This is a genomic window from Rhizobium leguminosarum, from assembly GCF_001679785.1.
GTDB classification, from domain to species: Bacteria; Pseudomonadota; Alphaproteobacteria; order Rhizobiales; family Rhizobiaceae; genus Rhizobium; species Rhizobium leguminosarum_R.
The window spans coordinates 278253-386981 of the sequence record NZ_CP016286.1 but is presented as its reverse complement, the minus strand read 5'-3'; the positions used below and the strand labels follow the sequence as shown (position 1 = coordinate 386981).

At 60.3% G+C, this 108729-nt stretch carries 124 protein-coding genes and 7 pseudogenes (2 of these 131 running past the window's edge); 56 read left to right on the top strand and 75 right to left on the bottom strand.

What is annotated here, in order from left to right:
* The 3 genes from BA011_RS02105 to BA011_RS02095 all read right to left on the bottom strand — a co-directional run.
* Positions 1-1715, bottom strand: partial view of a GGDEF domain-containing protein gene (locus BA011_RS02105; protein ID WP_065279270.1) — the 5' portion only. The gene continues 163 nt to the left of window position 1, outside the view; 1715 of the gene's 1878 nt are visible here — the first part of the coding sequence; it begins with the start codon at positions 1713-1715; the stop codon falls past the left edge of the window.
* A 113-nt stretch (positions 1716-1828) separates the two neighbouring features.
* Positions 1829-2068, bottom strand: coding sequence for a ribbon-helix-helix domain-containing protein (locus tag BA011_RS02100; RefSeq protein ID WP_017959525.1), 240 nt, complete (start codon positions 2066-2068; stop codon positions 1829-1831).
* 218 nt (positions 2069-2286) lie between these two features.
* Entirely contained in the window at positions 2287-2835 is a 549-nt protein-coding gene (locus BA011_RS02095) for an HdeD family acid-resistance protein (RefSeq protein WP_065279269.1), read from the bottom strand.
* A gap of 139 nt (positions 2836-2974) precedes the next feature.
* On the opposite strand from BA011_RS02095, the gene betI reads away from it, so the two are divergent.
* The 3 genes from betI to betA all read left to right on the top strand — a co-directional run bounded on the left by betI (position 2975) and on the right by betA (position 7097).
* Positions 2975-3562 carry a transcriptional regulator BetI gene (gene betI, locus BA011_RS02090; protein WP_065279268.1) on the top strand — a complete coding sequence of 196 codons (588 nt, stop codon included), beginning with the start codon at positions 2975-2977 and terminating at the stop codon, positions 3560-3562.
* A 193-nt stretch (positions 3563-3755) separates the two neighbouring features.
* Positions 3756-5219, top strand: coding sequence for a betaine-aldehyde dehydrogenase (gene betB, locus BA011_RS02085; RefSeq protein WP_065279267.1), 1464 nt, complete (start codon positions 3756-3758; stop codon positions 5217-5219).
* Positions 5220-5447: 228 nt separating this feature from the next.
* The gene (gene betA / locus BA011_RS02080; RefSeq protein WP_065279266.1) at positions 5448-7097 is read left to right on the top strand and encodes a choline dehydrogenase; all 1650 of its coding nucleotides are present in this window, start codon (positions 5448-5450) and stop codon (positions 7095-7097) included.
* A gap of 114 nt (positions 7098-7211) precedes the next feature.
* On the opposite strand, the gene BA011_RS02075 is transcribed toward betA, so the two are convergent.
* Positions 7212-8309 carry an NADH:flavin oxidoreductase/NADH oxidase gene (locus tag BA011_RS02075; protein WP_065279265.1) on the bottom strand — a complete coding sequence of 366 codons (1098 nt, stop codon included), beginning with the start codon at positions 8307-8309 and terminating at the stop codon, positions 7212-7214.
* A gap of 93 nt (positions 8310-8402) precedes the next feature.
* On the bottom strand, positions 8403-9203 hold the full coding sequence (locus BA011_RS02070; RefSeq protein WP_065279264.1) for an SDR family NAD(P)-dependent oxidoreductase: 801 nt from the start codon (positions 9201-9203) through the stop codon (positions 8403-8405).
* Between the two features lie 89 nt (positions 9204-9292).
* Between BA011_RS02070 and BA011_RS02065 the strand changes: the two genes are divergently transcribed.
* Together BA011_RS02065 and BA011_RS02060 are read left to right on the top strand one after the other, a co-directional pair.
* Entirely contained in the window at positions 9293-9832 is a 540-nt protein-coding gene (locus BA011_RS02065) for a MarR family winged helix-turn-helix transcriptional regulator (protein WP_065279263.1), read from the top strand.
* 79 nt (positions 9833-9911) lie between these two features.
* Positions 9912-10088: pseudogene (locus BA011_RS02060) on the top strand (choline dehydrogenase); the annotation flags it as partial.
* Positions 10089-10155: 67 nt separating this feature from the next.
* Here BA011_RS02060 and BA011_RS02055 read toward each other — a convergent pair.
* The 7 genes from BA011_RS02055 to BA011_RS02025 all read right to left on the bottom strand — a co-directional run bounded on the left by BA011_RS02055 (position 10156) and on the right by BA011_RS02025 (position 13147).
* On the bottom strand, positions 10156-10563 hold the full coding sequence (locus BA011_RS02055) for a helix-turn-helix domain-containing protein (protein ID WP_065279261.1): 408 nt from the start codon (positions 10561-10563) through the stop codon (positions 10156-10158).
* A gap of 4 nt (positions 10564-10567) precedes the next feature.
* Positions 10568-10855 carry a type II toxin-antitoxin system HigB family toxin gene (locus tag BA011_RS02050; RefSeq protein WP_065279260.1) on the bottom strand — a complete coding sequence of 96 codons (288 nt, stop codon included), beginning with the start codon at positions 10853-10855 and terminating at the stop codon, positions 10568-10570.
* 170 nt (positions 10856-11025) lie between these two features.
* A complete protein-coding gene (locus tag BA011_RS02045; RefSeq protein ID WP_065279259.1) occupies positions 11026-11325 on the bottom strand; it encodes a type II toxin-antitoxin system RelE/ParE family toxin in 300 nt (99 codons plus the stop codon).
* On the bottom strand, positions 11322-11603 hold the full coding sequence (locus BA011_RS02040) for a YlcI/YnfO family protein (protein WP_065282375.1): 282 nt from the start codon (positions 11601-11603) through the stop codon (positions 11322-11324). Before BA011_RS02040 ends, BA011_RS02045 begins: the two co-directional genes overlap by 4 nt.
* Positions 11604-11722: 119 nt before the next feature.
* Positions 11723-12196, bottom strand: a complete 474-nt coding sequence (locus BA011_RS02035; RefSeq protein WP_065279258.1) for a DUF6644 family protein — start codon at positions 12194-12196, stop codon at positions 11723-11725.
* Positions 12197-12218: 22 nt separating this feature from the next.
* Positions 12219-12605: a DUF6152 family protein gene (locus BA011_RS02030; protein WP_032999166.1), complete on the bottom strand. Its 387-nt coding sequence runs from the start codon at positions 12603-12605 to the stop codon at positions 12219-12221.
* Between the two features lie 95 nt (positions 12606-12700).
* The gene (locus tag BA011_RS02025; RefSeq protein ID WP_003546399.1) at positions 12701-13147 is read right to left on the bottom strand and encodes an RrF2 family transcriptional regulator; all 447 of its coding nucleotides are present in this window, start codon (positions 13145-13147) and stop codon (positions 12701-12703) included.
* Positions 13148-13567: 420 nt separating this feature from the next.
* On the opposite strand from BA011_RS02025, the gene BA011_RS02020 reads away from it, so the two are divergent.
* The 6 genes and pseudogenes from BA011_RS02020 to BA011_RS40995 all read left to right on the top strand — a co-directional run.
* A complete protein-coding gene (locus BA011_RS02020; RefSeq protein ID WP_065279257.1) occupies positions 13568-14308 on the top strand; it encodes a phosphoadenylyl-sulfate reductase in 741 nt (246 codons plus the stop codon).
* Positions 14309-14422: 114 nt separating this feature from the next.
* The gene (gene cysD, locus BA011_RS02015; RefSeq protein WP_065279256.1) at positions 14423-15376 is read left to right on the top strand and encodes a sulfate adenylyltransferase subunit CysD; all 954 of its coding nucleotides are present in this window, start codon (positions 14423-14425) and stop codon (positions 15374-15376) included.
* 1 nt (position 15377) lies between these two features.
* A complete protein-coding gene (cysN, locus tag BA011_RS02010) occupies positions 15378-16874 on the top strand; it encodes a sulfate adenylyltransferase subunit CysN (RefSeq protein WP_065279255.1) in 1497 nt (498 codons plus the stop codon).
* A gap of 309 nt (positions 16875-17183) precedes the next feature.
* On the top strand, positions 17184-17825 hold the full coding sequence (locus tag BA011_RS02005) for a peroxiredoxin-like family protein (protein ID WP_065279254.1): 642 nt from the start codon (positions 17184-17186) through the stop codon (positions 17823-17825).
* 185 nt (positions 17826-18010) lie between these two features.
* Complete coding sequence (locus BA011_RS02000) at positions 18011-20296, top strand: PBP1A family penicillin-binding protein (RefSeq protein WP_065279253.1); 2286 nt, start codon at positions 18011-18013, stop codon at positions 20294-20296.
* Positions 20297-20342: 46 nt separating this feature from the next.
* A pseudogene (locus BA011_RS40995) lies at positions 20343-20444 on the top strand (quinone oxidoreductase); the annotation flags it as partial.
* A gap of 14 nt (positions 20445-20458) precedes the next feature.
* On the opposite strand, the gene BA011_RS01995 reads toward BA011_RS40995, so the two are convergent.
* The 10 genes from BA011_RS01995 to BA011_RS01950 form a co-directional block, all read right to left on the bottom strand.
* Positions 20459-20962 (bottom strand): hypothetical protein, encoded by a 504-nt coding sequence (locus tag BA011_RS01995; protein WP_065279252.1) that lies wholly within the window; start codon positions 20960-20962, stop codon positions 20459-20461.
* Positions 20963-21412: 450 nt separating this feature from the next.
* On the bottom strand, positions 21413-22594 hold the full coding sequence (locus BA011_RS01990) for a glycoside hydrolase 5 family protein (protein ID WP_065279251.1): 1182 nt from the start codon (positions 22592-22594) through the stop codon (positions 21413-21415).
* 16 nt (positions 22595-22610) lie between these two features.
* Positions 22611-23990 (bottom strand): hypothetical protein, encoded by a 1380-nt coding sequence (locus BA011_RS01985; RefSeq protein ID WP_065279250.1) that lies wholly within the window; start codon positions 23988-23990, stop codon positions 22611-22613.
* 2 nt (positions 23991-23992) lie between these two features.
* The gene (locus BA011_RS01980) at positions 23993-24994 is read right to left on the bottom strand and encodes a glycosyltransferase family 2 protein (protein WP_065279249.1); all 1002 of its coding nucleotides are present in this window, start codon (positions 24992-24994) and stop codon (positions 23993-23995) included.
* Entirely contained in the window at positions 24987-25814 is an 828-nt protein-coding gene (locus tag BA011_RS01975; protein WP_065279248.1) for a hypothetical protein, read from the bottom strand. The genes BA011_RS01980 and BA011_RS01975 overlap by 8 nt, the downstream gene beginning before the upstream one ends.
* Complete coding sequence (locus BA011_RS01970; RefSeq protein ID WP_065279247.1) at positions 25811-26698, bottom strand: DUF6492 family protein; 888 nt, start codon at positions 26696-26698, stop codon at positions 25811-25813. The genes BA011_RS01975 and BA011_RS01970 overlap by 4 nt, the downstream gene beginning before the upstream one ends.
* On the bottom strand, positions 26695-28794 hold the full coding sequence (locus BA011_RS01965) for a hypothetical protein (RefSeq protein WP_065279246.1): 2100 nt from the start codon (positions 28792-28794) through the stop codon (positions 26695-26697). Before BA011_RS01965 ends, BA011_RS01970 begins: the two co-directional genes overlap by 4 nt.
* Positions 28781-29941, bottom strand: a complete 1161-nt coding sequence (locus BA011_RS01960) for a glycosyltransferase family 4 protein (RefSeq protein WP_065279245.1) — start codon at positions 29939-29941, stop codon at positions 28781-28783. Before BA011_RS01960 ends, BA011_RS01965 begins: the two co-directional genes overlap by 14 nt.
* Before the next feature lie 26 nt (positions 29942-29967).
* On the bottom strand, positions 29968-30684 hold the full coding sequence (locus BA011_RS01955) for a glycosyltransferase family 2 protein (RefSeq protein ID WP_017959502.1): 717 nt from the start codon (positions 30682-30684) through the stop codon (positions 29968-29970).
* Positions 30685-30858: 174 nt separating this feature from the next.
* Positions 30859-32115 carry a polysaccharide biosynthesis/export family protein gene (locus tag BA011_RS01950; RefSeq protein WP_237352552.1) on the bottom strand — a complete coding sequence of 419 codons (1257 nt, stop codon included), beginning with the start codon at positions 32113-32115 and terminating at the stop codon, positions 30859-30861.
* Positions 32116-32735: 620 nt separating this feature from the next.
* On the opposite strand from BA011_RS01950, the gene BA011_RS01945 reads away from it, so the two are divergent.
* Complete coding sequence (locus BA011_RS01945) at positions 32736-33689, top strand: NmrA/HSCARG family protein (RefSeq protein WP_065279244.1); 954 nt, start codon at positions 32736-32738, stop codon at positions 33687-33689.
* A gap of 204 nt (positions 33690-33893) precedes the next feature.
* On the opposite strand, the gene BA011_RS01940 is transcribed toward BA011_RS01945, so the two are convergent.
* From BA011_RS01940 to BA011_RS01930, 3 genes are all read right to left on the bottom strand, one after another.
* The gene (locus BA011_RS01940) at positions 33894-34814 is read right to left on the bottom strand and encodes a LysR family transcriptional regulator (RefSeq protein ID WP_065279243.1); all 921 of its coding nucleotides are present in this window, start codon (positions 34812-34814) and stop codon (positions 33894-33896) included.
* A gap of 126 nt (positions 34815-34940) precedes the next feature.
* Complete coding sequence (locus BA011_RS40990) at positions 34941-35366, bottom strand: GNAT family N-acetyltransferase (protein ID WP_237352550.1); 426 nt, start codon at positions 35364-35366, stop codon at positions 34941-34943.
* A gap of 19 nt (positions 35367-35385) precedes the next feature.
* Positions 35386-36375: a LacI family DNA-binding transcriptional regulator gene (locus BA011_RS01930; protein WP_065279241.1), complete on the bottom strand. Its 990-nt coding sequence runs from the start codon at positions 36373-36375 to the stop codon at positions 35386-35388.
* 600 nt (positions 36376-36975) lie between these two features.
* Here BA011_RS01930 and BA011_RS01925 point away from each other — a divergent pair.
* Positions 36976-38481 (top strand): DegQ family serine endoprotease, encoded by a 1506-nt coding sequence (locus tag BA011_RS01925; protein WP_065279240.1) that lies wholly within the window; start codon positions 36976-36978, stop codon positions 38479-38481.
* Positions 38482-38623: 142 nt separating this feature from the next.
* On the opposite strand, the gene BA011_RS01920 is transcribed toward BA011_RS01925, so the two are convergent.
* Both BA011_RS01920 and BA011_RS01915 read right to left on the bottom strand, forming a co-directional pair.
* Entirely contained in the window at positions 38624-38998 is a 375-nt protein-coding gene (locus BA011_RS01920) for a hypothetical protein (RefSeq protein ID WP_065279239.1), read from the bottom strand.
* Between the two features lie 70 nt (positions 38999-39068).
* On the bottom strand, positions 39069-39473 hold the full coding sequence (locus BA011_RS01915) for a hypothetical protein (RefSeq protein WP_027664973.1): 405 nt from the start codon (positions 39471-39473) through the stop codon (positions 39069-39071).
* A 190-nt stretch (positions 39474-39663) separates the two neighbouring features.
* Between BA011_RS01915 and BA011_RS01910 the strand changes: the two genes are divergently transcribed.
* From BA011_RS01910 to BA011_RS01880, 8 genes are all read left to right on the top strand, one after another.
* The gene (locus tag BA011_RS01910; protein WP_065279238.1) at positions 39664-39966 is read left to right on the top strand and encodes a hypothetical protein; all 303 of its coding nucleotides are present in this window, start codon (positions 39664-39666) and stop codon (positions 39964-39966) included.
* A gap of 146 nt (positions 39967-40112) precedes the next feature.
* Complete coding sequence (locus tag BA011_RS01905) at positions 40113-40376, top strand: DUF1488 domain-containing protein (RefSeq protein WP_012756525.1); 264 nt, start codon at positions 40113-40115, stop codon at positions 40374-40376.
* A 79-nt stretch (positions 40377-40455) separates the two neighbouring features.
* On the top strand, positions 40456-40818 hold the full coding sequence (locus tag BA011_RS01900; protein ID WP_065279237.1) for a hypothetical protein: 363 nt from the start codon (positions 40456-40458) through the stop codon (positions 40816-40818).
* A gap of 71 nt (positions 40819-40889) precedes the next feature.
* Positions 40890-41036, top strand: coding sequence for a hypothetical protein (locus tag BA011_RS44090; protein WP_186806492.1), 147 nt, complete (start codon positions 40890-40892; stop codon positions 41034-41036).
* An 85-nt stretch (positions 41037-41121) separates the two neighbouring features.
* On the top strand, positions 41122-41565 hold the full coding sequence (locus BA011_RS01895) for a pyridoxamine 5'-phosphate oxidase family protein (protein WP_065279236.1): 444 nt from the start codon (positions 41122-41124) through the stop codon (positions 41563-41565).
* Between the two features lie 214 nt (positions 41566-41779).
* Positions 41780-42016 (top strand): hypothetical protein, encoded by a 237-nt coding sequence (locus BA011_RS01890; protein WP_017959490.1) that lies wholly within the window; start codon positions 41780-41782, stop codon positions 42014-42016.
* Positions 42017-42131: 115 nt separating this feature from the next.
* Positions 42132-42314 carry a DUF3606 domain-containing protein gene (locus BA011_RS01885; protein WP_027664969.1) on the top strand — a complete coding sequence of 61 codons (183 nt, stop codon included), beginning with the start codon at positions 42132-42134 and terminating at the stop codon, positions 42312-42314.
* A 310-nt stretch (positions 42315-42624) separates the two neighbouring features.
* Positions 42625-42825 (top strand): hypothetical protein, encoded by a 201-nt coding sequence (locus BA011_RS01880; RefSeq protein WP_017993327.1) that lies wholly within the window; start codon positions 42625-42627, stop codon positions 42823-42825.
* 602 nt (positions 42826-43427) lie between these two features.
* Here BA011_RS01880 and BA011_RS01875 read toward each other — a convergent pair.
* A complete protein-coding gene (locus BA011_RS01875) occupies positions 43428-43613 on the bottom strand; it encodes a hypothetical protein (RefSeq protein WP_065279235.1) in 186 nt (61 codons plus the stop codon).
* Positions 43614-43738: 125 nt separating this feature from the next.
* A complete protein-coding gene (locus tag BA011_RS01870) occupies positions 43739-44167 on the bottom strand; it encodes a DUF1515 domain-containing protein (RefSeq protein ID WP_065279234.1) in 429 nt (142 codons plus the stop codon).
* Between the two features lie 132 nt (positions 44168-44299).
* Between BA011_RS01870 and BA011_RS46060 the strand changes: the two genes are divergently transcribed.
* Positions 44300-44425 carry a hypothetical protein gene (locus BA011_RS46060; RefSeq protein WP_257785316.1) on the top strand — a complete coding sequence of 42 codons (126 nt, stop codon included), beginning with the start codon at positions 44300-44302 and terminating at the stop codon, positions 44423-44425.
* A 30-nt stretch (positions 44426-44455) separates the two neighbouring features.
* Here BA011_RS46060 and BA011_RS01865 read toward each other — a convergent pair whose 3' ends face one another.
* The 6 genes from BA011_RS01865 to BA011_RS01840 all read right to left on the bottom strand — a co-directional run bounded on the left by BA011_RS01865 (position 44456) and on the right by BA011_RS01840 (position 48823).
* Positions 44456-46297: an SGNH/GDSL hydrolase family protein gene (locus tag BA011_RS01865; protein ID WP_065279233.1), complete on the bottom strand. Its 1842-nt coding sequence runs from the start codon at positions 46295-46297 to the stop codon at positions 44456-44458.
* Positions 46294-46506: a hypothetical protein gene (locus tag BA011_RS01860; RefSeq protein ID WP_065282373.1), complete on the bottom strand. Its 213-nt coding sequence runs from the start codon at positions 46504-46506 to the stop codon at positions 46294-46296. The genes BA011_RS01865 and BA011_RS01860 overlap by 4 nt, the downstream gene beginning before the upstream one ends.
* Positions 46507-46525: 19 nt before the next feature.
* Positions 46526-46888, bottom strand: coding sequence for a hypothetical protein (locus BA011_RS01855; protein ID WP_065279232.1), 363 nt, complete (start codon positions 46886-46888; stop codon positions 46526-46528).
* The gene (locus tag BA011_RS01850; RefSeq protein WP_065279231.1) at positions 46888-47352 is read right to left on the bottom strand and encodes a lysozyme; all 465 of its coding nucleotides are present in this window, start codon (positions 47350-47352) and stop codon (positions 46888-46890) included. The genes BA011_RS01855 and BA011_RS01850 overlap by 1 nt, the downstream gene beginning before the upstream one ends.
* Positions 47327-47581 (bottom strand): hypothetical protein, encoded by a 255-nt coding sequence (locus BA011_RS01845; protein ID WP_065279230.1) that lies wholly within the window; start codon positions 47579-47581, stop codon positions 47327-47329. Before BA011_RS01845 ends, BA011_RS01850 begins: the two co-directional genes overlap by 26 nt.
* A 96-nt stretch (positions 47582-47677) precedes the next feature.
* Positions 47678-48823 carry an acyltransferase family protein gene (locus BA011_RS01840; protein ID WP_065282372.1) on the bottom strand — a complete coding sequence of 382 codons (1146 nt, stop codon included), beginning with the start codon at positions 48821-48823 and terminating at the stop codon, positions 47678-47680.
* Positions 48824-48934: 111 nt separating this feature from the next.
* On the opposite strand from BA011_RS01840, the gene BA011_RS01835 reads away from it, so the two are divergent.
* Positions 48935-49336, top strand: coding sequence for a hypothetical protein (locus tag BA011_RS01835; protein WP_151343375.1), 402 nt, complete (start codon positions 48935-48937; stop codon positions 49334-49336).
* 104 nt (positions 49337-49440) lie between these two features.
* On the opposite strand, the gene BA011_RS01830 is transcribed toward BA011_RS01835, so the two are convergent.
* Entirely contained in the window at positions 49441-49998 is a 558-nt protein-coding gene (locus BA011_RS01830) for an acyltransferase (protein WP_065279228.1), read from the bottom strand.
* A 278-nt stretch (positions 49999-50276) separates the two neighbouring features.
* Here BA011_RS01830 and BA011_RS01825 point away from each other — a divergent pair, with 278 nt between their 5' ends.
* A complete protein-coding gene (locus tag BA011_RS01825; RefSeq protein ID WP_065279227.1) occupies positions 50277-51263 on the top strand; it encodes an acyltransferase family protein in 987 nt (328 codons plus the stop codon).
* A gap of 133 nt (positions 51264-51396) precedes the next feature.
* Here the strand turns inward: BA011_RS01825 and BA011_RS01820 are convergent, their stop codons facing one another.
* The 19 genes and pseudogenes from BA011_RS01820 to BA011_RS01735 form a co-directional block, all read right to left on the bottom strand.
* Positions 51397-52752 (bottom strand): hypothetical protein, encoded by a 1356-nt coding sequence (locus tag BA011_RS01820; RefSeq protein ID WP_065279226.1) that lies wholly within the window; start codon positions 52750-52752, stop codon positions 51397-51399.
* Between the two features lie 270 nt (positions 52753-53022).
* Positions 53023-53781 carry a hypothetical protein gene (locus tag BA011_RS01815; protein WP_065279225.1) on the bottom strand — a complete coding sequence of 253 codons (759 nt, stop codon included), beginning with the start codon at positions 53779-53781 and terminating at the stop codon, positions 53023-53025.
* Between the two features lie 209 nt (positions 53782-53990).
* Positions 53991-55931 (bottom strand): phage tail tip lysozyme, encoded by a 1941-nt coding sequence (locus tag BA011_RS01810; RefSeq protein WP_065279224.1) that lies wholly within the window; start codon positions 55929-55931, stop codon positions 53991-53993.
* Positions 55922-56118, bottom strand: a pseudogene (locus BA011_RS46290) (tail fiber domain-containing protein); the annotation flags it as partial. The gene BA011_RS01810 and the pseudogene BA011_RS46290, both read right to left, overlap by 10 nt.
* Before the next feature lie 49 nt (positions 56119-56167).
* Positions 56168-56422, bottom strand: coding sequence for a hypothetical protein (locus BA011_RS01805; protein ID WP_237352549.1), 255 nt, complete (start codon positions 56420-56422; stop codon positions 56168-56170).
* Entirely contained in the window at positions 56419-57423 is a 1005-nt protein-coding gene (locus BA011_RS01800; RefSeq protein ID WP_065279223.1) for a tail fiber domain-containing protein, read from the bottom strand. The genes BA011_RS01805 and BA011_RS01800 overlap by 4 nt, the downstream gene beginning before the upstream one ends.
* Positions 57389-57805, bottom strand: coding sequence for a GNAT family N-acetyltransferase (locus BA011_RS01795; protein ID WP_065279222.1), 417 nt, complete (start codon positions 57803-57805; stop codon positions 57389-57391). Before BA011_RS01795 ends, BA011_RS01800 begins: the two co-directional genes overlap by 35 nt.
* Positions 57802-59625 carry a hypothetical protein gene (locus BA011_RS01790; protein WP_065279221.1) on the bottom strand — a complete coding sequence of 608 codons (1824 nt, stop codon included), beginning with the start codon at positions 59623-59625 and terminating at the stop codon, positions 57802-57804. The genes BA011_RS01795 and BA011_RS01790 overlap by 4 nt, the downstream gene beginning before the upstream one ends.
* On the bottom strand, positions 59622-60329 hold the full coding sequence (locus BA011_RS01785) for a hypothetical protein (protein WP_065279220.1): 708 nt from the start codon (positions 60327-60329) through the stop codon (positions 59622-59624). The genes BA011_RS01790 and BA011_RS01785 overlap by 4 nt, the downstream gene beginning before the upstream one ends.
* 253 nt (positions 60330-60582) lie before the next feature.
* A complete protein-coding gene (locus BA011_RS01780; protein ID WP_065282371.1) occupies positions 60583-61152 on the bottom strand; it encodes a hypothetical protein in 570 nt (189 codons plus the stop codon).
* Positions 61153-61352: 200 nt separating this feature from the next.
* Positions 61353-62138 carry a hypothetical protein gene (locus BA011_RS01775; RefSeq protein WP_065279219.1) on the bottom strand — a complete coding sequence of 262 codons (786 nt, stop codon included), beginning with the start codon at positions 62136-62138 and terminating at the stop codon, positions 61353-61355.
* A gap of 22 nt (positions 62139-62160) precedes the next feature.
* Positions 62161-63135, bottom strand: coding sequence for a phage major capsid protein (locus tag BA011_RS01770; RefSeq protein WP_017990701.1), 975 nt, complete (start codon positions 63133-63135; stop codon positions 62161-62163).
* A gap of 15 nt (positions 63136-63150) precedes the next feature.
* Positions 63151-64236 carry a hypothetical protein gene (locus tag BA011_RS01765; RefSeq protein WP_065279218.1) on the bottom strand — a complete coding sequence of 362 codons (1086 nt, stop codon included), beginning with the start codon at positions 64234-64236 and terminating at the stop codon, positions 63151-63153.
* A 116-nt stretch (positions 64237-64352) separates the two neighbouring features.
* A complete protein-coding gene (locus BA011_RS01760; protein WP_072638367.1) occupies positions 64353-65303 on the bottom strand; it encodes an IS481 family transposase in 951 nt (316 codons plus the stop codon).
* A gap of 57 nt (positions 65304-65360) precedes the next feature.
* On the bottom strand, positions 65361-65672 hold the full coding sequence (locus BA011_RS01755) for a hypothetical protein (protein ID WP_065279217.1): 312 nt from the start codon (positions 65670-65672) through the stop codon (positions 65361-65363).
* Between the two features lie 12 nt (positions 65673-65684).
* Complete coding sequence (locus BA011_RS01750) at positions 65685-67793, bottom strand: hypothetical protein (RefSeq protein ID WP_065279216.1); 2109 nt, start codon at positions 67791-67793, stop codon at positions 65685-65687.
* Positions 67793-69364, bottom strand: coding sequence for a terminase (locus BA011_RS01745; protein WP_065279215.1), 1572 nt, complete (start codon positions 69362-69364; stop codon positions 67793-67795). Before BA011_RS01745 ends, BA011_RS01750 begins: the two co-directional genes overlap by 1 nt.
* Positions 69330-69803 (bottom strand): terminase small subunit protein, encoded by a 474-nt coding sequence (locus BA011_RS01740; RefSeq protein ID WP_065279214.1) that lies wholly within the window; start codon positions 69801-69803, stop codon positions 69330-69332. The genes BA011_RS01745 and BA011_RS01740 overlap by 35 nt, the downstream gene beginning before the upstream one ends.
* Before the next feature lie 22 nt (positions 69804-69825).
* On the bottom strand, positions 69826-70062 hold the full coding sequence (locus tag BA011_RS01735; RefSeq protein WP_003546281.1) for a spike base protein, RCAP_Rcc01079 family: 237 nt from the start codon (positions 70060-70062) through the stop codon (positions 69826-69828).
* Positions 70063-70158: 96 nt separating this feature from the next.
* Between BA011_RS01735 and BA011_RS01730 the strand changes: the two genes are divergently transcribed.
* The 3 genes from BA011_RS01730 to BA011_RS01720 all read left to right on the top strand — a co-directional run bounded on the left by BA011_RS01730 (position 70159) and on the right by BA011_RS01720 (position 72529).
* Positions 70159-70407, top strand: a complete 249-nt coding sequence (locus tag BA011_RS01730) for a BrnT family toxin (RefSeq protein ID WP_065279213.1) — start codon at positions 70159-70161, stop codon at positions 70405-70407.
* Positions 70404-70727 carry a BrnA antitoxin family protein gene (locus BA011_RS01725; RefSeq protein WP_018068856.1) on the top strand — a complete coding sequence of 108 codons (324 nt, stop codon included), beginning with the start codon at positions 70404-70406 and terminating at the stop codon, positions 70725-70727. Before BA011_RS01730 ends, BA011_RS01725 begins: the two co-directional genes overlap by 4 nt.
* A 956-nt stretch (positions 70728-71683) precedes the next feature.
* On the top strand, positions 71684-72529 hold the full coding sequence (locus BA011_RS01720; protein WP_065279212.1) for a dienelactone hydrolase family protein: 846 nt from the start codon (positions 71684-71686) through the stop codon (positions 72527-72529).
* Between the two features lie 107 nt (positions 72530-72636).
* Here BA011_RS01720 and BA011_RS01715 read toward each other — a convergent pair.
* A pseudogene (locus BA011_RS01715) lies at positions 72637-73099 on the bottom strand (hypothetical protein).
* A gap of 258 nt (positions 73100-73357) precedes the next feature.
* Between BA011_RS01715 and BA011_RS01710 the strand changes: the two are divergent.
* The 4 genes from BA011_RS01710 (at position 73358) to BA011_RS01695 (ending at position 75611) form a co-directional block, all read left to right on the top strand.
* Positions 73358-73687, top strand: a complete 330-nt coding sequence (locus BA011_RS01710) for an ArsR/SmtB family transcription factor (protein WP_065279211.1) — start codon at positions 73358-73360, stop codon at positions 73685-73687.
* Positions 73684-74148, top strand: coding sequence for an SRPBCC family protein (locus BA011_RS01705; RefSeq protein ID WP_065279210.1), 465 nt, complete (start codon positions 73684-73686; stop codon positions 74146-74148). The genes BA011_RS01710 and BA011_RS01705 overlap by 4 nt, the downstream gene beginning before the upstream one ends.
* Positions 74149-74194: 46 nt before the next feature.
* Positions 74195-74611, top strand: coding sequence for a GFA family protein (locus BA011_RS01700; RefSeq protein ID WP_017959478.1), 417 nt, complete (start codon positions 74195-74197; stop codon positions 74609-74611).
* A 208-nt stretch (positions 74612-74819) separates the two neighbouring features.
* On the top strand, positions 74820-75611 hold the full coding sequence (locus BA011_RS01695) for an aldolase (protein WP_065279209.1): 792 nt from the start codon (positions 74820-74822) through the stop codon (positions 75609-75611).
* A 373-nt stretch (positions 75612-75984) separates the two neighbouring features.
* Here the strand turns inward: BA011_RS01695 and BA011_RS01690 are convergent, their stop codons facing one another.
* The 3 genes from BA011_RS01690 to BA011_RS01680 are packed head-to-tail and all read right to left on the bottom strand — an operon-like array spanning position 75985 to position 77338.
* Positions 75985-76458, bottom strand: coding sequence for a nucleoside deaminase (locus tag BA011_RS01690; RefSeq protein ID WP_065279208.1), 474 nt, complete (start codon positions 76456-76458; stop codon positions 75985-75987).
* A gap of 14 nt (positions 76459-76472) precedes the next feature.
* Positions 76473-76892: a nuclear transport factor 2 family protein gene (locus BA011_RS01685; protein ID WP_065279207.1), complete on the bottom strand. Its 420-nt coding sequence runs from the start codon at positions 76890-76892 to the stop codon at positions 76473-76475.
* Positions 76889-77338 (bottom strand): VOC family protein, encoded by a 450-nt coding sequence (locus BA011_RS01680; RefSeq protein ID WP_065279206.1) that lies wholly within the window; start codon positions 77336-77338, stop codon positions 76889-76891. The genes BA011_RS01685 and BA011_RS01680 overlap by 4 nt, the downstream gene beginning before the upstream one ends.
* A gap of 51 nt (positions 77339-77389) precedes the next feature.
* Between BA011_RS01680 and BA011_RS01675 the strand changes: the two genes are divergently transcribed.
* Positions 77390-77992 (top strand): TetR/AcrR family transcriptional regulator, encoded by a 603-nt coding sequence (locus BA011_RS01675; RefSeq protein ID WP_065279205.1) that lies wholly within the window; start codon positions 77390-77392, stop codon positions 77990-77992.
* 53 nt (positions 77993-78045) lie between these two features.
* Here the strand turns inward: BA011_RS01675 and BA011_RS01670 are convergent, their stop codons facing one another.
* Positions 78046-78366, bottom strand: a complete 321-nt coding sequence (locus BA011_RS01670) for a hypothetical protein (protein ID WP_065279204.1) — start codon at positions 78364-78366, stop codon at positions 78046-78048.
* Positions 78367-78440: 74 nt separating this feature from the next.
* Positions 78441-79160 (bottom strand): SOS response-associated peptidase, encoded by a 720-nt coding sequence (locus BA011_RS01665; protein ID WP_065279203.1) that lies wholly within the window; start codon positions 79158-79160, stop codon positions 78441-78443.
* Positions 79161-79357: 197 nt separating this feature from the next.
* Between BA011_RS01665 and BA011_RS01660 the strand changes: the two genes are divergently transcribed.
* From BA011_RS01660 to BA011_RS01630, 7 genes are all read left to right on the top strand, one after another.
* Positions 79358-79948 (top strand): TetR/AcrR family transcriptional regulator, encoded by a 591-nt coding sequence (locus tag BA011_RS01660; RefSeq protein WP_065279202.1) that lies wholly within the window; start codon positions 79358-79360, stop codon positions 79946-79948.
* Between the two features lie 71 nt (positions 79949-80019).
* Positions 80020-80637 (top strand): hypothetical protein, encoded by a 618-nt coding sequence (locus BA011_RS01655; RefSeq protein ID WP_065279201.1) that lies wholly within the window; start codon positions 80020-80022, stop codon positions 80635-80637.
* Positions 80638-80832: 195 nt separating this feature from the next.
* A complete protein-coding gene (locus BA011_RS01650) occupies positions 80833-81411 on the top strand; it encodes a DUF308 domain-containing protein (protein ID WP_065279200.1) in 579 nt (192 codons plus the stop codon).
* Positions 81412-81829: 418 nt separating this feature from the next.
* Complete coding sequence (locus BA011_RS01645; protein WP_065279199.1) at positions 81830-82276, top strand: hypothetical protein; 447 nt, start codon at positions 81830-81832, stop codon at positions 82274-82276.
* A gap of 338 nt (positions 82277-82614) precedes the next feature.
* Positions 82615-84537, top strand: a complete 1923-nt coding sequence (locus tag BA011_RS01640) for an adenylate/guanylate cyclase domain-containing protein (RefSeq protein WP_065279198.1) — start codon at positions 82615-82617, stop codon at positions 84535-84537.
* Between the two features lie 533 nt (positions 84538-85070).
* Positions 85071-85256 carry a DUF2934 domain-containing protein gene (locus BA011_RS46495; RefSeq protein WP_065279197.1) on the top strand — a complete coding sequence of 62 codons (186 nt, stop codon included), beginning with the start codon at positions 85071-85073 and terminating at the stop codon, positions 85254-85256.
* 257 nt (positions 85257-85513) lie between these two features.
* Positions 85514-86248 (top strand): phosphotransferase enzyme family protein, encoded by a 735-nt coding sequence (locus tag BA011_RS01630; protein ID WP_065279196.1) that lies wholly within the window; start codon positions 85514-85516, stop codon positions 86246-86248.
* A gap of 22 nt (positions 86249-86270) precedes the next feature.
* On the opposite strand, the gene BA011_RS01625 is transcribed toward BA011_RS01630, so the two are convergent.
* The 3 genes from BA011_RS01625 to BA011_RS01610 all read right to left on the bottom strand — a co-directional run bounded on the left by BA011_RS01625 (position 86271) and on the right by BA011_RS01610 (position 88180).
* Positions 86271-86765: an SRPBCC family protein gene (locus BA011_RS01625; protein WP_065279195.1), complete on the bottom strand. Its 495-nt coding sequence runs from the start codon at positions 86763-86765 to the stop codon at positions 86271-86273.
* The gene (locus BA011_RS01620; RefSeq protein WP_065279194.1) at positions 86746-87108 is read right to left on the bottom strand and encodes an ArsR/SmtB family transcription factor; all 363 of its coding nucleotides are present in this window, start codon (positions 87106-87108) and stop codon (positions 86746-86748) included. Before BA011_RS01620 ends, BA011_RS01625 begins: the two co-directional genes overlap by 20 nt.
* Positions 87109-87538: 430 nt before the next feature.
* On the bottom strand, positions 87539-88180 hold the full coding sequence (locus tag BA011_RS01610) for a dihydrofolate reductase family protein (RefSeq protein ID WP_065279192.1): 642 nt from the start codon (positions 88178-88180) through the stop codon (positions 87539-87541).
* Between the two features lie 152 nt (positions 88181-88332).
* Here BA011_RS01610 and BA011_RS01605 point away from each other — a divergent pair, with 152 nt between their 5' ends.
* The 8 genes from BA011_RS01605 to BA011_RS01575 all read left to right on the top strand — a co-directional run bounded on the left by BA011_RS01605 (position 88333) and on the right by BA011_RS01575 (position 93131).
* On the top strand, positions 88333-88689 hold the full coding sequence (locus tag BA011_RS01605; protein WP_011650943.1) for an ArsR/SmtB family transcription factor: 357 nt from the start codon (positions 88333-88335) through the stop codon (positions 88687-88689).
* Positions 88664-89152, top strand: coding sequence for an SRPBCC family protein (locus BA011_RS01600; protein WP_186806491.1), 489 nt, complete (start codon positions 88664-88666; stop codon positions 89150-89152). The genes BA011_RS01605 and BA011_RS01600 overlap by 26 nt, the downstream gene beginning before the upstream one ends.
* Before the next feature lie 384 nt (positions 89153-89536).
* Positions 89537-90475 (top strand): IS110 family transposase, encoded by a 939-nt coding sequence (locus BA011_RS01595; RefSeq protein ID WP_065279191.1) that lies wholly within the window; start codon positions 89537-89539, stop codon positions 90473-90475.
* Between the two features lie 158 nt (positions 90476-90633).
* The gene (locus BA011_RS01590) at positions 90634-91158 is read left to right on the top strand and encodes a hypothetical protein (protein ID WP_186806490.1); all 525 of its coding nucleotides are present in this window, start codon (positions 90634-90636) and stop codon (positions 91156-91158) included.
* A 9-nt stretch (positions 91159-91167) separates the two neighbouring features.
* Positions 91168-91332: a winged helix-turn-helix transcriptional regulator gene (locus BA011_RS46490; RefSeq protein WP_151343372.1), complete on the top strand. Its 165-nt coding sequence runs from the start codon at positions 91168-91170 to the stop codon at positions 91330-91332.
* Positions 91333-91707: 375 nt separating this feature from the next.
* The gene (locus BA011_RS01585) at positions 91708-92040 is read left to right on the top strand and encodes an ArsR/SmtB family transcription factor (protein ID WP_017959456.1); all 333 of its coding nucleotides are present in this window, start codon (positions 91708-91710) and stop codon (positions 92038-92040) included.
* Positions 92033-92518 carry an SRPBCC family protein gene (locus BA011_RS01580; RefSeq protein WP_065279189.1) on the top strand — a complete coding sequence of 162 codons (486 nt, stop codon included), beginning with the start codon at positions 92033-92035 and terminating at the stop codon, positions 92516-92518. Before BA011_RS01585 ends, BA011_RS01580 begins: the two co-directional genes overlap by 8 nt.
* A complete protein-coding gene (locus BA011_RS01575) occupies positions 92511-93131 on the top strand; it encodes a glutathione S-transferase family protein (RefSeq protein ID WP_186806489.1) in 621 nt (206 codons plus the stop codon). The genes BA011_RS01580 and BA011_RS01575 overlap by 8 nt, the downstream gene beginning before the upstream one ends.
* Positions 93132-93256: 125 nt before the next feature.
* On the opposite strand, the gene BA011_RS01570 is transcribed toward BA011_RS01575, so the two are convergent.
* The gene (locus tag BA011_RS01570) at positions 93257-93607 is read right to left on the bottom strand and encodes an AraC family ligand binding domain-containing protein (protein WP_065279188.1); all 351 of its coding nucleotides are present in this window, start codon (positions 93605-93607) and stop codon (positions 93257-93259) included.
* A gap of 433 nt (positions 93608-94040) precedes the next feature.
* Between BA011_RS01570 and BA011_RS01565 the strand changes: the two genes are divergently transcribed.
* On the top strand, positions 94041-94979 hold the full coding sequence (locus BA011_RS01565; protein ID WP_065279187.1) for a sialate O-acetylesterase: 939 nt from the start codon (positions 94041-94043) through the stop codon (positions 94977-94979).
* Positions 94980-95119: 140 nt separating this feature from the next.
* Here BA011_RS01565 and BA011_RS01560 read toward each other — a convergent pair whose 3' ends face one another.
* Together BA011_RS01560 and BA011_RS01555 are read right to left on the bottom strand one after the other, a co-directional pair.
* Positions 95120-95593 (bottom strand): SRPBCC family protein, encoded by a 474-nt coding sequence (locus BA011_RS01560; RefSeq protein WP_065279186.1) that lies wholly within the window; start codon positions 95591-95593, stop codon positions 95120-95122.
* Between the two features lie 35 nt (positions 95594-95628).
* A complete protein-coding gene (locus BA011_RS01555; protein ID WP_065279185.1) occupies positions 95629-96498 on the bottom strand; it encodes an SDR family oxidoreductase in 870 nt (289 codons plus the stop codon).
* A 104-nt stretch (positions 96499-96602) separates the two neighbouring features.
* Between BA011_RS01555 and BA011_RS01550 the strand changes: the two genes are divergently transcribed.
* The gene (locus BA011_RS01550; RefSeq protein ID WP_065279184.1) at positions 96603-97493 is read left to right on the top strand and encodes a LysR family transcriptional regulator; all 891 of its coding nucleotides are present in this window, start codon (positions 96603-96605) and stop codon (positions 97491-97493) included.
* Positions 97494-97904: 411 nt separating this feature from the next.
* On the opposite strand, the pseudogene tnpC (BA011_RS01545) reads toward BA011_RS01550, so the two are convergent.
* Positions 97905-98732, bottom strand: a pseudogene (gene tnpC / locus BA011_RS01545) (IS66 family transposase); the annotation flags it as partial.
* A gap of 80 nt (positions 98733-98812) precedes the next feature.
* Here tnpC (BA011_RS01545) and tnpA (BA011_RS01540) point away from each other — a divergent pair.
* The 3 genes from tnpA (BA011_RS01540) to tnpC (BA011_RS01530) are packed head-to-tail and all read left to right on the top strand — an operon-like array spanning position 98813 to position 101239.
* Complete coding sequence (gene tnpA / locus BA011_RS01540; protein WP_065282368.1) at positions 98813-99253, top strand: IS66-like element accessory protein TnpA; 441 nt, start codon at positions 98813-98815, stop codon at positions 99251-99253.
* Positions 99237-99590: an IS66 family insertion sequence element accessory protein TnpB gene (gene tnpB / locus BA011_RS01535; protein ID WP_018240906.1), complete on the top strand. Its 354-nt coding sequence runs from the start codon at positions 99237-99239 to the stop codon at positions 99588-99590. Before tnpA (BA011_RS01540) ends, tnpB (BA011_RS01535) begins: the two co-directional genes overlap by 17 nt.
* A 41-nt stretch (positions 99591-99631) precedes the next feature.
* Positions 99632-101239: an IS66 family transposase gene (gene tnpC, locus BA011_RS01530; protein ID WP_065279183.1), complete on the top strand. Its 1608-nt coding sequence runs from the start codon at positions 99632-99634 to the stop codon at positions 101237-101239.
* Between the two features lie 56 nt (positions 101240-101295).
* On the opposite strand, the pseudogene BA011_RS40970 reads toward tnpC (BA011_RS01530), so the two are convergent.
* From BA011_RS40970 to BA011_RS01515, 4 genes and pseudogenes are all read right to left on the bottom strand, one after another.
* Positions 101296-102081: pseudogene (locus BA011_RS40970) on the bottom strand (IS66 family transposase); the annotation flags it as partial.
* 41 nt (positions 102082-102122) lie between these two features.
* The gene (gene tnpB, locus BA011_RS01525) at positions 102123-102476 is read right to left on the bottom strand and encodes an IS66 family insertion sequence element accessory protein TnpB (RefSeq protein ID WP_018240906.1); all 354 of its coding nucleotides are present in this window, start codon (positions 102474-102476) and stop codon (positions 102123-102125) included.
* On the bottom strand, positions 102460-102900 hold the full coding sequence (tnpA, locus tag BA011_RS01520) for an IS66-like element accessory protein TnpA (protein WP_065282368.1): 441 nt from the start codon (positions 102898-102900) through the stop codon (positions 102460-102462). The genes tnpB (BA011_RS01525) and tnpA (BA011_RS01520) overlap by 17 nt, the downstream gene beginning before the upstream one ends.
* A gap of 361 nt (positions 102901-103261) precedes the next feature.
* Positions 103262-103927 (bottom strand): hypothetical protein, encoded by a 666-nt coding sequence (locus tag BA011_RS01515; protein WP_065279182.1) that lies wholly within the window; start codon positions 103925-103927, stop codon positions 103262-103264.
* A 285-nt stretch (positions 103928-104212) separates the two neighbouring features.
* On the opposite strand from BA011_RS01515, the gene BA011_RS01510 reads away from it, so the two are divergent.
* Positions 104213-104773, top strand: a complete 561-nt coding sequence (locus BA011_RS01510; protein ID WP_065279181.1) for a BA14K family protein — start codon at positions 104213-104215, stop codon at positions 104771-104773.
* A gap of 99 nt (positions 104774-104872) precedes the next feature.
* On the opposite strand, the gene BA011_RS01505 is transcribed toward BA011_RS01510, so the two are convergent.
* Positions 104873-105619, bottom strand: coding sequence for a glucose 1-dehydrogenase (locus tag BA011_RS01505; RefSeq protein WP_065279180.1), 747 nt, complete (start codon positions 105617-105619; stop codon positions 104873-104875).
* Between the two features lie 106 nt (positions 105620-105725).
* Between BA011_RS01505 and BA011_RS01500 the strand changes: the two genes are divergently transcribed.
* Both BA011_RS01500 and BA011_RS01495 read left to right on the top strand, forming a co-directional pair.
* A complete protein-coding gene (locus BA011_RS01500; RefSeq protein WP_065279179.1) occupies positions 105726-106070 on the top strand; it encodes an ArsR/SmtB family transcription factor in 345 nt (114 codons plus the stop codon).
* 71 nt (positions 106071-106141) lie between these two features.
* Positions 106142-106414 (top strand): annotated as a pseudogene (locus tag BA011_RS01495) (transposase); the annotation flags it as partial.
* On the opposite strand, the gene BA011_RS01490 reads toward BA011_RS01495, so the two are convergent.
* Positions 106411-107076, bottom strand: coding sequence for an SDR family NAD(P)-dependent oxidoreductase (locus BA011_RS01490; RefSeq protein ID WP_065279178.1), 666 nt, complete (start codon positions 107074-107076; stop codon positions 106411-106413). The pseudogene BA011_RS01495 and the gene BA011_RS01490 sit on opposite strands and share 4 nt — an antisense overlap.
* Before the next feature lie 99 nt (positions 107077-107175).
* On the opposite strand from BA011_RS01490, the gene BA011_RS01485 reads away from it, so the two are divergent.
* Positions 107176-108087: a LysR family transcriptional regulator gene (locus BA011_RS01485; RefSeq protein WP_065279177.1), complete on the top strand. Its 912-nt coding sequence runs from the start codon at positions 107176-107178 to the stop codon at positions 108085-108087.
* A gap of 39 nt (positions 108088-108126) precedes the next feature.
* Here the strand turns inward: BA011_RS01485 and BA011_RS01480 are convergent, their stop codons facing one another.
* A protein-coding gene (locus BA011_RS01480) for an RNA polymerase sigma factor (RefSeq protein ID WP_065279176.1) crosses the window boundary here: on the bottom strand, positions 108127-108729 show its 3' portion. The gene runs 315 nt beyond the window's last position; the window shows 603 of its 918 coding nt (coding positions 316-918); its start codon lies beyond the right edge, outside the window; it ends in the stop codon at positions 108127-108129.

Sequence of the window (108729 nt, the reverse complement as noted above, 5' to 3'; positions counted from 1 at the left end):
GCTTCGGCGCCGGTGCGGTCGTGACCGAGGATACGGCCGGCGGCACGGTCTTCATCGGAATAGAAATCCCGCACATCGTCATGAAAATCGCTGATCAACCGGTCGAGGATTTCCGTCAGCTCTTCCTTGTTCCAGCCGACGACGCCGATGAAAAAATCGTCGCCGCCGACATGGCCGAGGAAATGCCGCTCGGCGAAGAAATAGCGGCGCATCAGCGCGGCAAACAGCGAGATCGCGTGGTCGCCGAGATGGAAGCCATAGGCATCGTTGAACGGCTTGAAATTGTCGAAGTCGCAATAGCAGAAGTGGCGGAGCTCATCGCCGTCGCGGCCGGACTGGCGCATGAAATCGCGAATGGCGCGATTGCCCGGCAGGCCGGTCAGCGGGTTCTGGTCCTGCGCGGTCTTCAGCTGTTTCTCGTTGATGACCTTGATCAGCGAGGCGGCGGAGACGACGCCGGCATAGCGCATATTGTCGGTCAGGATCAGGCAGTTGCTGCCTTCCATATTGGCGAAGATCACCATCAACTGCTCGGCGTCGCTGTCGAGGCCGACGATCGGCGCCATCTCGACGAAATGCGAGATGCTGCGCTCATACATCTTGTTCTTTAAGAGATCGCGGCCGAAGGGCTGGTAGATATATTCCTTGAGATGATGCTCGTGAATGATGCCACGCGGCTCGTCGTTGGCGTTGAGGACGGGAAAGTAGGCCTGGCGCGGATTGCGGCGGAAGAGTTCGAAGACGCTGTCGATGCTGTCGTTCTCGTAGACCGTCGGCAGCAGCTCGATCTGCTTGCGGATGAGGATTTCGTCGAGCGACTGGCTGCCCCGCTTGCTCTTGCCGAGCTCCTGCAGATGCGGAAAGGACGGCGCCAGCTCCGATATATGCGTCGTCGGGCGGGAGATGAACCAGCCCTGGACGAGGTCGACGCCATATTCGCGGCAGGCGATGAATTCGGCCTCGGTCTCGATGCCTTCGGCGATGACGCGCGTGCCGAGCACATGGGCGATGTTGACGATGCTCTTCAACAGATGGCGCTTGCGCGGGCTGCGATCGATCTCGGCGACGAAATGGCGGTCGATTTTGAGATAATCGACGGCATAATCGCAGAGCAGCTTCATCTCGCCGTGACCGACGCCGAAATCGTCGATCGCCAGCTTGAAACCGGCCTTGCGCAGCCTGGAAACCAGGCCGGAAAATTCCGGCACGCTGGTATTATCGAAACGTTCGGAGAATTCGAAGCAGACGGAGGATGGCGGAATATTGGCCTTGCGCAAGTGTTGCAGCAGGGTCTCGACCAGGCTTTCGCCATGTGGAATGAGCCGCACATCAAGATTGAGGAACAGCGTCGAGGTGGAGAAATTCGACAGCGTCGCGAATTTGGCAAGGGCGCGGCTCGCGACCATCTGTTCGAGCTGCAGCAGCTGGCCGGCCTGGTGAGCCTCGTCGAGGATGTCGACCGGCGTCTCGTAGCCGATGCGATCCTGGCCGCGCATCAGGGATTCGTAGCCGAAAACCGTGCCGGTGCCGGCCTCGACGATCGGCTGGAAGGCATTCTCGACCACAAGCTTGGCAAGGGTTACGATCTGATCGCTGGCGTAGCGGCGCAGGACATCCGGCGCGACGGTGGCAGCCAAGGACACCCCAGTCTTCACGTGGCCGGTCTTCATTGGGGTTGATCTCCACTGTGACTTGTTCTTTTTCGCCAGGAACATGCCGCAGAAGGATCAATGAAGTCTTTCGCCAATGTGAAAGTTTTATGAAACGCGCAAGGGTGTCCCACGCGCTCCGCGTTTATTCAATTTTTCCAATGCAATCAAATGCTTGTTCAGGCCGAGCGACGGCGCTCCGCCTCGTGATCGGCGAACATGTCGGCGACGCATCTGCCGCCGGATGGAGTGCCGTCGTCAAGAATATCGTCCCGGAACTCATTGAGCTTGCGGGTGCTATCCCAAAGACGGAGCGCCTCGCGGACGACCTCGCTGCTCGAGGCATAACCGCCATTATCGACGGCGGCGCGGATGCCCGCTGCCTGTTGCGGAGAGATGGAAACGGTGACCATCGGCATGAACTTCCTCCCTTTTCTGATCAGGCAGAACCCTGCCTCTGGGGGACGCATGACCATTTTCAGCATTCTCGGCGATCTCGCCGGTGCCTTGGTGCATTCGCACATCGGACCATCCGTGTGCTGGGATTGGCCCGTAACCCCTTAAGTCTAATCCCCTGTCATAGTCTTGTCAAAAAAGAACGGGCCTTGTCAAAAAAGAACGGTCAGCGGCATCAGTTTCAACTGCGGATGCCAAGACCGAAGGCAATCATCGTCGAACCCTGGACGATAAGATCGGCGGCCAGGAACAGGCCAAGTATCCACAAGCTATTCACCGGCCAGCCGAGCGCGATGACGAAACCCGCAAGGGCGGTGATGACGCCGCTTGCGACGATCCAGCGCCAGCCCTTGGTGGGCTTCATGCGCATGCCGACCCAGGTGCGGAAGACGCCGGCGACGACGAGTGCCAGCGACAGAAACAGCGTCAGCGCCGCCGAAGTCAGGATCGGATTGACGAAGGCGCAGATGCCGGCAAGCACATAAAGCAGGCCACTCAGTATCCAGAACAGCACGTGATCCCAGCCGCGCACCTGGAAGGCATGGACGAGATAGATCACGCCGCCGAACAGCATGAGCATGCCGACATAATAGACCGAGACGACGGTGGCGAGCATCAGATTGCCGAGCGCGATCAGACCGCAGACGAGCAGCAGCACGCCGAGGCCGGCAAACCAGATCCATTTCGACTGCAGCGAAGATGTCGGCGTTCCCTCGAAGACATCGGCCATGACGCACCTCCTGACAGGTTCGAATATGCTGCAGCAATTCGGGAGGGAAAGATCTGCGTTCGAGCAAATCGGTAAAGATTTTTATTGATTGATCAGTCAATCAAAAATAACCTGCCGCTGACTTCAAAGGAGTGGTCTGTTGCCGAAGGTCGGAATGGAGCCGGTGCGCCGCAAGGCGCTTGTCGATGCGGCGCTGCGGGTGATCGGCGATCACGGCTCGCTTGCCGTCACCATGTCCGACATCGCCCGGCAGGCGGGCGTGTCGCCGGCCCTGGCGCATCACTATTTCGGCAGCAAGGAGCAATTGCTGATCGAAACGATCCGCTCGCTTCTCCGACAGTTGCGCAGCGATACGGTGGCGGCACTCAAGGCCGCCAGGACGCCGCGCGCCCGGCTTTCGGCCGTCATCCGCGTCAGCTTCCACGCCGATCAGTTCGCGCCGGAGACGATTGCCGCCTGGCTTGCCTTTTACGCCGAAGCGCAGCGCTCGGAAGAGACGCGGCGCTTCCTGGTGATCTATGCGCGGCGGCTGCGCTCCAATCTGCTGGCCAATCTGAGAGTGCTGTTGCCAGATGACGCCGTAGAACGCATCGCCGAAGGCGCTGCGGCGATGATCGACGGGCTGTATATCAGGCAAAGTCTGAAATCCGCGCCGATCGGCATTGAAGCCTCGATCGCGCTGACGGAAGATTATCTGACGACGCAGTTGCGAGGATTTGGACGATGATCATATCCGCTCCCTCATTCCTGTGCTTGTCACAGGAATCCAGTGCGCCCAAGTCCTTGGGCACGAGAGGGAATATTTTCCAAAATAAAGAGTCATTCACCGCGCGGACGCGCGGTGGCGGGATTCCTGTGACGAGCACAGGAATGAGGGCGTTTTCATTATGCCGTGGCCGACAAAACGAAGGACAAATGACATGAAAGCCCAGCCGAAAGCCTCGCACTTCATCGACGGCGAATATGTCGAGGATACCGACGGCACCGTCATCGAGAGCCTCTATCCCGCGACCGGCGAGGTGATCGCCCGGCTGCATGCCGCAACGCCTGCGATCGTCGAGCGGGCGATCGCAGCCGCCAAACGCGCCCAGCCGGAATGGGCGGCGATGAGCCCGATGGCGCGTGGGCGCATCCTGAAACGGGCGGCCGACATCATGCGCGAGAGAAACCGGGCGCTGTCCGAACTCGAGACTCTCGATACCGGCAAGCCAATCCAGGAGACTGTTGTCGCCGACCCGACCTCGGGTGCCGATGCCTTCGAGTTCTTCGGCGGTATCGCGCCGGCCGGCCTCAACGGTTCGCAGATCCCGCTCGGCCAGGATTTTGCCTATACCAAGCGGGTGCCGCTCGGCGTCTGCGTCGGCATCGGCGCCTGGAACTATCCGCAGCAGATCGCCTGCTGGAAAGCTGCGCCGGCGCTTGTCTGCGGCAATGCCATGGTGTTCAAACCGTCCGAGAACACGCCGCTCGGGGCGCTGAAGATCGCCGAGATCCTGCATGAGGCAGGACTGCCGAAGGGGCTCTTCAATGTGATCCAGGGCGACCGCGACACCGGGCCGCTGCTCGTCAACCATGCCGATGTCGCCAAGGTGTCGCTGACCGGCTCGGTGCCGACGGGGCGCAGGGCGGCGGCGGCGGCGGCCGGCAACCTCAAGCACGTGACGATGGAACTCGGCGGCAAGTCGCCGCTGATCATCTTTGACGATGCCGATCTCGATTCGGCGGTCGGCGGCGCCATGCTCGGCAATTTCTATTCGACCGGCCAGGTCTGCTCGAACGGCACACGCGTCTTCGTGCAGAAGGCGATCAAGGACGAATTCCTCAAGCGGCTGAAGATGCGCACCGAGGCGATGCTGATCGGCGATCCGATGGACGAGGCGACGCAGGTCGGGCCTATGGTCTCCTGGGCGCAGCGCGAGAAGGTGATCTCCTACATCGAGAAGGGCAAGACCGAGGGCGCGACGCTGATTGCCGGCGGCGGCATTCCGAACAACGTCTCCGGCGAAGGCTATTACGTGCAGCCGACGGTGTTTGCCGATGTCACCGACGACATGACCATCGCCCGCGAGGAGATCTTCGGGCCTGTCATGTGCGTGCTCGATTTCGACGCCGAGGACGAGGTGATCGCGCGCGCCAATGCCAGCGAATTCGGCCTTTCCGGCGGCGTCTTCACCGCCGACCTCACCCGCGCCCACCGCGTCGTCGACCGGCTGGAAGCGGGCACGCTGTGGATCAACACCTATAATCTCTGCCCGGTGGAAATCCCCTTCGGCGGCTCGAAACAATCCGGCTTCGGCCGCGAGAATTCGCTGGCCGCGCTGGAGCATTATTCCGAACTGAAGACGGTCTACGTGGGCATGGGACCGGTGGTGGCGCCTTATTGAATTGAAAACATCTGCCCTTGCCCTTGCCTTTGCCTTTGCCCCTCACCCTAACCCTCTCCCCGCATGCGGGGAGAGGGGACGTGCCAAACGCAGCGTCGAGGTTGGAAAGGCGGTGCGGCATATCCCCTTCGCCCCGTTTACGGGGAGAAGTGCCGGCAGGCGGATGAGGGGCAGGCTCTGGGAAAAACAAGACGCAGCCGGATGATGGCAGCTCGAGGGAACAAGACTATGCAAGCAGATTTCGTCATCATCGGCTCCGGCTCGGCCGGCTCCGCCCTCGCCTACCGCTTGTCGGAAGACGGCAAGAACAGCGTCATCGTCGTCGAGGCGGGCGGCAGCGATTTTGGGCCGTTCATCCAGATGCCGGCCGCGCTTGCCTGGCCGATGAGCATGAAGCGATATAACTGGGGTTATCTGTCCGAGCCGGAGGCGAACCTCAACAACCGGCGTATCACCGCGCCGCGCGGCAAGGTGATCGGCGGCTCCTCCTCAATCAACGGCATGGTCTATGTGCGCGGCCATGCCGAGGACTTCAACCGCTGGGAGGAGCTCGGCGCCAGCGGCTGGGCCTATGCCGACGTGCTTCCCTATTACAAGCGGATGGAACATTCGCATGGCGGCGAGGAAGGTTGGCGCGGCACCGATGGGCCGCTGCATGTCCAGCGCGGCGGTTTCACCAATCCGCTCTTCAAAGCCTTCGTCGAGGCCGGAAAACAGGCGGGTTTCGAGACGACGGAAGATTATAACGGCAGCAAGCAGGAAGGCTTCGGGCTGATGGAGCAGACGATCTTCGGCGGCCGCCGCTGGTCTGCTGCCAATGCCTATCTGAGACCGGCGCTGAAGCGGCAGAATGTCGGGATCATCTATGGCTTCGCCCGCAAGATCGTGATCGAGGGCGGACGGGCGACCGGCGTCGAGATCGAGCGCAACGGCAGAATAGAGATGGTGAAGGCGAACCGCGAGGTGATCGTCTCGGCCTCCTCCTTCAACTCGCCGAAGCTCTTGATGCTGTCGGGCATCGGTCCGGGCCAACATCTGCAGGACATGGGCATTGCGGTCAAGGCAGACCGGCCGGGTGTCGGCGCCAACCTGCAGGACCATATGGAATTCTACTTCCAGCAGGTCAGCACCAAGCCGGTGTCGCTCTATTCCTGGCTGCCGTGGTTCTGGCAGGGGGTGGCGGGCGCGCAATGGCTGCTCTCGCGCGGCGGGCTCGGCGCCTCCAACCAGTTCGAAGCCTGCGCCTTCCTGCGCTCGGCGCCGGGGCTGAAGCAGCCTGACATCCAGTATCATTTCCTGCCCGTGGCGATCAGCTATGACGGCAAGGCGGCGGCGAAAAGCCACGGCTTCCAGGTTCATGTCGGCTATAACCTGTCGAAATCGCGCGGCAGCGTGAGCTTGCGCTCGGCCGACCCCAAGGCCGATCCGGTGCTGCGCTTCAACTATATGAGCCATCCGGAGGATTGGGAGAAATTCCGCCACTGCGTGCGCCTCACCCGCGAGATCTTCGGCCAGAGCGCCTTCAACGACTATCGCGGGCCGGAGATCCAGCCGGGGGAAAGCGTGCAAAGCGACGAGGAGATCGACGCCTTCCTGCGCGAACATCTGGAAAGCGCCTATCACCCTTGTGGCACCTGCCGGATGGGCGCCAAGGACGATCCGATGGCGGTGGTCGATCCGCAAACGCGGGTGATCGGCATCGATGGCCTGCGCGTCGCCGACAGCTCGATCTTCCCTCACGTCACCTATGGCAACCTGAACGGACCATCGATCATGACCGGCGAGAAGGCGGCCGACCATATTCTCGGCAAACAGCCGCTGGCACGCTCGAACCAGGAGCCATGGGTCAACCCACGCGCGGCCGTCAGCGATCGATAAGAAGCGAGCCGTCCGACGTTACTTTGTCCGTCTATGTAGGTGACCGAAAGACTTCGTGATTTGTTTTATGCCGAGAGACAAGGGCCCTCAACGCTGTTCGAGAGCCCCGATCACTCAGGCAGTGCGGTAGGATGCGAGCCAATGTGCGTAAGGGGCAGGCAATGTCCAGGACGGACGCTCGACACCGAGCTTGCGCGCCGCTGAGTACGGCCAATGCGGATTGGCGAGCATCGCCTTGCCGATCATAACCAGGTCAAGCTGCCCGCTTCGGATGAGTTCGTCCGCTTGCTCCGGCTGAGTGATGTTCCAACTTGCGGCACCGGGGAGGCCAGTGGCCTTGCGGACTTGATCGGCGTAAGGCGCAATAAACCCTGGACCCCAGGGAATATTGGCGGCCGGGGTTGAGAAGCCGAGGCTGACGTCGATGAAGTCGAGGCCGGCCTCCTTGAATTTTCCGATTAGATTGATCGCGTCCCGCAGGGTTTCCTGGTCGCGACCGTCAAACTCGATGACGCCGAAGCGAGCCGTCAGCGGACGATCCTCGGGCCAGACCTCACGAACGGCTGCCAGCGTCTCGAGAAGAAAGCGTCCACGGTTATCGGCGCTGCCGCCATATTCGTCGTCGCGCTGGTTCGAATGCGGCGAGAAGAAGCTCTGGCCGAGATAGCCGTGAGCAAAATGCAGCACGAGCCAGCGGAATCCGATGTCGCGCGCGCGGATCGCTGCAGCAACAAAATCGCCGCGGACGCGATCTATGTCGGCCTTCGTCATGGCGCGCGGCACCTTGGCCAAGCCGCCGCCGAACGCGATGGCGGACGGTGCGATGGTTTCCCAGCCGCGCGAATCGCTATCGGCGATATGATCGTCGCCTTCCCAAGGACGGTTTGCACTGGCCTTGCGGCCGGCGTGGCCGATCTGGATCCCTGCAACCGCGCCCGCCTTTTCGATGCCGGCGACGATCGGCTCAAAAGCCTCGGCCTGGACATCATTCCAAAGACCGGTGCAGCCCGGCGTGATCCGCCCCTCCGGAGAGACAGCCGTGGCTTCGACGTTGACGAGGCCAGCGCCACCGCGCGCAAAGCTTGTGAGATGGACGGCGTGCCAGTCGTTCGGAACGCCATCCGTTGCGGAATATTGGCACATAGGGGATACCGCGATGCGGTTTCGGAGGATGACGCCTTTCAGCGTGAATTGGTCGAACAAGCTGGGCAATGGAATCTCCTTAAAATGAATATCAATCAACCGCACGGATCTGCCGACGCCGCTGGCGTAGGGGTTAATCCGTGCGCTCGATCCTTCGGGTGTCTAGACGGCGCGGTAACGGGGCGCAGGTTCACCGGTCTGCGTCGCGGCGAACAGTGTGGATCGGGCTTGGTCGAACTTGTCCCACAGACTGGCGTCGGCAACGGATGGCAGCGTGATATCTTCGCCCTTGTCGAAACCGGCCAGGGCGGCGTCGACCAGGTTTTCCGACGTCATGACGGTCGCCTGGTTGAGCGACGCCAGCGGTACGCCCGACAAATCCCAGAGTTCGGTCGCCGTGGCCGCCGGCATGACGAGTTGCAGGCGGACATTGGTCCCAGCCAATTCCTGCTGCAGACCCCGGCTGAAGTTCATCACATAGCCCTTGGTGCCGCTGTAGATCGCGCTAATCGGCAGGGCATGAAAGGACAAGACCGAAGCGACGTTGATGATCGCGCCGTGGTTGCGGCTGAGGAATGCAGGCAGAACGGCGTGTGTCAGCCGCGTGAGCGCAGTGACGTTGAGTGCGATCATCGCGGCCGCGTCTTCCTCAGCGGTCTTGGCGACCGGAGCCAAGGTCGAGTTGCCGGCGTTGTTGACGAGGAGCGTGATCGCTGAATTGTCCTTCAGCACCTTTTCGACGCGGGTGAGGTCGGCGTCTTTCGTCAGGTCGGCTTCCACGACCTCGACTTTCGTGCCGTGGGCAGCGCCGAGCTTGTCCGAGAGCGCCTTCAGACGATCGGCCCGCCGGGCGACGAGGATGAGGTCATACCCCTTTTCAGCGAGGCGCGCCGCATAGATGGCGCCGATGCCAGCGGAGGCGCCGGTGACGAGGGCGACGGGCTTGAGCGATGATGCAGACATGTCAAAATCCTATTTGGTTGAGTGCTCAAGTTTACGTATGGTCGCGATGTCGTCTTGTCAATGGATGAGCCCTCAACTATTTTATTGGGATGGGCAAAAAACTGTCGATTGGTGATCCAGGGGAGGAGTTGCGCGCGGGCAGACTGAGCCCGCCGGAACTCCTGGCCGAACTCGTGTGCACAAACACCGCCCTCCGGCGCGCGTCACGGCGGTTGGGGCAGATTTATGATGAGGCGGTGGCGCCAACCGGCCTGAAGGCCACCCAGGTCGGGCTTCTGACCCAGATCGCAGCGTTGCACGAGGGCAGCCATGGATGGCCAACCTTGCTATTGCTCGCTGAGCGCCTTGCCGTCAGCATTTCCGCTTTGACCCACGCCCTTCGCCCGCTCGTCCGGGACGGACTGGTCGAGCTCATGCCTGACGAACATGATGGCCGGACGAAGCACGCAATGCTGACGCCGTCCGGCGAGCAACGCCTGCACGAGGCATTGGCCCTGTGGGCTGATGCCAATCAGCGCGTTGAGGTGGTGCTGGGTCCTTCCGCGGCTGCGCTGCGCGCGCTGGCCGATGACGTCGCCTCTCCGGAGTTCCTGGAAGCTTACGAAGCTCGTCGCATGCTGCGAGGCTGACTGTGGGATGGTCGCGGCAGAGGATTCGGGGGATAGATTCGAACAACCACGTCGAAGCCGCCGTGCCGCGCGAGCCTTCGACAGGGTGCGCGTCGCCGACAGTTCGATCTTCCCGTACGTCACCTATGGCAACCTGAACGGACACTCGATCATGACGGGAGAGAAGGCGGCCGACCATATCCTCGGCAAACAACCGCTGGCGCGCTCAAACCAGGAGCCGTGGATCAACCCGCGCGCGGCCGTCAGCGACCGCTGAAGCGTAGAGAGCTATTGGGCAGCACTGCCACCGACCGGTTGTCGCTGGTCGTCGGGAATGTCTATCGTCAGAGCGATAGAAATACGGATGCCGGTATCAGAAATCGCTCACTCAGAGCGCGGGCTTGTCGAACATTGATTTGTCGCTTCCCGCTCAAAATCTCAGACACGACGGACTGAGCGCCCACTTCCGGCAGTTCGGACTGGCCAAGGCTGCGCTCCTCCATGACATAACGGAGTGCATCGGCGCCAGTCACCGGAGGCATTGGGCGGTTTTGCTCGTCATAGGCCTCAACAAGGTCCGCCATGCGAGACGCAAGCAACGCCAAAGGATGATCCTCATCGTCGCCTACTTCAGCGAGAATCTCGTCAAGTTGCTTCACGAGATGATCATACTCAGCTTCATTGCCCGGCATGGCAAGAAGAGGAGCCACATGCGTCCAGTGCTCGCTTACCAGTTTTACAAGTGCGCTCATCGGCCTAACCCTTCCATGCTCCTTTGTCGTACTCGGCATGATCCATAATCCGCTGAATATAGACCTTCCTAAATTTGTAGTGCACCACCGCGATCAAGCGCAGCTTGTTGCCGCCAATGTCGAACACGTGGTGCCGCCCGACTTTGTCCGTTGCCGGAAACAGTGATTTCATGTCGGCGAAGTCTGTCGGCTCCGACGACTTCATCAGTCGATACCAGGTATCCAGGGCATTGGCTGTTTGAGGCCATCGGTCTTTCGCCTCCCAGATTTTTTTCCGCGTGATGACGTGCATAAATCCGGAATCGTGTATCGCATTTTGCTATGGCTGCAATCTAGCGCAACTATCCGATTATAGCAAGTTGCTATGGAAGAGATCGAAGACCGGCGGACGATGCGCAAACCGCTGGCGCGCTCGAACCAGGAGCCGTGGTCAATCTGCGCTGGGTGGTCAGCGACAGATAGTCAGTGGTAATCTTCTTCGCGCTGGTGACGGACGGCGAGGACAATGACGCTCGTTTCATTCATCACTTTGAAAAGAATGACATGTCCGGCTGAACCGAATGGTACGACGAGCTCGCGCAGCAAAGGATCATCCGCAGATGCGCGTCTGGCCATAAGCGGGAAATCCTGGAGTATCATCAGCGCTTTTTGGATGGCGCTGAGGGCACGTTCCGCCAAATCCGGATCACGTTCGATCAGAAAATCGGCGAGCCGGTCCAGATCTTCATAGAAGGTCTGGGTATACTTTAGCTCGAAGGTCATTTCTGCTGTGCTGCTTTACGGGCTTTCGCCTTTTCAAGCTTTTTGCGCATCAACTCCTGAATGTCGTCCGTTGTGTAAAACACACCAGTCCGCTGCGCGTCAGCCAAGCCAACCAGACCCCGCGCGATGAACTCCGCTTGGGTCTTTCTATAATCGATCTGGCGGCGAAGAGAGTCCTCTATCAGCGACGACAAGCTCTCGCCTTCTTTGAGAACGCTTTCGGCGGCAGCGCGCAATTCAGGATCCACGCGAAGAGACGGGAGCGATGCCGTTTTCATGACGTTCCTCATGCGTTGCAATTGCAATGCAATATGATGGATCATCGTGTTATATTCAACTCCCCTCCACCTGACGCAATTCATATGCGCCGCGGTTGAGAAAATCGGGAGCGATCACATCATAGAAATCCGATCCAGCGTCCCGCCACCAGCGCGGCGATCCATGTCGCCGCCGACAGAGCCGCCGAAACTCTTATGGCAGGGCGTAGAATGCCGACCGTGGTTGCCATTCGCCAGCCCTGCCCGGTATGCACCGCGAGCACGTTGAGCAATCCAAAGGCAATCAGCCCGAGCTTGGCAAGGAAGGCGGGATTGCCGGCATATTCGACCGCCCTGACGCTGAAGAGGCAGAAGCCGGTGACAATGGCCGCGGCGAGGCCGACGCTGGCGGAGCGTGACAGAAACGGCGCGACGATCTCAACCGGCACCTTGCGGAAGAAGCCGGCGAGCCTCAGATCGAGCGGGAGGATGGCGCCGACCAAAAGGCCGATCGCCAGGATATGGGCGGCGTTGACGAACATGTAGAGCGTTCCGGAGCGCCGGAGCGCGAGCGCAGGCGTGGTAGCCGACAGCCATTCGAGAGTGTCCATCACGACAGGTCAGTTCGCCCAGAGGTCAGTTCGTCTTGATGCGGTCGGGATAGATATCGTAGCGCTTCTCGCCGATGGTGAGGCGCACGGCCTTCAGCCGCTTCTCTTTTGCATCCTGCGAACGGTTTCCAAGGGCCACCACCTGGTCGCCGGGCTTGGCCACACCTTCGACGAAACCGGAGCGTTCCGTCTGGCGCGGATTACCGAGTTCGACGAGCCAGACGCCGTCATCGGCGGTGGCAACGTCGAGCGTCGGATGTGGTCCGCCCATGGAGATCTTTTGGATGGTGCCGCGCAGCTCGATCTGATCCGCCTCGGCCCACGACCAGCCGTGATGAGCGGCAGCACCTGTGGCGAGGGCCGCCGAGAGGATGGCCGCAGCCACTACTCGCTGTGCTGAAATTCCAAACATGATATTCTCCCTACCAGCATGAGCAGGCAGGTGGAGCATCCCGACTGGAAGAAAAGGGATTTCACCAAATCTTGAAGCAAGAGGCGGGCGTATGCTCAGGCCAGCAGCCGAGTGACTTCGGCGCTGTGCTTTGGGGCGATGGCATCGGCGATGGTGGTGGAGAACAGCACCTTGCGGGTGGCGTCCGCCACCTTGGCGAAGACATGGCGGATCTGGCAGTTCTGTTCGCCGTCGCAATCGTCGCACCGGCGGTAGGCGGTGATCGAGAGGCACGGAAGCGGCGCGATCGGGCCGTCGATGATGCGCAGGATCTCGCCGAAGGTGATGGTGTGGGCGGGCTTCAGCAGGAGATAACCGCCCTGCTTACCGCGACGGCTGGCGACGACGCCGTGATGTTTCAGGTCGAGCAGGATCTGTTCGAGGAACTTCTTCGGGATCTTCTGCTGCGCCGCGATATCGGAAATCATCACCGGTTCGTCGGCATCGGCATCAGCCAAGACCGTGAGCGCCCGCAGCGCATATTTCGCCTTTTGCGTAATCATTTTTGACCATCGACACACACAGGCGGCGCGAATTTCCGCACCGCTACGGAAGTACTTTTGCCTCTATGACACAACCAGCATGAACGGAATTTGAACGCGCCGGAGAAAGCCTTGAGAGACAAGCGTTTTGGCCTTGTTTTTCGCCCTCGGCCAAGCTCTCTCAATCTATGCCAAAACCGCGCTTTCTGCACCATTTTCGGCATCACTTCAGATTTCGGATTGACAGGCTGTGTGTAACCCTACTATTTCTATAGACATTCGAGCTGCCGATGTGGATTTTCATCCGCAGGCGGCTACTTTTCTGCATCGCGGCAGCTTCGGAGAGATATTTGCTCCTCCGGCCGCAGCTTTCGAAATCCCTTTTTCTGTCCGATCCATGCGTGAACTGCGATACTCCCGTCAACAAAGGACAGGATTCTCATGACTGTTAACAATCCCATCGCAGAGGCCGAGGCGCTGAACGACCGGCTGGCAGGCCTCGACCTTGCCGGACGACTGTCGCTGGTCTCCGGCCTTGGCGGCCGCGTGGTGTTCACCACGTCACTCGGCATCGAGGACCAGGTGATCACCGCCGGGATCGGCACGCACCGCCTGCCGATCGATATCGCGACGCTGCAGACCGGCCGGCTGTTTGCCGAGACGCTGTCGCTGATCGAAGAGACTGAAAGCCAGTACGACATCCATATCCATCGCTTCGAGCCCGAGAAGGCCGATATCGACGCCTATGCGGCGCAATACGGCCTTAACGGTTTCTACGAGAGCGTCGAAGCCCGGCATGCCTGTTGCGGCGTGCGCAAGCTGAAGCCGCTTGCGCGTGCCCTCGAAGGTGCTGCGATCTGGATCACCGGCCTGCGCCGCGGCCAATCGGCCAACCGCGCCGAGACGCCCTTTGCCGAATACGACGCCGAACGCCACCTGCTGAAGGTCAATCCGCTCGCCGACTGGGACTTGGAGGCGATCAAGGCCTTCGTTTCCGCAAACGGCGTGCCGGTCAATCCGCTGCACGCCCGCGGTTACCCCTCGATCGGCTGCGAGCCCTGCACGCGGGCGATCAAGCCCGGCGAGCCGGAGCGCGCCGGCCGCTGGTGGTGGGAGCAGGACGAGACGCGCGAATGCGGCCTGCATGTCGCCGAAGAGGCCGCAGCGATCGCCGCACAGTAAATCACCCCACGGCTTTCCCAATCAGGGCGCGGCGACCGCCGCAGCCTTGGGAAAACCAACATCAAGGAATTGCTTTGCGGGCACCCGCAAACGATCGACAGTCTGGAGTAAAACATGCCCGATAGCCGTCCGGATACGGAACTCAGCAATCCGCAGAGCGCCAAGGCGCCGCTCGACCCGCATCTGAAAGCGCTGGAAAACGAATCCATCCACATCTTCCGCGAGGTTGCGGCCGAATTCGAGCGTCCCGTCATGCTCTATTCGATCGGCAAGGATTCCTCGGTGCTGCTGCATCTGGCGCGCAAGGCCTTCTATCCCGGCCGCGTGCCCTTCCCGCTCTTGCATGTGAACACCGGCTGGAAGTTTTCCGAGATGATCGCCTTCCGCGACGAGACCGCGAAGAAGTACGATCTCGATCTGATCGAGCACATCAATCCGCGCGGCAAGGCCGAAAACATCACGCCGTTCACGCATGGATCGGCCGCCTTCACCGACATTATGAAGACCGAGGGGCTGCGCCAGGCGCTCGATGCCGGCCAATTCGACGCCGCTTTCGGCGGCGCGCGGCGCGATGAGGAAGCCAGCCGCGCCAAGGAGCGGATCTACTCCTTCCGCACGCCCGATCATCGCTGGGATCCACGAAACCAACGGCCGGAACTCTGGAATGTCTATAACGGCATGATCCGCAAGGGCGAGAGCGTGCGCGCCTTCCCGCTGTCGAACTGGACCGAAGTCGATATCTGGCGCTACATCCAGGCCGAGGACATTCCGCTGGTGCCGCTCTATTACGCCAAGAAGCGGCCGTTCGTGGAGCGCGACGGCATGATGATCCTGGCCGAGGATCCGCGCCTGGAACTGCTGCCCGGTGAAGTCCGCCAGCAAGGCATGATCCGCTTCCGCACCCTCGGCGACTTCCCGCTGACCGGCGCCATCCGCTCACAGGCCACCACCCTCGAAGAGGTGATTGCCGAACTCGAAATTGCAACGGTGTCCGAACGCCAAGGCCGCGCCATCGATCGCGACCAGTCCGGCTCCATGGAAAAGAAGAAGCGTGAAGGATATTTCTGAGATGACCGCAGCCCAAACCGCCGTCTCGGCCGCAACCGTCGTCAACCTGCCCGCCGCCGAGCCGCTCAAGGCCCTGCGCGATACCAGGCCGCTGCGCCTCATCACCTGCGGCAGCGTCGATGACGGCAAGTCGACCCTGATCGGCCGCCTGCTCTGGGACACCAAGGCGGTCAAGGAAGACCAGGCCGCCACGCTGCAACGCGATTCCACCGGCAAGCAGAACGATCTCGGCCTGCCCGACTTCGCGCTACTGCTCGACGGCCTGCAGGCCGAGCGCGAACAGGGCATCACCATCGATGTCGCCTATCGCTATTTCTCGACCGACAAGCGCTCCTTCATCGTCGCCGACACGCCCGGCCATGAGCAATATACCCGCAACATGGCGACCGGCGCCTCGACCGCCGATCTCGCCATCCTGCTGGTCGATGCGCGCTTCGGCATTCTCGAGCAGACGCGCCGCCACGCGACGATCGCCTCGCTGCTCGGGATCAAGCAGTTCGTGCTTGCCGTCAACAAGATCGACCTGACAGGCTACGACCGCGCCGGCTTCGACAAGATCAGCCATGACTTCCGGGAATTTGCCCTGTCGCTCGGCGTCAAGCAGATCACCGCCATTCCGATGTCGGCGCTGAAGGGCGAAAACGTCGTCTATTCCGGCCAGGCCGCCATGCCCTGGTACACCGGCCCGTCGCTGGTGGAGACGCTGGAGCTTGCCACCGTGCGCTCGTCGCAGACGGTCGGCTTCCGCCTTTCCGTCCAGCGCGTCTCGCGTCCGGGCGAAAGCTTCCGCGGCTATCAGGGCACGGTTGCCGGCGGCTCGGTCAAGCCGGGCGACAGCGTCATGATCCTGCCGTCCGGCATGGTCGCCAATGTCTCGAAGATCGTCACCTTCGATCTCGTCCGCAACGCCGCCGTTGCCGGCGACGCGATCACCCTGGTGCTCGATCGCCAGGTCGATGTGGCGCGCGGCGACATGATCGTCTCGATCGACGCCCAGCCGCAGGTCGGCCTTGCCTTCGACGCGCAGATCGTCGCGCTGCAGCCTGAGGGTATCGAGCCCGGCAAGCGTTACTGGCTGAAGAGCGGCAGCCGCCGCCAGCGTGTCCAAGTGCAGCCGCTCAGCCAGCTGGAGCTGAAGACCGGCGCCTGGAACGCCGCCCAGCGGCTCTACATGAACGCCATCGGCAAAGTCCGGCTCGTCTTCGACGAAGCGGCGATCTTCGATCCCTATGAGCAGAACCGGCTTTCCGGCTCCTTCATCCTGATCGATCCGGAGACCAACAACACGGTCGCCGGCGGCATGGTGACCGGCAAGCGCACCGAACTTGGCGGCCTGCACAATGGCGAAGCCCGCGTCATCCTCTCGCTCCCGGCCGATCTTGCCGAACAGATCATGGCGAGCGAACTCTTCGCCAGCCGCAGCCACGAGGCCGAGGTGCGGCGCATGACGGCCGCCGAAGCCGCCGACCTCTGGTCGAGCGCTGCAAGCGATATCTGATAAGGGATAAGGGACAAGGGGCCAGCAAGACTGGCCCCTCACCGCAGCCGAATCCGCTGGCTGCAGGGCTAGCGGATTCCCTGTCGGCCTCTACGGCCGCTAAAAAAATCAGAATTCGCAGAAAACGAACCTTTTCAATTCACGATTCGCTGTTTACCGCTTGCCCACGGGCCAATGTGAGGCCATTCTTAGATCGGATCCCGGCGGTGCGGTAAGACGAGAGGTCAGGCCTTGCAACGCTCAATCTAGACCTCGAAGCATTTGACGTGGCGCCTTTTCTCGGCTGATCCCCGAGCGAGGAGGTTGTCCATGTCCACGCGCTATGTCGACCATCCGCTACAACCGGGCGACCGGGTCCCGAACGTTGTGTTTGATGCGATCTCGCGCGAGGGGAAGATCGCACTTGATGATTTTCGTGGCCGCAGCCCGTTGTTGATCGGTTTGTTTCGAGGCCTGCATTGTCCGTTCTGTCGGCGGCATGTCGCGGCCATGGCATATCTCAACCCGATGCTGCGTGAGAAAGGCGTCCAATCCCTGGCGGTGGTAAACACCCCGGTCGAACGCGCGCGGCTCTATTTCCGTTACCATCCGATACCCGATCTTCTTGCTGCTTCCGATCCGGTGCGGGCTTCGCACCAAGCCTTCGGCTTACGCGAGGTCGGGATCGACACGCTCATGGCGATACGGATCGATCTTCCTGGCGAGTTGCCCGAGCCTATGGGCGTGAAGGCAATGGACGAATTTCTCAACAAGAAGGAAGGATATCAAATGACGGAAGCCGATCAGCAGATGATGGCTGCCGACCACGGGCAGCTTGTCGGTCAGTTCCTAATCGACCGGGAGGGCATCGTACGCTGGAGCTTCACTGAAGTTCTGGAGGCTGGTCTCCAGACATATAATGCATTAAATTCCCAGGAATTGATGTCGGTCGCTTCCCAAGTCGCACATTAACAGCGAAAAACTCGCTCGACGACTAGCCGAAAGTCGGCCTTCTCTTCGACGCGCAGATCGTTGCCTTGCAGCCCGAGGGCATCGAGCCCGGAAACTCCTCGGAACCGTTGCGGCCTTTTGCGGTGGAACACTCCGCGTCACCCGGCTATAAAGGTCATTGTGCGTTGGCTTTTTCGCGGTAATCGATGCCCAATTCTCCCGAATCCTCAGGTGAAAGCGTTAGCAACTCGAGCTCGGGTCGCGATCAGACACCAAATTCGCCAGCGCAAGTGGCCGCCTCGGATCCGCCGGGAAGCACTCAAGCCGACGACTCGCAACCGCCCAACGGATCATTCGGCCACACTCGACGGGCCGCCAGGACTCTGTTGCGTGCGCTGCGCCAAGATTTGCAGGCAAGTTCTGTTTTGGCAAAGATCAAGACGGCCGCCTTGTCTTGGAGGACGAAGCTGAGGTCGACGCGGCCCGGAATCGCGTCCGCTCCCTTTAAGTGGATGACGAGTGCTTTGGTCAGAGTGGGGCGCGGTCAGCGTTCAAAGCCGCATGACAGTCGACGAAGCGCTCCGTTCATTGCGGGCTGGCGGAAATTCGCTATCGGGTTGGCCTTGCTTGTCTGCCTCATCGCAGGAAGCGTGCTGGTGTGGGCACTGAAAGACGTGCCCTGGAGCGAAATCCGGGATGGAACATTAAAGCCGATCGTCGTGCTGGAAACTGCCGACGGCGCGCCATTGGTAAGACAGGGACCTTATCAAGGGCCATATGCTCGATACGACCAGTTTCCGCCCCATCTGATCGATTCCGTCCTTTCAATCGAGGATCGCCGGTTCATGGATCATTTCGGCGTCGACCCCAGGGGCATCGGGAGAGCGCTTCTGCGGAACTTGGAGGCTGGCGCGGTGGTGGAGGGTGGCAGCACGATCACCCAGCAACTCATCAAGCTGCAATACCTCGACAGCGACCGAACCATAAAGCGAAAGATACAGGAGGTCGTCATCGCATTCTGGCTGGAGTGGAAGCTCGGCAAGGCGGAAATCCTGACGCGCTATCTCAACAGCGTCTATCTTGGCGCGGGCGCCACCGGCATGCCTGCCGCCGCGCGCATCTATTTCAACAAGGACATCGGCGCACTCAACCTGCCGGAGTCGGCGATGCTGGCGGGGTTGCTGCGGGCGCCGAGCCAATGGAATCCCATCGACAATTTCGAAGGCGCCCGGCAGCGAACCCTGGTGGTTCTCGACGCGATGGCAGCCAATGGCAAGATCACCGAGCCACAGGCGGCGGAGGCCAAGACGAGCTTTGCCAGGCTGCACCCAACGACGCCCACGCCGCGCTCCGGAAGCTGGTTTGCCGACTGGATTTCACCGCAAGCAAGCGAAATCGCCGGCTCCTCGCCAGGTTCGACGACGGTGCGCACCACGCTGGTGCCGCGGTTGCAGCAGATCGCCGAAAAGGTCGTGAAAAGAGCCCTGGACAGTGAGGGAAAGACAGTCGAAGCATCGCAGGCGGCCTTGGTTGCGATGACGCCCGACGGCGCGGTCGTAGCGATGGTTGGAGGGCGCGACTACAAGGCAAGCCAGTTCAACCGCGCCGTCACTGCGATGCGCCAGCCGGGTTCCACCTTCAAGCTATTCGTCTATTACGCAGCATTGAAGGCTGGGCTCACCTTGTCTGACCAGGTTCCGGACGCGCCAATTGACATCAATGGCTGGTCGCCAGAAAATTCCGGTGGCAATTATCGCGGCTGGGTAACGCTTGCCGAGGCGTTCGCGCGATCGCTCAATGCCGCGACAGTGGCGCTTGCCGAAGAGGTAGGGCTGGACAATGTGATTGCCGCAGCGCGTGAACTCGGCATCGATGCGCCACTGGCAAATACGCCGTCTTTGGCGCTTGGCACATCAGAAGTAAATCTGCTTAACCTCACCAGCGCCTATGCGTCCGTCCAACTCGGCAGGGCACCTGTCAGGCCCTGGGGCATCATCGACTTCCAGGCGGCAGGGCAGCCCAAGACGTTTCGAGTTGGCTTACAAGCAAAGCCGAATGTCGATCTTTCGCCCTACCAGTCCGACCTCCTCGGCCTGCTGCAGTTGGTGGTCGAGCACGGCACTGGACGTGGGGCAGATCCCGGCACGTTTGCGGCCGGTAAAACCGGCACGAGCCAGAACAATCGTGATGCCTGGTTCGTCGGCTTCACGGAAGCGCTCGTCGTCGGTGTCTGGGTCGGCAATGATGATGACGCGCCGATGAAGGGGGTGACGGGCGGCGACCTGCCAGCGCATATCTGGCGGGACTTCATGCGTGAGGCAACGACCGAACCGACGCTGAACGGAATGCGATCGACCGAAGCAGTAGTCGATGGTCAAGGCGCACCCCTGTCCTGTAACATCACCGCCTGCGCGCGCAGTTACCGCTCTTTTCGGCCGTCCGATTGTACATATCAGCCATATTCCGGCAGCCGACGGCTTTGTGAAAAGTGATGTGATTCGGCAGAGATCGAGCACCGGTCATCCTTGCCTCACACCCGTTTCGCAGATCGGTGCTGAATATCGTTTGGCCGATGTTGCGAAGGTGCACGAAGAGATGGAATCTCGACGCTCGGCGGGCAGTATCCTGCTGATACCTTGATCGGTCAGAGCCCGTTATTTCGGCTTACGCAGATGGAGAGATCCAGTCGGAATAGGAACCACACTGGCAAGTCGTTGGCCTACCACCGTACCGATTGTGGCAACCCCGGGAGTATTCCCGGATGCGGGCTCTATCTGGCGGAGAAACAGTCCGCTGTTATCCGCGAGAGATCCGATGGTAATCATCGGCTCGTCGTCGACGAAAAGTATCAATCCAATGCCGGATCCAAGCTTATCCTCCACCCTGCATGGCAGGGCTCGCAGTACGGTTTCCGCGTTTGTCGAAAACAGGGATTTCACAAGCCCGCCAAGTGCTTCCACCTTATTGACGAACGGCCGTACGACAAGCGTGACCGCTTCTTCTTCAGATAGAGTGAGTTCGACGGAAAACTGAGCCGGCGCAGAACCGGTTGGCAGGCAAGCACTATAAAGCTGAAAAATCGCGGCGCGGGCGAAATTCAAGCGTGTATCATGGGACTCGGCTTCGACGATTGATTGGAGAAAGCGTGAAGAGTTCACTGCCGGAATCCCTCTTTCGAATCGGGATAGCCCGATGATGAGTCAATATACGATACCGCTTCTGGGAGCGAGCCGTCCGCATTATTCATATTGCCAACTGTTGACCTTCGAAAATCTCCAACTTGTCCCCGATATCCTGGATATACCGCGAATATTTGGCGAAGCTAGAGACCCAGTTTAGATCGCAAGAAAATATGGAAGCATTTAGGTCAATACTCTGGCGTGTTGAGATCGCTGTCATTTGTTCGTTCGCGCAACCATCCCGGTTCGCGGGCGCGCTTCCGATCGTCGTGTCACGTATGTTTTCTTCTTGAAATCGGTTTCCGCCTTCAAGCGATATGCCACATGTTGTTGGCAGCCATCAAATCGAATGGCAACACCCGATGTCGTACCCGATCCATCGCTCAAGACGACGAATGCTGAACGGCGGAATGGCTCCGGTGGCCCTGATTATTGAAACTTGAGGGCGGCGGCGCGCAGAGCCTGCCAAGCAGCGCCTCCATCGTTATGGATATCGAATTTGTCGTGGTCGTCCTCAGGATAGAGGCCCGAGTCCTGCGTGCTGGTGAGCCGCCAGACCACCCAGCCTCCGCAATCCGACGTGGCGATCGTGTTCAGCCAAGTTTCATAGGCATTTGCCTGATCGGGATCGGATCGGGGAACTCCAAATTCCTCCAGGATCACCGGTTTTCCGATATTTCGTGCGATCGCGCAGTATTCGCGAATGCGGGCGTCAAAATCGGAATGGCTCATTTTGACGTAGGATGGGTAGCCATGCCACGTGCCGAAATCGACGCTCGGAATGTTCATATCCGCCAGCTTCTGTTCCATGTTCCCATGGCCCGTCGTGACGAGCTGTTTCGGTGCCAGGGATTTGACATAGGCTGACATTTCCGACACCCAGTCATGAAGGAGCGGTTTGGGATGGATGTCAGGTTCATTGGCCAGATCCCAGGCAAATATGGTGGGGTCATCGGAATAGCGCACACCAGTAATCGTGTTGACGCGCGACAGAACATGCCCGACCCATGCCTTGTAATCGCGTCGGGTTCGCGGATCAGCGGCAAAAAAGGTGTATTTGTCCGAACTCCCGTACCAGGCATTCATCTGCTGGGCACCGCCCGTATAGGCCCAGAAATCGACGAATGCGAGGATCAGCTTAAGCTTGCGCTTCGCCGCTTCCGCGATGAGGTAATCGACCTTTTGCAAGCCGTCAGGTCCGTCGTTGGGAACCATCTTGTTGGTTATCGGATCCCAACTCATCATGTAGATGCCCTTGGTTCCCAGATTGCTGGAATCGGCCGTGCTTTTTGAATTCCAGATCGTCGGCACCCGGCCGTCCAGCGACCCTATAACCGGTTGCAGGAAGGTGCGCACCACATTGGCACCCATTGCCGTGGCATCGTCCAACACGCGCGTGACTTCGCCTGACGAGCCAAATGTCAGATAATGGTTGTTGACGCCGGCCACGCGAAATGGCTTGCCGTCCAGCAGGAAGCCCCCCTCTTTCGTCGTGACGAAAGATTGCTGCGGAGATGACTGCGCGTCCGCAGATCCGACTTGAGCAGACCAAAAAAGCGCCACCGCCGCAGCGCCGACAGCGAAATTCCGGAAATGGTGAATAGGCCTCATGCGAAGAAACTCCCTTTCAAGCCCGTGACGCAATTCCGATTTGGTCTGCCTTGTCGAGGACATTGCCGTATGTCGAGACGCCGGCAGCCGCTGATGGCGCGGTGGCGGACGGCGTCGCAGTGCGCCGCGCGGCCCAATACAATGCCGGGCACAGAAGGAGGCCTTCCAGAAGAACAGCAATGACCCAGAAGTTGGCAGTGCCGGCGATCCCGAATTGCGCACCACCGACGGCGGCCGCGATCTCCAGCACCGCACCGCCGGTCAGAACGAGCGTAGCAAAACCCAGGCGCCGCCGGACACGTTGAACCGCCAGATAATGATACTTCAACGCCATTCCGAAAGCGGCAACGCCCAGAAACTGGAGACTATTTCCTGCAATCACAGCATAGGCCGGATTGAATATCCAGAGCATGAAGCGCGACAGGAAGAGGAACGCCAAGGCGGTCGCCGCGCAAACCAGCATCGACAAGCCGAGCGACAGGCGCAGGCGCGCGGGAAATAGCTCCGGCTCCCGAACAGCGATGGCAAACAACACCGAGGCGAGTGACGCAGGGACGAGAAGCGCGACGTTCAGCACCGTCCAGGCGGCATAGAAGGCGGCGTTGATCTCAGCGGACAGCATCACCGTGACGACGAAGGGCAGCAGCAGCGCCGGCGCCTGAACAGCCATGCTGAGCGTATGATGGCCGAAAACCTGTCCGAGCACCGGGCGGAAGGCGCGGATCTCCGGCCGGTGGAAAACGTGCCCACCGGCATAAACAAGAAGCCCGGCCACGACGACCAGCGAGACAAGCTGGCCGGTAAACCAGGTGGTGAAGATCGCCAGTTCGCTGCTCGCCCGGCCTAGTGTCAGGCCGAGAGCGACCAACAGAAGAAGCTTGCTGGCGGCAAAGACAACATTTCGGGCCAGTTGAAGGCCGCTGCGCAGAAGGCCAACAAGGGCTTGGTCGAGCACGAGGGTCACGGCCGTCAGAGCGCAAGCACCGACGAAGAAGAGATCGGTCGCTGAGGAACCGACGATCGAGCCAAGCTGCGTCGATGTCCGGGCTGCGATAGCAAGATAGATCAGCCCCACCATGATGGAGGCGCTGAACGAGGCCAGGAGGGCGCCCGTCAGAAAGGGGCCCGCTCTTTTCTGACGGCCTATCTCGCCCATCAGGAAGGGCCCGAGACCGACTTCCCCGAGATTCGCGAGGAGATTCATCAACGATATGGCGGCGGCGGCGAGCCCGACAGCCTCGGCCGAGAAGGAACGCGCCGCGAACCACCAGTAGACGAAGCCGAGAACGGCCGTCATCAACGTTCCAAGCCCCAGCATGCCTGCATTGAGGAGCAAAACCGCCTGATTGATCAGGAGGCTGCGGACCTTAGTCATGGCGGCGCTGAGGGTCATCATGCCTATTCCACCGGTTCGAGAGCGCGAGCAGGAACGGAGGTGAACGGTCGCGTAAGGGCAGCGCGGGTCCGGCCGAGAGCGAAGCCGGCCACAGTGGCCGCCAGGCCGGCGCCCAGCGCGACGGCCCGAAGAAGGCCGCTCGGCTGGCCAAGCAGCACATCGGCGAATCCCCGCATAACCCCTTGCGGCAGCGTCCTGGTCACATAGGTCTTTTCCGACGCCAGCGCCTCGCCGGAGCCCGCCATCAACGAGAGGCTGGCCTTTGAAAGCCCTTCGGCCCAGCAGCGGTGGAGGAAATACTTCCACGTTGCGCGATCGGCGGGTATGGCGTGATCGCTGCCGCTCGATGGCTCGAAGACGAAACGGCCATGCGGCAAGGCCTTGGTTGCACGGATGCAGAGTTCGGTTTCCTCGCATCCGAGCGGCAAAGCCTTGGCCGTTCGGCCCAAGCCGGAATCGAAGCCGCCCGTATGATCGAAGACGGAGCGGCGGATGCACATCGACGCGCCGATGAGGTTGCGCACCGCCCCCGGATGAAGGCCGCGATAGGTGCAGCCGAGGGTCCACAGGAATTCGTCGGGAAACCAGGACGGACGGTCTGTTTCCCACAAGGGGCGGATGGCGGATACGGCGCCCAGAACCGAGGGATCCTCGAGTTGCCGCACCAAGGTCGCCAGCAAATCTTGATCCGCCACGGCGTCGTCGTCGAGAAACAGGATGACCTCGCCGCAGCTGACAGAAATCCCGGTGTTGCGGGCACCGGAGAGGCCGGGCGAATGAATATTCTCGACGATGCTGAGCGGGGTTTCGAAGCGCTTGGCGCGCAGACGCAGCGCGAGTGCCGGATTGTGATCGACGATAACAACGATCTCGTCCGCGGCCGGGACCTGGCGCGCTGCCGCCTCGATTGCCTTATTGAGAATGTCCCAGCGCTTGTCGGAATAGCAGCAGATGACGATTGCCGTCGTGAGCCTGCCGGGTAAGGGGTGCTGGAAATTATCCATTCTTCAGCTCCGGGGCGAACTGAAGGGTTATTCCGGTCGGTGCCGGCGACTGGAGCGCGTCGATGGTCATCCAGACCTTGCGGTAGATCGTTCCCCTGTCGCCGCCCTTGTAGAGCCAGGCTTCCAGCCGTGCGGGAGGGTGCGTTTTTGTCGGTATGGAGAATTCGAAGGTTTGACTGGAGGAAGGCGCCAGTTCGAAGGCTGGCATCTTTCCAATCAATGTGCCGCCCAGAACAAGGTCAAGACTGTAAAGCGTCCTGGCGTCTTCCGAATTGCGCACGCCGACCGTTACCACATTGTTCGTCCAGGTCCATTTGGGCACCATCCAAAGCTCAGTGAACTGAAACGGCTTGTGTTCAAGCGCGACCGGGCGCGCCATGAGGACGGAACTCGTCGCCAAGATCATGGAAACTGCGAATGCCCCAAAACGGCGGCCGGGCCAGGCCCAGGGAATGGCTGGAACCGGCCTTGCGAGCTGCAAAACGACATTCAGCCACCGAACGGCAATAGTCGTCAGGCCCAACGCGTATACCCAGCCTCGCGCATCGAGATGCCCGGCGACATGCAGCAGAAGGCCGCAAAAAATGCAGGTCGCGAAGCTCAGGAACACCGCGAACGTCCCCCTTGTGACTGTGTCGCCCTCGATGCGCAGGGTGTCCACCAGCATGCAGCCAGGGAAATACAATATCAGTGGCGCGCAGAGCGCCAGGCGGACCACCTTCTCCCAGGTCGAGAAGGTTTCGGGCAGCCACGTTACGGCCAAGGCAGCGGCAAGAACCCACAGCGGAATGATTCCCAGAAAGACACGACGGGCCATCATCGGGGACGAACTCCTGCATCCACCCATGCCGTCGCGCCGATGATCTGCGCGGCGCCTGGGTTCACCTTCATGAGCTTCTGCCGTATCACGTTGGGGTCGAAGGATTTCTGGACGAGATGAACGATCTTGCTGTCCAGCCGGCTCAGAGTGAGGCCGAGACGGCTATGGATCTGCGTCAGATAGGCCCCGCGCGCATCGCGCATCGTCGGCGACAGGTGCATCACATCGAGCAGAAAGACGGAATAGAGTGTCCATTCTCCGAACCGTGTCTGGTCTTTTGACGCGCTGAGACCGTTGAGCAGCTCGACGTAGGGTTTTGAGCCGTATTTCGACGCGATGTAGTCATTCAGCGCGATGAGCCATTCACGCTTGAAGCAGAAGAAATCGTTGATGAAATCGACGTAGCGAAAAGATCGAGCCGGCTCGACGCCGAGGATCTTTGCAACATTGCGCAACCGTTGCTTCTCGAAACGGTAATGCAGATCGGGCAACCTGTGGCTGGAATAATAGAGAACCGGTTCGCCCCGGTCGATCAGATCGGTCGTCGCGATGGGCCGCAGCAGCAGCGTATCCGCACCCAGATTACAGAAATGCTCGGTGCGGCAGAATTCGAAGGCGCGCAGCTTGACGATCTGCTGCCGAAACCAGCCGGGAAGTTCCAGTTCGCGTGCCGAAAGCCAGTCGTTGTCGCCGGTGACGGCTGCGCCGGGCACGAGACCCTTCGCGTCGAGGAAGGCTCTTAAAGCGGCCGGGTTGTCGGTGACCATGGTCAGGTTTCCCTTGTCGGGGAAATGCTGCTGGTAGGAGCGAAGGGACGCTTCGAGCAAATATTCGATGTCCCGCGAATGGACGCACATGAAAGCGTCGATACGGCTATCGATCATTGCAAATCTCCGTCTGTTCGTCCCAAGGATTGCACCGGCTCTCCGGTCCGCTTACCAGGGACGGCGGGCTGCCTTGTTTTCCCGAGCCGCCCGACATCGAAAATGACCATGAAGCCGTTGTCGAAGGTGCGGTCGACATCGGGCTCGGAATTGAACTTGAGCAGCGACGATGCCTGGAGGGGGACCGTGTGGTTTCGGTCCTGTGCGCCGCCGTCGAAATAGACGCCGACGCCGGGCAGGCCAGTGGTCATGCGCAGATCGACCATGACGAAACCAACGCTCGAGCCGATCAGCAGCTTGCGTTCCATCGAGCCGAGATCGGCAGCGGTGATGGCCATGCCTGTGTCCTGCCCGCTCTCAAGCGTGGTCGAGACCTTTTGCCGGCCGTAGGTGGACAGGAGCAGGCGATTGATCCGGTCGGTTGCGAAATGCCGGTCGCCGCCCAGCCATTCCCTGGTCCACTTTGCGGCGCTGATCCCCATCGGTTCTATCGACGAGGAGTCGGCCGAAACTTCATAGCCGGCCGGAACCAGGATACGCGGCCCCTCGGAGCTGATGACGCCACCAATCAGCACCGTCGTTGCGGCGGCGGCAAGCGCCGTTGCGCGCAGCCAGCCACGCGACGTGCCGTGCCAGAATGCCGCGACGGCCACCGCGACGACAATTGCGACGCCGAGGAAAGATAGCGAGCCGATGCGGTTGCCGATCTCCCACCCACTGCGCGTCAGGCGGAAGATGATGCTGACAGGATAGGCCAGCGTCACCAAAACGAGGACGACGAGAGGGCTTGACCGCCATAGGCGCCATCTGGTCGGCGGCCAGAGGATACTCGCATTCGGGTGCTGCCCATTGAAAACGAGCGAGCGGAGAAAGCCGGTGAGAAGTCCCAGGCAGATCAGCGCGACGCCCGCCATCGTCAGATAACGTTGCCACGCAGGCGCCAAGGCTCCCGTGTCCGACACGAAAAGCTTACGCGTCGCGGTCGAGTTCGATAGGAGTTGCGCTACCTCGTGTATGCCGCCTGCCAGTACGGGAAGGATGTAGCTGCCGGTGGGGTTCCCGACGATCTTCGACCAGGCGACCGGAGCAATCACGGCGATCGAGGCCAGCAGGATCGCCTGCCGCCTCTGCATAGCGGACGCGCCCTGTCGCAGGCATTCCATCACCGCCGTGCCGCACAAAAGGGCCGTGCAAAAATAGGAGGTGAGATGATGAGTAGCCGCGAGAGCCACGATCAGGACCATGGTGGCGACGACCGTCGGCCAGCCTGCCGCGTCGCTTCGCTCGATGCGTCGGCTTTCCGAAGCCAACAGCACCGCCGCAAGCATGGGGATCGCCAGGCTTTCATAGGAGTAGTGGACGTCAAACAGCAAAAACGCGGACGAGCCCATGTAGATCAGGCAGGCGATGGAGGCGATCCGTGCCGAGCCCGTGATCTTCTCAAAGAGCAGGAAGAGCGCGCACATCAGCATCATCCGTGCGGCCGCCAATACGATGAGGCCTGCCGCGAAGACGGACAGTCCGGACAGGTTGACCAAGGCGGACGTTATGAGCTCCAGCCCGGGATAGAGGGGGCTGACCGGCAAAAGGGGATTGGGCAGGAACAGTCGCCCCGCCTCCAGAATGTCGTTCACCGTCGCCCAGTGCAGGAATTCGTCATGGTCTATGAAGGCGACGGGTGCGCGGATGAGGCGCACCACGAAGAGGGCTGAGGTCACGATCATTATGAGCGCCAAGCGCTCCAGGCGGCTGGCCCCTGGATGGATGATCCGCGCCGCCGCGGGGAGAAAGATCGCGGCGATGGCGCAATAGAACGTCGGAACCGCCCAGCCCTCTCCCAGCCGACTGGCATTTGCAGCAAGAGCGGCCACAATAAGGGCGCAGCTGCATAGGAAGGCAAAGACCGGCGACATCCCCAGCGACGAAGGATCGGCAGCATCCCCGATCGCGCTGTCCTGCTTGCGCAGGCCCAGAAATGCAGCGATCCACAGATCGACGCGTGGAATGGTAACCCTTCCTGGATAGCCATGACGATAAGCTCCGTCCTGGTAGGCCTTCTGCCGGCCTGGAGAAGCCCGCCCCTTAACAACGGTCATCGTGCTTCAAATCTCCAAGCAGTGCCGGACCGGTTCGCAGTTCGGCCTGCGGATGCGAAAGGACGCGTCTGTACACCATCAGCAGCCGATCCGTGCAATCGTCCCAGTCGGGCAACCTCGTCTCGATTGAGATCGGCCCCGCGTCCATGGCGGCGAGCATTTCACGCGCGGTGAAGTCTGGCGAAGCGTTGAGCGGAATGGATCGCACGAGGCCCTCCTCAGCCAGCTCCCGAAAGCCGGATGTGTCGGTGGTCAGTACGGGAGCCTTGACCGAAAGCGCCTCCATAACCGCCACGGGGTGAGCTTCATAATCGCTGAGGAGCACGACAAGAGCGGCCGAAGACAAAAGATCGGCCATTGCGGACCGGTCGGTCGGCGGAATTGCCCCGATCTCGACACGGTTGCCGAGCCCGAGCTCGGCCACCTGCTGACGCAGCTTCGCCTCAAAAGGCCCCTCTCCCAGGATCCGAAGGCGCATATCAGGGAATTTTGTTGCTAGCACATGAAATGCAGCAAGCGCCCGATGATGACCTTTGTAGCGCTCCAGCCTGCCGAGCGAGACAATCAGCGGCCCATTGCAAAGTGAAGCCGGCCGCCGCCCGGACTTTTCCGGAAGGCGCGCGCCATTTGGGATCACGATGAACCGGTCTCTCGCGATTGCCATATTGTGGCTGAACAGATCCGCTTCGAATCGCGACACGCCAATGAGTTGCGCTGCCCTGGCAGCCAGAGGCGCAAGCATTCTATGTTGGAAGCGCCGGATCGAGGACCGAAATCGTGACGAGTGGCCCCCGCTGTGAAAGGTGACCACGAAAGGAAGCCCGTTCCGCGATGCGGCGGCCATTCCCAGCGGTGCCAGCAAGGTGTGGTAGCCCTGAACATGCATCAGGTCCCAATCGCCTTCGGCGACCGCCTTGAAGACGCCGGGGGCGAAGCACCAATCCCGCCCACGGGGAAACGTCCTCAGCCTGACAATCTCCACGCCGTCTCGGGTTTCCGCTGCCGGAAGAAGGCCGTCGGGATTGCCCGTCAAGACCGTCACCGTATGCCCCTTGCGCACGAGCCGGATTGCGACCTCGCTTACATGGGTTTCCGTTCCTCCGGCAAAAGGCAGGTATCTCGCGCTGAGCATCAAAATGCGCATCATGCGGCCTCGCCAATTACATCCGGACCTCAGGACATGCCCTGCTCGAGGACTTGGACGCCCGTCGGCGTACTGACGCGTTCTCGGAAGATCGTCTTCAGCACGCGCCAGCCGTCCGGAAGGGCACGCAGATTGCTGACGCCGTAGATACGCTCCGATTCAAAGCTCGCGACTTCCATGATTTTGAGCTTGTTCTTCAGGGCCCGCAAATTGATCAGCGTCTCAATTTCGAAGCCGTCGCAATCGGCACGCAGCAAGGGAACATGCCGTCTCCAAAAGCCCATGTAGCCGTAGCACAGATCGCTGAAAGAGCTGCCATAGAGCATCCGGACCAGGAGGGTCAGGCCCAGATTGCCGAAACGGCGGATGACTGTCATATCGCTGGTGCCGCCACCCTGCATAAAGCGCGAACCCTTGACGAAATCCGCACCTGCAACAAGAGCCGCGACGAACAGGATGATTTCGTAGGGATCCATCGACCCGTCAGCATCAAGCATCACGATCATATCGCCAGATGCGGCTTCGAAGCCCGTCCGCAATGCGATGCCTTTGCCCTTCTTAGGCTGAAGTACGATCTTGACATCATCGCGCATGCTTCGCGCTATGTCCGGCGTTCCGTCTGTCGATCGCCCATCGACGATGATAATTTCATGCACCCATGTCGGTATGCGGGGCAAAAGCAGCTTGATATTTTCCGCTTCGTTCAAGGTTGGAATGACGAGTGAGGTCCTTGGCAACTTGAACATCGGACCTTGGACCGGCATTGAGGAATGCGAGGATTCTAAAGCTTCGATTGTAGACATAAGCTCTCCTTGGCCTTTTGGACCGCGTGACAAATCGCAAATCGACGATGCCCCTGAGCTCTTTGGCCGAGAGGAGGACTAAACTCTCCCCAGTCGGGAAGAGTATGCGGCTAAGCCTCAATGTACTTTGATCAGATCGCCTGGCTGTAAGACCGTTTCTTCGGTCGCAGGTTCGACGATGACACCATTCGGTCCAGGCCGAACGATTTCAAATTCAACACCGGCGCTATCATTCGACGATACCATCGACCGGAAAATTTCAAGATCGCTCTCGGTCGTCTTCAACGCCGTGGATAGGCCTCTTTCGGCATCCGCTGCCGACTTTTCGATCTCGATCTCGCGTTCGATACGATCGCGCTCAACGTCCTGTTTCGCTGCCGCCAGCCGTTGCTTCGCGCTCTCGACATCGATGACGGCCTGCTGCTTTCGATCTTCCGATTCGGTCAGTTCGCTTTGTGCCCGAGTCAACTCAATGCTGGTGACAAGTTTGTTTTTGGCCAATTTCTCGATACTTGCCAGCCGATCCTGACGGACCCGAATGGTGGCATCATAATTACCGACGCGTGCCTGACGCAGATCGAGATCGGCCTGAGCATTGGCCACAGATTTTGCGTAAGCGCTGCTCTGCGCATCCTTGCTCGTCGTTACCAATTGGCGCTGCCATGTCTCATCATCCAGCAACCTTTGAGCGTCGGGATCGGGACCAAGAACAAGCGTGCCAATGCTGGCAATTTGTACGGAATCGCGCTTTGCCCTGAGCACCTCGGTTCGCGACGCAAGCCGCTTCAGATCGGCCAGCCCAGCCTTCAACCGCTCGATCTGGCGTGTAATTTCCACGCTCTGCCATGGCTCGATACTCTTCGCAGCCATGCCACCCGCTTGCGCAACGGCATGCAGAACAGTCATGCCATCAACATATCGAAACGAGCCAGGATTACGAACCGGGCCGGTAATATAGATTGGCTGGTGCTCAATCTTGACGATATTCACGAACCCCTTTCTGCCGACCAAACTTTCGTACGAAGGAAGAATTATCGCCTCCACATCCGCCGGAGGAAGCCCTCGAACCGGAAAGCGTCCCAAAAGCGGAAGCGCAATCGTTCCGTCCGCTTCAACGACGTATTCGCCAGTGAGCTCGGGGCGCTGGTAAAAGTTCCAGGGAACCGTACCCCGCGAGCCCGTCCAGCGATCTTCGACGGAGGCCAAGCTTTCGTAAAATGCGAGATTCAATTTATCGCCTGAGCGAAGACCGTCACGCAACAATTGAGGCTGCCGGGCCGAAGTCTCACCAGGGGTCACAACCGAGACCACTTCCGTAGGCGAAGGTAACTCTTCCGCTGCTGGCGCCAATGGAACAATTGCTGCAAACACCATGCACAGTATTGTTTGATGTAGGCGAGAACCGATTCTCGACCTATATTGAGGCCTCGCTGGAGATATTATCTTCGAAAGCTTCATGTTTCGAATTTCCGCTTTGAAAGCGCTGAACGCCCCTTGATCTCTTTAAGGTTAACATAATATTAACCATATTCAACAGTACTTAACAATGATTAATACATCTGCCAGACAGGCTAAGATCCTAAGTCGAAAAGAATTCAATGAAAGTAATATCTTGCGGCGACCGGGCAGCACTTCGAAACCCTTGGCTTTATCGGTTTATTTGACGATCAGCAGGGTGAACTTTGCAATGTAGCTCTCAGCTTTAGTCCATCAGAGCCGCCATTGGCGAAGAGATGTCTGATGAGAAATGGTTTCAAGAACGACACTTGCGCCGTCGCGATGGATGGCGAACGATTTGTATCCGGGCCGGGCTGGTGTCCATTTATCCAGAAAATGGCATTATGTTATGTATTTCAGAGATCTACAGCCATAGAACTTGTTGCGATAGGGTTGCCCGCAATCGAGTGGGTCCTCGGCACAGGCCGAGCGCTCTCCCGCAAAATAACGCCTGGCATCGTAGCCGGCGTCAATGACAGGGAAAGGTTCAAAGCTCTATGTCTGCAGATGAAAAGCCGCTTATCGCGATTGCCGGTGCAACGAGCAAACAAGGGCGTAGCGTCGCCGCTGCACTGCTTCAGAGCCAACGTTTCCGGGTGCGAGCTTTCACCCGGAAAAAGGATTCGCCTGAAGCTTTACGTCTGGAGGAGCTCGGCGCTGAAATCGTCACCGTGCCTCTCCAACTTGGCCTGCAGAAGGACCTCGTTGCTGCCTTCAAAGGTGCCGATGGCGCATTTCTGATGACGCCGCCGATCGCCCCGCCGGAGACAATCGAGGCTCCGCTCGGCCGGCAACTGGCGGATGCCGCCGTGGAGGCCGGCGTCGGGCATATTGTTTTCAGCACACTTGAGAATGTCGACAAGATCACCGGCGGGACGAAGTATGCGCCGCATTTTACCGACAAGGCGCGCGTTGCAGACCATATTCGCGGCCTGCCTATCTCTCATTCCTTCGTCATGCTGGCGTTCTTCTACACCAATCTTCTTGAATATTATGTGCCGCGGATGGAGGGCGATAGGCTGCTCCTGCCGATTTATCTTCCGGAAGATTTCCGAGCGCCTTTTGTCGATCCGCTGACGGCTACCGGGCCGGTCGTCCTCGAAATTTTCTCAAACCCCGAGCGTTACAACGGCAAAACACTGCCGATCCTTGGCGACATCATTTCCCCGCGGGAGATGGTCGAAACCTTTCAGCGCGTGACCGGGCTCAAGGCCGAGTATCGAAACGCTTTCACCAGGGATGGCCTGCTGCGCTATTTTCCAGAGTTTGCCGCCAACGAACTTCTCGTTCGAGAGATTCTCGGGATGGTCGAATATGCTGTCGAATATGGATATTTCGGCAAGGAGCATGACCTCGAATGGAGCCGTCGGGTGAACCCCGATACGCTCAACTGGGAGCAGTATCTGCGGAAGACGGGGTGGCGTGGCGATAAACAATCTTTTAGATTCTAAAGCGCGTCGCGATCTTTCGGATTCGCTTGTCGCGCTCTAGAGCAATTCCAGGAAAAGTGCGAAGCGGTTTTCCTGGAATTGCGTAAAAATAAAAAGGCTAGAGCGGTCCTGCGCTTCCGTTGAAAGCTGAACCGCTCTAGCTCTTTGTTTTTCCGCATGTCGTAGGGCAAAACCGCTGCACACTTTTGCTCGACATGCTTTAAATCACGACGGTCGGATTCCCGGCAATTTAGAAACCTCGGCGACAAGAAAATCGACGAGAAGCCGAACGCGGGCAATGGCGGCGCGCTCCGGAACGATCAGCAAGCTCACAGGAACCGGTGCGGGACGATAGTCGCCAAGCAAGACCTCGAGCTGACCGTCGTCGAGAAGATCGTGAACCAACCAGAGGTGTGCGGGACCAATTCCGCGCCCGGCGGCAAGGGCTTTGCGCGCCGCAAGCCCGTGATCGACGCGCAACTTGCCACTGACGGGGATCATCAGCGTTGCGCCATCGGGAGAGGAAAGAACGAGCCGATCGCTGCCGGCCACATTGGACATTATGACGGTTTCGTAGCGGGACAGATCGGCTGGGCGCTCCGGCCGTCCGTGGGCGGACAAATAGGCCGGAGCGCCCACCAGCAGCCGATGGCTTTCTCCGAGCGCATGAAGTTTCATCGCGCTGTCGGCGAGGGGCCCAAGACGGAGTGCGACGTCGACGCCTTCGCGAACCAAATCGATCCGCTCGTCCGTCAGGTTGAGGTCGACCCGGATGTCCGGATGCTTGTCCTGGAAATCAAAGATCAGGCGCGTGATGTGCATCACACCGAGCGCTGCAGTACAGGAAAGCCGGACAGCACCCGCGGGGGCCTGACGGGCATCTCTGGCTTCTTCAGCAGCCTGTTCGACCAGGCGCAATATCTGCAGGCAGTTGCTATAATAACGGCTACCCTCGTCGGTAAGGGTCACGCGACGCGTGGTTCGGCTGAGAAGCGGGACGCCGACAGCCTCCTCAAGCTCATTGAGATGCCGCGTCACGGTGGATTGACCGACACCCAGCTCTCTTGCGACCATCGATAGGTTGCCGCGTTCGGCGACGCGGACAAAGGTGCGCATTCTGTCCAGAGACAGTCCCGTACTATCCATTTTTCAGCACAGTGATCGTCATTCCCTCGGTATAGGGAATAATCAGGGCTATGGCTAGTTCGAGCATGCGCCGGCAGTTCGATGGCATATTCCGGCGAGGCTGGCGAGGTCCGCACAACGGATGGATCAGAGGGTGCGCTCAAAGAGCAGCTCATTGTCTTTCGTCCCGGCCACTTCCCATCCCGAGTTCCGATAGAACCGCTCCGCCTTCGTGTTTGGATCGGTTGTAAGCCAGGCACGGTGGACACCGGCGGCTTTCAAAACGTTGCAAGCTTCGCGGAAGAGAACGGAACCTATTCCTTTTCCTTCAAATCCGGGAACAACAAAAAGCGCCCAAATGCTGCCATCTCGTGGATTAGCGGCAGAAAAGCCGACAATTTCGTTTTGCTCTTCCCACACGAAAATGCCGGGGTTTGCGACGAACCATTCATAGTGAACATCGAGGACTTTGGACGGATCGCCAAGGACGTTTTCAGTGACGGATGCCCGAATAGCCTTAAGTCGAGGGACGTCTGAAATGACCGCTCTTCTTAGCAAAGCTCGCTCCATCATCGTCGCAGACCGTACCAAATTACCGCGTCGAGCCGCGTGGGATGATGGAGAAGCCGCAATCGACCTTGTCTTCGCCGGGCGGCTCGTCGCGGACGGCGCGCAGCAGCATATCGGCGACGCGGTAGCCGATATCGTAGCGCGGTATGTGCACCGTCGTCAGCGACGGTTCGGTGAAGGCCGAAAATTCCAGATCGTTGAAGCCGCAGATGCCGAAATCCTCAGGCACGCGGATGCCGCGCACGCCGCATTCGATGAGCACGCCAAGCGCCAGTTCGTCGTTCTGGGCAAAGACGGCATCGACATCAGGCACGCGCGCCAGCAGGCGGGTCAACAATTCCCTTCCGAGACCGGTGGTGCCCGGCGCATCCGCGCCGATGGCAAGATCGGGATCGAAACGGCCGGCTTCGCGCATCGCGGCCTCATAGCCTTCGCGGCGGCGGCGCGAGCGAATATCCATGCTGCCGCCGATGAAGCCGATCCTCTGATAGCCCCTCGACAGCAGGAAACGGGTGGGTTCGGCGCCCGCCGCATGATGATCAAGGCCGACGACCAGCCTTTCCGGCTCCTGGCTGAGATCGGTGATGTGGGCGATCGGACAGGCGGCATTCTCGATCAGCGGCAGAAGATCATCATAGGATTCGGCACCGGCGATGATGACGCCGGCCGGCTTCTGCATCAGGAAGGATTTCAGCTGGCCGGCCTCCCGATCGGCATGGTGGAGCGTGTTGGAATACTGCACACCGAATTCGGTGGCGCGCAAGCGATCCTCGATGCCGATCATCAGGCCTGCAAAGGCGGGCCGGTGCAAAGCGGGCGTGATGACGCCGACGGTGCCGTTGTGGCGGCCGGCCAGCGCCCGGGCGGCAAGATTGGGGATATAGCCCATCTCGTCTACCGTGCGCAGAATAACCTCGCGCAGATCCTCCGAGACGATTTCAGGATTGCGAAGCGCGCGCGAAATGGTGATGGGGCTGACCCCCACCCTCTTCGCCACATCGCTCAACTTCACATGCGCGCCGCGCCTGCCCTTCCGCCCCCGCTCCACTGCCGTCCCCACCGCCCCGTTATATCTAGCCCGCGAGTCTCGCTTGCCCTCGATTCGCGATCTTTACTTTCTGAAGAAGAAATAATTTAGAGTCTACTAACATTTTATATTCGCAACAGGATCCCGGAATATAATTTACAGAAACGGCAGCGGGATCGTCTGTCGGCAAATTACGGGCGCATGCGGCGATCGGATCACCGCCTCCTGGAAAAAGTGCGTTTATTTTCGAATGAAAACATCGTGGCGGCCGCCAGCGAAGCAAAATCAGGCCGGAATTTTTGAGCCGCTCAAACGCTGGGTGAGCGAAGATTAAGTTCCAGTCATTAGCTTACAAATCGGCAATATAAACATGATCAAACTTTAATTTGTAAATCCGCTTGGTGGGATCATATGAATCCCGAGCGCCAATTCTTCTCTTCCCCCGGTCGCCGCCCCCGACGACGGCGCGTTCCCAAGAGGAATTGGCGCCAAACGCCATCCGACGCCAGGTCCCAGGACATGGAACCACGACGCCATCCAAAGCCAACGCTCTCGCACGGGACAACCGCCCAAGGGATCACCACCATGTCACACATCCTCCGCAACCATCGCACCGCAACCCTTGTCGGGGCCGCCATCATCGCCGGCGCAGCCTGCCTGCCCTTCGCCATCAACGCCTCCAATGCCGTTGCCGCGCCCTCTGATACCGGCGGCATTCTCGCGCCGAGCGGCTCCTTCGCCTCCATCGTCGATGCCGACAAGCCTGCCGTCGTCACCATCACCACGACGATGAAGGCGACCGATGTCAGCGCCGGAGAGCAGGAATCGCCGATGGATGAGCAGTTCCGCCAGTTCTTCGAGGATCAGGGCATCCCGCTGCCGCGCCAGGCACCGCAAAAGCGGCCTTCGCAGCAGGCGATGGCGCTCGGCTCCGGCTTCATCATCAGCCCCGACGGGGTGATCGTCACCAACAACCATGTCATCGACAATGCCGTCGACATCAAGGTGACGTTGGATGACGGCACGGAACTGCCGGCCAAGCTGATCGGCACCGACCCGAAATCCGATGTCGCCGTGTTGAAGATAGGGGCGGGCAAGCCGCTGCAGACCGTTGCCTGGGGCGATTCCGACAGGCTGAAGCTCGGCGACCAGATTCTGGCGATCGGCAACCCCTTCGGCATCGGCACCACGGTGACGGCAGGCATCGTCTCGGCGCGCGGCCGCGACCTGCACAGCGGGCCCTATGACGATTTCATCCAGATCGACGCGCCGATCAACCATGGCAATTCCGGCGGTCCGCTGGTCGACCGCAACGGCAATGTCGTCGGCATCAACACCGCTATCTATTCGCCGAACGGCGGCAGCGTCGGTGTCGGTTTCGCCATTCCCTCCGACGAGGCCAAGGCGATCGTCGCCAAGCTGCAGAAGGACGGCTCGATCGATCACGGCTATCTCGGCGTGCAGATCCAGCCGGTCACCAAGGATGTCGCCGATGCCGTCGGCCTCGACAAGACCGGCGGCGCGCTGGTTGCCGCCGTCACTGCCGATACGCCGGCCGCGCATGCCGGCCTGAAGCCGGGCGATATCGTCACCTCAGTCGGCGGCGAGAGCGTCAAGACGCCGAAGGACCTGTCGCGCCTGGTCGCCGACCTTTCGCCGGGCGCCAAAAAATCCCTCGGCGTCTGGCGCGACGGCAAGACGATCGATCTCAACGTCACCGTCGGCACCAATGAGGAAGGCCAGAAGGAGGCGGCGGCCGAAAGCCCCGACGTCCAAGGCCAGAGCACCGGCCAGCCGAGCCTCGGCATCGGCCTTGCCGATCTCACACCCGACGTGCGCCAAGAGCTCAACCTGCCGCACTCGATCAGCGGCGCGGTGGTCGCCAAGGTCGTCCCGGACAAGGCTGCGGCTGCCGCCGGCATTCAGTCCGGCGATGTCATCGTCTCGGTGAATGACAGACCGGTCCACAATGCCCGCGACGTCAAGACCGCAATCGCCGATGCCGGCAAGGCCGGCCGCAAGTCGGTGCTGCTGCTTGTCGAGCGCGACGGCAACAAGACCTTCGTCGCCGTGCCGTTTGGGGCGGCCTGACGGTAGCCTGAGCTGTTGCTGCAAACAGGGAAAGCCTGCCTGACGCGGGCTTTTCGACGGACCGGAGCGGCGAGACCTTGAAGCCAAGCACCGCTCAGTCGGTGAAGATCTATAGGGCGCCGTCCACCCCTCTATCTCCTGCTCAGGGAGATTTCAGCTTCGTCCGCTTTGCACGCCTACGAAATTTGCCTGTTTGGCGGTTTGCCTCTTGCTGCTTTACCGCATCGGAGTGGCTGCGTTGCGCGGCCTCCAATTGCTGCCGCGTCGGGAGATCATGGTCGTAGGTGGAAGCACTGAATGCCGTCGCGTTATCGAACGGACCTCTGTGTGGACGCGCCAATCCATAGGCTTGCCCATCGGCGCTATCGATCCCCTCCTCCGCTGACGATGATCGCGCTTGACGCGCCTGCGCTATGAGATCGTCTGCAGTCGGGCCCAAGGTTGCGATTTTCCGCAGGAAGGCGATGATTTTGCTTTTCCTGGCCCTGTCCTTTTGATCTGCGTGAATCCCAGACATGTCTTCTTCCTTGTTCGTCATGTCATCGCGACGATCGATCGGGGGTGCCGGCGACATCGCGGCAGGACGTTCACGGGATCTCGGACAATCGTTCAGGCAGCCTGGTTTTGGGAAAGCGGTAGGCTGGCGGCCGCAGGGGTGCGTCCGCACGCCCGGACGCCGTATACCGCGCGATCCGATAGGCTTTCACCGGGGCGCCGCCGTCATCCTGCCATCGGGCAAATGAGGCGTCTTCCATTGCCTGCGGAAGCGGGCCTGAGCTCAACTGTGTCGCGAGATACATTTTCAGCGCCGATTTCAACGCCGCCTCATCGACGATCCCCATCTGGAAGCAATCAATGAGGAAACTTGTGGCGGTGATCTCACCCTCATCGGCCGCGTGGGTTTCGCCGCCGCGAAAGCCGGCCTTTCGCAGGATACGATCGAGCATCCTCAAATTGCCGACGCCGAAAAACTGATCTGATGTGGAAGACATGGCGTCCTCCTTCGTTGGGGCTAGGGTTGACTGGCGGCAGATTTCCTGCCGCGCCCCAAGCAGCGGTGCCCGTATCGTGCCCGCCGATAGATCAGCTTGCGCTCTTTGCCATCTGACCGCAACCTCATTCGGTGGCGGCCATTGATAATGGCGTGGCGGAACCCATTTTAGAGAGAGGAGGATACGCATCATGCAGTTGAACGGTGAAGCGACCCTCACAAAGCCGTCGGCACTGGCGGTTTCGGAACGGCGAGCGCTCATAGATCACCTCAGAGAGGTGATCGCAGGCTTGGCTCACGGGCTGGCCGCCGACGGATTGCTGGACCTTGTGCCGCCTCTGCTGGAGATAAACAAAGTCCTCCGCGATATGACGGACGAGATTTCGCGCGCGGACCCTGTCTATTCCGACGAGATCATCACTGGTACGGTGCGCTTGATCAAGACGTCGCAAGCTTTGCTCGATGACCGGGTTATCGTCCAGACGATTCATTAAGACCTGCCGACGGTCGGGCATGGCGGCAGGCTGATTGCCAACCATTTGGCATCAAGCTGCCCGTTCCGGCCAGCCGTGCATCGATAATCATCGCCGGGTTCGAGGTCCGCACAGCGGCTCCCGCCCACTTCCAAGGATCAACCACAATGGCACTTATTTTTCCCAACAGAAGCCGCAGCTTCGACGAAGCGCGAAAAGGCGTCCGCTTCACCGGCTATGACGGCATGTTCGAAGTCCGGTTTCTGGTCGAAGAGGCAGCCCTCGGCAGCGCGATCACCCAGAACTCCTCCGAAGCCGCCTATCTCAATGCCTTTGATGCAGCGCGCTCTGCCATTCAGGAGGCCGCATCGAGAGCCTATCAGCATCGACGCGGAAACAACTTCACGCTCACGGCTGCAGATTTTCGCTGATCGCGAGAAGGCGTGCGGCCGGTGAACTGAAATGGCCACCATCCTGCTACTGCCGGATGAGACAGGGGGAGCAAGGCATATGGTTTCCACACGATACCGCCCGAAAGACCTGAAACTGGCGCGTCGCCATATCGTGAAGGCGGCGCATCGCGTTGCCGATCAGGAAATGGTGATCAGGAAACTATTGCGCAAAGGCAGACCCTCCGGGCCGGCCTATGCGCTGCTCAGCAGGCTCTACGACGATCAACGGCGGAAGCTCGATCGGCTGAAACTGATCGAAGCGATGGTTGAGGTAGAAGCGCAATCCTCTATGGACGTGCCCAGCAATCCTGGCACCTCCGCGCCGCCCTTTGCGATCGTGCACAGCAGCGGGACCTCTCTGCCGGACCGGCAATCCGCCACGCCTTGTAGCGCAGATGTTTGGCGCCCATATTTGGTGTAGTGGCAGCTTGTGAACGGGCGCTGCTTCCCGGGGTAATCAGAGTTCCCCGGCCCCAACCAAAGGAGGGCATCATGTCTTCCACGGTAAACATCCATTCGTGGAAACGCCTGGCTCAGCATATCGGCAGGTTCCGGTATATCGACTTCCTGGTGAAATCGACACCAGCAATCTGTCTGGTCTTTATCGTCTATATCATTCTCAACGATGTGTTCTGGTAGCGCTGCAAAGACTGTTGCCGCGAGCCGAAGACGCTTTGTTGCCTATCAAACTAAGGGCTGAACGCTGACGGAATTGGATAACGCGATGCAACTGCAAGAAATGGGTGAACAAGACTGCCTCGCCTTTCTGGCAAGCCACACCCGTGGCCACCTGGCATGCCTGGGCGAGAAATATCCCTACATCGTTCCCATTCAGTATGCTTTTGAAAAAGACCGGCTTTTCGTATTTTCCATGCCGGGCCTGAAGATTGACCTATTGCGGGCCCATTCACCGGCCTGTGTTCAGGTTGAAGAATTCGGCGAAAATCGAACATGGAAAAGCGTGCTTGTTCAGGGCACCTATGATGAGCTGACCGATACGCCGGCCCGGCATGACGAACGCCTCCACGCCTGGTCTCTCCTGCAGAAGCAACCATTCTGGTGGGAACCCGGATCGCTTGCCTTAAACTCGGAAAGCGAAGACAGCCCTGCTCCCTCCATATTCTTCGGCATTTCGATTGAGGTGGTATCGGGGAGGCAAGTAGTTTAACATGCGGGCGTTCAGACTCGCCGCGCCTTAATCCTTGATTGGCAAGGGTGCGCTGCTGCATGATATATGGAACTCCAGACAGACACCTCCAGCTAAACGCTGTCCGATACCAGCCTTTCCCATAGGGGCGCGGATTGCTTGATGCATCCACCAACGTGGCCAGCTGAACCGCAGCACTGCGTTCAATGCCACGCGACCACTCATAGGGAAAACGATGACAGACGCACCTGAGAATGAAGCGCTTTTCAACATCACCGGACATTATGTGCAGGAATTGAAGGCCGTTCTTCAAAGCGAGAGCATTGTCGAAGGCACCGACTACGAAAACAGCGCCTTTAATGAAAAACGACGGAACGAAGGACTGCACCTGCTGCGATTTCACAAGACCGGCACGGCAGCGCAGGCAACGCAGATCTGGGAAAAACATATGACGGCCCGAGCGCATCGATAGGACGGCACCAAGCCAGTTCTTCGACTGAGGCCGACTTGAAGCGCCGGTTCTCCGATCCTCGCTCCGGAGGCGGCGTTGGCACGTCCAGCTCAACATTTCCATGGAAGGAAAAATCATGACCAATGACACAATGAAAAAGATCCAGCCCGCCAAAGCGGCCGTGGCTGACGCCCCCTACGACGTCATTTACTTCGCGAAGAAACACCGCATTTCCAACGAGGATGCCAAAGCCATCATCGAAAAGCACGGCGCCAATCGCAAGGAGGCGGACAAGGCCGGCCGGCGCATCAGCGCCTAAAGCTTAAATAGCCTGGCAGACTTGAATATGTCGTCATCCCAAAACCGCTGCAACTTTTGGCTGACATGTATTCGCGACTGCCGGCTTTGCAACTGCCGGCGATGCCACGATGCAACATCGACGAACGAATTAACCCTACTGGCTTACCTTAATATCAGCATGCGCTTGAATACATCGGCTCCTATGCCATCGTAGCGTCACGATAACGCTTCTGGTTCCTGAGGCAGCTCGCCGGAACCATAGCCGCCTTTCTGGGGAGAGGCCGGCTTGCCTTCATAGGTCCCGAGCTCAATCAAATGGAGGGTGTGCCATGAATAATGTCTTGGAATTTCGTCCAAAATGCCCGCATGTCGAAAGCCTGTCCGACTGCCGGGAAGCGCTTGAACCTGCTGTGATGAAGATCGTCAGCGACGCCATCGGCAGGGGATACACGGCCGCGGAAGCCGCCATGGTAGTTGCCGATATCGCCGACGATTACATTCTGATGCTGTCGCGGCAACCACGGCACTGACACGCTTTCCGGGCGCGCAGCTGTTTGGCTTTGCGCCCCGGCGATCGCCGGGAGAAAGCCTTCCGTCTTGGATCAGTGGACCGCGCAGCAACTGCAGGGGTAGCAGTGGTACAGGAGACGAGACCTGCCGCGCGATCCGCCGGCAAAACCCCTGATATTGCCGGAAGTTCCCGGCAGAGCGACGGCGCCGCGATCCCGAAAAATCCGTGGAAGGGCCATCGGCACCTGCCCCGACAAGATTCGGCCGGCACACCAATAGACTCCGGCCCGGGTGAAAATCGATAGGCACACGACAACGCCAACAAAAAACCCTGCCGGAGCAGGGCTTTGAGTGGATCGGAGTGTGGCAGGCCGAGCAGCCGGCCCACATCTTAAACAAAATCGATGACTGAAAAGCCCGGCAATAGAATCTCTTTTACCCACATTCGCAGCGCTGCTCCGTTTCGCTCAATCTTTGAATCAATGCCGTAATGCGGCGTGAAACGATCAGATGGACAGCCTTTTGCGACCCCACGACTCAGAGCGGTTCAGCTTTCATGGAAGCTGAACCGCTCTGACCTTTTGCCTCATGCAATTCCCGGGGAAACCGCTTCGCGCTTGGACTAACGCCACCTTGGCTGCCGCGGCGGAGCATTGGCCTGGATTTCATGCAGCGGCGCCCGCGGCCCGAGAAGTTTCTTCAGCTTCTTCTCCTCTGCCGGGCTAATCCCAAACTTGCGGCAATGCTCCGCAACATCGTGCTCTCGCGGGCCGGGAATGCGAACTTGGCGATTGCTCATGCTCTTCATGTCTGTTTCCTCCTGAGAGGAAAACCAGCAGGGCGCAGATTTGTTCGTTAGCGATGCCTAAAATTTAGGAATCTGTTTGCTTCGGTTGGGGCACGTGATTCTGCTGGCGCCCTGGTGCTCGCCGATCAATTGATCTTCAACCAATGCCGTAGAGCCGCCACAGCCCCATCGCTCGCATAAGCAATCATCCCGCCGATCGTCAGGCCGGCGAAGGCAATCAACCCCGATATTCCGTAGCCGATCGTCTTCATCCGTTTCCACTCCTCAAGCGCCGGCCCCGCCGCCTCCTGGTTCTTCTCGACGGTCTCCTTGAGGGTTCTGATTTCCTCGCGGATATGCACATCCGCGCCGCCGCTGATCGCCACCCGGGTATCGAGCTGGGCAATCTGCCTGGCCTGCTCGTCGAGCCGCTTGTGGATCACGGCGCGGCTGTCATGGGCATTGGCCTTTTCGTCGCCGACCTCGTTGCGCAGAAGTGCCACGTTTTCCTCGATGCCGGTCAGCCTGCCTTCGACGCGCCCGAGGGCGCGCAGGATATCGTCATTGGATGTCATCTCTATCGGTGCTCTGTTGTGGGATGGAACGTTTTCAGCCTAGGGATGTTGAATCTTCGGATTCCCGAAGAGGCGTATACATGCCGCAAGACAGCTCAATCGATCTGAAGCGAGGCGCCCATGAGAATGCTATTGATGATCATCATCGGGGTCATGGTCGCGTCGATCCTGAGCATCCCGGTGATCAAGCCGTTCATTCAAGGCAGCGGCAAGAGCGAAACGCCGCCGCCGGTCATCCAGCAGCCGGAGCCGAAGTGACGAGGCCGAAGGCCCCTTCGTTGCCTCCGCCTATGGATTGAATTTCACCTTCTCGGATTGGGGAATGCCGCCCGCGCTACGGTCGATCACGACGCCATAGGGATGAACGCCATCCGGCGTGACGCTCGGCCGCACGATGGAGCCGACCGGCAGCACCGTGGAGCGCGGGATCGAGATGGTGATCATATTGCCGGAGACGCTGCCGATCGACGTGGTCGACAGGCGGGCAAGGCCATCCGGCCCGGCATAGGTGCTGATCTCCTGCTCCGGCCCGAAGATGCTGGCATCCGCCACTTCGATCGTCGTGTAGGTCGCGACTCCATCCGTGCCCGACTGCACGGTCACCACCGTGCTCGGCAGTTCCAGCATGCCGGGCCAGACGCCATCCCTTTCACCGGAAACCCAGGCCGCATAGGTATCGATCGCATCGTCGCAGCAGGCCGAGGTCTTCGCCAGGATATCGGCGCGCAGCCGCCATTTGCCCGAGGCATCCGTGCCGTCCGCCGGCCAGGTGTTGTTGGCCGAGAAGCTCTGGTAGGCGGCCCTGAGGTAGAGATCGTTGGCGGTGATTGTGCCGGTCGCCGGCGATGTCGCCGATCCGGCGAAATTATAGGTAAAGCTGTTCGGCCCGGTGACCGTGATCACCACATTGCCGTTATACTCCGTCTGCGCAGCGCCGGAGATCGACACCGTCTGGCCGGTCGCGAGCCCGTTGATGCCCGACGCGATGGTTGCCGTGACGACGGTGCCGACCGATGTCAGGGTGACCGCGCGGGTGGAAACCGTGCGGCCGAGCGGCGGCAAGGCGACGATTTTGACGCCGGGGTAGCGCGCCCGAAGCCGTGTCACCAGGCTTCTATAGTTGGTGTTGAAGAACTGCGTGTAGGTGGCGGCCGTATCGTTCTGCCCCATCTGGTTGGCGATGACGGTGAACGGCTTCTTGTTGTTGTTGAAGGCGGTGATCTCGTCGAGAATGGCCCAGCGCCGGGTCGCGATCGCAGCCCCGGTGCCGGTGAGCTCTCGCACCGAACCGTTTCCCGGCATGCCGATCATCAGATGCGGAATGCGGCCGATGCCGCCATCCCTATCGAGCCAGCGGCGCAACCAGCCGAGATTGCCGCGCGCATCGGCAGCGGCGGAAAACTGCTGGCGCGCCTCACCGATGCTGTCCACAAGGCCGAGAACGACCGGCCTTCCATCCCAATCACCCTTGGCGACCATGAAGTCAGGCCCGTAATATTGCGGCTGGGTGACGGTCGCGTAATTGATATCGAGTGCCGCCGTGCTGTCGGCGAGGGGCGTGTCCTTGAAGGCGAGCAGCGTGGCGAGATCGCCTGCACCCCAGACGCGCTCGCCGCGATGCTTCTGGATGCGGTAGACCGGCCAGATCTTCTCGCCGACGGCGGTATGATAAAACAGCCAGATTTCGATTTCGCTTTCCGGCGCGACATCGGGAATGGTCAGCTCGTCCGTCCAGGCGCCATTCGTCTGATCGGCGACGGTCACCGTGTTCAGGCCGGCGAAGGTGCATTGATAAAAGACGCCTGCGACCCTGATGAACATCGCATCGGCGACCACTGAATTACCGGGCGTGCCGATCGTGCCGGTGACGACCGTTTCCTGCGGCGAGTTTCCGCCTTCTGTCGAGGCGAAGCCCGAGAGGTGAAAGCGGAAGGTCCTGGTCTTGTACTGCGGCGTGTTGACGACAATCTTGCTGCAGACATAATTCGTGCCGGATGCGGCGGTGACGATGTTTCCAGACGGCATGCGATTGCGGGTCGCGAAGAACATGTAGCGATCGGGGTCGCCGCCCGCCCCGCCTCCACCTCTCAGCATCGGATTCGCAAGGGCAAGCGAAATAGCGTTCATCATCGGCGTGTTCCGTATTTTCTGGTGAGGTCGTCGTAGAATTGGATGGTGCGCACTTGGCGGGCATTGGCGCGGTCGAGCGCCTGCCGCTCGCGGGCGAGGATGGCGATGACGGGCTCGCCTTCGACAACCGGCGCATGCGCTTCCTGCCGGCGGAGATCGTCCGGCAACGGCGGCAGAGCGAGGCCGGCCGCCGCCTGCCCCTTCGTCACCGCCGCCTTGTTCAATCGCTCAGTGGCGGAGCAGCCATTGACGATCAGCAGCAGTGACAGCGCAAGCGCGGTTCTTTTCCGAAAGCTGAAGCTCATAGGATTGGATCTCGGTTTCGAGTGTGTCTCTGGCGGCCTGCTCGGCGGCCGAGGCAGCGGCGAGGCGCTTGCGATGCTCTTCGGTCGCCTGGGCGGCGGCGTTGCGCTGGCGTTCCATCTCGGCCGCCTGGGCCTCGGCTGCGCTCTTCTCGGCAACAAGGACATAGCCGGCGCGCGCCTGCCTTGCCGCCGAGGGATAGCCGATCGAGACGGCATAGAGGTGATAGAGCATCAGGCCACCGGCGAGGCCGGCGCCCATCTTGAGCGTGTCGAGGAGCCCGAACATCAGATGCCCTCGAGGCAGAACTGGCGCTCTTTCTGCCGGCGCCTGATAAGGCCGGGAAAGACGATGCCGGCCGCGCGGTTCCACTTCAACAGCGCCTCGCAGCCCTCAGCCGTCCTGCCCTGATTGATGAGCCTGATTGCGCTCGAGCCGCAGGCCGCCTTGACGCCGACATTATAGGCAAAGGAGGTCAGCGCCACGAAGCGCGCATCCGGCAGGGCCACGCGCACGCAGCTTTCGATGCCGCCGGCATAGGTCTGCAGCTCCAGCGCCAGGAGCGCCTTGCATTGCTCCACCGTCTTGCGGTCCCCCGGCTTCACGCCATTGGTGCTGCCATAGCAGATCGTCCACGGCTTTCCTTGCGTCGCCGGATCGGGATAGGCATTCTGGCGCAGCCCCTCGAATGATCCGACGAGCGCCACGGCCATGGCCGCGGCGGCACTACCCTTCTGCAGGCGGTTTGCCATTCAAGTCTCCTGAGATTTTCTGCTGGACGAAGATGCGGGCGATGATTGCCGCGAGGGTGATAAGCCCGGTGACGATCGACATGCCGAGTTGGATGTAGATGTTCTTCGCTACCCAGGTTGCGGCCACGAAGGTGTAGATCGGCTCAAGGACGATGAAGAGCAGAGCGAGCACCATGAGGCGTACGCTCCAGGCGCGTTTCAGCACCTCGCGCCAGTTATGGACGAGCATGGGAGGCTCCGGATTTTGGATGTGGCGACGCACCCGTGTCGAAGGAGACGGGCGACGTCTTTTGGTTATTCAGTAAGGCGACACGTTCAACGAACGCTATCGAGTAGTCGGATAGATCCGATCACGAAGCCTGAATATCGGCTGCTCGATGTATTTGTAGGACAGGGCTGCGAGCAGCAGCGTTATTGCCGTGAAAACTAAGAACTCACCGGGACCATGCAATTGAGGCTTCACGCCGAAACTTGGCTCCAGCCAATGGGGTGTCACGAAGAAAAAGAACGTGTAGTTCACGACCTGATGATAGACATAGGCACCATAGCTACGCTTGCCTATGAACACTAGAACCGGGGTTTCCATAACCTTCGCTGCGGTCGTCGCCCTGCCGACAGCCAAGAAAAATATCAGCGATGAGGCGATCATATAAACCGGCACGTCGGCAAGTACTTTGCCAACAAAGCTAGTCCGAAACGCGAGTATACCTTCGCTCATCTCCGTCAATGACAGCAGGCAGAGTCCCACGATGCCAACCGTCAGAATTACGGAGAAACAGCGCGACACCGCGGGCGTAATCCGGCCTGTCGAAATGACGATGGCGACCGCTGCACCAGCAGCCAGCGAATCCAGATTTCCGAATGTGACGAGCACATTCGCCTGCCCAAGATCGGCATACCAGGCAAAAGCGCGCCAGCCGATCGCAAGGGCAAATGCTCCCAATAGCGAAAGCCTCCAAGCATTCGGCCGGAGAAAGATGACGATTGGCGCCCAGAAAACATAGAACTGCTCTTCAACAGCAAGCGACCACCACGGGGCGGCTGGTCCATAAGTTCCGATATCGCTTCGTAGCAACACATTTGAAAGATTCTGCACGAAGAAGACGTGATAAATCACATCCTCCCGCACAGCGCTATTCAGCGATATGCAAATGACAAATGCGAGTGCCAGATAATAGATGGGTTGAATGCGGAAGAATCGGCGGCCATAGAAGCCCTTGAGAAGCTGCACCCCCTCAACCTCACGCCTTCGGCCGGCTAAGTCGACAAGTATTCTCGTGATCAAAAAACCGCTGATGACGAAGAAAACTACGAGCCCGCCTCGCCCCCATTCGGCGACGTTGTTAAGATAGGGAAGCGGTGACCAATGAGCCATCAGCACCAGAAGTAGCGATACTGCTCTAAGTCCATCTAAACCGCGTATGCGACCGCGCGCCTGTATGTCTAACTCTCGATGTGCAGGAGCATCCAAGTCCAATCCCTCCGTCTCTCGGCGGAATAACGCAATCCTACCGGGATTGAAAGTGCTCCTAAACGTTAGCCGCGTCAGAGTTTATTGTATGCGGTGCATCACGATGGCCAGTTGACAACGGTCGCTGCCCCTATGGCCGCCTCTGCATCGGTTGCCGCGTCGATCGCCTTTCTTAGTCCCAAGGCGTGTGGCCTCGATCGCCGCCCCGATCGTCTGCCAGGCGACAAAGCTTGCATTGATGACGTTCGCGACCTCTGCGGTCGTTGCTCCCGTGATGCCGATCTCGGCGACGAGCAGCGGATAATCCTCGTCGACAGGTGCGGCCGCTTCCAGATAGGCGCCAGCCTGATCTGCCTTCTCCGCATAGGTCAGAGCTTGGCCGGCGCCGGCCGAGATGTATTCCAGGCGCTCGGTCTCGGCCGCCGCGTCGATCGCCGCTTAAGCGCTGCCTTCAACGCCAGTAGATTGACCTCGCGGCTCGCCCATCCGCTGGTCAGGCTGAGAAGGAGCTAGAGTTAAAAATCACATGGCACGACGGCATCAATGGTCGCGCATGATGCGCTCGATACAGTACGGGACGCGGTACGTCCCAAATTCGACCCCACTTACAATCCGATTTAAGTGCGGTACTTGATAACTTTCGCCGGTGAACCCACCGCGATCGCATAGTCGGGAATATCGGCGGTGACGACGGAATTTGCTCCGATTACGGCACCGGTCCCTATCGTGACGTTCATCAGTATTTTGGCACCCGCACCAATCCAGACATCATCACCAATTTCGACAAAGCCGATTTCGGCCTTCTGAAGCCTGATCGGTACGTCTCGCCTCATGCCGTGGCCGTGATCGATGATCTGGACATCTGAACCGATCAGCACATCATTGCCTATAGATATACGGTTCTTGGCCGTGATGATGTTCCGGCGCCCAATGACGGTGTTGTTTCCAATAAACACCTTCGGCTCAGGCATCGTGAGCTGGAAGAACGAATAGTCTTGTATTGTGACATTGCTGCCGACCTCAAGAACGGCGTGCTTCACCATCCGGAACTCTGCGCTGCGCTTGACAACCAGATTCGAGCCGGCACGGCTGAAGTAGCGAAATCGCTTGTAGGCGCTAACGAGACGCTGAAGAATTCCTCCGCGATTCCGGTACGACGCTTTATCGGCTGCCATGATTTCCTCCAAGTTCGGAGGTCATTAGCTCACGTCGTCAGTTATTGCCAGAGATCGCGTGTGCATATCCCCCGCTGGAAACTTGGAGAGCGATGTTGGTAAACAGGTTGCGTGGGTTAGCCCAGCTTGAGCACCGTTGCCGCCAATTCCCTGAGGAGCAGCGACGAGGTCGCGATTCCATGCAAATTCAATGTCGACGGCTAAATAAATATTGGTACCAAGAGGTACACTAATGGTTGTCTATTGCTAAAATTTTCGCTTCGCGGTTACTTCGCGAGATGCGATCACTTCCGAGTTCAAACAGGATCGAAGGCCTTGATACGGTCAGAGCAGTTGCCGCGCTCTCTGTAGTATTCGCACATTTGCTTGGGCCGTCGATGCCTGGCATCTCGCGATACATTTTCACCGGCCACCCTGCCGTAATTGCCTTTTTCGTGGTTTCCGGCTTCTGCATCCACTACCCGTATCGGTTCCGTGACCTGCAGGTTGCGCCATTCCTCTCCGGCCGCTTGATCCGGATCGTACCACCTGCGGCCGCCGCCTTCATCCTGGCTCAAGCGATGGGCATGAGGGCCTACAATCCGATAGACGGCTACATTCTATGGTCCGTCGTCTGCGAAGCCGTCTACTACTGCCTGTACCCACTGATCTTACCGATATCGCGCCGGATCGGATGGCCGGTTCTTATCGCCGTTTCGGTCATTGCCTCCTATGGCGTAGCAATTGGCTTCGGCTCGGACCAATATGGGAACGCTATGAAATACGGGCCGCAACTCAATTGGGTCGTCGGGTTACCTGCCTGGCTTCTCGGCTGCTATCTCGCTGAAAACCTCGACCGCCTGAAACTTCCAGGCAATGTTTGGGCCTGGCGTGTCGTGACTGCCGTAACTGCTTCCACACTTTATTGGGCGACGATGAACACCGCCGCCGGCTTCTATCTAACGATGGTGCCGTTTTCAGTGCTAGCGGGATGCTGGATCCTGGCAGAGATCAGAACCGCGACAGACCGAGGCCCGATAAGGTCTCTGGAAAAGATCGGCGCCGCTTGCTTTTCGATTTACCTCGTCCACGCCATAGCAGCGGCTGCTGTTGAGCTGATCGTGACGGCGCCGATCATCGTCTGCGCTCTTTCCCTTGCTCTGGTCTATCCCTTTTATCGATGGATCGAGAAGCCATGCCACGCTGCCGCGCGCCATGCCAAGCTGAAGATGGAGCAATTAGGAGTCCGACGCCGCTTGGAAGAAGGCGTCGATTTCGGCGGCTGAAAAGCCCATGGCCGCGGACCCTCCTGCCACTATCGGGCTGTCCTTGACGAAGGATCCTGCTTTTCCCATCCTGCCGGGTCACCAATGACTTCATGACGTCAAGCACACCCTGCGCGGCGAATCATTGAGCCGGTTACGCAGCTCTCCCACACGGAAAATAGAATCCGTCGGTCCACATCCATATAATGCCGGCTGCGCCCGCGACTTGGCGGATCTGCTTATTCGTGTTTGTCCATATATCCGCTGAGCCGATGGCATAGTTGCTGGCGACCTGGACAGCGCCGACGTTGCCACCGTCATTGCCGATGCTTGCAGCGAGTATCCCCTGCGATGGGTCTGAAAAAAGCGCGGAGGCAGTCGTGGCGGTGGAAGTATACTGGAATCTCAATTTTGCCTTAACCCGTGTACCATTCGGCACCGTCAGCGCGAGGAGTGCGGAAGTCGAAGAGATCGGTGCACTGACAGCGTCCTTGACCGGCGTCACGAAGGTATATTCGTCACGGGGGTACAGGATAAACGGTCGAATGTTCGAGCTTGCGTCAGTCAGCACGACGCCGATGCATTTAACGATGGTGTAGCCGGTGAGCAGCGCCGTGTTGACTCCGGCGATCGTCGCAGAGGTCGACAGCACGACATCGAACGTCTGATCGTCATCCTGGCGCAGTGCATAGGTGAAGTAGGTGGCGTTTGCCGCAACTGAGCCCGTGTCGAGGCCACCAGCGCCGGGCCCGGCCGCGAACGTCCCATTTATCCGCTTTGTGATCGACGACGAATTGGAGACGAAGCGTGGTCCCGACCGAGCGGAGCCGGCCGCGAAGTCGACATGGGTGTTCGGGCTGCTGCTGTTGTTCGAAAGGATGAGCCCAACAACGAAATCGCCCACGGCGGAACTGTCGGCTTTGCTTAGGATCCTCGTCATAAGCTTGTTCGAAAAGAAGCCGGACCCGCTGCAGATAATGAAGGCGGAGTACCCATCCGGAACGACCATCGTGGCCGCGCCGTCGATCGTCTCCGCGCCATTCGGATCAATCGTCACATCGCCGCCATCGGCAATGACGGCATAGTGCCAGTTCGCGCCGAGCGTCGCGGCTGCGATCAGGGTTAAGGTCGCGTCAGTCGTGAAGCGATGAACCGCATTGTCGTCGGACGCAAGCGCCGTATAATCGCCTGACTTCGCCGCGTAAACCGAAGCCTTTTCGAACCCGACGTCGACGCCGTTTTGCGTGAACCCCAGCAACCCGCCGCCCTTCAGATAGAGGCCGGTCTGCGGGTTCGAGGCGAAGCCGACACCTGGCGCGGAAACTGTTCCGCTTGCGGCTTTTAGGGGAGCGACCATCGGCGCCGAGCCGTCGCGCGGCAGCGAGTTGGTGATTTCGTTACCGAGGTCGGTCGTCAGCGCATTCCATGGTACCGGGTCGATGACCTGGCCGACAGAGGGTGTCGTACCGGCAGGCTTTGAATAGACGCCGGTTGAGGGGTTCCTGGGCATTGATCGTCTCCAAAGAAAAAGGCCCCGCGCATGCGGGGCCATTGGTGGTGTCTGGCGAAGGCGGGTGCACAAGCAACTGTATTCGCACCGAATGAGCACCGCAGAGATCGACAGCCTGGATCGGCCACTCACGATCGCGGACATGGCAACGCACCCGTTTCTTCAAAGGCGGGCACTTGAATTTGTTCGCTGTTGAGATCGTGCAGCGGGAGAAACGGTGGCTTCGAAAGAGTGCACCCGTTTTCCGCGTTCTTTCTGACCTACGTCGGGCTATCGCCTCTTAAATAAGAGGTCTGCTCCGTAAGCATCCGTTTTGCTGCCTGTGAGGCCGCTATTGCGGCCGTCGAACCGGGCGATAAGATCGAAGCCCATTCGACCAGCTATCGCGGTCAACGACGCCTCTGAAATGGTCTGATGCGGGTAGCGGATATTGACGTCGTCGAACCCTTCAGGAATCGGCCCAGCGCCATTGTCAAAGAGCCTGGATAACTGGACGCTGAATGTCTTCCGATTGGAGAAACAATTCCGCGCCAGATAAGCGTACCGTCCCGTCCTGCCGAGAGCATCACTCCATAGCCGTTCAGGATCAGCCAGATATTGAAGCGTTCCGCTGCTATAGAAGACATCGCATCCATCGGGCAGTTGATCAGAATGCGATATTGATGGGCGCAGCGCCCTCGATGCATCCGACATTGCCTTGGTCTCGACCACGGTGAATGACCACGAAGGGAACCGCCGTTGCAGGACGGCGCACATCTCCCCGGCTGAACCGCCGAAATCAACGAACCGGCCAGAGGGCATGTCGAAGGTCTGGAGCAGTTCTTCGGGCGGCTTTGCCCAGGAATCCTCGTCGCCGACGATTTGCCGCGAGCGCGCCACCCTGAAAGCCGTGAGATCCCGCGACCCGTACTCTGGGCTGGCCGCTGCCGCGTGGGCCCAAGATCTATATCGCCTTTCCCGCGTATGCCACTTATAGGCGGCGACAATTGCCGATTTCGGTAATACCGCTTTGAGGAGCTTCTTGATCATGAGATGCGTCTACAACTTTGCCGTTCAAATTGGAAGAGGCAGCCGGTAGTCGAGGATGAGAGACCGTCGACTACACAGACATGCTTTTCGGCTGCGAGCAGCGCCGCTCGAGGGCTTTCTGGGCGTTCATCGTCTCCGAAGAAAAGGCCCCGCGCATCGCGAGGCCATTAATGTGTGCTGCAAAATCTTAGGAATGTTTAAATTCGTTCCTACCAAAGGCCACTTTGCTGCCGAGCAAGTAGCGCGCGTACGAGCGCGGCCGATTTGCCAAAGTCGGCCGGCGGGCCGTTCTGTCCGCGGCGATCGTCCTTCGCACCCCGCGGGTCAATATCCGGCCTCGGCGTGGGAATGGGCACGTTGGCCGGCAGCGAAGGGACGGCATGCGCGGCCGCCTTGGGCTGTGCCGCGATCGCCGCTTCAATCATGCTGTCCGGATAAAGATCGCCCGACGTTCCCTGCTCCTGAGTAATGAGGGCGCGAAGGAATTTCTTTGCCATTAATGGGTCAGTCAGGCGAATATCGTCGTCAGGGTCGATTCCCATCGATCGCGCGATATTTGCGGCCGCTCCGAAAGCGCCGGGTGTCCAGCCGCCGTCTCCAGCGATGATCTGATTCGGCGTCAGCATGCCTTTTCGATACTTCCTCATGACCTGCCAGAAATTGTGCTCCATGCCAGCTTCCGGCGTCGCATAGACGACTTGTCGATCGCCCTGGTCGGTGTTCTCGGAAGGGCCGATGATCCCTGGCCTTTGCTGGCCGACGTATTTGAGATTGGTGGGATTGTTGTTGCGCATGCCGGCCGGCAACTCGGCGCGACGAGTGGGATCGGACAAAATGGTTTTAAGCGCTGCCCCATCGTTTGCGGATGTGGCCGCGCCACCGCCCGCGGCCGGCGCCGCAGACTGTCCCCGACGATCGTCCGTCGTCACCTGTGGATCGCGATATCCCGGTCTCGGTGCCGGAATGGGGCCGTTATCAGGCAGCGGAGCGAACGTATCGTCGCTAGGCTGTTCGGGCGTCATCGGCTGGTCGCGACGATAATCCGTCGTCACCACCGGGTCGCGATAGGGTCTGGGCGTCGGAATGGGTATGTTGGCCGGCGGAGCGAAAGGATCGGCGTCAGGGATGGCGATGAACGACGGATCGGCGCCCGCGGTCATGAACTGCGGCAGAAAGGCCTCTGCTCGCGCGCGCCGCTTGGCAGCCTCGCCCCCCGGCTGATCGTAGCCGTCAAATCGCCAGGCATTGTTCATGAGACGCTGCGCCTCCTCGACCGATCTTGCGCTGTTCAGCCTGGCGATCAGCCGGGGATCTTCCTGCAGGAAGAACTCGGCCTGCGTCTGCGGGCTGATCGCACCCGGTTTTTCGCCTTTGGCGGTAGCAAAGTTATAGAGCTTTTGAAGGCGGTTATCGCGCCACGACATGATGCCGCCGGAGGTGCCTTCCTTCCCGCTCTGACTCGGGTCGGACCAGGAACTGTTGGCTCGCTTGGGCGAAAAGCTACTTTCGGACTGGCCCGTCGAAGCAATGGCGGCGAGCGCATAGGGGTTCGAGACCTTGGTCTTCACCGCGCGCATGAAGCCGTCATAGACATTGCCGTCGATGGGCTGGGCGGCCGATGCCGCGGGGGCATGGTACGCCGGTCTCTGCGTCGGAATGGGTCCGTTGTCAGGCAGCGGGCCGAAGGGATCGTCGCCAGGCTGATCGGCCGCCATAGGCTGTTCCCGGCGATAATCCGTCGTGACCATCGGGTCGCGATTGGGCCTCGGCGTCGGAATGGGTCCGTTGTCGGGCAGCGTTGCGAAGAGACCGGCGCCGGGCTGGGCGGCCGGAGCCATAGGCTGGGGGTCGAGATAGGGTCTTTGCGGCGGAACAGGCCCGTTATCAGGCAGCGGAGCGAAGGGAAAGCCGCCTGGCTCGGCAGCCGGCGCCGCGCTACCGTCGCCGCTTGCCTGCTGCTCCTGCCGACGGATCGCCAGTCCACCCATGAGTGCCTGGACAAGACGCGCAGCCCCTTGCCAAGGCGATTGTACGGGGCCCGACTCCATGCCCTCCTGCAGCATGGCGTAGGCCAGCCGCTTGCGCTGGTCGCTGATCTCGCCCTGCGTTTTGCCGGTATCACCACCTGATATGAATGACTTTAATGACATGAGTTCACTGCCCTTTCGTAATCGACAAGGTCGAAACCGTCTGTTCGAGCGTTCGGATGAATCTTGCGCATATCGTCGGACATCCGGTCGATCTGGGTCGGGCCGCAGTCCTTTATCGGAAAGCATAGACCGGTAGGCCGTTATCCAGCGTGCCGATGCGCCTGATGCCTTGCTTCAGCCGCCGGTCCGGCGCACTGGTCCGCCGCCGAAGAGCAACGACAGGAAGCCGGGAGCGGTCACCGCGGGGTGGAAAGCGCGGCCGCCGGAGCGGCGGTCCCTGCGGCGCCACCCGGTTGCTGCTCCTGCCGCTGCTGGCGGATCGCCAAGCCGCCGAGCCCGCCTTCGGCAAGCCGCGCGACCCCTTCCCAGGGGGACTGGATCGGGCTCGTATCAGTGCCCTGCTGCAGAATGGCGTAGGCCAGCCGCTTGCGCTGGTCGCTGAGGTCACCCTGTGTCTTGCCGGTATCGCCGCCGAAGATGGTTGGGATCATACGACTGCCCTCTCGTAATCGACGCGGTCGAAGCCGTCGGCGTGTTCGAACACGGCGTCCGGATGGGTCGCGCGCACATCGTCGGACATCAGGCCGATCTGGGTCGGGCCGCCGTCCTTGTAGCGGAAGGCGTAGACCGGCAGGCCATTGTCGAGCGTGCCGACGCGTTTGATGTCTTCCTTCAGCCGCCGGTCGGATTTCGCCCAGCCGCCGAGCAGCGAGCCGCCAAGACCAAACAGGCCGCCCATGGCGGCGTTCGACTGGGCGAGCTGCTGATTGTAGAGACCCATCTTCTGATTGAAATTCTCATTGATGAGGCCAGCCTGATCCACAGTGGGCAGTTGCGTCGTCGGCGTGTTGACATAGCTCGGCTGGTGGACCTGCGAGCCCGACATCAGCGCCGAAATCTCGTTCAACGGCTGGTTTCGCTCGGTCAGGATCGAATTCTCAGCATTCGAATACATATCGCCCAGATACTGGTCGGATGCGGCCTGCTTGCGCGTCGAAAAATCGCGCAGCGCGTTGTCATAGGCGGCCGAACCCATCGAGATGCCCTTGTCGGCAAGGCTCTGGTCGAGGCTCGCCCGATCGCGGTCCCACTGGTTGTTGAAGCCGGACTGCCAGTGATCGTTGACATATTTGTCGACATTGCCGGCGCTGAGATCGACATTGGTGCCGAGCACGCCCGAAATCTTGCCGGTCTGGTCGTTGGCGAGCTTGGCAAGGCCGAGCTGCGTCTGCTGCGTCTGGTCGTAGATCGCCTGGTTTTCGGGCGAATAGGTCTGATAGGCCGAATAGGTCGGCAGCCGATAGGTCTTGCCGTTCTGGTCGGTCATCGTCTGGTAGCCGCTGACCTTGTATTCCAGCGAGCCGTCCGGCGTGTACTGGTTGGTGTGGCTCAGCCCCGCATTGGCGATGGCGGTGTCGACGTTGGTGGCCGTCTGCGCCGCTGCGGTCTGTGTCGGATCAGGCGCCTTTGGGGCCTTCGGCGTGGAGACCATAGGGAAAATCCTCTTTCATGATTGCGTAAAGCAGCGCGTCGCAGTCGCCGAAATAGGCCTGCTGGCGGCCTTCCAGGCGTGCGCCCAGTCTTGCCAGAACCCTCTGAGATTCGGCATTGTCGGCGCGGGTCCTTGCGGTTGCGCGGCGGCAGCCGAGCTGATGCACGACATAGCGAAAGACCGATCGCATCAGCGTCAGCGTCAGCCGGTCGGCGGCAAGCGACACCTCGACGTCATGCTCGGTCCAAACATTGAAGACGAAGCCGGCGATGATCCGGCCGCGGTCGATATGGGCGAGCGTCGTGTAAGGCGGATGGAAGCTCACGCCGATCCTGTTGCCGACCCAGGCCGCAATCTCCTCGCGCGGTTCGGAGACGATCAAATCGGCGCGCCCTTTTCGTAAAGCACGGAGCCGCCAACCACCGCCGCTTCCGAGACGGAGCCGGACGAGCCCGAGATCAGCGCCCGGATCGTCGGCGCCAAGGCTGAACCGGCGCCGCCGGCGGAGGCGAATTTGCGGACGAGCGAAATGCCGGGAAATTTCGAGACGCCCCAGACCGCCGTTCCCCACTTCGCCGCCGTATTGTTCTCGATCGATGACAGAAGCGCTGTCGGAATCTTGGTCTGGTAGTCGACCGAGATGCCGGCATACATCAGCGAGGAAACCCCGATCTGCGCTGTCACCCCGATCAGCTTCGAGAGCTTGGTCGAGAGGCCGTCGCCATAGCGGCTCCAGGCGCCGACCATCAGCGCATCGATCGCCACGCCATTGTCGTTGGCCCCGACCTCGGCCTCATAAACCGTGCCGTCGCCCGCCCCGAAAAACAACCGGTCCTGCCACGTCGTCCAGCAGGAGGCGGGCATGCCGACGAAGCGGCACCAGGCCCCGGTTTCGGTGTTCATCACATATTGATAGGGGCCGAAGGAGGACGGCAGGTTGACGATCGCCATCTGCCGCGCCGGAAAGCTCGAAAGCTGCCACTCCTCAGAGGTCGTGCCGGTCGCCGCAACGGTCTCGCGCCAGGTCGGGCCGATCTTGGCGGTGATCGCCCCGAGGCTGGTGGCGCCCCGGTCGAGCTGCACGGCCTTGGTGATCGGCACGATGCCATCCGTCGTCATGATCGCCAGATCGGCGCCGACCGACAGCAGGCATCGATCGGTGCCGAGCGGCCGGCCGAGCTTGAAGGTGCCGATCAGGCCCCAATTGGAAGCACTCGAAGGATCGGACCCCTGGAAGACGATCACCTCGCCTTCCGAGGAGATCAGCACCAGGCACTGCTGCAGGCCCGTCGAAACCGGGATGGTCCAGACGTTGATCGCAATCAGCGTGCCGCCATATTTCATGTTGCCGCCGACCGGCAGCACCGTCGCCGTGCCGCTGACGGCGTCGGTGGCGAGATACCAGACATTGGTCGAATTCTTCTCGATGAACCACAGGCGCGAGCGATAGGCGGTGACGGCGATCAGCAGCGAGGCGTCCGGAATGCCTGATATCATCGTCGAGGGAACGTAAGGGGTCGCGACCGCGCCCGTCTCAAGCTGCGCATTAGTCACCGTTCCCGAGACGGTGACGACAAGTGTGCCGGCCGCCGGCGTGAAGGTCAGCGACACCCGGTTGGCGACGCCCGTGCCGTTCAGCGTGCCGGTGAAAGCGCCGGAAAGGGTGACGGAGCCGGTGCCGAAGAAGCTCAGAGTATAGGCCGTGTTCCGGACTGCGACGTTCTGGGTGGCGAGCGTTGCCGTGCCGACCAGAAAATTATTCGTCCAGGCAGTGCCGTTGAAGAGCAGCGGCGTGTCGAGGCCGTTGACCAGGCGCAGAAACTCCTGGCCGGCGGGATTGGTATATTGCTGCACCGACCAATGGGCGCTTGCCATGCCGGAGACGACGGGTGCACCGACAGCGCCGCCCGCCGTCACGTCGAAGATCTTGTCGCCGGCGGCGGCAAACAGCCTTTTGCCGACGCCGGAATAGGGAATGACCGTCTGCACGTCGGCGCCAAGGCCGGTGGCGAAGGCGAGGAAGCCGTAGCGGGCGCGCACCCGGTTGGCCTCGGGAAAGAAATTGTCGAGCTGAAACGCTGCATCTTCAGGCATATCGGCCATCTCGACATCGGTTCGCCAGCCGCCGATCGGCGCGATCCAGTCTTTGCCTGGCGAAACGCGGCGGGTGCGCCCGTTTTGAGGGACAGGTCTGCGGGTCATGGGTTCAAAACCGTGATCGTGCCGGACCAATAATTGTCAGGCGCCTGGCCCCTGCCTGGCAGCGAGAGGTCAACGGGCGCTGCCGCCCGATCGGCGCCGATCGCGGCTTCCTTGGATCGCCCGAAACTGGCGATCTCCTCGCCATAGTCGAGGCCCTTGGCCCGCTTCCAGCGCCAGATCAGCGAGAGTTCGAGAAGGTCTTCGGGGAAACGGGCGGTATCGGTGTCGCCAGCCCAATTGGCCGCATAGGTCGCCTCGCCATTCAGCGCCACCCAGAAGCCGGAAATATACTCATAAGCCATCGTCTCGCCGGCAGCGTTCGGATGAATGTCGAGCTTGCCACCGGCCATGCGCCAGATCTGCGGCACCGGGTTCGAATTGATGATGGTGTTGCGCTGCCAGGTCTGCGGCTCCACAGGGCCGTTGAGCTGCCAGAGGCGCGAGGCATTCCAGATCTTCGAATTGGCGGCAAAGCGGTCCCAGTCGGCGGGCGGCTCGGCCGGCTCCGGGTTGGCGCCCGTCGTTGCGAATTGCCGCTGCACCATCAGCGTCGACCAGTCATGCTCGCGCATCAGGTCCCGGCCGGCGCGGGTGGAGAGGATGCGCAGCTGCATGATCTGCGGATCCGCCGAGGACATGACGGCCGTCGGCGGATCGAGGTCGATTTCCGCGCAGACATTCTGAATGATGGTCAGTAGCGACATGCGCGGATCTCCCGTTCAGAGCAGTTGCTGTGGGGCGTGGCAAGGTAGGTGAATTTGCTTGAGGGTTGTGCCGCGTGGCCCCCTCATCCGCCTGCCGGCACCTTCTCCCCGCTGGGGCGAAGGGGTTATGCCGCGAGGTCTCGATTCCCTCTTCTCCCCAGCGGGGGTCCGAAGGACGGGTTGAGACCGGTGGCTCAACCCCGGCAAAGGTGCCCGTAGGGCGGATGAGGGGGCGGCTTGTGTCAGCGCTTCGTCAGGCCGCTTGCCGGCTGCGGCCCTTGCCGCCCTCGCCGTCCTTTTCGAGCGCCTCGAAGCGCGAGGCCATCTCCTTCATCTGCTCCTGCAGCCGCGTCACCTCGTCCTTCAGCCTCTCGTTTTCGGCGGCAAAGGCGGAGGCAGCACTCGAGTTTTCAGCGGTGGCAAGATAGGCGCGGGCAGCCGCGACGAGCTCGTTCGCACCCATGCCGATCTTCTGCTTGACGGTGTCGGAAAGGGCTGCGAGCTGCTCGACGGTATAGATATTGACCGCCTCCAGCTCCTTGATCTGGCTGGGTTTGAGATAGGGCCATTGCGAAAGCGGCGTGCCGGTCAGCTGCTCGCGGGCGGCAGCCCCTTCCTTGAAGCGCTTATAGGCGTCGGAAAAGCGCTGTTTGTCGTTGTCGGTGACCTCGCGATAGACTTCGGTGTGTTTGTCGCCGGAGATGAAGATGCGGACGAATTCCTTGTCGGCAAAGATCGGCCGGCCTTCCCTCTCCGTCAGAAAAGTCTGCTCGACCGGTTCGAGGCTGAAGGAGGCATAAATTCCGGTGCTGTTGTCGGGCATGGTGCGTGTCTCGCTGTTGATGGCGGGGAAATGGGGAATGGGCACGGGAAGCATCTCCTCCTCGTCATCCTCGGCCTTGTGCCGAGGATCTGCTGCGCATCGACGGGTGGCAGATGCTCGGGACAAGCCCGAGCATGACGGAGAGAAGTTTGCAGGCCTTGTCAGTTGAACGGGCGCCGAAACGCCCGTCGATGCTTGGTTTAGTTCACCTTCGACAGGAACGGACGCATCAGCGTTGCCTCGAGCACGCCCGTTGCGGTGATGGTAATGCCCGTGCCGTTGGCGGTGGCGTTGGCTGAGAGCGTGATGCTCTGCACGACGCCGCTCGGGCTGTAGGTGATGCCCGAGATGGTGGTTCCGCCTGATATGCCGGTGCCGGAGACGGCAGCACCGATGAACGGACCGGAACCGGCATTCAGACCGGAAAGGCTCGTCAGCAGGTTGGAGCCGTTGACCGTGGTTGCGGTGAACGTCTGGTTGGCCGCCGCAAAGTTGACGTTGGCGATGGCCTTGGTGGTTGCCGTGGCCGATGCCGGGGCGCTCGCCTGGCCTGCCGTAGTCGTGGTTTCGGCAACGACGAGGGCCGCCGTTGCGGTTGCCACCTGAGACGGCGCCTGACCGTTGCGCTGCAGCCAGATGTAATAGGTGCCCGGTGCAAGCGTGATGGCACCGACCGGACCGCCGGTCAGTGTCGGGGGCTGGGCGGCACCCGAAAAGACGCCGCAGCGCTGGCCGACGACGGCAGCCGCCGTGGTCAGCAGCGAGGCGACATAATCCCGGGTCCACTGAAACCACTGGCCGGGCTGAAGGGTCGTCTGCGAGGCCAGCACCAGCTGGCAATAGACCCATTCGGATTCGCGGTCCCCGCCGGCGACAGCGCCGAGGGAGAAATTCGGGCCCGGAATACCGGAGCCGGAGACGATCGGGCCTTCGACGACGAACGGGTTCGCGCCAAGACGATCGGACTGGATTGAAGCGATCGACATTTGCTTTTCCTTTCGTTGACGATCAGGCGAACAACACGCCCTGCAGGAAGGCGTTGTTCATGGTGAGGTTGCCGGCGAAGCCCATGAGCTGCACGAAGGCGTCCTGGTTGGTGTTCATGCGCTCGTCGCCGATCGGCGCCATGTCGCGGTCACGGTGCGGGCGGTAGAACAGGTACTTGGTGTTCAGGAAGAACATCTGGTTGAGAGGCGCACCGCCGCCGAAGCCGCCGTCGAAGATCACGTCGGCGCCCATGTACTGCAGCGACTGGAAGCCGGCCATGCCCTTGTCCGCGGAGGTGATGCGCTGGATCGCCTGCAGCGATTCCCAGTAGAGGCGGAAGAAGTTGTTGTCGGCGACGACCAGATCAGGTGCGTCGGAGCCGCGAACGCAGGACATGTAGAGCCGGTTCATGTAGCTCTGGATGTTGGCGTTCGAGGCGGCTGCACCACCATCGGCCGAGGCCGAGAATTTCTGGTTGCGCCAGAAACCCCAGGTAGCGCGCGAGATGCCGCCGACGGTGCCTGATGTCGGCGAGGTCGAGATCAACAGCTGCAACCCGCCGATCTGACGCCCGCCATCGGCCGTGCCATCGGAATAGCAGTCGAGCGCGATGTTGTTCTTCAGCGTCGTTTCGGCGTTTTCGATGCGCTGCTCGAGCAGGTCGAGGATCGCATCCTCGCCGGAATTCTGCAGCTGTTCGAGGCCCGACATGGAGACGGCGACCGCCGCCTGCTTGAGATCGTATTCGGCAGCGGTGATGACGTCAGAAGGCTGAACGTTCAGGATATCGTAGCCGGAATAGCGCTTGAAGGTCGAGTTTTCCTGGTACTGCAGTTCCTGGACGATGGTGCGGCCGCCGGAGATGGGCTTCTTGCGGCCGCGGCTGTTCAGACGGGTGAGAAGGCCGTTGTTCTTCGTCACGTCGTCGGCGACCGTGCCGCTGCGGTTGCGCAGCGTCGTGGTCACGATTTCAGAGAGGTTGGGCGAGATGGGCATTGATCATTCCTTCGATCAGACTTGACCGCGCGAAAAGCGCATGGCGTCGCGCAGCGAGTCTCGGATGGACGTGGGCTGGCCTCTTGCCGCATCGCGGGTCGGGCCCGGTGCGGAAGATCCAGAGATGGATCGCGAGGCGCGGCGGGCTTGATCTGCCGCTGCTGCCCTCTGGGCTTGCTGTTCTCGGACGGGTGCCTGCGCAGTCTGGCTGATCAACTGCTGGCGAATGTCCGGGCGCATCCAGCATGCGGCGTCGTAGGCGTCCTGAAGCGATGATGCCCGCCCTGCGTTGATAAGGGCGATCATATCGTCCAGCACGTCATCGGCGTGCGCGTTTGCCGGGTCGGAAAGGAAGGCATCGACTTGAGTTTCGGTGTCCCTTTTCCGCAAAACATGTTCGACCGTCGCCTCGACGTTGACGTGTCGCGGCTGCGGCCCTCCTTGCTGTGGTCCGGCCTGCTGCGAACTCCGCTGCAGGACCTGTTCCGTCTGGCCATTGACCAGGGCATGAAGATTGACCCCGGCCATCCTGGCGACGTGAACGACGGTATTGACGGGATCGCGGATGAGCGCCTTTTCCCAGTCGATCGCCCGGCGCATGACATCGGCATGGGTCATGCCGGCCTGGCGGATGAGCGGCGTGAACTCCTCGAGCCCCTTGTAATCCTGCAGGACGCGAAAGCCGTTATCGACCTCCTGTTCCCGCTTGGTGATGGCTGCCTGCACTTCACCGGGAAGGCTTGCGAATTGCGCCTTGGCTTCCGCCGACCAGCCGGGCGGAACCCGGCTGCCGATGGTTGCGGGCTGTTCACGGGTCTGCATCTCGGTCTGTGCTTGAGGCGGTTGTTGAGCGGCGTTTGCCGCGGACGCCTGCCCTGCCCTCGCCGCTGCGGCTTGCTCCTGCCCCTTGGCCAGGAAACGGCCGTTTTCCCCGTCGCGCGGCTGGCCGGCGATATCGCCCGGTCCGCTGCCTTCGACGGTGTCGATCGCCGCCTTCAGGCTGTCGCGGATGCTGCCTGGCCTGTCATTCAGGGGCTTCTCGTCGAACGCGCCAAAATCTTCGCTGCCGTTGCCGGCCTCGTTCAGGTCTTCCATATCCATGTCGGAAACTTCCTTTGTCGGGGATTGATGCCCGTTAGAGCAATTCCAGGAAAAGTGCGAAGCGGTTTTCCGTCCGGAATTGCGTACAAACAAAAGGTTAGAGGCCCTATTGGGCTCTAGGTGTTTAGTCCCGGCATTTGATGGATAGGATCGATGATGAATCGATCTGGCTCGGAAGTCCACCTTTTGCAGATGAACTCGTAGGGGGTGAGGCCCTTTAGTGTCTTGAGCCTGCGCCCAAAATTGTAGGCGTCGATGAAGTCGGCGAGATGCTTTTTCAGTTGTGCGTGATCGTCGTAGTGGAAGCGCTTGACAGTCGCTTCCTTGATCGTCCGGTTCATCCGCTCGACCTGCCCATTGGTCCATGGGTGCTTAACCTTTGTCAGGCGATGCTCGATCTCGTATTCCTCACAGACTCGGTCGAAGATGTGCTGGAAGGCATTTTGGTCACAGGCCCGGTTGGTGAACTGGATGCCATTATCGGTCAGGATAGTATGGATGGTGTAGGGCACCGCCGCGATCAGGTTGCGCAGGAACTGGGCGGCATTCATCTTGCCAGCTTTGGCATAGAGCTCAGCGAAGGCGAACTTGGACGTGCGATCAATCGCCACGAAGAGATAGAGCTTGCCCTCAGCCGTCTGCACCTCGGCAATATCGACGTGGAAGTAGCCGATCGGGTAGCTTTTGAACTTTTTCTTCGGTTCTTTGTCGCCTTTCACTTCCGGCAGGCGTGAAATGCCGTGGCGCTGCAGACACCTGTGCAGGGACGAACGTGTCAGATGCGGGATCGTCGGTTGAAGGGCATAGAGGCAGTCATCAAGAGGCAGCAATGTATGCCTGCGAAAGGCGACGATGACGGCTTCTTCTTCAAGGGAGAGGATTGTCGAATGCGGGTCCTTCGGGCCTGTCGGAAGATCGGCCAATGATGTCCGTCTCTTCCATTTGGCTATTGTCTTCTGATTGACCCCATACCGCTTTGAAAGCGCTCTCAGGCTCTCTTCACTATTTTGTATTGCTCGACGGATTGCCTCTGTCGTTGTGGCGCTCCCGTGTAGAACCTGGCCCATAGTGCCTCCCTCCATTCTAAGGAAAATAATGCACCATCAAATGCCGGGACTAAACACCTAGGCGTTGTATTCGGCGTGAACTCGCCGCAGTTCTTTGCGGATCTCGTTGCGATCCGTCTTCGGTGTCTCGATCGGCTGCGGCTTTTCGTTGCCGATCTCGACCACGCCGGCCGATCGATAGGCCGAACGCAGCTTGGCTTTCGAGGTGTAATGCCTGCCGTCATGCATCGACTGGATATCGATGCTGTCGCTGACGAAATGCGGCGCCGGCAGATCGGATTGCGCCAGGTTCTTCACCGGCATGCAGTTGTGCGGCCACTTGTCGAGCGGGTGCCAGCCGCCGCAGACGCGGCAATAGCGTTCTCTCATCTTTCACTCCGTTCACTGATAGGCGGCCTGCTGCGCCTGGAACTGCTGCAGCGCCTGCGCTGCCGCCTCGCCGCGCGCCTGCTCGACCACGGCGCGATGCTCGATCTCGGCCTGGGCGACGCCGAGCTCGGCTTTGCGCTGTTCGGCGCCGGCCTTCACCTCAGCCGTTTTCAGCTTGATCATCTGCTCGGCCGGCGGCTCCGGCGGTTGCTTCGGTGCGGTTGCCGCCTCGGAGAGCTGTGCGCCGACCTGCTCCAGCGTGCTTTCGAGCTGGCGGCCGGCCCTGAAGCCGCGGGCGGCAAAGAGCAGCGTCTCGACCATGACAGGCACCAGCATCGGGTTCTGCTGCGCCATGGCGCCGGCCTGCTGCAGGAAGCCGCCGATCATCTGCACGAATTCCATGCGGCGCTGCTTTTCGGCATCCTCGTCGGGCTCGATGGTCGAATCCGTTTCGATGTCGATCTGGAAGCCGCGAATGCTGTCATTGCGCAACAGCTGCACGACCTCGTCGATCGTCGGCTGCTGCATCATCTGCTGGAGCTGCGGCGGCATCTGCGGCGGCGGCGGCGCCGGTTGGCCCATCTGGCCGGCGCGCGCTGCGGCCTGCTGCGCCGCCATCTGCATCTGCTGCATCTGCATTTGAACCTGCTGCTTCTCGGCCATGGTCGGCAACTTGATGCCGCTGACCAGCATCAGCGTTTCCGGCTGGAACTGATCGCAGATGATTTCACCGGCAAGGCGGATGATATCGCGGGCGAAGCGGGCAAGCTCGGACTGGCGGTCGCGGATGCGGATCGAGCCCCACTGGCTCTTGATGCGCTGCGCCGTCGCCGTCTCCGACGCCTGGGTGTCGCCGCGGACGATGTCGGAGATGCCGGTGATCTGGTAGACGTCCTCGATCAGCTGCTTGCGGGCCTGGATGCAGGCGATGATCACCTTCTGCACCTCGTCGATCGGCAGCGTCACGATCGCCTTCGAGCCGCCCTTGTCGGTAAAGGCCGCCCATTCCGGGATCGGCACCATCACCGTGTCGTTTTCCGGCCGCATCGCCTTCTCGATCGCCGGCGAGATCGCGCCGTCGCCGGAGGGGTAGAACACTTTCAGGCGCAACTGATCGGTCAGCTTGTTGACGCGTTTCGTCAGGAGATCGATCTCGTCGCATTGCTGCTGATAATAGACATAGTCGGGAACCGGGATCAGCGAGCTGGTCGACATCGTGCCATAGGCCGGGCGCGGGCAAGGCCAGAAATGCGTGAGATCGAGCGGCGGCTCCGACACCTCGAGCGCCACCGGCGCGCCGTCGGCAATCCAGGCGGTATAATTTTCGCTCTTGCACCAGATTTCCCAGACATGGGTCTTGCCCTCGTTCTCGGCGCGCTCCGTCTGGTTGCTGCCCCTGTTGCTGCCGGCGCCTTGCGTCTGGAGCGATGTCATCGCGTCCGGGCCGAACCGCTTCTCCATCTCCTCGTCGGTCATCGGCACGCGCCGCGCCACCCATGTCACATCCTTCCAGCGCCGCGCCGGCGAATGCAGGAAATCGGACCAGTGCACATAATCGATGCAGACACGTTCGTCGGTGATTGCCTCCGGCGGAACGCCATTCTCGCCCATGCCACCGGGCAAGCCGCCAGGGAGGAGGCCACCATTCGCCGGCGCGTCGGAGGGCTGGACGCCCATATCGAGCGGCTCGAAGTCGGCCTCGTAGCGCAGCCACACCGTGCCGCGGGCGCAGAGCAGGAAATCATCGCGCACCGCCCGCATAATGGAATCGATATCGGCTTCGTCGCCCATATAGGCGAGGTTGCGTTCGACCAGTTCGGAGGCCATGCGCGCCACCGGCTGCGCGTCCTTGAAGCGACGCTCGACGACGGGCTGCGGCACCCGGGCATAGACGGCCGGCTGCAGCACCGAGGTGTTGGCCCAAAGCATCGGAAACCGACGCTTGGCTGCATTCGTCTGGTCGGACTGCTGGTCGAGATAGATCTTCTCGATCTTGACGCAGCGGTCATGCCAGGAGCGAAAATAGCGCTGAGCACGCTCGAGCTCCTGCTGCCACCGGGCGCCGACCTTTGCCAGGTCCCATTGCTGCCCGCCCTCCAAAGCCGTTGTTTCGTCTTCCATCAAACACGCTCGCTGTAGGTCGGGGTGGAATCGGCAAATTCGTTGAATGTCATCGTCTGGAAGGTCGGCAGGGTTTTCGCTTGCGGCTTCAGCGGTTCCGGCGCCAAGCCGGTGAAGATGATCGCCAGTCCGCCGAAAGCGTCCGCACCGTGCGAAGCCCAATTGTGCAGCGGCGCGTCGCGGAAGACGCTCAGATCCTCGTCCCAGTCCTTGCGGTAGTTCCGCAGGCATTTGATGCCCTGGATGCAGCCGGCCTGATCGAACTCGATCTTTGCCAGAATGCGCCTGGTGCCGTTGATGCGGTCGTGCACATAGGCGCGCTCGATCTTGCGGACGGTGCCGAGATCCCGGGCCCTGACCTCTCTCAGCATCACCTCGATGCGGGTCATGCCGCCGCGCGTCCATTCCCTGACCTTGATGTCGTGCGGCATGTTGTGGACGCCGTAGACATAGCCATGCTCGGCCCCGCGCCGCTCCAGCTCGTCGAGCATGCCGTCCATGCCGGTGCCGGTATGCTCGAAATAGCCGATCATTCGGACACGACCGGGCAGTACCTGAAACAGCCAGACGCTGTTGGTGTCATCCATGCCGATGTCGGAGATGGTGTGGACGGGATAGCCTTCGACATGCGGGAAGACCCCGATCCGCTCTTCGGCGTCGGCGACCGCCATCTGATCGGCGTAATAGGCGCCCTCGACGCTCGCCTCGAAAGCTTCTGCCGGTGTCGAGGGGTATTCGCGCTTCATGTCGCCGAGTTGGGTTTCGGCCTTCTTGACGTACCAGGCCTTCTGCCGGTCCGTCAGCGTGATGCCTTGGTCGGCCAGGTTGCGGAAATACTTTGCGAAAGCATCGGTGATGATGACGCCTTCGGGCGCGATCGCATATTGCGGCTCCTTCCACCAGGGGAAGAAATGGAACTTGAAATCGAGTTCGGTGAGTTGTGCCGCCTGGCGCTGCTTGACCTGGCCATCTTCGCAGAGCGTGTAGAAATGCCCTTCCTGGCCTTCCGCCGTGCTTTCGACGAAGACCAGCTGGCCGGCCTGCACCGTATTCAAAGCGCCGGTGCGGACTTCCCTCGCCTTGTCAGGATATTTCGCGCAAAGCTTTCCATATTCGGAAATATGCAGATATTGCAGCGTTCCAGAGCGCAGCGAGGTGCCGACGCGGATGCTCGAATTATTGCCAAGCAGCAGTTCGGTCTGATTGGCCCTGACGACAGGCACGGCGTTGCGGATACCCTCAGGCAGATTGTCATAGGGATATTTGATCTTGTCGCGGAAGATCGTCTGCACGTCGCCCAGCGTATGGGCGATCGTGCCGGCGCGGATATCCCTGTTGAAGACGCAGGCATCGAGCATGAAGATCTGAATGAAGGTCGTGAGACCCAGCTGGCGGGCCTTGAGCAGCACGTTGAGATAATGCATCTCTTCGAAAAAGGTCATCTGCGTCCAGTTCATCTCGAACCTGACGCGTTTGCCCGATTTGTCGGTGATCCAATAGAGGTTGTTCAGACGCCAGCGCCAGTCGGAAAACTGGTCAATTGCCGTTTGGAAGTCCGCGCGTCTTGCCATTAATATCTTCCAGCAACTGCGAAACTTCGCTCGTGACCACGCCACGGTCGGGCTCGACCTTGGAACCGTATTTCTTCGGCTTCAGCTTCTCGGCGACCCATTGGCGGGTGGCGATGCGGAGCTGCGACCGCCTTATGGCCTCGCCATTCTCCTGCCAGCCGGTGGTCTCGCCGCTCGCATTCTTCTTTTCGATCCAGTCGTCTGCGCGGTCATCGGCAATCTCGACCATCTCGTCGACAAAGCCATCCGCCTGAATCTCGCGCGCCAGGGCGTACTTCACCCGAAACGCTGCCTTGTTCTCATCGGCGAGCCAGGAGAGCACGCTCGACATGGCCGGCATCTCTTCATCCCGACAAATCGATCGGAGGCTTTCCCTGTCGGCGATGCGCTCGCAAATCCTGTCGGCAATCGCCTGGGTGAACTTGATGGGTCTGCCCATGAGGCGTCGTTTCTGGAGGGTTCTAGAACAGCGCGACGATGTTGGAGGCCGTGGTCCCGGTCAGCGCCACGATGGCGGCATGAACCGGCAGGATCGTCCCAGCCGGCACGTTTCTGAAGATGACCGGATCCATGTCCCGACGCGGCGCAATGGCAACATCGCCCGCCGTGCCGATATAAAGCGCGCGCGCACCGACGATGGCGGTATCATTCGGCGTCACCACTGCCGCCCGCGAGGCCGGAGCAATCGAAGGGTCCATTGCAATTCTCCTTGTGAGAGGCGAGGCTTTCAGCGGAATTGATTTTTGTATGTACATTTATTTGCATGACGCCGCGAATTAATGTCCATACAAATTATGAAAATCAGCTGGGACGAAGCGAAGAGGATTGCCAATCTCCAGAAGCATGGCTTCGACTGTAAAGACGTGTATTTCTTCGACTGGAAGAATGCTGTCATCACCACCAGCCATGGCGGCCGCTTCAAGGCGATCGGCTATTATGAAGACGGAACCGCCGTCGTCGTCTATGCGCTGCTCGGCAGCGACGCCGTTTCGATTATCAGCTTTCGTCCAGCCAGCAACAAGGAAAGGAAGGTGCTTCCATGACCGCCAAATATCCCGTCAAGAAGGAATTTCAGTCCGGCAATGGCTACTCGAAAGAGGATTGGGATGCCGTCGATAGTCCCGAACTCACTGACGAGGAGCTTGCATCGGCCCGGCCGGCGGCAGAGGTCCTGCCGAAGGCGTTTTTCGACCATGTCGACGAAGTGCGCAGAGGCAGAGGCCGGCCGGCGCTCGAACAGACGAAGCAGACCATCACCATCCGGCTCGATCCGGATGTGATCGAACATTACAGGTCAAGCGGAAGAGGATGGCAGAGCAGAATCAACGATGATCTGAGGAAGCTGTCCGGACTTGGGAAATGACCGGTTGTTATTGATACATTCGATCGGAGGGCGCCCGCCGACTTGGTCGACATTTCCTCTTGATTCAAATTTCGCAGCTTGGATTTACGGTAGTCTTAACTGATTTGCCGGGGGGTGATCAACGGCTAATCGTGGGTTGCGGATCAATTTGTGCGCCCCGGCGAGTCTGCCGGAAACGCATCCCCAATCTCCGTCATCCCAGGCCTTGAGCCTGGGATCCATGCCCGCTGCCGATGGAGGTCGGCGTGGATCCTCGGGTCAAGCCCGAGGAGGGCGGAGCAAGGGGTGAGCCTTGTGGCAAACCCGAGATGGTGACTCAGTGACGCTGGCCGCTGTTATCGACTCAATAAGATTGGCCGGCATCGATTTAGTTGCCACCACCTTTGGATTCAAATTTCGCAGCTTGGATTTACGGTAGTCCTAACTGATTTGCCGGGGGGTGATCAACGGCTAATCGTGAGTCTCACGTCAGTTCGAAATCGAGCCTGCCCGACCAAGTGGGCGCCAGAATGCCATCCGCTCTTCGGCAAGTTTGGCAAGCCGCGCTCCCCACCCTCCGTCATCCTCGGCCTTGAGCCGAGGATCCATGCCCGCTGCTGGTGGAGGCCAAGGTAGATCCTCGGGTCAAGCCCGAGGAGGACGGAGCAAGGGGTAAGCTCCGTGGCAAATCCATGGTGGTGGCTCAGTGACACTGGTCGCTATTATCGACGCAAGCATGACATCGGGCGGCGCCGACTTGGTCGACCTCACCTCTGGATTCAAATTTCGCAGCTTGGATTTACGGTAGTCATAACGGATGGCCCAGGGGGTGATCAAGGGCTTATGATCGCAGGTTACGTGCTTGTTTGAATCAACCCAACCCGACCCAATCGGCGGCAAAACCCCTCGCCCGCTTTGCGAGCCTTGAGCTCCGGCGTACAATACGCCGGCTGTTGATCTAACGGTGGAGAAGTTCAGTGAAAACCACGAGACTTTTTCTTTGCCTCGTCGCTTTTCTCAGCGTCACGTTCGCTGAAAACCCGGCTGATGCCGACGAACTGGTTCACTTCGAAAGCGCGCCCGTCAAGCTCAGCCCGTTTCGAATAAGCAAGGCTAGGGAACAGGGAGAAATTCTTTCTCAACCGCGAGGTACACCCCTGCTGGGATATCTATCCCGCCCCGGGGGTGATGGCCCCTTCCCGGCGGTTGTCGTCCTGCATGGATGCGAGGGTATGCGGTTGAGCGTCAAGGAGCTTTGGCCGAAACGACTGATCTCATGGGGCTACGTCGTGCTGGTCGTCGATAGCTTCACCACCCGCAATATCAAGGACACGTGTCAAAGCCATCTCCCCGATCGCGTCTTCGACGCCTATGGCGCTTTGAATTTTTTATCGAAACAAAGTTTTGTCGATATCAGGCGCGTTGCCTTGATGGGCTTTTCAACCGGCGGCACGGCGACGCTGGAGGGAACAAAAATTGAAGGCAACGAACAGCTGATGGACCACAAATTCCAGGCAGCGGTTGCCTACTATCCCCGCTGCGCGGCAACTCAGGGCGATGCGACGGTGCCGATCCTGATTTTGACTGGCGAACGAGACAATTGGAGCCCGGCCGACCGATGCCGGAAGAGGCTTGCCAATCTGAGTGACGATAGCCCGCCCATCGAGCTCAATGTCTACAAGGGTACCTACCACGATTTCGATGCGCCGGAGTTTAAGGTCGGAAGGAAGGTGTTGGGTCACATCGAAAAATACAATCCGGACGCCGCCGAAAAATCCATCCGCAGCGTTCGCACATTCCTTCGAAAGTACCTGTCGAACTAAAGCCCGAGCTCGGAGCGCGCCACCGGCAATTTGGCGAAAACGCGCCCCCTTCCCTCCGTCATTTCAAGCCTCGAGCCTGGGATCCATGCTCGCCGCCCGCAGAGGCACTAGCGCAAGAGCATCGCCTTCAGTCGCTGTTGCAAGACAGGAGATTCGACAGCCATTCGAACCAGACTGAGCGCAAAACGCATAGCCGGCGTGAAGGGCAGCCAATGTTGCAGACGATCCAGCAACTCCTCGGACATCATGTCTTCGAGCGGACCGGCGCCCAATTGACCGAGCGCCTTTTCGTGCCCGGGCAATTGGGCTTGATCAATAATGGCGAGCACCCGTTTCAAGACGATCTCGCTCGGGTCGTGCAGCAAAAGCGTCGACCAATACCATTCGCCGGGATTCTGCGAGATAGGCCTCTACATAGGCTTCGGCGGTAAGCGGTGGCTTTCCAAAAGCCGTCATATCCGGCAGCCACGTCAGATCCGATGTAAGCGCACTGCGTGTGAACGCGTCGACCGCTGGCGTGTCGGCGGTGTGTTTTCCCGAGCGCGGCTTGCTACGGTTTTTCTTGGTCACTTTGGGCCTTCCACGTCCCCAACCACCAAAGCTGCAACGAAACGCACTCGACCACCCCCAAAACATCAAACCGGCACCGTAGTTCAGGTGCCGGAGAAAACAAGGCACTGGCGCCAGTGCATGATGCCGAAAAGTGTGGGCGGGTTTGGGGCGATGTCAGGCTCCAACCGTGCTCCTCGTCCAACGCGCACCGCAACCCGTCACTCATAAAACAAATTAGCATTGACTCATCAATTAGCGTTCGCTATTGATTTCTTCATGACCGAAACCGCCTCCATCACCGCCGTCATGCGTGCCCTTGCCGATCCCACGCGGCGGGCCGTCTTCGAACAGATCGTCGACTCCGACGAGATCACCGTCGTCGAATTGACGCGGGCAAGCAGCGTCACGCAGGGCGCCATTTCGCAGCATCTCAAGGCGCTGAAACAGGCGGGCCTCGTCGCCGAGCGCCCGGAAGGACGGAAGGTCTATTACCGCGCCGAGCCGGAAGGCCTGGAGCCGCTTGTCGACTGGATGAGCCATTACGGCACCTTCTGGCGCGACCGCTTTGCCAATCTCAGAACATTGCTAAAGGAAATCGATCCATGACCGACGCCGCATTGAAGCATGACACGCAGGAGATCGTGGTCGACGAGGTTTTCCCGCATCGGCCGGAGACGCTCTGGAAAACGCTGACCACGGCCGATCTGATGGGCCGCTGGCTGATGATGCCCACCGGCTTCGAGCCCATCGAAGGCAAACACTTCACCTACCAGACCACGCCGGCCGGCGCCTGGGACGGCACGATCCACTGCCGGGTGCTGGAGGTGACGCCGAACGAGCGTCTCACCTATGCCTGGAAGGGCGGGCATGAGGGGAATGTCGGCTACGGCTCGCCGCTCGACACCGTCGTCACCTTCATCCTGTCGAAGGTCGAGAACGGCACGCGGCTGCGCCTCATCCATTCCGGCTTCGTGCTGCCGAAAAACGAGACCGCCTTCGAGAAGATGGGCGAAGGCTGGAAGAAGGTCGTGAAGAATATCGGCGCCATAGCCGACGAGACGAACTGAGGCGACCGCCGTCGCCGCCAATACGGCGTTTTATCAGGAGAAAGACATGAGCAAGCCTTACACCGGCGGATGCGCCTGCGGTGCGATCCACTATGAAATCGCAGCCGAACCGATTGCGATGAACGACTGCCAGTGTCGTGACTGCCAGGCTTCAAGCGGCACCGGGCACGGATCCTATCTGACCTTCCCGAGCCGGCAGGCGGTGAAGCTTGAAGGCCAGGCGACGCATTGGCAGATGGTCGCCGACAATGGCAACGTCAAGACGCGCGGCTTCTGCCCGGCCTGCGGCGCGCCGGTCTACATGACCTTCTCCTACATGCCTGACTTCTTCACCATCCACGCCGCAAGCCTCGACGAGCCCGGCCGATACCAGCCGCAGATGGTGACCTATACCGCGCGCGGCCTTGCCTGGGACAAGACCGATCCGGCTGCGCAAAAATTCGAGGGGATGCCGCCGATGTGAGGCGGGGCAGCGGCGTGTCAGATTGTGCAATCGACGGTCAGACTGTCGCGAGCCGGTCGCAGGCCGCGTCTCACGCGTGCGCCGAGCGCCATGCGGATATTTGCAAATGAACCGAACCATGTTTGTCTCCAGCCGGCTTGATGCGAGGCTGATCCGGGCGTAATCCAGAACATAGCCCTCTCCTTCGACACCAATTTGAAACGACCCCATGGCGCACTCCCTCAATACAGCCCCATCGCCCGCCGGCGGCCCCAACCAGCCGAAACTTGACACGGACGACATCTGGCAGGCCCGCGTCGATCTTGCGGCCTGCTTCCGGATGGCGGCAAGGCTCGGCATGGAGGAAGGGATCTGCAACCACTTCTCGGCCGTCGTTCCCGGCTATGACGACCTGTTCATCGTCAACCCTTACGGCTACGCTTTCGCCGAACTGACGGCCTCGATGTTGTTGATCTGCGACTTTCACGGCAACGTGGTGTCGGGCAGCGGACAGCCTGAGGCCACCGCCTTTTACATCCACGCCAGGATTCACAAGAACCTTCCCCGCGCCAAGGCGGCATTCCACACCCATATGCCTTATGCCACCGCCCTTTCCATGACGGAGGGCGATCCCCTGATCTTTGCCGGGCAGACCGCACTGAAATTCTATGGACGCACGGCCGTCGACCAGAACTACAATGGCCTGGCGCTCGACGCGCGCGAAGGCGATCGGATCGCCGCCGCGATCGGGGATGCCGACATCGTCTTCATGAAGCACCACGGCGTGATGGTCTGCGCACCCAATATCGCCGAGGCCTGGGACGACCTCTATTATCTCGAGCGCGCCTGCGAAGTGCAGACGCTCGCTCTGTCGACCGGACGCGACGTCCTTGCCGTCGCGCCTGAGATCGCCGAAGCGGCGTACCGGCAAATGCGCGAAGGAGACCCGGAATCGGCCCGACTCCATCTAGAATCGGTGAAGCGCACACTCGATCGCAGCGAACCGGAATACAAGCGCTGAACCGCAGACCGCGTCTTACGCGTGCGCCGGCCTTCGCGTTTCGCTACGCGACGGAACGCTACGACATTCTGACTAACGACCGCTATTACACAAACGCCCTGGCTTTTCGGGGCAGGACTGGCATTTTTGTCTCATGGGGCGGGCGAACGGCTTTTCATCCACTCGAAAAAGTTCGATCTGTGATTGTTTTGCCAGCCGGAGCTAGTCGACGGGCACCGAACTCTGATGCGGCCAGCGAGCCTGCCACTCAAAAGCTAGCCGTCCCTTAGGCGGGCCCAGCAGTAGCGAGCATGTGTCCAATGTCCGCTCCGCGCAGCGATCCCGTGATAGCGGGCGTTGCGGGAGATAGCCCTCGGCTTATCGCCGGCAGCCTCTAAGCCTTGCCCAGATGCTTCGGCCAGAATTCCTGATGGACTTTGGCGGCTTCGTCTTCGAGGTTCGTCGGGCCAACCACAGTGACGATGCGTGCGCCGGTTTGCAACACCGCCCGGCTCGGCACATTCAACCCGATCCCGGCGATCTCGCCAAGCCGCGTTTCGGAGCATGCAAACACCATGCGCCCGATGCCCGACCAGTAGATCGCCCCGGAGCACATCGCGCAGGGCTCCGTGCTGGTGTAGAGCGTGCAGTCAGCGAGAAAAGCAGTGTCGTAGTGCTGCGCCGCCAGTTTGACCAGGTTCATCTCGGCGTGGTTGGTCATATCGTGGCCGGTGAAGACGCTGTTTTCGGCGCGCAGGATGACTTCGCCGTCCTTCACCAGCACCGAGCCAAACGGTTCGTCGCCGTTTGCCACCGCGGATTTCGAGAGCGCAATCGCCTCGCGCAAAAACGGCTCGTGGTTTTCCATCAGAGTCCCCCCAGCTAGAGCGGGATGATCTTGTCTTGAATCGGAGGGATTTCCAAGGGGCTGCAAACAGGGGTGAGGTGGGTCAGTACGCACCGCCACCTGTTACCCTCCCGGTGATAGACGTCGGTGATCCATTCGTCGGCTGATATAGGTTCGCCACGGAACATGCCCGTGTTCTGTCCGCGACCGGTAACCGTGGCGACATTGCCGAGCAGATGGACGTGATGCGTCGTCTTGGTCATCGTGTCATGGCTGAGGACACCGGATTCGATCGCCGAAAGAATAGCCTGTGCAGGGATGGGGCCACGCTCAGGCGTCACCAGCACCCAGTCCTGCGTGATGCAGGCGGCGATCTGGGTGGGATCGTTGGAAACCATCGCGGCGTTGAAGGCGCGCTCAGCCTCCTCGAGCGCTTCAAGGGCTGCGGCACTCACGCCGACATGTCCTCGTTCCAGCGGCGTTGCATCTCCTCAGGCGTGACCTGCTCGATGGTTTGCGACAACATCCAGCGATGACCGAAGGGATCAAGCACCTGCGCCACCCGCTCGCCAAAACTCTGGTCGGTCGCCGGGCGCAACATCGTCGCCCCGGCCGACAGCGCCTGCGCCAGCGCTGCGTCGGTCGACATCGTGTCCATATGGAAGGTCACCGGCGAGCCTCCGACGGCATCGGGAGACAGGGCGCCGAAGTCGGGATATTCGTCTGCCAACATCATCAGCGTCTCTCCGAAACGCAGCTCGGCATGGCCGATCCGCCCGTCCGAAGGATCGGTCATGCGGAAGACTTCCGTGGCGCCGAAAGCCTCCTTGTAGAAGTCGATGGCCCGTGCCGCATCCTTGACGATGAAGTAGGCACTCACTTTTCGGGCAAAACTCGGCATGGGTGATCCTCCTTGACTGGGTCTTATATTAACGTTACGTATCGTAAAGATATGAGTCAAGAGAATAACGCAATACCGAAGAAACGAGGGCGGCCGCCAAGCGCTGCCGCGCAGAGGCGCGCCTTGGAGGCCGCCCATGAAATCCTGATGGCCGAAGGTTTTGGCCGCATGACGATCGAAGCCGTGGCGGCGCGGTCCGGTGTCGGCAAGCCGACGATCTACCGCTCCTGGGCCAACGCGCAGGAACTGGCGATGGCCGCTCTTCTGGTCAACCGGCTGCCGGAAGCGGAGGTGGGAGGGAGCACGGCGCAGGCAGCTCTCGGCGCGCAGATGAGCGGCCTGGTGACTGCCTTTGCGAGCACGCGCGGGCGGCAGATCACGATGGCACTTGCGGCGGCCGACCCGGAAAGCGAATTCACCAAGGCCTTCCGCAATCAGGTGATCCTGTCGAGCCGCAACGCGGGGCGTGTCATCCTGGAGGAGGCTCTGGCTCGAGGAGAGATCGTTCCGCCGCTTGATATGGAGGCGCTGCTCGACATGATCTACGGACCGGTCTTCTTCCGGCTGCTGGTCGGCCATCGCCCGGTCTCGCCGGAATTCGGCGATGCGATCGTCAGGACCGCGTTGCGGGCCGTTGCACCGTCGGGCGCGTGAGACCCTCACGTCGCGATGAGCGGAGCCGACATCACGCCTGCCTGCTTCAATGCTCATGGGTGCGCCGTCCTCCGTTTCCCGCTCTTGATGCTCTCGTAGATCATCTCCAGCCGTCTTGAGGCGACATAGGCACTGTCCTCGTATCCGGCCGATGGCCAATCCAGTCGATGGCTGCCGTCTGTCGCCACGATCCAGAACCATCGATTATCGATCCCTCCGCCTGTCTGTGACCGGAATATCCTTCCGATCTGGATATCGCCGTCAAAAGCGACGTAATCGTCGCCGGGTTTCTCTTTCCAGGCGTGCCGCCATTTGTATTTGATTTCTCGGCCGCTGACATGTTCCCACGATTTCCATGTGATTTGTTCTGGCATGCGTTGTCCTGTCCTCTCGCGAGGTTCTCTTCGACCGCATGGTTGATGGATGGCTCCCGCCCGAGCCGGTGAATTCAGATCAGCGTCGGTTCCGGATCGGGGTCGATCGGATCGAGAATGTCAGCCGTGTCGTTCTTGGGCGAACCCACATTGCGGCCAATCGGCCACATGGCCATCAGTTCCGCCGGGAACGGCTTCATCAAATCGGCCGGATCAGGCTCCGGCGATAGCCAGCGCTCGTAATCTTCGCGGTGCAGGACGACCGGCATGCGGTCATGGATCTGCGCCATCATCGCATTCGGCTCACAGGTCACGATTGCGAAGTTTCTGATGTCTACGCCTTCCGGGCTGCGCCAAATCTCCCAGATGCCGGCGAGCGCAAAGGGCGAGCCGTCAGCCATGGCGATCGCATAGGGCTGCTTGTTCTTGCCCGTGCCGAAGATATCCTTCCATTCGAAGAAGCCGTTGATCGGCACCAGGCAACGGCGCGACCTGTAGGCCGAGCGGAACAGGCCGTTGGTGGCAATGCCCTCGCAGCGCGCATTGATCGGCGGCGGACGCCCTCCCGGCTTCATCCATGCCGGCATCAGACCCCAGCGAGCGCTGGCGAATACCGGCCCCATAACATCAGGTTCGCGGACCATGTCGCGAATGATGATGGGATAATCCAGCGTCGGCGCGCCGTTGTAGAGTGGAAATCGGTTCCCGAGCGCATCGATCGCGCCTCGCTCTGCGAAGGCGAAATTGCGCACCAGTTCCTCAAGCGATGTCTTGATATAGACGCGGCCGCACATCCAGAACTCCATCCCGCATATTAGGTGTTCTGATTATGTTCTGGTGGTTTGAGGCGAGTCAAGGCCGGTCACCACAACCGATGCCGCCGTCGCTTTCGCCGGAGTCAAAGTGAAGCCTGTCACCGTCTCCACCACCGCTGACGGCGGAAAATCTGCTTTCCGCTTGGCAGCCTTCCTACTGGAAGGTAGATTAAACCATGAGCAATCTTTTGACGACCTCCGACGAAATCCTGGCTTCCGCCCGAGCGCTGATCATGACCGGAGGCTATAACGGCTTCAGCTATGCTGATATTGCTGCTGTCGTCGGGATCCGCAAGGCGAGCATCCATCACCACTTTCCGAGCAAGACCGACCTGGTGCGCACGCTTGTCGTGCGATATCGCGAAGATGCCGAGGCGGGCATCGCGGGCCTGGAGCAGCGGGTGCAGGATCCCCTGGCGCTTCTCAAAACCTATGCGGGCCATTGGGCCCAGTGCATCGAGGACGCCAGCCGGCCTTTTTGCGTCTGCGCCCTGCTTGCGAGCGAACTGCCGGCATTGCCGCCGGAGGTGGCAGCCGAGGTCAAGGCTTTCTTCCGCTTCCTTTCGACCTGGCTGAACTCGGTGATGGAACGCGGCGCTCGCGACGGCAGCCTGACGCTGGCGAGCGAACCGCGCGTCGAGGCTGAAGCCTTCATGGCCTCCGTCCACGGCGCCATGCTTTCAGCCCGTGCTTACGGCGACCCGGAAATCTTCGCCACCATATTGGCGCCGACATTGCAGCGGCTGTCTCCGGCCGTCGCCCGATAACGTTCCGGGCGGATGAGCGCCCGGAGCGACCACCACGATCGGCGAAACTACCAACTAGTAGGAAGAACCCCATGTTCAAAAACATCCTTCTCGCCCTAGTGCTGGGCCTTAGCGCGCTTTTGTCGGCGGCATCTGTCCATGCCGAAGATCAGAAGGCCGAGCAGTTCCATATCCGCGGCAGCATCGTCGCCTATAGCGGCTCCGCTCTCAAGGTGAAGACCCGCGAAGGAGAGACTGTCGATGTCACGCTTGCCGACGGCTGGAAACTGGCGAGCGTCGCCAATGCGGCGGTCACCGACATCAAGCCGGGCGACTTCGTCGGCATCGCCTCGCTGCCGAGCGCAGGCGGCGGAGACGGCGCGCTTGAAGTGCTGATCTTCCCGCCGGCGATGAAAGGCGCCGGTGAAGGCAGCTATGGTTGGGACCTCAAGCCCGACAGCAGCATGACCAACGCCACCGTGGCCGATGCCGTCAAGGGCGTCGATGGCCGCACCGTCACCGTCTCCTATCACGGCAAAGAAAAGAAGATTTCCATTCCGGACGGCACGCCGGTCGTGACCATCGCTCCGGCCACCAAGGACGATCTCGTTCCCGGCGCCGTCGTCTTCATTCCCGCCGAAAAGGCTGCCTCAGGCCCCCTCGCCCATCAGGTCCTTGTCGGAAAGAATGGCGTGGTCCCGCCGATGTGACCACGTCGTCGCCGGTCGGCCGGGCCGCCCCCCGGTTCGACCGGCGATTTGCCAGGAAATGCCGCCTGACCTGCAGGCGATGGACCCGAACGGCCCGGCAAGCCCAGGAAATCCAAACTCAATGACGGACGCCGCCACCGCTTACGACGGTGAGCCGCCCTATCAGACCAACACCATCACATTAGGAAAGAGATCATGATGACCACCGATCAAACCACCGTCGCGTCTGGCGACAGGGAAGAGTGGCTGACGCGCTATTACTTCACCCGCGCAGCCTTTTCCGCCATCTGGGTCGCCGCAGCCTTGACGGCCGGCGGCCAGTCGCTTGCGGTCGCGGCCGCCTTGCTGATCCTCTACCCGGCCTGGGATGCCGCCGCCAACCTCATCGACGCAGCGCGAAACGGCGGCCTGGCAAACAACCGCAGCCAGGCGATCAACATCGCCGTCAGCGCGGTAACGACAGCGGCCGTGATCGTCGCGTTGACGATGAGCATGAACTGGGTCCTCGGCGTCTTCGGCCTCTGGGCGATCTTTTCCGGCCTGCTGCAGCTTGGAACCGCTGTCCGGCGCTGGAAGACCAATGGCGGCCAGTGGGCGATGATCCTCAGCGGCGGCCAATCCGCGGTGGCAGGCGCCTTCTTCATCGCCCAGGCGCAAATGCCGGAAGCGCCCTCCATTGCCAACATCGCCGGATATGCCGGCCTCGGCGCCTTCTATTTCCTGGTCTCGGCCGTCTGGCGGAGCGTCACGCAGATGCGGCGGAAGCGGGCCTGAGTCGGCTGGAGATCTCCTGTTCGATCCTTATGCATAGATTGGCGTGGGCGAAATTTCGAATACTCAATGCCATCCCCTGCGCCAGCGGGGGCCTCGCAAAAACCGCCCCGCTGCGCTGGCCAGGTACGGCGCGCGCCCACCCTCCGTCATCCCAGGCCTTGAGCCTGGGATCCATGCCCGCCGCTGAATCGAGACGAGAGTGGATCCTCGGGTCAAGCCCGAGGAGGACGGAGCGTGGGGCGGCGTCTGGAGCAAGGACAGCGACGCATCCGGACATGATCGGCTGCCATCAACACCAATATTCTGCCCCGCAATTTTACCCATGCAAGGCGCCGCCGAGGTCTCAAACGCCATTAGGCGACGCCCGCCTGATAGGGGGAAGTTGACTGCGAGCGCCGACCGGTTCTATCCAGAGTAGATGAAAAACCTTCTCAGCTTCAAGTTCGAAAACAAGGACGAAGAGACGGTCGCCATCGTTCCGTGCGTGGATGGAGTAGGCTTGGATCAACTCGTGGCGGACTTCGAACGCGCCGCCGGCTACAGCGATCCTGCCGGCGGATATGGCGGCCTCATACCCTCATTCTACCGCTTCGGTCCGCTATCGAGCTACTTCCTTGGACGGGAGGAGCCCGTACAAGGCGGTGGACAGGGCGAAATCTATGTCTTGTCGTGTGAATGTGGCGAGGTCGGATGCTGGCCCCTTGTCGCCCATGTTCGCCTGCACCGGAACAAGGTGTTATGGGACGGGTTCAGCCAGCCGCATCGGCCAAGGCGGAATTATGAGAGCTTTGGCCCATTTGAGTTCGAACGCCAGCAGTACGAACAGGTCATTGACGACCTGGCTCGTTGCCACGGTGTCGACTGATAGTTTGCCGCCCATTTGCTTGTCGACCCCCCCGCCCCACCCTCTGTCATCCCAGGCCTTGAGCCTGGGATCCATGCCCGCTGGCGATCGAGGCAAGAGTGGATCCTCGGGTCAAGCCCGAGGAGGACGGAGCGTGGGGTGGCTGCTGGAGCAAGGGCAGCGGCGCATGCGGGCATGATTGGCGACAGCTCACACGGTCGGCGATCTCGTTCTGCCGAAACGTGCAGCGGCGGTGTGGCCGCACTCACCGCCTTGTGTAAGTTTTCAAAAAGCAGTTAGCTGCCATCGTTGGCTATGCTTGGTGTGCTGAGACGTGTCCGCATTTCGGGGGAAATCTCGTGCACTGGTCCAAACCCCTACGACTGCATCTCGGCGTCCTGGTCGTCGCGTCGCTGCTTTGCACGTCGACGCCGATCATCTGGCTGGCGTTCAGGCAAGGAAGCGATGCTGCGGTCAGTGCGGGCGTGCAGCAGATGCGCGAGATGAGCCTGCGGCTGATCGAGGGGTACCGCAATACGCTGCAGGGCGGCACCGAGGCGGTGGCACTGGCATCGACCCTGCCGCTGCTCGCCTCCCCGCCTCCCCAGGATATCACGGCGAAACAGCAATTCTTTCTGGAGGTTCTCAGAAACGTCCCCAACGCGACGAGCGTCTACACCGGCTATCCTGACGGCTCGTATCTGCAGGTCATCAACACGCAAAGGCAGGATGTCCGCCGGATCCTCGCAGCACCCGATGGCACGGCTTTCGCCATCCGCACGATAGCACGCAGTCAGGGCCCGGACGTCATATCGACGTTTCGCTTCCTCGACGGCCAGGCAAGACCGATCGCCGAGCGTGACGTCGACCATGCATCATTCGATCCGCGGCAACGCCCCTGGTACCAATCCGTCATCCAGCACAGCGAGGAAGTGTCCGTCGGACCCTATGTTGCGGGAACGCTGCAGCTTCCAACGCTGACGATCGCAGCACCGATGAAAGACGACGATCAGGTTGTCGTCGGCATCAACATCCACCTGATGACGGTCAGCCGCCTGCTGGATGCGCAGGAGATTTCGCCGCGGGCGCGCGCCTACATCATCGATGATGCCGATGATCTGATCGCCCATTCCGACCCGGCAATCATGAACAGGCTTCTCGGCGTATGGTCGAAAAATGCCGATGGCGCCGTTGCCGTCGATACGACGAAAGACAGTTACGACACGAGCCTCGAAACGGTGGCGAGGCTCAGGCGGGATCCGGCCTTTGCAAGCGGCGGCGTGGCGCGGATCGACCTCGATGGCGAACGCCAGATCCTGCAGATCGCCCCCGTCGGTGTGTCCGGTCTGTTCAAGGGAAGCGTCGCCGCAATCGTCGTGCCCCTGGAAGATCTGGTGGCTGAGGCCAATCGGCTGCTCGTGCACAATCTCCTCGTTGCCAGCGCCTTCCTGATCGCGGGTGTCGCTGCCTCGGTGATGCTGTCCCGCATGGTCAGCCGCTCCCTTTATCGGCTGGCCGACGAGGCGCGCAGGATCGGCGATCTCGATGTCGGCGAGAAAGGTGTCTCCCACTCCTTCATATCGGAGATCAACACGCTGGCGAGCGCGCTGGCGGCAAGCCGCCATGCCATCAGCCAATTTGCCCTCTATGTTCCGCGTGAAGTCGTCAGGCGGATCATCGATCCCAAGGGAAGAACCGCCGTCAAGGCTAAGCGGCAGGATGTGACTGTGCTCTTCACCGACATCCGCGACTTCACCACCATATCCGAGCAGCATTCGCCCGAGGACGTGGTCGATACGCTGTCGGCCTATTTCGAACTCTTAAACACGATCGCCGAACGCAACGGCGGCACTGTCGTCCAATATCTCGGCGATTCCATTTTCGTCATGTGGAACGCTCCTGTTCCAGATGCCAGACATGCCGAAAACGGCTGCCGATGCGCGCTTGCCATGAAAGCGGCGATCGACGAGTTGAATGAAGCCAACCGCCGGAATGGCCGTCCCGCGCTCATCACCCGATTTGGATTGCACACCGGCCCGGCGGTCGTCGGCAGCTTCGGCGCGATTTCCAGGCAGCAGTACACGGCCATGGGCGATACGATCAACGTCGCCTCGCGGCTGGAAGGACTGAACAAGGAATTCAACACCTCGATCCTGGTCAGCGCCGCCATCCACGACGCCGTCGCCGATCGCTTCGCCCTTCGCCCGCTTGGCCTGGTGCAGGTCAAGGGGCGCGCCGGGAAAGTCGATCTCTGGGAGCTTGTCGGGGATATCGGCGATTAGAACAGGATGATCGAGGGTGGAGCATCAGAGCTGATCGCGTGGTTGCCGCGCTCCGGCATTGGTTGAAGAGCGGCCTGACCTTTTGACCACTTGCCTGGCAGTCCACCCAACCGAAAAGACCCCGCAATCGCAGGGCAAATTTCAGGAATGGACATAAAAGAGGGGGTCGCTGTGTCAGCGTTCTTCATGTCGGCAAGTGAACTTGCTTGCGCCGATAAAGTTCCGAAAATTTATCCAAGTATTTTTCCGTATTGGTTTGACTTTCACTTACTTGAAGCGCGCTGTGTCATCAGTATTACGGCCGTATAGACGTTGCAAAACACGGGCCTGACAATGAGGAAGACGAGATGTTGCCTACGTACGCCCGTCGCTTTCAGCCCGAAAAAGTCATTCGCGCCGTCTGCGACCATCCTCTCAAGTCCTTCGCGATCAAGACAGCGGTATTGGCCGGAATGGCAGTGTCGTTAGCGATCGTCGTTCATATGTTTATCGGCGCCTGAGCCGCCCCTCGGCAAAATCCTGGAGACACGACAATGCAATTCACCGATGAAGAGCAGCTACGCCGTCGCGCATACGCAATTTGGGAACGTCAAGGTTGCCCCGAAGGGAAGGACACCGAGATTTGGGATATGGCCGTGAAGGAGATGAACGGCCAACGACCCCCGCAATCTCGCGATGCGCCCTTTCCCACCCAACCAGACGAAGCTGGTCCACACTAATAAAGCATAGCAGCAGCGCCGGCATCCCCTGATGACGCCGTCGCCGATCGCTTCGCCCTTCGCTCGCTTGGCCTGGTGCAGGTCAAGGCGCGCCGAGAAGGTCGATCTGTGGGAACTTGTCAGAGAAAGCCTGAGGGCGCAGGAGTGAATGAGGCGTTCGGGTTGCTACCAACGGCGCTTCGCGCCGCCAGCGGCCCTTGTGGTGTCGTAAACTTTCTCTATTTCTTGCGTCATCATGGCCTCCAAGGGTATCGCCAATGGGATGGGAAGCACTCGGGCAATGGGGCGAAGACGCGGTTCGCATCGCGCGGCTCACGGGTGGAGTTGCCAACGACGTGTGGAGCGCTCGCGTCCACGGGCAACTCGCGGTCGCTCGTCTCGGCTCCAGGAGCGACGCTGATCTCGCATGGGAAGCCGAGCTGCTCCAACATCTCGACCGTGAAGGTATGACCGTTCCAGTGCCAATTCCGACGACTGACGGCCGGCTGTTCGTGGACGGTCTGGTGATGATGAAATACATGGAGGGCGGACCGCCCGAGACCGGGTCCGATTGGCGCCGCGTCGCCGACACGCTCCGCGATCTGCATCGGCTGACGCAGGGCTGGCCGCAGCGCCCAGGCTGGCGATCGTCGACCGACCTCCTGCATACTGAGACCGGAACGAGGATCAACCTGACCGCGATGCCGCCGGAAGGCGTTATCCGATGTCGAGCAGCATGGGCGCGGCTCATCGGGCGTCAGACATGTGTTGTCCACGGCAATCCCAATAGCCCCGGCAACGTCCGCATGACCGCAGATCGGGTCGCATTGATCGACTGGGATGAGTCACATGTCGACGTTCCCGACCTTGACCTGGTGCTGCCCGACAACGCTGCCGATCTCGACGAGGGCGCACATGACATCGCCGCGCAAGCCTCAGCCGCATGGGAAGCCGCCGTCTGCTGGCAGGACGAGTACGCAGTCAAGCGGCTTGCCGAAGTTCGGGCGATCTGAGCAGTTGAGTTGAAGGGGGCTGTCATACGCTCGCGCTGAGCGTGATGAGAAGTTCATCCAACTGCTCGAACTGCTCAGGCAACGCGTCTTCCATACCGACGAAAGACTGGTCGAGCGCTTCCTTCGAGGGATAGAGTTCCTGCAGGACCAGCAGCGTCCTGCCTTCCTCTTCCTCGAAGGTCACCGTGGTGACGGCGCCCTCCTCCCCGCCTTCGTCATTGGTCCAGACGAGGCGCGATGGCGGCGACACGTCGAGATACTTGCCGAAGAAGGCCATGGCGTCCGAGGCATCGTGTCCGAACGTGATGCGATAGCTGCCCCCGGTGCGAACATCCATCTCGCAGGAAAGCAGGGGCACGCCCATCGACTTCGGCGCCCACCACAGCTTGAACAATTCGGGCTTGGTCCACGCGTCGAATACGAGGCGAACCGGGCCGTTGAAGGTGCGCGTCACCACGAGTTCAAGCTCGGATCTCCGTTCGACCGCCGTGCGGCCGTTACTCGCTCTGTCCCCCATCGACTTTCTCCTTCCGTTTCAGTGCCTCGATGACTTGATCAAGCGTGTCGAAGCGTGCGTTCCAGATCTGGCGGCGCGCCTCGATCCAGGCCGCCTCTTCCTCGAGCCCGCGTGAGCCCAGTCTGCAGGTCCGCACACGCCCGACCTTCTCCGTCGTCACCAGGCCCGCCTGCTCCAACACGCCGATGTGCTTCTTCATGCCCGTGAGGGTCATGTGGAATTTCTCTGCGAGCTCCGTGATCGAAGCATCCGCACTCCCGAGCTGTTCCAGAACGCCGCGTCGCGTGGCATCCGAGAGCGCGGCAAAGGAGGCATCAAGGCGGGCTGTCGAAAACTGAACCATATAGTTCAGTGTTAGCATGCAGATCGACGTCACGCAAGGGGGCCGAGATCGGCCGTCAGGTGATCGGCGAGCACGGTCAGATATCTCGGCGTGGAAGTCGCCGCCCCACCCTCCCTCACCAAGTCAGTTTATGCGGAGAGGAGCACCCCCCTCTGCCCTGGCGGGCATCTCCCCCACAGGTGGGGAGATCGGCTGGGCGCTCCGCTTCCTCAAACAATCAGCGTTCAGCACGGCGAAACGGTAGATGGGCAGGAAGTTCAAGCCACTTGTGATCTCCCCACCTGTGGGGGAGATGCCCGGCAGGGCAGAGGGGGCGGCCACGGCACGCCCTCTCCATCCTCATTCCTGTGCTCGTCACAGGAGGAGAAGTGGGCGCCAGCCAGTTCTCGCAGGGCGGCGGCCGGCATCGCCCCAAGTCACAGGCTAGCGGTTAGCGTTGGAACGTCAGGTGGATGGTGCCGCTCGGTGACGTTTCCGCCTTGACGGTGTAGCCAGCTTCCAGGCCGCGCAGATCGTCCCACAGGCGGATGCCGCGCCCGAGCAAAATCGGCGTGATAGCAACATGAAGGCGGTCGACAAGGCCAGCTTTGAGATAATCGCGAACGACGGTAGGACCACCGCCTATCCTCACATCCTTGCCGTTTGCGGCCCTCACGGCCTGCTGGAGCGCATCATCAGGGCTGGCATTGAGGAAGTGGAAAGTGGTGCCACCGGCCATCTCCAGAGAGGGTCGTGGCTTGCGGGTGAGGACGAAGACCGGACAGCCGAACGGCGGCTCGTCGCCCCACCAGCCACGCCAATTCGGATCGTCGGGAAAGTTGTGGAGACCGAACATGCCGGCGCCCATGATCTCGGCGCCCACATTCTCGAAATATTCCTTCGCATAGTCGTCGTCGAGACCTGTGGTCCCTGCTCCCGTCGTATCCTTGAGCACGCGCTCACGGAACGTTCGCGTTGCCGCATACGCGCCGACGAGACGCGGCCAGTCCTCACCGAACGGGCTTTCGGGCGTCTGGTCCGTCGTTGTCGCGAAACCATCGAGCGAGATCATGAGATCGACACGAACTACCACTGGGAATCCTCCTTGCGGGTTGTTTGCACTACAGCCCCTCCCTACCATTCAGGGCTGGATACTAAGGCAACTGCCTTCATATTTGGAGCCCGACACTAAGGCAAGTACCTTTTTATCCTTGACCACCCCCACCGACCAATTTACGGATTGATATGCCTTACCACTCGACCCCCCTCGACCTCGCCTTTCACGCTCTCAGTGACCCGACCCGCCGTGCCGTGGTGTCGCGTCTGGTCGAGGGCGAGTTGCCGGTCAGCGCGCTTGCCGAGCCTTTCGACATGGCGCTGCCCTCCTTCGCCCAGCATCTCAAGGTGCTGGAAGATTGCGGGCTGATCGCCAGCGAGAAGCGCGGGCGCAGCCGCTGGTGCCGGCTGGTGCAGGCGCGTTTCGACGAGGCGGCGGACTGGATGGTATCGGAGCGCCGGCGCTGGACCGAGCGGTTGGATCGCCTGGAAGTCTACCTGGACAAAACCGAAGAGGATGATGAAGGACATGGCAAGCCTGTTTGAGACATGGTCGCTCGACCGCGAAATCGTGCTGGTGAAGCTGCTCAACCACCCGCGCGACAAGGTCTTTGCCGCCTGGATGGATCCCAAGGCGCTTGGCGAATGGTACGGGCCGGCCGGCCTCAGCATCGAGACCCACGAAGCCGATATCCGCGAGGGCGGGGTCTGGCGGTTCGACATGGTGGGCGTGTTCGAGGGCCGGGAGCAGCGCTTCCCGAATCTCATGCGCTTTCTGGAGATCGTGCCGAACGAGCGGATCGTGATGGACTATGGCACACCCGATCCTGACGACCCCGACCGTTTCCGAGCCACGGTGACCTTCGATGAGCAGGCCGACGGCAAGACGGTGCTGACCATGCGCCAACTCCACCCCAGCGCCAAGCGCCGTCAGGTGGTCATCGGCTTCGGCGCGGTGGAATACGGGCTGCAGACGCTTGACGGACTCGCCGTCTGGTTGGATGGCTGAGCCCTTGGCCGCGCGGCTGAGCCCTCGGCCGCTCGGTGCCGTCCGGAGGGGGATGAAGGCGCCGCCAATGTCCTCTTCTCCCCGGCGGGGAGAAGTGCCGGAGCGATAGCGAGGCGATCAGGGGTGAGCGGCGAAGCCGCGAATGCGCCGAGCGCGAGCGAAGGGCAATGAATGGTGTGCCGGAGGCCCCTTGTATCTGCACGTTAGGAATTTCGTGCGATGGAAGCGATTGAGCCTCTGGCCGGGTGGCCACCCGGCCAGAGGCGTGACGAAGTCGCCCGCACCCCCTCCGGTTACAACCGTGGATGAGCCTGGGATCTTCGTCATCGTCACGTACGACCGAATAGTCGCTTGGCTCCAATCGCACGCACAAGGCAGGTTACCGTGAACAAAGTTATATGTGGAGTGGATGTTTCGAAGGACTGGCTGGATGCGTTTATCCGCCCGTCCGGGGTGTTTGAGCGCTTCAGCAACGATGCGGCCGGCATCGGCGCGCTGGCCGAGTTTTGCCGGGAGCATGGGGTCGAACTCGTCGTCATGGAGGCTTCCGGCGGCTACGAGCGGGCAGCCTTCCTGTTGTTGTGGGAGTTGGGGATTGCCTGCGCGCTGGCCAATCCGCGCCATGTGCGCCGCTTTGCCGAGGCCATGGGCTTTCTGGAAAAGACCGACCGCATCGATGCGGCGATGATCGCCCATTATGCCGAGGCCAAACGGCTGTCTGCCCTGCCGCCGCCGAAAGCCGCGCAGCTGCGGCTGTCGGCGCTGATGACGCGGCTTTCTCAGGTCACGCGCGACCTGATCGTCCAGAAGCAGCGCCGCAGTGCGGCCCGCGATGGGTCGATCGTGGCAAGCCTCAACGAGGTGATCGCGCTTCTGGTGCGCCAGAGCCGCACGCTCGAAGGCGAGATCGCCTCGATGATCGACGACGATCCGCTCTGGGCCAGTCTCAACCGGGCCTTTCGCTCGATCAAGGGTGTCGCCGATCGCACCGTTGCCCGGCTGATGGCCGAGCTGCCCGAGATCGGCCGGATCTCCAACAAGGCGATCGCCAAGTTGGCCGGCCTTGCGCCGATTGCCAACGACAGCGGTAAACGCAGCGGACCGCGACCGGTGCGCGGCGGGCGCTCCGGACCACGTGGCATCCTGTTCCTGGTCGCCACCATTGCAGCCCGACACGATCCGCACATGGCCGCCTTCCAGCAAAGGTTGCAAAGCGCCGGCAAACCCAAAATGGTCATCCGCATCGCGCTCGCCCGAAAACTTCTGGTCATTCTCAATGCAAAAGCACGAGATGCGCGAAGAGAATTCGAATATGCAACTTGACAACCCAGATAGTCGCTCATCCGACCCTTCGGGCGACCCGTCCTTCGCCCACTCAGGGGAGAAGAGGGAGTAAGATTGGTGCGCTTCTGCCGAATCCACCAATCCAATCAATTGATCTCGCCGCGCGGGGGATCACGACGGTGATCTGGTGCACTGGGTTGGCCGACAGCGCCAGCAAAAGGCGGATCGATGTCAGGGATGAGGAGAAAGAATTGAACAGCTTGATCACGGATGAATTTCCCCTGCGCGACACGCAGAAATTGCGATACGAGATGCTCGATGCATTGTCTGATGCAGACCTTGCTTATGCACTTCCGGGCGACAATCCCACACTTGGCGATCTCTTGCGGGAAATGGGCTGGATTGAGCACTGCTATATTGAGTCCTTTAGAACTCTAAAGATGGATTGGTCCTGTAGCGGCGCACCAGAACTCGCTGCAACCGTGGCCGGTATTCGGACTTGGTATGGTTCGCTCGACGACGAGTTTGAGGCCGTCATACACGGGTATTCTGAGGCCGACCTGAAAAACAGGACCATTGACCGGGGGCACTGGTCCCCCTCTGCCATGGTGCAATTCCATATCTTTCGCGAAGCTGTATTCATGTTTCTGGCCAAGGCCAGTGTTTACCTTAAGGCCATGCGCAAGCGCCTTAGCGACGAGTGGCGAGCAGCCATTGGCTGACGGGGCCTCATAGGTCGCAAGATCCCGCCGAAGGTAAAGTACGAACTCACAGACCTCGGACGGTCATTGATCACGCCGCTGACGCTGCTCGCGGACTGGGCATTCGAGAACCGCCCGGCCATGGAACAGGCCCGTCTCGCCTACGACGACAAACACGGCGGGCCGGCGAAATAATTCGGCCGCGCCACTTTGTCGAAAACCGTTTTCACTTTCCAGCCATTTTGACCGACAGGCGTGAGCCGAGCACTATCATGTGGTTGCTGACGCGACCTGATTGCAGCGGCAGCCAGCCTCGAGCCTCACTCAACCTCCCTTTGGTCAGCGAAAGCCCGCCCCCTCCTCCGTCATCCCAGGCCCTGAGCCTGGGATCCATGCCCGCTGCTGATTGAGGAGGCCAGAGTGGATCCTCAGGTCAAGCCCGAGAAGGACGGAGCGCGGGGTAGCGTCTGCAGCACTGGCTATGTCCCGTGGTTTCGACCATGCAAAATTGCCTTTGACATTACGCTGCCCATAATATATCCATACGGTTATATAGCTAGATGGTGATATATGGACGACAAGCTCGATGCGATTTTCTCCGCACTCGCCGATCCCACGAGGCGGGCAATTCTTGGGCGGCTTGCGAACGGCAAGGCGACGGTGGCTGAACTCGCTGATCCCTTCGAGTTGTCTCAGCCTGCCATATCGAAGCATCTCAAGGTCCTGGAACAGGCCGGATTGATCCGCTCCGGCCGTGAAGCGAATTCGCGTCCCCGCGTCCTCGAGCCGGCCGCGTTGAAGACGGTTGCTGATTGGATCGCCGATTACAGACGCTTCTGGGATCAAAGCTTCGATCGTCTCGATGACTATCTGTCCAAGGTACAAGGATACGAAAATGACTAATCCAGAGACCAACACCGACAACACCCGCGACCTGGTTCTTGTCCGAAAGTTTGATGCTCCATGCGATCTGGTTTTCAGGGCATGGACCGACCCGAAAGCGTTGGCGCAATGGTGCGGTCCGCACGGCTTCAAGGCGGTGGGCGACGAGCTCGAAGCCTGGCCCGGCGGTAGACACCGCGCCTGTCTGATCGCGCCAGATGGAGAGGAGCATTGGGTCGGCGGACAATATCTGGAGGTCGAGCCGCCGCACAGGCTTGTCTTCACACATGCCTGGGAGCTCGCAACCGGCGAAACCAGCCCGGAAACGGTCGTCACCATCACGTTCAGGGACAGCGGCGGAGGCACGGAAATGACGTTTCGGCAGAGTGGATTTGATAGCGCATCATCCCTTGAGGGCCATGAAGACGGCTGGGCGCAAAGTTTCGAGCGATTGAGCTTGTTTCTCGGGACTGAATCCGAAGGGTCGGATCATGCGTAAGGCGGCGATGAAGCTCTATTATTGCGAGACGCTCAATCCCCGGAAGGCCTGCGCCGCCGCTCGTTTTCTCAAAGCCGACGTCGAGTTCGTCAGGGTTGACCTGGCAAACGGAGAACAGCGCACCGCAGAATTCCTGGCGCTGAACCCGAACGGGAAAGTCCCGGTGCTGCAGGACGATGCCGGAACCTTGTGGGAAGCGAACGCCATCATGTGCAGGCTGTCTGACAGCGTCGCATCGGATTTCTGGCCGCATGACCACCGGCAGATCGACGTGCTGCGCTGGTTGAGTTGGGATGCCAGTCACTTCACCCAGCACGGGGCAACGCTCTGGTTTGAAACCTTGATCAAGCCGTTGTTCGGCGGGGAGCCTGACGTTGCCGTGATCGAAAATGCGAAGACGAGTTTTCGAGCGCATGCTCGCGTGCTCGACGATCATTTGGCCAGGAGCAGCGTCGCCGTCGGGGAGACACTGACCGTCGCGGATTTCGCATTGGCCGCTGCACTTCCTTATGCGACTTCTGCTGAGATTCCACTTGCCGAGTTTCGGCATATACAGGCGTGGTACGACCGGCTTGAAGAACTGGATGCGTGGCGAAACCCTTTCCCAGCATAGGAGGGCGGGCGAAGGACTTTTTGCCAGGGTGAAATGCGTTGGCAGAGGCGCGTGAATTTATCGAGATCAGCCACCTGATGTCACAGGAGAAATACCGCGACAGGCAATGAGAAAAACCGCTCCGCTTAGGCGTGCGCCGGGCGCCAATGCGGATAGGTGACATAGGCGGTGAGCGCGCCCTCCTCATGCGTGCTGATCGTCACCGTTTCACCTTTGGGCATGTAGACGATCTCGCCCGGCCCGGCGGTCACCGTTCCCGCCTCTGTCGAGACCGAAAGCTGCCCTTCCAGAACGATCACGACGTCGTCAACAACAATCGTCTCGGTCAGGCTCTGGCCGGGCGCGTAACGCCCATAGCCGATGGTGATCGGCCCTCCATGCCGCTCGTCGACCAGATTGCCGACGGAGATGTCTGCCTCCTGTCCGGGGGAACGCTCGAGGACCGCATCGGTAATTGCGAATTTCTGCATCTTCATCGTCTTCCTCCATGCCGTGGGCAGAGCTAGGGCGGAGAATTGATGCGCCAAGACGGATGATGGCTGTTTCGATCGGAGGACATTTCAGAGCTTCCCTCTGCCCGTAGCTCGCGAGTTCGCTGTAGCCCTGCCCGGCGGCGATTTCGCGTACGATCCGTGGCTCGCGGTTTTATCGCGACCCGCCCATAGCAGGCACGATCTAACCCAACCGGATGATTGTAATCACCGGTCCGGTGTATAGTTTAGAGCAGGTTTGCGGCGACCCCACTGGAAATAGTCGTCGATTCAGGCATGATCTTCGCGACGAACTCTTTTTCAAAGATCATGCCCGAAGATGCAGACGTGGCTGGTATAAAGGAAACTTCATGACTGGAGCAGGCCTTGATCGTTCCGATAGGCTCCATGTCATCGGTGATGTTTGAAAGGTAACGACATGCGTAAAACAATGGCAGTCGGCCTGGCCGCCTTGATCGCCATCTACTTTCTCGGCGGCATGAGCGCGAGACATGAGATCTTTCCTTGGCCACAACTTTCCGCGCTGAAGAAACAGGTTGTCGGAGAGAAGGTGGGGGCTCCAAGCCGTTACACGTTCGACGACAAGGAACGGCTTATCGGGGATGAATCAAAAACGCTTGTGACCTGCCCGGCGCAGACCGACCGAACTGCCGTCTTACTCATTCTTGGTCAATCGAACGCGGCCAACTACGGAGGACAACGGCACCGGTCGAATTATGGCGCTCGCGTTGTAAACGCCTTTGACAAAAAGTGCTTTGTCGCAGCGTCGCCACTTCTTGGGTCGACCAATACCAGGGGAGAATACTGGACGCTTCTTGCGAATAATCTGATCGCATCGGGACAAAACGACAACGTCATCCTCGCACCACTCGCATATTCCGGATCTGAGGTCGCACGATGGGCGGCAGGTGGTGACTTCAATCCCGTGCTGGTCGATACAGTGAAACAGATTCAGGATTCCGGTTACCGGATAACGAACGTCCTCTGGGTGCAAGGAGAGGCGGACCTCGTTATCGGCACCACTGCGGAGGCCTACCAGGAACGTTTCATGTCGATGGTTGACACGTTGCGTCAGCACGGCGTCGAAGCACCCGTTTACATTTCGATCGCATCGAAATGCCTCGAACCGAGCAACGGCGGCTTCAAGGAGCATATTCCAGACAATGCGGTCGTGCGGGCGCAAATGGCCCTGTCAAAAAGCGGCCACGGTATCCGAGAGGGCGTGAATTCCGACGCGTTACTCGATGGAGACGACCGCTACGACGATTGCCATTTCGGGAGCACAGGCGGGGAGAAAGCGTCGCAGGCCTGGCTGAACCTTCTGCGCTCCGATGGCCGCCTGGAAAGCTCGCGATAGTCTTGCCTGAACTGGTTTTCGCGCCTTCGCGAGTGGCGGCCTCGGGCCCTGCCCGGTATTCGACACCTTGTCGCTTGTGCCCCAGCAAGGCAGGGCGCCTCGTTAAGAGGTCGCCCTGTTGTTCGTGTTCCTCTTGATGCTCAGGGCTTTCCCTCTGCCAGCAGTTCGCGGGTCCGCTTCAGTGTCGACAGCAGGGCCGCCTTGTAGCCCGTTTCGCCATCGAACTGTGCCTGCTCGGCCCGCTCTTCCGGGCCGTTCGGCTGTTTGCCGCGCAGGCCGAGATAGCAGTAGAAGCGCAGCTGCAGCTGACCAGCTTCATCTTCGAAAAGCTCGTTGACGATCGCTCCCTCGCGTGGCCCCGCCGCCTGAAAGAAGGTGACCTTGCTTTGCGGCTCCAAGGTGATGATCTCGCGCAGATCCAGCCCGGCAATCGTCGCCTCGCGCACGAAATGGGTTGGGCTTTCCTCCACGACATCGCAGCGGGTGCAGAGACCGGCGGGAAGAAAAAGCCGGGCGTCGCGTGCCTTGCGTTCGAGACCTTGCCAGGCCTCAGCGCGCGTCAACGGGGTTTCGCCTTCCGGGTTCACCGGAACTGTGGCGGTCGAATAGATCATGATGATACTCCTTGTGGTCAGATCGCTGTGCTGCCTCAGGCCGAGGCAACGGTTTCCGAGGCGAAGGCGCGATAGGAGCGCAGTGGGCGTCCGAGCAGCTTTGTCAGGCGCTCGACGTCGCCGGCCTCGGGCAGCATTCCGTCGGTCAGGAAACGCTCGCCCATCAGCCGCATGTCGTAGGCCGCCCAGGCAGGCATGAACTGCTTGAGATTCTGCTCGAAGCCCTCGGTATTGTCACCGCCATAGGCGATCGGGCGGGCGAGCACGTCCGACCAGATGGCGGCGATACCGGCTCCGGTCAGTGTCTCCGGACCGACGAGGTTGATCCGGTCGAGCGCCAGCGGTTCTGCAGCCTGTTCGCGGCGCAGCAGCTCAAGGGCCGCGATCTCGGCAATATCACGCACGTCGATCATGGCGAGACCCTTGGCGCCGACCGGCATCGGATAGGCGCCGTAGCCGGTGATGACATCTTTGACCATCAGATCATTCTGGATGAAGTAGGCCGGGCGCAGGATCGTCGCCTTGAAACCCATCTGCTCGATCATCCGCTCGACGCCGAACTTGCCGGCGAAATGCGGCACGTTCACATAGACGTCGGCGTGGATCACCGAGAGATAGACGATCCGCTCGATGCCGGCCGACCGGGCGACGTTCAGTGCAGTCAGAGCCTGGGTGAATTCGTCCGGCACCACGGCGTTGAGCAGGAACAGGGTCGACACGCCCGACATGGCGCTGCGCAGGGAGTCGACGTCGAGGAAGTCGCCTTGGGCGACGCTGACGCCAGCCGGGAATTCGGCTTTCGACGGGTCGCGGACGAGAGCACGGACATCGGCGCCGCGCTTGACGAGGTGTTCGACGACTTGGCGGCCAACATTGCCTGTGGCGCCGGTAACGAGAATGGTCATGGTCTTTCTCCGTGTTGGGTTGCTTGACACGGCGAATATGTGTGGTTCACTGGCAGTCCGATAGACGGCGATTTTAGACAGACCGTCTCACAGGTGGAACGCTCATGGATCTTCTTGCGCTTGCCGATTTCAATCTCGTTGCCCGCCATGGTGGCTTCGGCAAAGCGGCACGGGCGACAGGCCGGCCGAAGGCGACCCTGTCGCGCCGTGTCGCCGAGCTGGAAAGCGGCCTCGCTCTGCGGCTGTTTGAACGGGGTTCGCGTAACCTGAAGCTTACCGAGGAAGGACGGGCGCTGTTCGAGCGGACCGGGGCGCTGCTTGCCGAACTGGACGAGACGGCTGCGGCGATTGCCTCCGGCGGTCAAAAACCCAAGGGAAGATTGCGCATCAGCGCACCCTTGCACTTTTCCCAGACCGCCATGGGCAGGATCGCTGCGGGCTTTGCCCTTAAATATCCGGAGGTGACGCTCGAGGTGACGAGTGAGGACCGGTCTGTCGATATGATCGAGGAAGGCTACGATCTGGTCATCCGGGTCAATCCGGATCCCGACGAAAGCCTGGTCGGACGGGCGTTTCTGCGCGATCGGCTGGTGGTGGTGGCAAGCCCCGATCTTCCCCGCCCGACCGGCGGACGCGCCGCTCCCGGCGTTGCGCGCGGGGTAGGCGAAGCCCAAACATGGCAGGTGAAGACATCAGGCGGCCGATCGACGATCAAGATCGAACCCGTGCTCACCTTGTCAACGCTCATCACCATCCGCGATGCGGTGCGCGCCGGTGTCGGCGCAGGCCGTCTTCCCATTTCGCTTGTCAGTCACGACCTGGCGGACGGCACCCTGGTCAATTGGGGGGAGATCGACGGCCCCGAGGTCACTCTCTGGACGCTCTACCCCTCCCGGCGGCTGCTCAGCGCGCGCGTGTCGGCGTTCCTGGACTTTCTAAAACAGGCCTTCCCCAATGGCACGCCGGAGGAACTGGCCGCCTATATCGGCAGGTGATGACCGCGCTTTGCCAGCTTCTTCGGCGGGTTTACCACGTTAGGGTCTCTTAGCTCGCTACCTCGTTTCCAACGGAGCGCCCTCAGGCGATGATGAAAGCTGTGGAATCGCGCCCTGCCGAAGTCTCTCAAACGGTATCGATTTTCGTTCGCATCACATCGGAGATCGACTCCGTTAGCTGAGATTGGCTCTAGAAAAGGTGTTCCAATTCTTCGAACGGAGAATACTGTAGCCGTTTGGCATTGCAGCGGTAGTCTTGATGCGTAGGAGCACCAATGGCAAAGCCGTATCTTTGGAAGGGTTGCAAGGATATGGGTCGTGTTGTCACGCCGGCACGTTCTGTGAGTTTATTCTTCGTAAGCGCTCATTTCGCTGCGCGTTGACGCAGTGGATTGTGACGCCCGCAGCGGCTTATGCGGCAGTGGATTTGGCGAAGTTAAATGGGAGCAGATCGTCGATATTGGCGCCGTCCGGACGCTGCGGCGATTCGGTAAAGACGTGTCGCAACCAGGTGAATGGCTCGACGCCACAGGCGCGACAGGTCAGCATAAGGCTGTAGATGACAGCGCTTGCCTTGGCCCCGTCGACAGTGTCGCAAAATAGCCAGCTCTTCCTTCCAGTGGCAAAAACTCTGATATCGCGTTCCAATAAATTGTTGTCGATCGGCATCCTGCCGTCTTCGGTGTAGCGGGTCAGATATTGCCACTGGTTTCGCGTATAGGAGATCGCATCGCCGAGCTTGGTGTCGGGCACGACCTTGGGGGCCATCCTGTCGAGCCACTCCTTCAGGGCATCAAGGACTGGAACGCTATGCTTCTGGCGCAAGCGCCGGATGCAATCGGCCTGCGTTTCGCCGTCATCCGGCTTTTCGTCCCGCACCTGCCTTTCAATCCGATAGAGCTGGTCGAAGAACTTCAATGCCTGCGCGGGCGGCCCGCTTTGTTTCTTCCCGGCCTTGAAGGCGTTGACGAAGCGTCGCCTGGCGTGAGCCATACACCCGACATGCGTTGCGCCCTTCAGGGTGCGCCAGCCCTGATAGCCGTCGCTCATCAGGATGCCGCGATAGTCACCAAGGAAAGTCTGCGGATGCACCTGCCCACGACCGGGCTGATATTCGAGCAGCACAACCGGTTCGACACTATCCTGCCCGCTGCGATAGGCCCAGATGTAGGACTCGTCAGTTGCTTTCCTGTCCTTTTCCTTCAGCACCTGCACCGTGGTCTCGTCACCGTGAATGACGGTAAGCGCACAATTCCCCGCACCTGTTCACTGAACGGCGAATGAGGGAGTCTGTGTCCACAAGGGAGACTGTGGACACAATGACATTGGATAACTTGAAGGGCTCAGGGGGTCTTCGGGCAGTGAAGGTTCTTCCCAACGGGAAGCGGCGTTTCGATCCGGTCGAGAAAGACCGGCTGATCGACGCCGCAATGAAGCCCGGCGTATCGGTTGCCCGTCTGGCACTGGCGCACGGCGTCAACGCCAATCAGTTACGCAACTGGGTGAAGCTTCGCCGAGATCGGCAGGCCCAGGGTAGTTTGACGGCTGCTGCAGGGCAGGAAACGTCGGCCTTTGTTCCTGTGGTTGCAGCGTCGCCGATTGCGCGGCAGCCCGACATGCCGGCCCGGCCATCATCGGCAGGAATGCGGCTGATGGCGTCTTTGCCAAATGGTGTGCGGCTTGAGCTTGAGGATGTGGATGAGCGGGCTCTTTCGGCGATGATCGAAATTCTGGGGCGGTGCAATGTTCCGGCTGGCTGACGATCTTCGCGTCTATCTTCACCGGGACCCGATCGACTTTCGTGCGGGGATCAACAGCCTGGCGATCCTGGTCGAGCAGTCGATGGGCCTGAGCCCGTTCGAGCGTGCTGTCTTTGTCTTTTGCAACCGCCGGCGCACCCGGATGAAGCTCCTGTTCTTCGAGCGGTCAGGGTTCGTGCTTGTATTGAAAGCCTTGTCCGAAGACCGGTTTCGCTGGCCCCGCCGCGAGGCGCCGGTCGTGACGCTCGATACCGAACAGTTGCGCTGGCTGCTTGACGGCATCGATCTCGACGCGATGGTGCGCCATCCTGTTCGGCAATATGAGTTTGTCGGCTGAAGGCTGTTGACGGAGCGGGGCGGCTCAGATTCAAAGCTACGATGACACGAGCCGGCACCCCGACCGTTGCGGAACTGATGGCGCTTCTGGCGGCGAATGCTGCCGAGAACGTCGCGCTGCGGGCTGAGAGAGACGCCCTTGAGCAGCGTGTCTTCAAGCTCGAGGAAGAACTGGCGCTTGCACAACTGCATCGTTTTGCGCCGCGCAGCGAAAAGCATATGGATCGCGTCTTCAATGAAGCCGAGAACGCCGCTCTCGAGGCCGATGCTGATGAGGGCTTGGCCGACTGTGACGAGACCGACGCCACTGAGCTTCCCGACACGGGATTGCCAGAGGTGGAAAAGCCCGAAGGCCGCAAGCGCGGGCGTAAACCTCTTCCGGCAAATTTGCCCCGCCAACGCGTTGAATATGACCTTGCCGACGATCAGAAGACCTGTCCGTGCTGCCGCCATCCGTTGCATCGCATGGGCGAACTCGTCACCGAGCAGCTGCATATCGAGGTGAAGGCCACGGTGCTGCAGAATGCCCGGGCCAAGTATGCTTGCCGCAACTGCGAGCGCACCGATATCAGCACTCCCGTTATCATCGCGCCGATGCCCGCACAGCCCTTGCCGGGGAGCATTGCCACGGCCTCGACGCTGGCCTTTGCTCTTGTTCATAAATATGTCGACGGCACACCGCTCTATCGCCTGGCACAGGCCTTCGAGCGCGCTGGCGTCCCTGTCAGCCGTGGCGCTCTTGGCCATTGGGTGATCGGGTCCAGCGAAAAGCACCTCGTTCGCATCTACGATGCACTGAAGCAGCGGCTCTTGTCGCAGAACGTCATTCACGGTGACGAGACCACGGTGCAGGTGCTGAAGGAAAAGGACAGGAAAGCAACTGACGAGTCCTACATCTGGGCCTATCGCAGCGGGCAGGATAGTGTCGAACCGGTTGTGCTGCTCGAATATCAGCCCGGTCGTGGGCAGGTGCATCCGCAGACTTTCCTTGGTGACTATCGCGGCATCCTGATGAGCGACGGCTATCAGGGCTGGCGCACCCTGAAGGGCGCAACGCATGTCGGGTGTATGGCTCACGCCAGGCGACGCTTCGTCAACGCCTTCAAGGCCGGGAAGAAACAAAGCGGGCCGCCCGCGCAGGCATTGAAGTTCTTCGACCAGCTCTATCGGATTGAAAGGCAGGTGCGGGACGAAAAGCCGGATGACGGCGAAACGCAGGCCGATTGCATCCGGCGCTTGCGCCAGAAGCATAGCGTTCCAGTCCTTGATGCCCTGAAGGAGTGGCTCGACAGGATGGCCCCCAAGGTCGTGCCCGACACCAAGCTCGGCGATGCGATCTCCTATACGCGAAACCAGTGGCAATATCTGACCCGCTACACCGAAGACGGCAGGATGCCGATCGACAACAATTTATTGGAACGCGATATCAGAGTTTTTGCCACTGGAAGGAAGAGCTGGCTATTTTGCGACACTGTCGACGGGGCCAAGGCAAGCGCTGTCATCTACAGCCTTATGCTGACCTGTCGCGCCTGTGGCGTCGAGCCATTCACCTGGTTGCGACACGTCTTTACCGAATCGCCGCAGCGTCCGGACGGCGCCAATATCGACGATCTGCTCCCATTTAACTTCGCCAAATCCACTGCCGCATAAGCCGCTGCGGGCGTCACAATCCACTGCGTCAACGCGCAGCGAAATGAGCGCTTACGAATGACGTTCTGCGACAAGAGCCGCTGCTTCAGTGCATCGTAGATGCGAACGAGGTGCTTTTCGCTGGACCCGATCACCCAATGGCCAAGAGCGCCACGGCTGACAGGGACGCCAGCGCGCTCGAAGGCCTGTGCCAGGCGATAGAGCGGTGTGCCGTCGACATATTTATGAACAAGAGCAAAGGCCAGCGTCGAGGCCGTGGCAATGCTCCCCGGCAAGGGCTGTGCGGGCATCGGCGCGATGATAACGGGAGTGCTGATATCGGTGCGCTCGCAGTTGCGGCAAGCATACTTGGCCCGGGCATTCTGCAGCACCGTGGCCTTCACCTCGATATGCAGCTGCTCGGTGACGAGTTCGCCCATGCGATGCAACGGATGGCGGCAGCACGGACAGGTCTTCTGATCGTCGGCAAGGTCATATTCAACGCGTTGGCGGGGCAAATTTGCCGGAAGAGGTTTACGCCCGCGCTTGCGGCCTTCGGGCTTTTCCACCTCTGGCAATCCCGTGTCGGGAAGCTCAGTGGCGTCGGTCTCGTCACAGTCGGCCAAGCCCTCATCAGCATCGGCCTCGAGAGCGGCGTTCTCGGCTTCATTGAAGACGCGATCCATATGCTTTTCGCTGCGCGGCGCAAAACGATGCAGTTGTGCAAGCGCCAGTTCTTCCTCGAGCTTGAAGACACGCTGCTCAAGGGCGTCTCTCTCAGCCCGCAGCGCGACGTTCTCGGCAGCATTCGCCGCCAGAAGCGCCATCAGTTCCGCAACGGTCGGGGTGCCGGCTCGTGTCATCGTAGCTTTGAATCTGAGCCGCCCCGCTCCGTCAACAGCCTTCAGCCGACAAACTCATATTGCCGAACAGGATGGCGCACCATCGCGTCGAGATCGATGCCGTCAAGCAGCCAGCGCAACTGTTCGGTATCGAGCGTCACGACCGGCGCCTCGCGGCGGGGCCAGCGAAACCGGTCTTCGGACAAGGCTTTCAATACAAGCACGAACCCTGACCGCTCGAAGAACAGGAGCTTCATCCGGGTGCGCCGGCGGTTGCAAAAGACAAAGACAGCACGCTCGAACGGGCTCAGGCCCATCGACTGCTCGACCAGGATCGCCAGGCTGTTGATCCCCGCACGAAAGTCGATCGGGTCCCGGTGAAGATAGACGCGAAGATCGTCAGCCAGCCGGAACATTGCACCGCCCCAGAATTTCGATCATCGCCGAAAGAGCCCGCTCATCCACATCCTCAAGCTCAAGCCGCACACCATTTGGCAAAGACGCCATCAGCCGCATTCCTGCCGATGATGGCCGGGCCGGCATGTCGGGCTGCCGCGCAATCGGCGACGCTGCAACCACAGGAACAAAGGCCGACGTTTCCTGCCCTGCAGCAGCCGTCAAACTACCCTGGGCCTGCCGATCTCGGCGAAGCTTCACCCAGTTGCGTAACTGATTGGCGTTGACGCCGTGCGCCAGTGCCAGACGGGCAACCGATACGCCGGGCTTCATTGCGGCGTCGATCAGCCGGTCTTTCTCGACCGGATCGAAACGCCGCTTCCCGTTGGGAAGAACCTTCACTGCCCGAAGACCCCCTGAGCCCTTCAAGTTATCCAATGTCATTGTGTCCACAGTCTCCCTTGTGGACACAGACTCCCTCATTCGCCGTTCAGTGAACAGGTGCGGGGAATTGTGCGCTTACTATTCTTCGCCTTAAACCTGATGCAGATGATCCGATCAACACCGCTTAATGTCAGTGAGTTCGATATCGTTGCGCCGCTGATTTCACGCTCATTGTAATACGCCTTCCGTGCATATTCGATGACAGCTGATCTGTCGGCTGCCGTTGGCGCGGTCTGGTTGGAATACACCGGATCCCACCGCTCGGGAGTCCCGCAGCCGGTCAGCAGTATCGGGATTGCAAGAAGAGTCAGGCGAGGCATTTGCTCTTTTGGTCCATTTCTCTACCACAATTCGGAAATGCTTATTTCTTCGATGATATATTGGCCCTCGCGTATGGCCCGCGCAATGGCTCCCGCACGGCTGATACGTTGAAGTTCTTTCTTATAATTGCGCATAGTTCGATGGCGGCAACGTTCTCCGGATTCAGCAACGTATGCATCTCGGCCCTGCTTACTTTCAGATCCTCGGTAACTAACATATCTCCGATTTCCATCCTCGGAATCGGTTCGCGATACTTTCCATCCTCATATGCATCAAGCTCAGCCTTCTGATACTTCCGATAGGCTTCATTCACGCTGCGAAAAGACAGCGCTTCGTCAGAGATATCATTGTGAACGAACTCGATGCATCCTCGCGGATAGTGATCGCCCAGAGCATCAATGACATCGCCTGCCTTCTTCAGCACCTCAATCGCAGAAGCGTCGCTCGCACGCGAGAGTGCCGGGTGTCCGTATTTTCGAAGCATGTCGTACGCCGCTTTCAACGCGGCCTCCTCGTCTCCTGCCTTAAACTTCTCGTTTATCTCCTTCGCTTCATCCATATGATCTGTGAAAATCACGTGGAGCAAAGGGTTGGTGCTTGCAAGTTCATTCATTAGCTCCTTGACCGATCCCGGCGTCGCATCTTGGGCAATCGCTCCGGATGCGAGAAACCCAACCCCCGCGCATAGCGATAAGAAATTTTTCATGCAAACTCGTCCCCACTTTGCACGTCCCCAGAAGACCTATCAGTCTATCGTGACGCCGTCGGCGTCAATATGGCTGCACGTCACGCCAAATTCACCGGTTCATATGAGATGACAGAGGGTGGGCGCGTGCTTTCGCCGCGACCCCGCCGTCGAAGAAAAGCCTTCCTGCGAAATTCCTCGAATCAAAGCCGATTTTAGAGTAAAATTAACCAGTGCATTGAGAGGGCAGAAACGTCCTTGCGCGCCGCATGCGTCGCGCAGCGCTTACGAAGGAAAGATGAGCCAATGAAAAGGTTAGCAATCGTTATCCTGTCGCTGGTGACGGCGCTGACGAGCGTCCCGCCGGTCATGGCGTTTCCCACCATTGCCGTGCCGAAAATCGAAGCCGCCAAGGCGCAGCCGGTCCAGTACAGAAATTATCGCGGTGGGTACCGAGGCGGCTATCGAGGCTATCGCGGGCGTGGATACCGCAATCGTAACGACGATTGGGCCTGGGCACTCGGCGGGCTCGCGACCGGCGCGATCATCGGCGGAATGCTGGCGCAGCCGCGGTATTATGGCCCCAGCTACTACGGTCGGGGCTACTACGACCGAGGCTACTACGACGGAGGCTACTACGGATCGCCCTATTACGGTCCGCCGCGCTACTACGGGTCGACCATTTACCGTCCGCGCTACTACGCGCCTTACCGCCCGCGCTACTACGCGCCGCGTTACCGCCAGGTCTATAGTGGCGGCAACGGACATGTAAGCTGGTGCTATGCGCGCTACCGGTCCTACAGGGCTTACGACAACACGTTCCAGCCCTATTACGGTCCGCGACGGGCGTGCATCTCGCCCTACTAAAGCATGCCGCGCGAAACTGTGCAGCGGTTTTGCGCAACGACATGCGCAAAACCAAAGACCTGAGGCGCGACATGCGAGCCTGACAGATCGCGATGCGCTTTAGCGGAAACCGCCGCTGGCAGCCAATCGTTCGCCGGTCAGCCAGCGGGCATCGTCGGAAGCGAGGAAGACGGCGACGCCGGCGATATCGTCCGGCTGGCCGATGCGGCCGAGCGGTGTCTGGGCGACCATGGTCTGTTCGAAATCCGAGCCGATGACGCCGGCCGAGTGCGTGCCCTCGGTTTCGACCATCCCTGGCAGGATGGCGTTGACGCGGATCTTGCGCGGGCCGAGTTCCTTGGCAAGCACGCTGTTGATGCCCTCGACGGCTCCCTTCGTGCCGGTGTAGACGGCAGTGGCCGGTGGGGCCAGGCTGGTGACCACCGAGGAGATGTTGATGATGCTGCCGCCCTCGCCGAGATGCTTGACCGCTGCCTGGGTGGTCAGGAGAACACCGAGAACATTCACGTCGAAGATGCGGCGATATTGCTCCTCGGTCACCTCCTCAATCGACGCGAATTCATAGACGCCTGAGTTGTTGACCAGCACGTCGAGCTTGCCGAACGCCTTGACCGCAGCATCGACCAGTCCCTGCGCCTCAGCGGCCTTCGAAACATCGCCCTGCACCGCGATGGCTTTGCCACCGGCCGCGCTGATCGCCTCAACCACGGCGTCCGCTCCCGCCTTGCTCGAAGCGTAGTTGACCACCACTTGCGCGCCTTCAGCCGCGAGTGCCTTAGCAATCGCAGCACCGATTCCTTTGGAGGCCCCCGTTACGACAGCGACTTTTCCTGTAAGCTTAGCCATTTCTCGTTCCTTCAGATCTGGACAGCCGCCGGAGTGGCGGGCTTGTTCCATAGTTCAGAAATTCGGAACTGTTGATCTCGATGTCAAGGGTGGCTATATAAAATTCATGAGACCGCTTTTTCACCCAGCCCTGGAGGACATCAAGCCCGAGGCGATCCTCTATGCGCTGTCCGATCCAGAGCGCGTCGCCATTTATGCAAAGCTTGCCGGCGCCAGCGGTGGCGGGACGTGCTCTGCGCTTGCCGATCTCGGCGACCGCGTCATTCCAAAGTCGTCGCTGTCCAACCATTTCAAGGTGCTGCGCGAATCCGGGCTGATCCGGAGCGAGCGGCAGGGTGTGGAGATGCGCAATCAAACGCGCTGCACTGAGCTGGACGAACGCTTCCCGGGCCTGATCAGGGCAATCCTGACGGCTTACGGCCAACTTCCCGGGCAGCCGAAGGCGGACTGATCGCCCTAGAGGATAGCCCCAATGGCCGCTGCCGGCGGAGGTTGGCCTAGAGCAGATCCTGCGATTGTGGCGACGTAGTCGTCATGGACAACCTGCCCGCCACAAGGCCGCGGGCGTGCGCGACGCGATTGAGGCCGCAGGGGGCAAGCCTGTTCTACCTGCCGCCCTACAGTCCCGACTTCAACCCCATCGAGAACGCCTTCTCCAAGCTCAAGGCGTTATTGCGAGCAGAGGCCGAGAGAACCATCAAGGCTTTGTGGAACGCCGTCGGTCCGCTTCTCGACCTCTTCACGCCAGCCGAATACGCAAACTACTTTAAGGCCGCAGGATATGAACCGGATTAAACAGACGTGCTTGCGGGGTAGCTGACTTCGGCGCTCCAGGCGTCCTTAGGCTGCGCATGCAGGCTCCAGAAGGCTTCTGCAATCTCGTGAGATTCGGACGATCCCGCGGAAACCAATGTTCCGATGGTGACCGTAGCGATATGCACACCGCGCTCGCGGAAGCCCTCGAACGTGCCCAGCGTCAGGGCGCGAATACCGGCCTTGCCGATGCTCAGCGACAGGTAGTCGGGGTGAGGCGCAACTCCAAATATGCCGCCGGTGAGGAGGATAGACCCTTCGCCTCGCTTGAGCATGCCGCTCGAAACGTCCTGGACGGCAACCAAAGCCGCACCGATGTTGACGGTGAGATCCGGCACGAAGGTGTCAGGCTTCTGGGTCTCGATCGTGGCGGAATGCATGGATGCCACATTAAAGTGCAGGACGTCGATGGCGCCAAATTCGGCCTCAGTCTCCTTGATCAGAGCGCTGACGCTGGCGAGGTCGCCGGCATCTACAGCTTTGGCGGCAACAACAAAGCCCTCGTCTTTCATCTGGGCGACGCGCTCGCTGAGCTTGGCGGCGTCCCGTGACGTCAGAATAATCCGGAAGCCTTCCTCAGCAAAGCGTACAGCGGTGGCGATACCGATGCCCGGACCAGATCCGATGCTCAGAAACGTTTTCATGTGAGATGCTCCTTTATGCTTGGCGGAAGTACGTCTTTGCACCGGATCCTACAATCGTGCTAAAATACAAATGACTGATGCGTAAAATGCAGGAATGGCATGCACGGAGGGTTTGATGATCTGGTCGCATTCGTTGCCGTCGTGGAAACCGGCAGCTTTCGAGCCGCCGGTGTTAATCTTGAACGTGACGCATCCGTTATCTCGCGCAGACTGACGCAACTCGAAGAGCGCTTGGGCGTCCAGCTCCTCTTCAGAACCACGCGCAGCGTCACACTGACGGAGGCAGGCAGCTACTATTTCCGGCGCGTCAGGTCAGTGCTCGAGGAGCTTGAGATAGCTACGCGCGAAGTTGGCGGGTTCGCGGCAACACCTCAAGGCGTACTGAAGATCTCGTTGCCCGTGACGTTCGGGCGCGATGTGATCGCCCCAATCCTTCCCGCATTTCTTGCGAAGTACCGTGAGATTCGGATTGACGCGCACTTTCTCGATCGCACCGTCGATATCGTCAGCGAAGGGTTCGACCTGGTCATTCGTGTCGGAATCATCCGCGACAGCTCGTTGATGGCCCGCAAGATCGGATCGTTCCGCAGCCTGCTTGTGGCGTCGCCGGCCTATGTCGAAAACCGCGGAATGCCCGAGACGCCCGATGCGCTACGCAGCCATTCCTGCCTTGGCTTCACCAATCACCCCGATTGGCCAAGCTGGGTACTGGAAAAGGATGGCGTCCAAGCTACTCTGCGTCCTGAAGGGCCGCTCGTCGCCAATAGCAGCGAGGCTCTTATGCTGGCAGCGGTGCAGGGCACCGGCATCGCCCTCGTCCCGGACTGGATGGCAGTCTCCTTTCTGGAAGCCGGAAGCCTGGTGCCTGTCCTGCCGGGATGGATGAGCGTGCGAGAGATCGGGGTTTATGCCGTTATGCCTCCTGGGACGCTTGTGCCCGCTAAGACACGCGTGTTTCTCGATACAATCGTCGAGGCAATGCGCACCACCCGGATCTGGTGGGATCGCTAAATAGTGCGGGTGCTGTTAGAGCAATTCCAGGAAATTGCTCTAAGATTCACGTTGCGATGCGGCCCGCGTCACAGCCGCGTCCTCCATGACGTAGGTCGCATATCGATGGTCGCGGATCAGGGTTATCTTTTGGTCTCTCCATTCAAGCAGCATGAAGTAAGCAGGGGCAGCGGACGGCGCAGCCGAGACCAGCAATATTTCCCTGCCCTCCAGACAAGCCGGTTCGATCCAGACCCGCGGATAGTCCGCATAATAGGAAAAGAACCGGCCAACGTTCGCCGCACCGGAGACCTGCGGCCGTCGTGCCTGACGAAGCCGAACGTCCTCGGCAAGCAGGCTGCGCAGGGCCGTCCAATCCCTCGCGTTGAAGAGCGCTGCGAAATTCAGAACCTCGGCACTTGGGGGCAGCGGGACTTCGGACTCCGACTCGGAGATGGATCGCAATCCTGCCCGACCACGTGAGAGATGGGCTTTGACAGCGTCGATGCTCAGGCCCAATAGCGCGGCAATGTCTGCGATCGGCTCTCCCAGCACATCCTTGAGGATCACCGCGCTACGCTGCGGCACCGGCAATTTGGCAAAGTGAGCCAAGGCGATCTGCACGGTGTCCTGCCTTATCAGTGCATCCTCTGGATCAACAGC

What these genes read in the sequence shown, in the direction of transcription:
- BA011_RS01555 (WP_065279185.1), bottom strand. Translation starts at nt 96,498, where the DNA reads ATGACCATTCTCGTTACCGGCGCCACAGGCAATGTTGGCCGCCAAGTC.
- BA011_RS01630 (WP_065279196.1), top strand. Translation starts at nt 85,514, where the DNA reads ATGGGATGGGAAGCACTCGGGCAATGGGGCGAAGACGCGGTTCGCATC.
- BA011_RS01965 (WP_065279246.1), bottom strand. Translation starts at nt 28,794, where the DNA reads ATGACCGTTGTTAAGGGGCGGGCTTCTCCAGGCCGGCAGAAGGCCTAC.
- BA011_RS02005 (WP_065279254.1), top strand. Translation starts at nt 17,184, where the DNA reads ATGTCCACGCGCTATGTCGACCATCCGCTACAACCGGGCGACCGGGTC.
- BA011_RS01505 (WP_065279180.1), bottom strand. Translation starts at nt 105,619, where the DNA reads ATGGCTAAGCTTACAGGAAAAGTCGCTGTCGTAACGGGGGCCTCCAAA.
- tnpA (WP_065282368.1), top strand. Translation starts at nt 98,813, where the DNA reads ATGACATTGGATAACTTGAAGGGCTCAGGGGGTCTTCGGGCAGTGAAG.
- BA011_RS01970 (WP_065279247.1), bottom strand. Translation starts at nt 26,698, where the DNA reads ATGATCGATAGCCGTATCGACGCTTTCATGTGCGTCCATTCGCGGGAC.
- BA011_RS01695 (WP_065279209.1), top strand. Translation starts at nt 74,820, where the DNA reads ATGGCGCACTCCCTCAATACAGCCCCATCGCCCGCCGGCGGCCCCAAC.
- tnpA (WP_065282368.1), bottom strand. Translation starts at nt 102,900, where the DNA reads ATGACATTGGATAACTTGAAGGGCTCAGGGGGTCTTCGGGCAGTGAAG.
- BA011_RS01725 (WP_018068856.1), top strand. Translation starts at nt 70,404, where the DNA reads ATGACCGCCAAATATCCCGTCAAGAAGGAATTTCAGTCCGGCAATGGC.
- BA011_RS01865 (WP_065279233.1), bottom strand. Translation starts at nt 46,297, where the DNA reads ATGATGAACGCTATTTCGCTTGCCCTTGCGAATCCGATGCTGAGAGGT.
- BA011_RS01950 (WP_237352552.1), bottom strand. Translation starts at nt 32,115, where the DNA reads ATGGTGTTTGCAGCAATTGTTCCATTGGCGCCAGCAGCGGAAGAGTTA.
- BA011_RS01915 (WP_027664973.1), bottom strand. Translation starts at nt 39,473, where the DNA reads ATGTCTTCCACATCAGATCAGTTTTTCGGCGTCGGCAATTTGAGGATG.
- BA011_RS01940 (WP_065279243.1), bottom strand. Translation starts at nt 34,814, where the DNA reads ATGGATAGTACGGGACTGTCTCTGGACAGAATGCGCACCTTTGTCCGC.
- BA011_RS01805 (WP_237352549.1), bottom strand. Translation starts at nt 56,422, where the DNA reads ATGATCCCAACCATCTTCGGCGGCGATACCGGCAAGACACAGGGTGAC.
- BA011_RS01830 (WP_065279228.1), bottom strand. Translation starts at nt 49,998, where the DNA reads ATGGCAGCCGATAAAGCGTCGTACCGGAATCGCGGAGGAATTCTTCAG.
- BA011_RS44090 (WP_186806492.1), top strand. Translation starts at nt 40,890, where the DNA reads ATGTCTTCCACGGTAAACATCCATTCGTGGAAACGCCTGGCTCAGCAT.
- BA011_RS01905 (WP_012756525.1), top strand. Translation starts at nt 40,113, where the DNA reads ATGGCACTTATTTTTCCCAACAGAAGCCGCAGCTTCGACGAAGCGCGA.
- BA011_RS01490 (WP_065279178.1), bottom strand. Translation starts at nt 107,076, where the DNA reads ATGAAAACGTTTCTGAGCATCGGATCTGGTCCGGGCATCGGTATCGCC.
- BA011_RS02020 (WP_065279257.1), top strand. Translation starts at nt 13,568, where the DNA reads ATGACTGTTAACAATCCCATCGCAGAGGCCGAGGCGCTGAACGACCGG.
- BA011_RS01675 (WP_065279205.1), top strand. Translation starts at nt 77,390, where the DNA reads ATGAGTCAAGAGAATAACGCAATACCGAAGAAACGAGGGCGGCCGCCA.
- BA011_RS01670 (WP_065279204.1), bottom strand. Translation starts at nt 78,366, where the DNA reads ATGCCAGAACAAATCACATGGAAATCGTGGGAACATGTCAGCGGCCGA.
- BA011_RS01770 (WP_017990701.1), bottom strand. Translation starts at nt 63,135, where the DNA reads ATGCCCATCTCGCCCAACCTCTCTGAAATCGTGACCACGACGCTGCGC.
- BA011_RS01605 (WP_011650943.1), top strand. Translation starts at nt 88,333, where the DNA reads ATGCCTTACCACTCGACCCCCCTCGACCTCGCCTTTCACGCTCTCAGT.
- BA011_RS01820 (WP_065279226.1), bottom strand. Translation starts at nt 52,752, where the DNA reads ATGCCCAGGAACCCCTCAACCGGCGTCTATTCAAAGCCTGCCGGTACG.
- BA011_RS01850 (WP_065279231.1), bottom strand. Translation starts at nt 47,352, where the DNA reads ATGGCAAACCGCCTGCAGAAGGGTAGTGCCGCCGCGGCCATGGCCGTG.
- BA011_RS01575 (WP_186806489.1), top strand. Translation starts at nt 92,511, where the DNA reads ATGCGTAAGGCGGCGATGAAGCTCTATTATTGCGAGACGCTCAATCCC.
- cysN (WP_065279255.1), top strand. Translation starts at nt 15,378, where the DNA reads ATGACCGCAGCCCAAACCGCCGTCTCGGCCGCAACCGTCGTCAACCTG.
- BA011_RS01760 (WP_072638367.1), bottom strand. Translation starts at nt 65,303, where the DNA reads ATGGGCCAGGTTCTACACGGGAGCGCCACAACGACAGAGGCAATCCGT.
- BA011_RS01560 (WP_065279186.1), bottom strand. Translation starts at nt 95,593, where the DNA reads ATGATCTATTCGACCGCCACAGTTCCGGTGAACCCGGAAGGCGAAACC.
- BA011_RS01875 (WP_065279235.1), bottom strand. Translation starts at nt 43,613, where the DNA reads ATGAAGAGCATGAGCAATCGCCAAGTTCGCATTCCCGGCCCGCGAGAG.
- BA011_RS01565 (WP_065279187.1), top strand. Translation starts at nt 94,041, where the DNA reads ATGCGTAAAACAATGGCAGTCGGCCTGGCCGCCTTGATCGCCATCTAC.
- BA011_RS01800 (WP_065279223.1), bottom strand. Translation starts at nt 57,423, where the DNA reads ATGGTCTCCACGCCGAAGGCCCCAAAGGCGCCTGATCCGACACAGACC.
- BA011_RS01975 (WP_065279248.1), bottom strand. Translation starts at nt 25,814, where the DNA reads ATGATGGCCCGTCGTGTCTTTCTGGGAATCATTCCGCTGTGGGTTCTT.
- BA011_RS01655 (WP_065279201.1), top strand. Translation starts at nt 80,020, where the DNA reads ATGTTCAAAAACATCCTTCTCGCCCTAGTGCTGGGCCTTAGCGCGCTT.
- BA011_RS01690 (WP_065279208.1), bottom strand. Translation starts at nt 76,458, where the DNA reads ATGGAAAACCACGAGCCGTTTTTGCGCGAGGCGATTGCGCTCTCGAAA.
- BA011_RS01785 (WP_065279220.1), bottom strand. Translation starts at nt 60,329, where the DNA reads ATGTCGCTACTGACCATCATTCAGAATGTCTGCGCGGAAATCGACCTC.
- BA011_RS02095 (WP_065279269.1), bottom strand. Translation starts at nt 2,835, where the DNA reads ATGGCCGATGTCTTCGAGGGAACGCCGACATCTTCGCTGCAGTCGAAA.
- BA011_RS02070 (WP_065279264.1), bottom strand. Translation starts at nt 9,203, where the DNA reads ATGTCTGCATCATCGCTCAAGCCCGTCGCCCTCGTCACCGGCGCCTCC.
- BA011_RS01745 (WP_065279215.1), bottom strand. Translation starts at nt 69,364, where the DNA reads ATGGCAAGACGCGCGGACTTCCAAACGGCAATTGACCAGTTTTCCGAC.
- BA011_RS01845 (WP_065279230.1), bottom strand. Translation starts at nt 47,581, where the DNA reads ATGCTCGTCCATAACTGGCGCGAGGTGCTGAAACGCGCCTGGAGCGTA.
- BA011_RS01925 (WP_065279240.1), top strand. Translation starts at nt 36,976, where the DNA reads ATGTCACACATCCTCCGCAACCATCGCACCGCAACCCTTGTCGGGGCC.
- BA011_RS01790 (WP_065279221.1), bottom strand. Translation starts at nt 59,625, where the DNA reads ATGACCCGCAGACCTGTCCCTCAAAACGGGCGCACCCGCCGCGTTTCG.
- BA011_RS01960 (WP_065279245.1), bottom strand. Translation starts at nt 29,941, where the DNA reads ATGATGCGCATTTTGATGCTCAGCGCGAGATACCTGCCTTTTGCCGGA.
- BA011_RS01825 (WP_065279227.1), top strand. Translation starts at nt 50,277, where the DNA reads ATGCGATCACTTCCGAGTTCAAACAGGATCGAAGGCCTTGATACGGTC.
- BA011_RS01625 (WP_065279195.1), bottom strand. Translation starts at nt 86,765, where the DNA reads ATGGGGGACAGAGCGAGTAACGGCCGCACGGCGGTCGAACGGAGATCC.
- BA011_RS01680 (WP_065279206.1), bottom strand. Translation starts at nt 77,338, where the DNA reads ATGCCGAGTTTTGCCCGAAAAGTGAGTGCCTACTTCATCGTCAAGGAT.
- BA011_RS01730 (WP_065279213.1), top strand. Translation starts at nt 70,159, where the DNA reads ATGAAAATCAGCTGGGACGAAGCGAAGAGGATTGCCAATCTCCAGAAG.
- BA011_RS01910 (WP_065279238.1), top strand. Translation starts at nt 39,664, where the DNA reads ATGCAGTTGAACGGTGAAGCGACCCTCACAAAGCCGTCGGCACTGGCG.
- BA011_RS01780 (WP_065282371.1), bottom strand. Translation starts at nt 61,152, where the DNA reads ATGCCCGACAACAGCACCGGAATTTATGCCTCCTTCAGCCTCGAACCG.
- tnpC (WP_065279183.1), top strand. Translation starts at nt 99,632, where the DNA reads ATGACACGAGCCGGCACCCCGACCGTTGCGGAACTGATGGCGCTTCTG.
- BA011_RS01750 (WP_065279216.1), bottom strand. Translation starts at nt 67,793, where the DNA reads ATGGAAGACGAAACAACGGCTTTGGAGGGCGGGCAGCAATGGGACCTG.
- BA011_RS01980 (WP_065279249.1), bottom strand. Translation starts at nt 24,994, where the DNA reads ATGGATAATTTCCAGCACCCCTTACCCGGCAGGCTCACGACGGCAATC.
- BA011_RS02030 (WP_032999166.1), bottom strand. Translation starts at nt 12,605, where the DNA reads ATGTTTGGAATTTCAGCACAGCGAGTAGTGGCTGCGGCCATCCTCTCG.
- betB (WP_065279267.1), top strand. Translation starts at nt 3,756, where the DNA reads ATGAAAGCCCAGCCGAAAGCCTCGCACTTCATCGACGGCGAATATGTC.
- BA011_RS01705 (WP_065279210.1), top strand. Translation starts at nt 73,684, where the DNA reads ATGACCGACGCCGCATTGAAGCATGACACGCAGGAGATCGTGGTCGAC.
- BA011_RS01815 (WP_065279225.1), bottom strand. Translation starts at nt 53,781, where the DNA reads ATGATCAAGAAGCTCCTCAAAGCGGTATTACCGAAATCGGCAATTGTC.
- BA011_RS01885 (WP_027664969.1), top strand. Translation starts at nt 42,132, where the DNA reads ATGACCAATGACACAATGAAAAAGATCCAGCCCGCCAAAGCGGCCGTG.
- BA011_RS40990 (WP_237352550.1), bottom strand. Translation starts at nt 35,366, where the DNA reads ATGATGGAGCGAGCTTTGCTAAGAAGAGCGGTCATTTCAGACGTCCCT.
- BA011_RS01650 (WP_065279200.1), top strand. Translation starts at nt 80,833, where the DNA reads ATGATGACCACCGATCAAACCACCGTCGCGTCTGGCGACAGGGAAGAG.
- BA011_RS01990 (WP_065279251.1), bottom strand. Translation starts at nt 22,594, where the DNA reads ATGAGGCCTATTCACCATTTCCGGAATTTCGCTGTCGGCGCTGCGGCG.
- BA011_RS01700 (WP_017959478.1), top strand. Translation starts at nt 74,195, where the DNA reads ATGAGCAAGCCTTACACCGGCGGATGCGCCTGCGGTGCGATCCACTAT.
- BA011_RS02045 (WP_065279259.1), bottom strand. Translation starts at nt 11,325, where the DNA reads ATGACCTTCGAGCTAAAGTATACCCAGACCTTCTATGAAGATCTGGAC.
- BA011_RS01585 (WP_017959456.1), top strand. Translation starts at nt 91,708, where the DNA reads ATGGACGACAAGCTCGATGCGATTTTCTCCGCACTCGCCGATCCCACG.
- BA011_RS01515 (WP_065279182.1), bottom strand. Translation starts at nt 103,927, where the DNA reads ATGAAAAATTTCTTATCGCTATGCGCGGGGGTTGGGTTTCTCGCATCC.
- BA011_RS01580 (WP_065279189.1), top strand. Translation starts at nt 92,033, where the DNA reads ATGACTAATCCAGAGACCAACACCGACAACACCCGCGACCTGGTTCTT.
- BA011_RS02055 (WP_065279261.1), bottom strand. Translation starts at nt 10,563, where the DNA reads ATGAGCGCACTTGTAAAACTGGTAAGCGAGCACTGGACGCATGTGGCT.
- BA011_RS02000 (WP_065279253.1), top strand. Translation starts at nt 18,011, where the DNA reads ATGCCCAATTCTCCCGAATCCTCAGGTGAAAGCGTTAGCAACTCGAGC.
- BA011_RS01755 (WP_065279217.1), bottom strand. Translation starts at nt 65,672, where the DNA reads ATGAGAGAACGCTATTGCCGCGTCTGCGGCGGCTGGCACCCGCTCGAC.
- BA011_RS01570 (WP_065279188.1), bottom strand. Translation starts at nt 93,607, where the DNA reads ATGAAGATGCAGAAATTCGCAATTACCGATGCGGTCCTCGAGCGTTCC.
- BA011_RS01665 (WP_065279203.1), bottom strand. Translation starts at nt 79,160, where the DNA reads ATGTGCGGCCGCGTCTATATCAAGACATCGCTTGAGGAACTGGTGCGC.
- cysD (WP_065279256.1), top strand. Translation starts at nt 14,423, where the DNA reads ATGCCCGATAGCCGTCCGGATACGGAACTCAGCAATCCGCAGAGCGCC.
- betA (WP_065279266.1), top strand. Translation starts at nt 5,448, where the DNA reads ATGCAAGCAGATTTCGTCATCATCGGCTCCGGCTCGGCCGGCTCCGCC.
- BA011_RS01510 (WP_065279181.1), top strand. Translation starts at nt 104,213, where the DNA reads ATGAAAAGGTTAGCAATCGTTATCCTGTCGCTGGTGACGGCGCTGACG.
- BA011_RS01645 (WP_065279199.1), top strand. Translation starts at nt 81,830, where the DNA reads ATGAAAAACCTTCTCAGCTTCAAGTTCGAAAACAAGGACGAAGAGACG.
- BA011_RS01920 (WP_065279239.1), bottom strand. Translation starts at nt 38,998, where the DNA reads ATGTCTGGGATTCACGCAGATCAAAAGGACAGGGCCAGGAAAAGCAAA.
- BA011_RS01765 (WP_065279218.1), bottom strand. Translation starts at nt 64,236, where the DNA reads ATGGATATGGAAGACCTGAACGAGGCCGGCAACGGCAGCGAAGATTTT.
- BA011_RS01855 (WP_065279232.1), bottom strand. Translation starts at nt 46,888, where the DNA reads ATGTTCGGGCTCCTCGACACGCTCAAGATGGGCGCCGGCCTCGCCGGT.
- BA011_RS01620 (WP_065279194.1), bottom strand. Translation starts at nt 87,108, where the DNA reads ATGGTTCAGTTTTCGACAGCCCGCCTTGATGCCTCCTTTGCCGCGCTC.
- BA011_RS01735 (WP_003546281.1), bottom strand. Translation starts at nt 70,062, where the DNA reads ATGGACCCTTCGATTGCTCCGGCCTCGCGGGCGGCAGTGGTGACGCCG.
- BA011_RS01900 (WP_065279237.1), top strand. Translation starts at nt 40,456, where the DNA reads ATGGTTTCCACACGATACCGCCCGAAAGACCTGAAACTGGCGCGTCGC.
- tnpB (WP_018240906.1), top strand. Translation starts at nt 99,237, where the DNA reads ATGTTCCGGCTGGCTGACGATCTTCGCGTCTATCTTCACCGGGACCCG.
- BA011_RS01660 (WP_065279202.1), top strand. Translation starts at nt 79,358, where the DNA reads ATGAGCAATCTTTTGACGACCTCCGACGAAATCCTGGCTTCCGCCCGA.
- BA011_RS02050 (WP_065279260.1), bottom strand. Translation starts at nt 10,855, where the DNA reads ATGCACGTCATCACGCGGAAAAAAATCTGGGAGGCGAAAGACCGATGG.
- BA011_RS01985 (WP_065279250.1), bottom strand. Translation starts at nt 23,990, where the DNA reads ATGATGACCCTCAGCGCCGCCATGACTAAGGTCCGCAGCCTCCTGATC.
- BA011_RS01955 (WP_017959502.1), bottom strand. Translation starts at nt 30,684, where the DNA reads ATGTTCAAGTTGCCAAGGACCTCACTCGTCATTCCAACCTTGAACGAA.
- BA011_RS02025 (WP_003546399.1), bottom strand. Translation starts at nt 13,147, where the DNA reads ATGATTACGCAAAAGGCGAAATATGCGCTGCGGGCGCTCACGGTCTTG.
- BA011_RS01810 (WP_065279224.1), bottom strand. Translation starts at nt 55,931, where the DNA reads ATGTCATTAAAGTCATTCATATCAGGTGGTGATACCGGCAAAACGCAG.
- BA011_RS01880 (WP_017993327.1), top strand. Translation starts at nt 42,625, where the DNA reads ATGAATAATGTCTTGGAATTTCGTCCAAAATGCCCGCATGTCGAAAGC.
- BA011_RS01890 (WP_017959490.1), top strand. Translation starts at nt 41,780, where the DNA reads ATGACAGACGCACCTGAGAATGAAGCGCTTTTCAACATCACCGGACAT.
- BA011_RS02065 (WP_065279263.1), top strand. Translation starts at nt 9,293, where the DNA reads ATGGGCAAAAAACTGTCGATTGGTGATCCAGGGGAGGAGTTGCGCGCG.
- tnpB (WP_018240906.1), bottom strand. Translation starts at nt 102,476, where the DNA reads ATGTTCCGGCTGGCTGACGATCTTCGCGTCTATCTTCACCGGGACCCG.
- BA011_RS01895 (WP_065279236.1), top strand. Translation starts at nt 41,122, where the DNA reads ATGCAACTGCAAGAAATGGGTGAACAAGACTGCCTCGCCTTTCTGGCA.
- BA011_RS01500 (WP_065279179.1), top strand. Translation starts at nt 105,726, where the DNA reads ATGAGACCGCTTTTTCACCCAGCCCTGGAGGACATCAAGCCCGAGGCG.
- BA011_RS02100 (WP_017959525.1), bottom strand. Translation starts at nt 2,068, where the DNA reads ATGCCGATGGTCACCGTTTCCATCTCTCCGCAACAGGCAGCGGGCATC.
- BA011_RS01775 (WP_065279219.1), bottom strand. Translation starts at nt 62,138, where the DNA reads ATGTCGATCGCTTCAATCCAGTCCGATCGTCTTGGCGCGAACCCGTTC.
- BA011_RS01740 (WP_065279214.1), bottom strand. Translation starts at nt 69,803, where the DNA reads ATGGGCAGACCCATCAAGTTCACCCAGGCGATTGCCGACAGGATTTGC.
- BA011_RS01485 (WP_065279177.1), top strand. Translation starts at nt 107,176, where the DNA reads ATGCACGGAGGGTTTGATGATCTGGTCGCATTCGTTGCCGTCGTGGAA.
- BA011_RS01945 (WP_065279244.1), top strand. Translation starts at nt 32,736, where the DNA reads ATGTCTGCAGATGAAAAGCCGCTTATCGCGATTGCCGGTGCAACGAGC.
- BA011_RS01550 (WP_065279184.1), top strand. Translation starts at nt 96,603, where the DNA reads ATGGATCTTCTTGCGCTTGCCGATTTCAATCTCGTTGCCCGCCATGGT.
- BA011_RS01600 (WP_186806491.1), top strand. Translation starts at nt 88,664, where the DNA reads ATGAAGGACATGGCAAGCCTGTTTGAGACATGGTCGCTCGACCGCGAA.
- BA011_RS02040 (WP_065282375.1), bottom strand. Translation starts at nt 11,603, where the DNA reads ATGAAAACGGCATCGCTCCCGTCTCTTCGCGTGGATCCTGAATTGCGC.
- BA011_RS46495 (WP_065279197.1), top strand. Translation starts at nt 85,071, where the DNA reads ATGCAATTCACCGATGAAGAGCAGCTACGCCGTCGCGCATACGCAATT.
- BA011_RS01710 (WP_065279211.1), top strand. Translation starts at nt 73,358, where the DNA reads ATGACCGAAACCGCCTCCATCACCGCCGTCATGCGTGCCCTTGCCGAT.
- BA011_RS01870 (WP_065279234.1), bottom strand. Translation starts at nt 44,167, where the DNA reads ATGACATCCAATGACGATATCCTGCGCGCCCTCGGGCGCGTCGAAGGC.